This is a genomic window from Micromonospora sp. MP36, from assembly GCF_008119785.1.
In the GTDB taxonomy this organism is placed as follows: Bacteria; Actinomycetota; Actinomycetes; order Mycobacteriales; family Micromonosporaceae; genus Micromonospora.
The window spans coordinates 1-84089 of sequence record NZ_VSFA01000025.1; the positions used below are offsets into that span (position 1 = coordinate 1).

Annotated in this window: 80 protein-coding genes; 50 read left to right on the forward strand and 30 right to left on the reverse strand. The window is 72.6% G+C overall.

Annotated elements, in window-relative coordinates:
* The coding region (locus FXF52_RS18510) for a sugar MFS transporter (RefSeq protein ID WP_148798206.1) at positions 1 to 1371 on the forward strand (1371 nt) is incomplete at its 5' end.
* A 219-nt stretch (positions 1372 to 1590) separates the two neighbouring features.
* Here the strand turns inward: FXF52_RS18510 and FXF52_RS18515 are convergent.
* From FXF52_RS18515 to FXF52_RS18525, 3 genes are read right to left on the reverse strand one after another with little or no spacing between them, the layout of a single operon-like run.
* The gene (locus tag FXF52_RS18515) at positions 1591 to 2244 is read right to left on the reverse strand and encodes an O-methyltransferase (protein WP_148798207.1); all 654 of its coding nucleotides are present in this window, start codon (positions 2242 to 2244) and stop codon (positions 1591 to 1593) included.
* 9 nt (positions 2245 to 2253) lie between these two features.
* Positions 2254 to 2910 (reverse strand): nucleoside triphosphate pyrophosphatase, encoded by a 657-nt coding sequence (locus tag FXF52_RS18520; RefSeq protein WP_148798210.1) that lies wholly within the window; start codon positions 2908 to 2910, stop codon positions 2254 to 2256.
* A gap of 10 nt (positions 2911 to 2920) precedes the next feature.
* Positions 2921 to 3937, reverse strand: coding sequence for a S8 family serine peptidase (locus FXF52_RS18525; RefSeq protein WP_255472098.1), 1017 nt, complete (start codon positions 3935 to 3937; stop codon positions 2921 to 2923).
* 960 nt (positions 3938 to 4897) lie between these two features.
* Between FXF52_RS18525 and FXF52_RS44080 the strand changes: the two genes are divergently transcribed.
* Positions 4898 to 5152, forward strand: a complete 255-nt coding sequence (locus tag FXF52_RS44080; protein WP_148798213.1) for a hypothetical protein — start codon at positions 4898 to 4900, stop codon at positions 5150 to 5152.
* 292 nt (positions 5153 to 5444) lie between these two features.
* Here FXF52_RS44080 and FXF52_RS18535 read toward each other — a convergent pair whose 3' ends face one another.
* Together FXF52_RS18535 and FXF52_RS18540 are read right to left on the reverse strand one after the other, a co-directional pair.
* Complete coding sequence (locus FXF52_RS18535) at positions 5445 to 5897, reverse strand: hypothetical protein (RefSeq protein ID WP_148798215.1); 453 nt, start codon at positions 5895 to 5897, stop codon at positions 5445 to 5447.
* A 95-nt stretch (positions 5898 to 5992) separates the two neighbouring features.
* On the reverse strand, positions 5993 to 6205 hold the full coding sequence (locus tag FXF52_RS18540) for an acyl-CoA carboxylase subunit epsilon (protein ID WP_148798217.1): 213 nt from the start codon (positions 6203 to 6205) through the stop codon (positions 5993 to 5995).
* Positions 6206 to 6296: 91 nt separating this feature from the next.
* Here FXF52_RS18540 and FXF52_RS18545 point away from each other — a divergent pair, with 91 nt between their 5' ends.
* Positions 6297 to 8273: a serine/threonine-protein kinase gene (locus tag FXF52_RS18545; protein ID WP_148798219.1), complete on the forward strand. Its 1977-nt coding sequence runs from the start codon at positions 6297 to 6299 to the stop codon at positions 8271 to 8273.
* A gap of 86 nt (positions 8274 to 8359) precedes the next feature.
* Entirely contained in the window at positions 8360 to 8590 is a 231-nt protein-coding gene (locus FXF52_RS18550; protein WP_148798221.1) for a hypothetical protein, read from the forward strand.
* A gap of 90 nt (positions 8591 to 8680) precedes the next feature.
* Here the strand turns inward: FXF52_RS18550 and FXF52_RS18555 are convergent, their stop codons facing one another.
* The gene (locus tag FXF52_RS18555; RefSeq protein WP_148798223.1) at positions 8681 to 9433 is read right to left on the reverse strand and encodes a GH25 family lysozyme; all 753 of its coding nucleotides are present in this window, start codon (positions 9431 to 9433) and stop codon (positions 8681 to 8683) included.
* Positions 9434 to 9558: 125 nt separating this feature from the next.
* Positions 9559 to 10050 (reverse strand): Uma2 family endonuclease, encoded by a 492-nt coding sequence (locus FXF52_RS18560; protein ID WP_148798356.1) that lies wholly within the window; start codon positions 10048 to 10050, stop codon positions 9559 to 9561.
* A 169-nt stretch (positions 10051 to 10219) separates the two neighbouring features.
* On the opposite strand from FXF52_RS18560, the gene FXF52_RS18565 reads away from it, so the two are divergent.
* The 6 genes from FXF52_RS18565 to FXF52_RS18590 all read left to right on the forward strand — a co-directional run bounded on the left by FXF52_RS18565 (position 10220) and on the right by FXF52_RS18590 (position 16240).
* Complete coding sequence (locus FXF52_RS18565; protein WP_148798225.1) at positions 10220 to 10963, forward strand: M50 family metallopeptidase; 744 nt, start codon at positions 10220 to 10222, stop codon at positions 10961 to 10963.
* A 208-nt stretch (positions 10964 to 11171) separates the two neighbouring features.
* Complete coding sequence (locus FXF52_RS18570) at positions 11172 to 13133, forward strand: zinc ribbon domain-containing protein (protein ID WP_148798227.1); 1962 nt, start codon at positions 11172 to 11174, stop codon at positions 13131 to 13133.
* A gap of 19 nt (positions 13134 to 13152) precedes the next feature.
* Complete coding sequence (locus tag FXF52_RS18575) at positions 13153 to 13758, forward strand: class I SAM-dependent methyltransferase (RefSeq protein ID WP_148798229.1); 606 nt, start codon at positions 13153 to 13155, stop codon at positions 13756 to 13758.
* Positions 13759 to 13779: 21 nt separating this feature from the next.
* Positions 13780 to 14763, forward strand: a complete 984-nt coding sequence (locus tag FXF52_RS18580; RefSeq protein ID WP_148798232.1) for a ketopantoate reductase family protein — start codon at positions 13780 to 13782, stop codon at positions 14761 to 14763.
* 63 nt (positions 14764 to 14826) lie between these two features.
* Complete coding sequence (locus tag FXF52_RS18585) at positions 14827 to 15327, forward strand: SigE family RNA polymerase sigma factor (RefSeq protein ID WP_148798234.1); 501 nt, start codon at positions 14827 to 14829, stop codon at positions 15325 to 15327.
* Positions 15320 to 16240, forward strand: a complete 921-nt coding sequence (locus FXF52_RS18590; RefSeq protein ID WP_148798237.1) for a hypothetical protein — start codon at positions 15320 to 15322, stop codon at positions 16238 to 16240. The genes FXF52_RS18585 and FXF52_RS18590 overlap by 8 nt, the downstream gene beginning before the upstream one ends.
* A gap of 87 nt (positions 16241 to 16327) precedes the next feature.
* On the opposite strand, the gene FXF52_RS18595 is transcribed toward FXF52_RS18590, so the two are convergent.
* Entirely contained in the window at positions 16328 to 17911 is a 1584-nt protein-coding gene (locus FXF52_RS18595; RefSeq protein WP_148798239.1) for an acyl-CoA carboxylase subunit beta, read from the reverse strand.
* 97 nt (positions 17912 to 18008) lie between these two features.
* On the opposite strand from FXF52_RS18595, the gene FXF52_RS18600 reads away from it, so the two are divergent.
* Both FXF52_RS18600 and FXF52_RS18605 read left to right on the forward strand, forming a co-directional pair.
* Entirely contained in the window at positions 18009 to 18884 is an 876-nt protein-coding gene (locus tag FXF52_RS18600) for a biotin--[acetyl-CoA-carboxylase] ligase (protein WP_148798241.1), read from the forward strand.
* Between the two features lie 115 nt (positions 18885 to 18999).
* Positions 19000 to 19572 (forward strand): PH domain-containing protein, encoded by a 573-nt coding sequence (locus FXF52_RS18605; RefSeq protein WP_148798243.1) that lies wholly within the window; start codon positions 19000 to 19002, stop codon positions 19570 to 19572.
* Between the two features lie 94 nt (positions 19573 to 19666).
* Here FXF52_RS18605 and FXF52_RS18610 read toward each other — a convergent pair whose 3' ends face one another.
* Both FXF52_RS18610 and FXF52_RS18615 read right to left on the reverse strand, forming a co-directional pair.
* Positions 19667 to 20386: a GtrA family protein gene (locus tag FXF52_RS18610; RefSeq protein ID WP_148798245.1), complete on the reverse strand. Its 720-nt coding sequence runs from the start codon at positions 20384 to 20386 to the stop codon at positions 19667 to 19669.
* A gap of 64 nt (positions 20387 to 20450) precedes the next feature.
* Entirely contained in the window at positions 20451 to 20987 is a 537-nt protein-coding gene (locus FXF52_RS18615; protein WP_148798358.1) for a GtrA family protein, read from the reverse strand.
* 493 nt (positions 20988 to 21480) lie between these two features.
* Between FXF52_RS18615 and FXF52_RS18620 the strand changes: the two genes are divergently transcribed.
* From FXF52_RS18620 to FXF52_RS18630, 3 genes are all read left to right on the forward strand, one after another.
* Positions 21481 to 23325 carry a phosphoenolpyruvate carboxykinase (GTP) gene (locus tag FXF52_RS18620; protein ID WP_148798247.1) on the forward strand — a complete coding sequence of 615 codons (1845 nt, stop codon included), beginning with the start codon at positions 21481 to 21483 and terminating at the stop codon, positions 23323 to 23325.
* 163 nt (positions 23326 to 23488) lie between these two features.
* Positions 23489 to 24676 carry a geranylgeranyl reductase family protein gene (locus FXF52_RS18625; protein ID WP_148798360.1) on the forward strand — a complete coding sequence of 396 codons (1188 nt, stop codon included), beginning with the start codon at positions 23489 to 23491 and terminating at the stop codon, positions 24674 to 24676.
* Between the two features lie 31 nt (positions 24677 to 24707).
* Positions 24708 to 25478 (forward strand): isoprenyl transferase, encoded by a 771-nt coding sequence (locus tag FXF52_RS18630; RefSeq protein ID WP_148798249.1) that lies wholly within the window; start codon positions 24708 to 24710, stop codon positions 25476 to 25478.
* Between the two features lie 21 nt (positions 25479 to 25499).
* Here the strand turns inward: FXF52_RS18630 and otsB are convergent, their stop codons facing one another.
* From otsB to FXF52_RS18645, 3 genes are all read right to left on the reverse strand, one after another.
* Positions 25500 to 26324, reverse strand: a complete 825-nt coding sequence (gene otsB / locus FXF52_RS18635; RefSeq protein WP_148798251.1) for a trehalose-phosphatase — start codon at positions 26322 to 26324, stop codon at positions 25500 to 25502.
* Positions 26325 to 26392: 68 nt separating this feature from the next.
* On the reverse strand, positions 26393 to 26746 hold the full coding sequence (locus FXF52_RS18640; protein WP_148798253.1) for a hypothetical protein: 354 nt from the start codon (positions 26744 to 26746) through the stop codon (positions 26393 to 26395).
* A 162-nt stretch (positions 26747 to 26908) separates the two neighbouring features.
* A complete protein-coding gene (locus FXF52_RS18645) occupies positions 26909 to 27349 on the reverse strand; it encodes an XRE family transcriptional regulator (RefSeq protein ID WP_148798255.1) in 441 nt (146 codons plus the stop codon).
* Positions 27350 to 27613: 264 nt separating this feature from the next.
* Here FXF52_RS18645 and FXF52_RS18650 point away from each other — a divergent pair, with 264 nt between their 5' ends.
* From FXF52_RS18650 to FXF52_RS18680, 7 genes are all read left to right on the forward strand, one after another.
* Positions 27614 to 27955, forward strand: a complete 342-nt coding sequence (locus tag FXF52_RS18650; RefSeq protein WP_148798257.1) for a hypothetical protein — start codon at positions 27614 to 27616, stop codon at positions 27953 to 27955.
* 25 nt (positions 27956 to 27980) lie between these two features.
* Positions 27981 to 28415 carry a hypothetical protein gene (locus FXF52_RS18655; protein ID WP_148798259.1) on the forward strand — a complete coding sequence of 145 codons (435 nt, stop codon included), beginning with the start codon at positions 27981 to 27983 and terminating at the stop codon, positions 28413 to 28415.
* 343 nt (positions 28416 to 28758) lie between these two features.
* The gene (locus tag FXF52_RS18660) at positions 28759 to 30171 is read left to right on the forward strand and encodes a PhoH family protein (protein WP_148798261.1); all 1413 of its coding nucleotides are present in this window, start codon (positions 28759 to 28761) and stop codon (positions 30169 to 30171) included.
* Positions 30172 to 30455: 284 nt separating this feature from the next.
* The gene (locus FXF52_RS18665; RefSeq protein ID WP_148798263.1) at positions 30456 to 31130 is read left to right on the forward strand and encodes a lytic transglycosylase domain-containing protein; all 675 of its coding nucleotides are present in this window, start codon (positions 30456 to 30458) and stop codon (positions 31128 to 31130) included.
* 113 nt (positions 31131 to 31243) lie between these two features.
* Positions 31244 to 31906 (forward strand): rhomboid family intramembrane serine protease, encoded by a 663-nt coding sequence (locus tag FXF52_RS18670; protein WP_148798265.1) that lies wholly within the window; start codon positions 31244 to 31246, stop codon positions 31904 to 31906.
* 103 nt (positions 31907 to 32009) lie between these two features.
* The gene (locus FXF52_RS18675; protein ID WP_148798267.1) at positions 32010 to 32978 is read left to right on the forward strand and encodes an NAD(P)/FAD-dependent oxidoreductase; all 969 of its coding nucleotides are present in this window, start codon (positions 32010 to 32012) and stop codon (positions 32976 to 32978) included.
* A gap of 58 nt (positions 32979 to 33036) precedes the next feature.
* Complete coding sequence (locus FXF52_RS18680) at positions 33037 to 34674, forward strand: hypothetical protein (protein ID WP_148798270.1); 1638 nt, start codon at positions 33037 to 33039, stop codon at positions 34672 to 34674.
* Between the two features lie 58 nt (positions 34675 to 34732).
* Here the strand turns inward: FXF52_RS18680 and FXF52_RS18685 are convergent, their stop codons facing one another.
* Positions 34733 to 35419: a TetR/AcrR family transcriptional regulator gene (locus FXF52_RS18685; protein ID WP_148798272.1), complete on the reverse strand. Its 687-nt coding sequence runs from the start codon at positions 35417 to 35419 to the stop codon at positions 34733 to 34735.
* 143 nt (positions 35420 to 35562) lie between these two features.
* Between FXF52_RS18685 and FXF52_RS18690 the strand changes: the two genes are divergently transcribed.
* Complete coding sequence (locus tag FXF52_RS18690; protein ID WP_148798274.1) at positions 35563 to 36492, forward strand: NAD-dependent epimerase/dehydratase family protein; 930 nt, start codon at positions 35563 to 35565, stop codon at positions 36490 to 36492.
* A gap of 13 nt (positions 36493 to 36505) precedes the next feature.
* On the opposite strand, the gene FXF52_RS18695 is transcribed toward FXF52_RS18690, so the two are convergent.
* Together FXF52_RS18695 and glpX are read right to left on the reverse strand one after the other, a co-directional pair.
* Complete coding sequence (locus FXF52_RS18695; RefSeq protein WP_148798276.1) at positions 36506 to 37507, reverse strand: DMT family transporter; 1002 nt, start codon at positions 37505 to 37507, stop codon at positions 36506 to 36508.
* Entirely contained in the window at positions 37504 to 38535 is a 1032-nt protein-coding gene (gene glpX / locus FXF52_RS18700; RefSeq protein ID WP_148798278.1) for a class II fructose-bisphosphatase, read from the reverse strand. Before glpX ends, FXF52_RS18695 begins: the two co-directional genes overlap by 4 nt.
* Positions 38536 to 38693: 158 nt before the next feature.
* On the opposite strand from glpX, the gene FXF52_RS18705 reads away from it, so the two are divergent.
* Both FXF52_RS18705 and FXF52_RS18710 read left to right on the forward strand, forming a co-directional pair.
* Positions 38694 to 39386, forward strand: a complete 693-nt coding sequence (locus tag FXF52_RS18705) for a DUF4245 domain-containing protein (protein ID WP_148798280.1) — start codon at positions 38694 to 38696, stop codon at positions 39384 to 39386.
* A 265-nt stretch (positions 39387 to 39651) separates the two neighbouring features.
* Entirely contained in the window at positions 39652 to 40488 is an 837-nt protein-coding gene (locus FXF52_RS18710) for a hypothetical protein (RefSeq protein WP_148798282.1), read from the forward strand.
* A gap of 31 nt (positions 40489 to 40519) precedes the next feature.
* Here the strand turns inward: FXF52_RS18710 and FXF52_RS18715 are convergent, their stop codons facing one another.
* Both FXF52_RS18715 and xseA read right to left on the reverse strand, forming a co-directional pair.
* The gene (locus tag FXF52_RS18715; RefSeq protein ID WP_148798283.1) at positions 40520 to 40735 is read right to left on the reverse strand and encodes an exodeoxyribonuclease VII small subunit; all 216 of its coding nucleotides are present in this window, start codon (positions 40733 to 40735) and stop codon (positions 40520 to 40522) included.
* 14 nt (positions 40736 to 40749) lie between these two features.
* On the reverse strand, positions 40750 to 41970 hold the full coding sequence (gene xseA, locus FXF52_RS18720) for an exodeoxyribonuclease VII large subunit (RefSeq protein ID WP_187413579.1): 1221 nt from the start codon (positions 41968 to 41970) through the stop codon (positions 40750 to 40752).
* 214 nt (positions 41971 to 42184) lie between these two features.
* On the opposite strand from xseA, the gene FXF52_RS18730 reads away from it, so the two are divergent.
* Positions 42185 to 43174 (forward strand): 4-hydroxy-3-methylbut-2-enyl diphosphate reductase, encoded by a 990-nt coding sequence (locus tag FXF52_RS18730; protein WP_148798287.1) that lies wholly within the window; start codon positions 42185 to 42187, stop codon positions 43172 to 43174.
* Between the two features lie 41 nt (positions 43175 to 43215).
* On the forward strand, positions 43216 to 43611 hold the full coding sequence (locus tag FXF52_RS18735; protein ID WP_148798289.1) for a hypothetical protein: 396 nt from the start codon (positions 43216 to 43218) through the stop codon (positions 43609 to 43611).
* Between the two features lie 61 nt (positions 43612 to 43672).
* On the opposite strand, the gene FXF52_RS18740 is transcribed toward FXF52_RS18735, so the two are convergent.
* Positions 43673 to 46975, reverse strand: coding sequence for a S8 family serine peptidase (locus FXF52_RS18740; protein ID WP_148798291.1), 3303 nt, complete (start codon positions 46973 to 46975; stop codon positions 43673 to 43675).
* A 142-nt stretch (positions 46976 to 47117) separates the two neighbouring features.
* The gene (locus FXF52_RS18745) at positions 47118 to 48305 is read right to left on the reverse strand and encodes a DNA recombination protein RmuC (RefSeq protein ID WP_148798293.1); all 1188 of its coding nucleotides are present in this window, start codon (positions 48303 to 48305) and stop codon (positions 47118 to 47120) included.
* Between the two features lie 54 nt (positions 48306 to 48359).
* On the opposite strand from FXF52_RS18745, the gene FXF52_RS18750 reads away from it, so the two are divergent.
* On the forward strand, positions 48360 to 49211 hold the full coding sequence (locus tag FXF52_RS18750) for a DUF2076 domain-containing protein (protein WP_148798295.1): 852 nt from the start codon (positions 48360 to 48362) through the stop codon (positions 49209 to 49211).
* Positions 49212 to 49282: 71 nt separating this feature from the next.
* Here the strand turns inward: FXF52_RS18750 and ppc are convergent, their stop codons facing one another.
* Together ppc and FXF52_RS18760 are read right to left on the reverse strand one after the other, a co-directional pair.
* Positions 49283 to 52069, reverse strand: a complete 2787-nt coding sequence (ppc, locus tag FXF52_RS18755; protein ID WP_148798297.1) for a phosphoenolpyruvate carboxylase — start codon at positions 52067 to 52069, stop codon at positions 49283 to 49285.
* Positions 52070 to 52192: 123 nt separating this feature from the next.
* Positions 52193 to 53248, reverse strand: coding sequence for a hypothetical protein (locus FXF52_RS18760; protein ID WP_148798299.1), 1056 nt, complete (start codon positions 53246 to 53248; stop codon positions 52193 to 52195).
* A 130-nt stretch (positions 53249 to 53378) separates the two neighbouring features.
* On the opposite strand from FXF52_RS18760, the gene FXF52_RS18765 reads away from it, so the two are divergent.
* Positions 53379 to 54419, forward strand: coding sequence for a S66 peptidase family protein (locus FXF52_RS18765; RefSeq protein WP_148798301.1), 1041 nt, complete (start codon positions 53379 to 53381; stop codon positions 54417 to 54419).
* Here the strand turns inward: FXF52_RS18765 and FXF52_RS18770 are convergent.
* Positions 54413 to 55582: an FAD-dependent monooxygenase gene (locus tag FXF52_RS18770; RefSeq protein WP_148798303.1), complete on the reverse strand. Its 1170-nt coding sequence runs from the start codon at positions 55580 to 55582 to the stop codon at positions 54413 to 54415. The genes FXF52_RS18765 and FXF52_RS18770 overlap by 7 nt on opposite strands.
* Positions 55583 to 55674: 92 nt before the next feature.
* On the opposite strand from FXF52_RS18770, the gene FXF52_RS18775 reads away from it, so the two are divergent.
* Positions 55675 to 56280 (forward strand): PadR family transcriptional regulator, encoded by a 606-nt coding sequence (locus FXF52_RS18775; RefSeq protein ID WP_148798305.1) that lies wholly within the window; start codon positions 55675 to 55677, stop codon positions 56278 to 56280.
* A 21-nt stretch (positions 56281 to 56301) separates the two neighbouring features.
* Here the strand turns inward: FXF52_RS18775 and FXF52_RS18780 are convergent, their stop codons facing one another.
* Complete coding sequence (locus FXF52_RS18780; protein ID WP_148798308.1) at positions 56302 to 57216, reverse strand: cyclase family protein; 915 nt, start codon at positions 57214 to 57216, stop codon at positions 56302 to 56304.
* A 252-nt stretch (positions 57217 to 57468) separates the two neighbouring features.
* Here FXF52_RS18780 and mfd point away from each other — a divergent pair, with 252 nt between their 5' ends.
* The 4 genes from mfd (at position 57469) to FXF52_RS18800 (ending at position 64641) form a co-directional block, all read left to right on the forward strand.
* Positions 57469 to 61113 carry a transcription-repair coupling factor gene (gene mfd / locus FXF52_RS18785; RefSeq protein ID WP_148798310.1) on the forward strand — a complete coding sequence of 1215 codons (3645 nt, stop codon included), beginning with the start codon at positions 57469 to 57471 and terminating at the stop codon, positions 61111 to 61113.
* Positions 61114 to 61169: 56 nt separating this feature from the next.
* The gene (locus tag FXF52_RS18790; protein WP_148798312.1) at positions 61170 to 61919 is read left to right on the forward strand and encodes a hypothetical protein; all 750 of its coding nucleotides are present in this window, start codon (positions 61170 to 61172) and stop codon (positions 61917 to 61919) included.
* A gap of 2 nt (positions 61920 to 61921) precedes the next feature.
* Positions 61922 to 62932: a nucleoside triphosphate pyrophosphohydrolase gene (locus FXF52_RS18795; protein WP_148798314.1), complete on the forward strand. Its 1011-nt coding sequence runs from the start codon at positions 61922 to 61924 to the stop codon at positions 62930 to 62932.
* A gap of 89 nt (positions 62933 to 63021) precedes the next feature.
* Positions 63022 to 64641, forward strand: coding sequence for a DUF885 domain-containing protein (locus FXF52_RS18800; protein WP_148798316.1), 1620 nt, complete (start codon positions 63022 to 63024; stop codon positions 64639 to 64641).
* Between the two features lie 68 nt (positions 64642 to 64709).
* On the opposite strand, the gene FXF52_RS18805 is transcribed toward FXF52_RS18800, so the two are convergent.
* Together FXF52_RS18805 and FXF52_RS18810 are read right to left on the reverse strand one after the other, a co-directional pair.
* On the reverse strand, positions 64710 to 65654 hold the full coding sequence (locus FXF52_RS18805; protein ID WP_255472097.1) for an NAD(+) diphosphatase: 945 nt from the start codon (positions 65652 to 65654) through the stop codon (positions 64710 to 64712).
* The gene (locus FXF52_RS18810) at positions 65651 to 66346 is read right to left on the reverse strand and encodes a hypothetical protein (RefSeq protein WP_148798318.1); all 696 of its coding nucleotides are present in this window, start codon (positions 66344 to 66346) and stop codon (positions 65651 to 65653) included. Before FXF52_RS18810 ends, FXF52_RS18805 begins: the two co-directional genes overlap by 4 nt.
* A gap of 232 nt (positions 66347 to 66578) precedes the next feature.
* Here FXF52_RS18810 and eno point away from each other — a divergent pair, with 232 nt between their 5' ends.
* From eno to FXF52_RS18835, 5 genes are all read left to right on the forward strand, one after another.
* Positions 66579 to 67862 (forward strand): phosphopyruvate hydratase, encoded by a 1284-nt coding sequence (eno, locus tag FXF52_RS18815; protein ID WP_148798320.1) that lies wholly within the window; start codon positions 66579 to 66581, stop codon positions 67860 to 67862.
* A gap of 29 nt (positions 67863 to 67891) precedes the next feature.
* Positions 67892 to 68527: a septum formation initiator family protein gene (locus tag FXF52_RS18820; protein ID WP_148798322.1), complete on the forward strand. Its 636-nt coding sequence runs from the start codon at positions 67892 to 67894 to the stop codon at positions 68525 to 68527.
* A gap of 88 nt (positions 68528 to 68615) precedes the next feature.
* Complete coding sequence (locus tag FXF52_RS18825; RefSeq protein ID WP_148798324.1) at positions 68616 to 69173, forward strand: DUF501 domain-containing protein; 558 nt, start codon at positions 68616 to 68618, stop codon at positions 69171 to 69173.
* A gap of 1 nt (position 69174) precedes the next feature.
* Complete coding sequence (locus FXF52_RS18830; RefSeq protein ID WP_148798326.1) at positions 69175 to 69687, forward strand: amino-acid N-acetyltransferase; 513 nt, start codon at positions 69175 to 69177, stop codon at positions 69685 to 69687.
* A 135-nt stretch (positions 69688 to 69822) separates the two neighbouring features.
* Positions 69823 to 70758: a Ppx/GppA phosphatase family protein gene (locus FXF52_RS18835; RefSeq protein ID WP_148798366.1), complete on the forward strand. Its 936-nt coding sequence runs from the start codon at positions 69823 to 69825 to the stop codon at positions 70756 to 70758.
* 88 nt (positions 70759 to 70846) lie between these two features.
* Here FXF52_RS18835 and FXF52_RS18840 read toward each other — a convergent pair whose 3' ends face one another.
* The 4 genes from FXF52_RS18840 to FXF52_RS18855 all read right to left on the reverse strand — a co-directional run bounded on the left by FXF52_RS18840 (position 70847) and on the right by FXF52_RS18855 (position 73955).
* Positions 70847 to 71551: a hypothetical protein gene (locus FXF52_RS18840; protein WP_148798328.1), complete on the reverse strand. Its 705-nt coding sequence runs from the start codon at positions 71549 to 71551 to the stop codon at positions 70847 to 70849.
* Between the two features lie 325 nt (positions 71552 to 71876).
* Positions 71877 to 72077 carry a DUF397 domain-containing protein gene (locus FXF52_RS18845; protein WP_148798330.1) on the reverse strand — a complete coding sequence of 67 codons (201 nt, stop codon included), beginning with the start codon at positions 72075 to 72077 and terminating at the stop codon, positions 71877 to 71879.
* Positions 72068 to 72877, reverse strand: coding sequence for a helix-turn-helix transcriptional regulator (locus tag FXF52_RS18850; protein ID WP_148798332.1), 810 nt, complete (start codon positions 72875 to 72877; stop codon positions 72068 to 72070). Before FXF52_RS18850 ends, FXF52_RS18845 begins: the two co-directional genes overlap by 10 nt.
* A 448-nt stretch (positions 72878 to 73325) precedes the next feature.
* Complete coding sequence (locus FXF52_RS18855) at positions 73326 to 73955, reverse strand: LysE family translocator (RefSeq protein WP_148798334.1); 630 nt, start codon at positions 73953 to 73955, stop codon at positions 73326 to 73328.
* Between the two features lie 75 nt (positions 73956 to 74030).
* On the opposite strand from FXF52_RS18855, the gene FXF52_RS18860 reads away from it, so the two are divergent.
* From FXF52_RS18860 to FXF52_RS18910, 11 genes are all read left to right on the forward strand, one after another.
* Positions 74031 to 74363 (forward strand): PadR family transcriptional regulator, encoded by a 333-nt coding sequence (locus FXF52_RS18860; RefSeq protein WP_148798336.1) that lies wholly within the window; start codon positions 74031 to 74033, stop codon positions 74361 to 74363.
* Positions 74360 to 75364 (forward strand): hypothetical protein, encoded by a 1005-nt coding sequence (locus FXF52_RS18865; protein WP_148798338.1) that lies wholly within the window; start codon positions 74360 to 74362, stop codon positions 75362 to 75364. Before FXF52_RS18860 ends, FXF52_RS18865 begins: the two co-directional genes overlap by 4 nt.
* Before the next feature lie 141 nt (positions 75365 to 75505).
* On the forward strand, positions 75506 to 75994 hold the full coding sequence (locus tag FXF52_RS18870) for a hypothetical protein (RefSeq protein WP_148798340.1): 489 nt from the start codon (positions 75506 to 75508) through the stop codon (positions 75992 to 75994).
* 112 nt (positions 75995 to 76106) lie between these two features.
* Positions 76107 to 76793 carry a dienelactone hydrolase family protein gene (locus FXF52_RS18875; RefSeq protein WP_148798342.1) on the forward strand — a complete coding sequence of 229 codons (687 nt, stop codon included), beginning with the start codon at positions 76107 to 76109 and terminating at the stop codon, positions 76791 to 76793.
* Between the two features lie 19 nt (positions 76794 to 76812).
* On the forward strand, positions 76813 to 77529 hold the full coding sequence (locus FXF52_RS18880) for a uracil-DNA glycosylase (protein ID WP_148798368.1): 717 nt from the start codon (positions 76813 to 76815) through the stop codon (positions 77527 to 77529).
* 20 nt (positions 77530 to 77549) lie between these two features.
* Positions 77550 to 78296: a DUF4129 domain-containing protein gene (locus FXF52_RS18885; RefSeq protein WP_148798344.1), complete on the forward strand. Its 747-nt coding sequence runs from the start codon at positions 77550 to 77552 to the stop codon at positions 78294 to 78296.
* Between the two features lie 40 nt (positions 78297 to 78336).
* Positions 78337 to 78918, forward strand: a complete 582-nt coding sequence (locus tag FXF52_RS18890) for a hypothetical protein (RefSeq protein WP_148798346.1) — start codon at positions 78337 to 78339, stop codon at positions 78916 to 78918.
* A complete protein-coding gene (locus tag FXF52_RS18895) occupies positions 78918 to 79916 on the forward strand; it encodes a MoxR family ATPase (RefSeq protein ID WP_148798348.1) in 999 nt (332 codons plus the stop codon). The genes FXF52_RS18890 and FXF52_RS18895 overlap by 1 nt, the downstream gene beginning before the upstream one ends.
* On the forward strand, positions 79916 to 81277 hold the full coding sequence (locus FXF52_RS18900; RefSeq protein WP_148798350.1) for a DUF58 domain-containing protein: 1362 nt from the start codon (positions 79916 to 79918) through the stop codon (positions 81275 to 81277). The genes FXF52_RS18895 and FXF52_RS18900 overlap by 1 nt, the downstream gene beginning before the upstream one ends.
* Positions 81274 to 81846, forward strand: a complete 573-nt coding sequence (locus tag FXF52_RS18905) for a hypothetical protein (protein ID WP_148798352.1) — start codon at positions 81274 to 81276, stop codon at positions 81844 to 81846. The genes FXF52_RS18900 and FXF52_RS18905 overlap by 4 nt, the downstream gene beginning before the upstream one ends.
* A 102-nt stretch (positions 81847 to 81948) precedes the next feature.
* Positions 81949 to 83277 carry an NAD(P)/FAD-dependent oxidoreductase gene (locus FXF52_RS18910; protein ID WP_148798354.1) on the forward strand — a complete coding sequence of 443 codons (1329 nt, stop codon included), beginning with the start codon at positions 81949 to 81951 and terminating at the stop codon, positions 83275 to 83277.
* The last annotated feature ends 812 nt before the right edge of the window (positions 83278 to 84089 follow it).

Sequence of the window (84089 nt, forward strand, 5' to 3'; positions counted from 1 at the left end):
CAGCTGGGGCTGTGGGGCTTCTTCCTCTACGGGTTCGGTCCGGTCGTCCCGCTGCTCCGCGACGAACAGGGCACCAGCGCCGCCGTCGCCGGCCTGCACAGCACCGGCATCGCCGTCGGCGCGATCCTCGGCGGGGCGCTCTTCGCACCGGCCGCCCGCCGCCTCGGCCGCGGCCCGGCCACCTGGCTCGGCCTCGCCGGCGTGGCCGCCGGCGTCACCGCGCTCGGGCTGCTGCGCCCGCTGCCCGCCACCCTCGCCGCCGTCGCGGTGATCGCCACCTTCGGCATGATGGTGATCAGCGGGGTCAGCGTGCTGCTCACCGCCCACCACGGGCCGACCGCGCCCGCCGCGCTCACCGAGGCCAACGCCGTCTGCGCCGGGATGGGCATCCTCGCCCCGCTGGTCATCGGCGCCACCGTCGACGCCGGTCTCGGCTGGCGGCCCGCGATGGCCGTCGAGGTCGGCCTGATCGCGCTGGTCGCGCTCGCCGCCCTGACCTTCCGGGTACGCCTGCCGCAGGGCGCCCCCGCTGACGCGGCTGCCGCCGACCCCGCCGGGGCGACCGCCCCGGCCGCCGTCGACCCGGTCGCGGTGACCGCCTCCGCCGATGCCGGCGTGACCGCCTCGGCGGCCGGCGTGGCGCTGGTCGACCCGGCCCCCGCCAGCGTGACCGCCTCGGCGGCCGACGTGGCCCTGGTCGTCCCGGGCCCCGCCGCCCCGGACGGGCATGCCGGTGACCGGGCCGCCACCCGGCGGCTCCCCCGGGCGTACTGGATCGCCTGGGTGCTCATGTCGGTCACCGGCTCGATCGAGGTGTGCCTGTCGCTCTGGACCGCCGACGTGCTGCGTACCCATTCCGGGCTCAGGTCCGGCGGCGCCTCGGCGGCCGTCGCCGCGATCGTCTGCGGGATGTTCATCGGCCGGGCGGCCGGCGGCCGGCTCGCGCTGCGCTGGCCGCCGGTGCCGCTGCTGCTCGCCGCGCTGACCGTCTCGCTGGTCGGGTTCGTCGTCTTCTGGTCCGCCCCGGCCGGCTGGCTGGCGGTGACCGGCCTGGTCGTGCTCGGCTTGGGCAACGCCCTGCACTACCCGCTGGCCCTCTCCATCGCCCTCGCCGCCGCCGGGCCGGCCGCGGACAAGGCGGCCGGCTGGTCGTCGTACTCGATGGGGGTGGGCTTCGGGATCGCCCCGGTCGCCCTCGGCTGGGTGGCCGACGGCGTCGGCCCGCACCTGGCCTTCCTGCTGCTGCCCGGCTTCATCGCCGCGGCCGTGCTGCTCACCCTGCGGCTGGGCCGGGCGCTACACGCCCCCGCCGCCACCCCCCCAACCGGTCCCCGCCAGCGCCTCTTGATCGACTCCACCTCGCCGACCTAGCGGTGTCGCGGCCTGGTGCACTGGTCCAGGTCGCCGATGTGGGGGTGTCGCCTCGTGGACCGGCGCAGGTCGCCGATGTGGCGGTGTTGCGGCCTGGCGGACTGGTCGAGGTCGCCGATGTGGGGGTGTCGCCTCGTGGACCGGCGCAGGTCGCCGATGTGGCGGTGTCGCGGCCTCGTGGACACCGCCACATCGGCGATCTGGCCGGCGCGTCGGGTCTCAGCGCACCCGCGCGAGGCTCACGCCGTCGGCGATGGGCAGCATGACCACGTCGACCCGGACGTCGGCCAGAATCTCGTCGTTGAACGCGGCGATGGCCCGGTCGTCGGCGTTCTCTGGGGCGAGCACCCGGCCGCCGCGCAGGGTGTTGTCCACCGCGATGACCCCGCCCGGCCGCATCCGTGGCACCAGCTCGTCCCAGTAGATCGGGTAGCCGACCTTGTCCGCGTCGATGAACGCGAGGTCGAGATGCCGCTCCTGGGGCAGTTCCCGCAGCCGGTCCGCGGCCGGGCCGATCCGCAGGTCGATCCGGTCCTGCACGCCGGCCCGGGCCCAGTACCGCCGGGCGATGCCGGTGTATTCCTCGGAGATGTCGAAGCAGGTCAGTCGGCCGCCGTCGGCCAGCCCGCGGGCGATCGCCAGCGCGGACAGCCCGGTGAACGTACCCACCTCCACCGCCTGCCGCACGCTGAGCAGCCGGGTGAGGAAGGTCAGGAACGCGGCCTGCTCCGGCGCGACCTGCATGCCAGCCTGCTCCGGCAGGACGGCCCGGGTCTCCTCGGTCAGTTCACGGACGATCTCGTCCGGCGCCGACCCGTGCGCGACGAGGTACGCGTGCAGTTCCGGCGTGAGCGGAAGCGGCTTGGTGGTCATGATCGGACGTTAACCGAGATGCTCGATCTCCTGGCCGCCGGGCGCAACCTTCGTCCACAAGTCGGTGACACTCAGCCCCAACTCACGGAGCAGACCGCGGAGCAGCGGCAGGCTCAGCCCCACCACCGTGCCTGGGTCGCCCTCGATACCGGTCAGGAACGCGCCGCCCAGCCCGTCGATGGTGAACGCCCCGGCCACCGCCAGCGGCTCGCCCGTCGCCACGTACGCGGCGATCTCCTGGTCGCTGACGTCCGCGAAGTGCACCGTGGTCGACGCGACCGCCTCGGCCCGCGACTCGTGGAGCACGTCGATCAGGCAGTGCCCGGTGTGCAGCACCCCGCTCCGCCCGCGCATCCGCTGCCAACGGCGGGTGGCGTCCGCCGCGTCCGCCGGCTTGCCCAGGATCTCCCCGTCGAACGCCAGCACCGAGTCGCAGCCGAGCACCAGCGTCCGATCGTCCGGCGCGGCGCGCAGCCGGCCCAGCACCGCCTGCGCCTTCAGCCGGGCCAACTCCAGGCACAGGTCGTCCGCCCGGTCGCTGACCACCTTTGACTCGTCGACGCCGCTGACCAGCACGTCGGGTTCGATCCCGGCGGCCTGGAGCAGCTTGCGGCGGGCGGGACTCTGTGAGGCGAGCACGAGGCGCAGCGGCATGGAGGTCGACACGGGAGCGACGCTACCGGCTGATCCGCGGCGGCGGGTCGTCGGCACGTCGACGCCGCCGCCACACGAGGTAGCCGCCGCCCGCCGCCAGCAGGACGCCCAGCGTCGCCAGGCCCCTCGCGGTCGCGCCGTCGTCCACGCCCCCGTCCTCCGGCGCCGCCCTGGTCGGCACGGGCGCGGCCGCCTTCGTCGACCCGAAACCCAGCGGAGGTACGTCCGCCGTGAGCGCCGCGACCAGGTCGATGACGCCGTAGCCGTACTCGTCGTCCCGGCCGGGCGGGCCCTTGTCGATCGCGGTGGCGGTCAGGCGATGCGCAACCTCCTCCGCCGGGAGATTGGGGTACTTGGACCGGATGAGCGCAGCGGCACCAGAGACTATGGCAGTGGCGTCCGAGGTTCCGGTGCCAACCCGATACTTCCCATTGATGCTGGTGCTGTAGATGTCCACCGCCGGGGCCGCCACGTCGATCTGTGGACCCGCGACCGAGATCGCCGCATGGTTCCCCTTCCTATCGACGCCTCCGACGGCAATAACGCCCGGCTCGCTAGCTGGATAGCCGACGTTGACATCGGCCGGGACGTTTCCTCCTCCGGCGACGACCACAATGTTTGCTTGCAGGGCCGCCCTTATCGCTCGTTGTAGACGGATGGTTGCACCGGCAACGGCGGAAATGCTAATTACATCTGCCCCCTGAGTTATGGCAAATTCGATCCCTTCGGCAAGGCCTTCCGTATCTCCGCCTTCACTCGATTGTTTGCCTCGGATTGGAAGTATCTTCGCCTCGGGTGCTACTCCCAATGCGCCGGCATTATCACCACTGCCATGCGCCGCGATGAGGCCAGCCATGCCAGTTCCATGGCCATCGGAATCCTGGCGCCCATCACCCGCGGTGCCCGCTGTGGTGTCCACGCCCTCAAGCAGGTTCCGCACTAGGTCTGGGTGGGGCGCCACATCTGTGTCGGGAACAGTTACAGTGACGCCGGCTCCGCGAGATATCTTTTGTGCCTGGTCTACCTTCAAATAGCGCAGGTGTCATTGATTGCGCCGAGCCATCGCAGCGTCGGGCGATGAGGGAGCCGCGAATGCGGGAGCCGTCGAAGTAAGCGCTATTGCGCATATGACTAATGTGGTGGCGGCTTGGGCTTTGGGGCGCTTCACCTATCAAACCCAATGGCAGGACCGGGATCAATCGGTCCCCTCTCGTCCAGTGGGCGAACGATAGGTGGCACCCCTTCGTCGGTCTCCCATGGATGATCTGAATCCCATGAACGACGACCGCCGTCGCCGCGAAGTCCCCGCGGCAAAACAGTGGGAGTACCGCCACTTCTCGGATTGACTGAGGTGGGCGATCCCCCTATGGGAGTGATGCCATGCGGTCCAGCAACTTGCGAAGCTCTCCCTGCGCCTGGGCGGGAGCCAGCGGCACCTGATGGCGCGGTCCCTGCGCCACCGCCACCGATGACTCCGCCAACCGGATTTACACGACGCGGAGGTACAGCCGCTCCTGGGTGGCCAAGGCTGTTTCCAAGCGCGCCGCCGATAAGTCCACCAGGCGGCAGGCCCTTAGTCGGGCTGGCAGAGGTGGGACCTTTCGCGGTTTCTGCAGTTGGTCGGCTCACGGGCCCAATCGGTTCGCGGAGCTGGCTTTGCGGGGTCGGTCGGCCTGGGAAGCCTGGGAACGCTGAAAGGGGCGGTGGGGCAGCGATGCTTGGCTGAGGCGGCAATGTTGAAGGTATGAGGGGGGATGGGCCTGGGTTGGTCGGTGCCAGCCCTCCTCCTGTCCCACCAAGGATGGGACCGATGGCGGGTGCGACAGGAGTTGGTATGGGCTGCCCTGCCGTCGTTGGCTGGCTAAGGCGAGCGGCAGTGCTAGAGGCTGCGATAGGTATAGGCACGACCGGGGGGATGACAGGAGGCTGGGCTGCCGGCTCTGACGGCCCTGCTGCGTGATCAATGCTGGGCCAAGTGCGGGGTGGTGGTTGGCGGAGCATGACTTGGGCTTGTTGGAGTTCCCCGCTCAACCCCGTCATCAACCCCCGCGCCTGGACGTTCAACCGTTCCAGGTCCGCGTCCGTCACCGGCGGCTGCTCGGGTAGTCGGCTGCCGGCCACCGCCTTCGGGTCGGCGAGCGTCGCCTCGTACGCCTGCTTCTGCCGGAGCTTGGCCGCGTACTCGTCGTGGATCGGCTTGAGTTCGGCGCGGGTGCTGCCGATGGCGCGGGTGGCGGCGGCGAGCGCGTCGTAGTTCGCGGCGGCGGTGTCGTGGGTGCGCTGCACCTTGTCGATGAGCTGGTCCAGTTCGCCGAGGTACGCGCGCGCGGCGGCGTTGGTCTCCGGCGGCCATGCCTCGGCGAGCCCGCGGCGGTATTCCTGCAACCGGCTGAGGTGGGCCAGGGTGAGGTCGCAGACCTTGCGCCAGCCGGCGACCTGCTTCCACTGCCCGCTGGTGTCCTGGTCCTGGAGGCACGCCCACATGCTGAGCACGTCCATCAGGTGCCAGTCGGTGAGCCCGGAGGTGCGCCCGCCGCCCCGTTCGATCACGGCAGCACCACCGGCCGGTCGTCGGCGGCGGAGGGATCGGTCAACGCCGGCAGGGGGCGGCTGCCGCCGCCTGCGGAGCGGGCGAGGGCTTCCTGCACGTCGGCGACCTGGGCGGAGGAGAAGGCGTCGGAGTCCGCGTATCTGGTGGCGATCAGGTGCGCGGCGCCGGCCAGGTGGCCGGTGGCGGGCACCAGGCCCCAGACCACCTCGGCGGTCGCCGTCTGTGTCTCGTGGTGGGCCTGGAGGAACTGCACCAGCTCGATGAAGGCGTCGGCGGGGTTGGGGATGGCCGCCTTCATGTCGTCGGCGATGTATGACAGGTGTGGGGCGTAGTTGCGGAGGACCTCGTCCTGGAGGCGGTCGGCGAACTCGCGCATCTGCCGGATGTCCGCCTCGATGGCGCCGTAGTCGCGCAGCCAGCCCGCTGGCCGGTTCGCCTCGGGGATCATCGACCCTCCTGCCTGTCACCGCACCGTTTCCCTGAGTGAGGTTAACGGCTCGTCGCGGATCTCGGCAGCCCCGGATGTGCGTACCCGGGGAGAGGTCAGCGGGGGAGGCCGGCGGCGCGCCACGCGCCCGGACCGGCGACCAGCGCCGCGCCGGCCGGACGGGCGCTGCGGGTCCACTGCGACACGGCGGCCGGCGCGGGGGCGGCGGCCGGTCGGGTCCGGACCACGATCGCCCCGACCAGGGCGGCCAGCTCCTCGGCGGTGGGCGCCCCCCGGACGATCCGGAACAGCGGCTCTTCGGCAGACATGGTCTCAGGGTACGCGTCGAGAACTTGACCTTCGCCGCACAGTGGCGTGCCGGCGGTGTGAGCGTCGGAGCAGCCGGGTACCGTCTCAGCGATGTCTGACGCGCTTCCCCAACTCGTTGCCGACCGGTACCGGCTCATCTCGCCGCTCGGCCAGGGCGGCATGGGTCGGGTGTGGAAGGCGCGCGACGAGGTGCTGCACCGGGACGTGGCCATCAAGGAACTCGTCCCGCCGCCGAGCCTCACCCCCGAGGAGCGCCGCGAGATGCGGGAGCGCTCGCTGCGGGAAGCGCGGGCGATCGCCCGGCTGAACAACATCAACGTGGTTCGCATCTTCGACGTGCTGCGTACCGACGGCGACCCGTGGATCGTCATGGAGTACGTGCCGTCCAGGTCGTTGCAGGACACGATCGCCGAGGACGGTCCGGTGTCCACGGCCAAGGCTGTCCAGATCGGCCTCGGGGTGCTGGGCGCGTTGAAGGCCGCGCACAAGGCCGGCATCATGCACCGCGACGTCAAGCCGGGCAACGTGCTGCTCGGCAATGACGGCCGGGTGGTGCTCACCGACTTCGGCCTGGCCACCATCCCCGGCGACCCGAACGTGACCCGCACCGGCATGGTGCTCGGCTCGCCCGCGTACATCGCGCCCGAGCGGGCGCGGGACGGCACCGCGGGGCCGGAGGCCGATCTCTGGTCGCTGGGCGCGACCCTTTATGCGGCCGTCGAGGGCAAGTCGCCGTACGCCCGGCCGTCGGCGATCGCCACCCTGGCCGCGCTCGCCACCGAGCCGCTGCCGCCGCCGAAGAACGCTGGGCCGCTCAAGCCGGTTTTGCAGGGCCTGCTGCGCAAGGACCCGACCGAGCGGATCACCGCCGAGGTGGCGGAGCGCCTGCTCCGCAAGGCCGCCGGGCGGCGCGCGAAGAGCATCTCGCTGCTGGACGGCGTACGCCGGCCGGGGCCGAACGGTCCGCGCGAGCCGCGCCCGCCGCTGGTCCCGGGGCCGCGCCCGGTCGGCGGTTCGTCCACTTCGGCCCCTCGCAAGCCCGACCCGGCCTCGGTCGCCGCCGCAGGCGCGGCCGCCGCCACGGTCAAGGTTCCGGACGGGGCGGAGGACGCGCCCACCGCGAAGGTGATCCCGCCGGTCGCCGAGCCGACCGCGAAGCTCGACCCCGCGCCGGCCCTCGACGAGACGCGGGTGGACGGACCGGATCCGGCCGCCGACAACATCCGGGTCGACGGACCCGATCCGGCCCTCGACGAGACGCAGGTGGACGGCGAGCCGGTCGTCGACGGCCCGGCGGAGCCGCCGCCCCCGCCGAAGAGCCCGACCTCCGTCCTGGCGGCGCCGGTGAGTCCGGCGCCGTCGACCGGCCGGGCCGCGGTCGTCCCGAGTACGAATCCGGAGCGCAACCGGCGCAACCTGCTGATCGGCGCGCTGGTCGCGGTGCTGCTGCTCGTCCTCGCGGTGGCCGTGCCACTGCTCACCAGCGGCGATGACGGCGGTGACGGGGGCCGGCCGAGCGCGGCCACCAGCGGCGCCTCGGCACCGGCGGCGACCAGCGCCGCGCCGAGCAGCGCGGCGCCCAGCCCGACCCCGTCGGCGACGCCCTCGGCCTCCGCCGGCACCCTGCCCGCCGGCTGGCACTACTACAAGGGCCCGAACGGCTTCCAGGTGCCGATCCCGGACGGCTGGCAGGCCCGCGTTCGCTCCGACACCGTTGTGCTCTACGAGATCGGCGGGGCGCAACGCGTGCTGCTCGTCCAGTGGACCAACTCGCCTAAAAAAGGCGCGGACACGGAATGGCAGCAGCAGGAGCCCAACCGCCGGCGACTCGGCGACAACTACAAACTGGTGGACATCACTCGTTGCGACTACTACCGGACCTGCGCCGACTGGGACTGGTTGGAGACGCGGAAGGGCGTCCGCTTCCACGTGCGCAACCGGGGCGTGGTTACCGCCAGCGACCGGGGCTTCGCCCTCCGGTGGGAGGTCCCGGAGAAGGACTGGGCGGCCAACCTGGCCAACTGGGACGTGATCACCAAGAACTTCAAGCCGGACCGGGTGGACTGAGGGAGCAATCCCGGCCCGCGAAGTGATTCGCATGGCCTTCCGTCGTACGGGGTAATGGAAGTTGCGACGACGGAAGGAGGTACGACATGGGTTACCGACACAAGGACACCGGGCCCCGGCTGGCACTATGGATGCTGGTCGCGCTCGGGGACATCGTCCTTCTGCTGGTGAGCGCCGGCCTGTCCGCGCCGATTGCGGTGCTCACGGTCGTGGCCCTCGTCGCCGCGGGGGTGGCGACCTGGCGGCTGGCTAGCCGCACCACCCTGCCCGGACGGGGTGCGCTTCCCGTGCCGGCCGGCACGCGACGCCGGGTCTGACCGGGCGCCACAGACGACGGCGGCGGCAGCCGGACGGGCTATCGACGTGATAGCCGGTCCCGCTGCCGCCGACCTGTTGCGTCAGGACCCTCAGGTGTTGTTGGCCAGCGCGATCAGGCGGGTCCGGTCACCGTTCCAGTAGTTGCGGTCCACGTTGCCGCTGATCCCGGAGACGCTGCCGGTGCTGGTGTACTGCCAGAAGCTCCAGAACGGGGCGCCGGCCGGCAGGGTGCCGGGTGTGCTCGCCCAGCGGGCGATCCACAGCGGGTGGTTGGCCCACGGTCCCGTCCAGCTGCCGGTGCACTGGTTCCACCAGCTCGTGGTCGTGTAGATGACCGCGTACCGGCTGGTGCGTGACTTGTAGGTGTTGAGGAAGTCCTGGATCCAGTTGCGCATGCCGGTGGTGCTTAGGCCGTAGCAGTAGCCACCGGCGTACGGGTTGGCCTCCATGTCGAGCGCGGCGGGCAGGGTGCGGCTGTCGGCCGACCAGGCGCCGCCGTTGCTGGCCAGGAAGTTGGCCTGGGTGGCTCCGGAGGAGATGTTCGGCCGGGCGAAGTGGTACGCCCCGCGGATCACGCCGGCGTTGTATGCGCCGACGTAGTTGGCGCCGAACCGCGGATCCTTGTAGGTGGTGCCCTCGGTCGCCTTGATGAAGGCGAACTGGATGCCGGCGTTCCGGACGCTGGTCCAGTTGATGCTCCCCTGGTAGTTCGAGACGTCGATGCCGGGGGTGGTGGCGGCCGCCGCCGGTCCGGCGGTGGCGACGAGGGCCGCCGCCGCGGTGGTGGCGATGGTGAGGCCGGTGGCGAGCAGCCGGCGAACGGAGAGTCTGCTACGAGCCATTGATGCCCTCCAGAGACGGCGATTGATTGATGCCCATCCTTGGAGGTAAGTGCCCCCTGCCGCAAGAGGGCTTAAAGAAATTTTCATTGACGGTCATCATCGCTTCGCTGGCCGCTCAGGGCTGGTCAGCCAAGCGTGGCCGGGTCCAGTGCCCAGCGGAACGGCTCGGTGAACGTAAGAGTCTCGCCGGCCTTGGCCACCCGCTCCTCGACGTAGTGCGCGCCCTCGAGCCGGTACAGCCGCAGCGCATGGCTGCCGCCGTCCTGCTCGACGAGCAAGTACCACGGGATCCGGGCGATCGCGTAGAGCTGCATCTTGACCAGGCGGTCGGCGGCGGCGTTCACGGGAGAAACGATCTCGCAGACGAGCCGGACCTCGGCTGCCTCGATCACGGTGCCCTCGTCATCGGTGTCAGCGACGACCAGGTCCGGAATGACGATCCGATTCACCCCGAGCCGGACGTTCACGGCCTCGAACACGAGAAGCCCGTCCGGTGCGACGGCCGACTCCACCGAGTTGGCGAGCCGGCGCGAGACAGTCTGATGCCGCTTGCTCGGGGCCGGGCTTACGATCAGGCTCCCGTCGAGCAGTTCGATCCGGTTACGGCTCTCGCCCATGGCGAAGTAGTCGGCCTCGGTCCAGAGGCCGACATGCTGGTCAAGAGGCTCAAGGGGTGCCGCACTCACCGGCGTTCACCTCCCGCTCCGATCGCCACCCGGTCAGTCTCACGCGATACGAGGCCGCGCCCGCCGAACGACACAGCTCGGGCCGGTAAGCTGCCCGCCCATGCCCCTCATCGACGGCCTCACCACCCTCTGGGACAAGCTGTTGAGCGCGCAGCCCGACCCGCCGCCGCTGCTGGTGCTGGTCACCGCCGCCGTGGCGCTGGCGGTGGTCGCCACCCGGGTGCCCTGGCGGATCGCCCGCAACGCGGTGACCATCGCGCACGAGGGCGGCCACGCCCTGACCGCGCTGCTGACCGGCCGGAAGCTGCGCGGTATCCGGCTGCACTCGGACACCTCCGGGCTCACCCTCTCCGCGGGCCGCCCCAGCGGCCCCGGCATGATCTTCACCCTGCTGTCCGGGTACGTCGCCCCGTCGCTGGTCGGTCTCGCCGGGGCGTGGCTGCTCGCTGGTAACCGGATCACCCTGCTGCTCTGGGTCGCCGTGGTGCTGCTGCTGGCCATGCTGGTGCTGATCCGCAACGTCTTCGGGGTGCTGTCGCTGCTGGTCACCGGCGGTGTGGTGCTGGCGGTGTCCTGGTACGCGTCGCCGCAGGTGCAGGCGGCCTTCGCCTGGACGTCGGTCTGGTTCCTGCTCCTCGGCGGCGTACGCCCGGTGGTCGAGCTGCAACGGCTGCGCGGCCGGGGTCGGATGCCCCAGTCCGACGCCGACCAACTCGCCCGGCTCACGCCGTTCCCGGCGCTGTTCTGGGTGACGGTCTTCGCCCTGGTCAACCTGGCCGTGCTGGTCGGCGGCGCGCTGCTGCTGGCCGGCCCGATCCTCACCGACACGGGCCTCACCCTCTAGCCACGTCAGACCTGCCTTGCGCGAGCGAGAACGGCGGGCATCGGTCCCGGACATTAGGCTGACCAACTTGATTAGGAATCGTCGGTGATCCTAGGTTAGCCGTGTGAATGGTGGCGTTTCGCTTTTGGGTTGGTTCGGGGGAGATTCCGGTGATGTGGGCCGTTCGTGATCGCGGGTTCTCTTGGTTCGATGGCGGGGCGATGAGTCGGTGAGCGGGAAGCTGCCGCTGGCTGAGGGTGAGGCCTCCCGTACCGCTTGCGCCCGTGCTTCGCTGCGATCGGGGGTGGACGAGGAGAGCGGTGAGGTTCTGTCGCAGGCGGTGCTTGCGCAACGGATGGGCTGGTGTGCCGATCTGGTGGCGGGCATGGTCTCCGGCCTGTTGGCGGAGCGGTGGAACTGCGCGGATGTGGAGGTGTTGGCCTCCGGTGTGGACGCCGGCGGCCGGAAGCTCCCATCGAATGCGTGGATGGCGTTGCGGCGCCTGGGGTGGACCGCCACCGCGCCCGAGGGTGTGAAGGTCAATGACCGGATCGCGCGCATGGCGCAGGAGCAGGCGGGGCGGGCACTTCGTTCGGCGTGGTGGCGTGCTGCATTGACCTCCGGGGTGTTGGCGACGTGGCCGGCCGATCCGCGCAAGCGCACTCCAGGGGAGTGGGAGCAGGTGCGTCGGGCGGTTCCGGGTGGGGAGCATCTGTCGTCGGGTGTCATCAAGTCCCGCACGCGGCAGGCTGCCAGGTTCCTTGCCGTCAATGGGCGGCTGCCGGTGGATGTGTTCGAGTTGGAAGGTGTCCCAAGGGTGGCGCGGATGCTGCTGTTGGCCGCGTGTGACCGGCAGCAGGCCAGCATCGAGCGCAGCGACACTGACGCTCGGAGGGTGTTGCTGCGGTTGCAGTTGCCCACGCGCCCGGATCCGCGATCGTATCGGGATTGGACGTGGGTGGCCTGTCCGATCAGCCTGCCGCCCACGGTCCCCGCCTCGGCGATACTGCACCTGCCCACCCTGCGCGTGACCGGCCGACAGGTGTGCGCCGATGTGGCGTACACGCACGCTGTGCCGAAGGCCCGGCGGACCGGTCACACGGTGGCGGTCGGCGTGGACTGGGGTCTCAACACTCTCCTCAGCGAGGGAGCCCTGCGACTGCACGAGGATGGGCGGATCACCGCGTTGGGGGCGGGCGGTCAGTTCCGGGCCGCCGGGGTCCTCGCCAAGCAGCACCGCCTGCGCCGGCACAGTGAGCGGCTGCACGCCAAGGCCGACCACTACCAGCGCCTCGCCGGCTGTGACGAGCGGCATCAGCTCGTCGGCAAGCACGAGGTGCTGCGCGACGAGATCCGCCACGTCTCCGCACGCCGCCAGAACCTGAACGCCGCGCTCGCGTGGGCTGCCGCCCGCTGGGCCGTCGACCAGGCGATCGCCGCCAGGGCGACCGTCATCTACGTCGAAGACCTAAGGTCGTTGGAAGCCAAGGGCATGGGCGCCACCCTCAACACCCGGCTGTCCCAGCAAGTGCGCGGGCAGATCGTCGACCGGATACGGCACCTCGCCGCCGAGCACGGTATCGCTGTCGTCACCACGCCTGCGCGCAACACCTCGAAGCACTGCCCGCAGTGCCTGACACCGCTGCGGCACTGCAAGGCCCCCGATAAGCCGACGGTGGCGGGCTGGAAGTGGGCTGTCTGTCCCCACCAGTCCTGCCGGTGGCAGGGCGACCGCGACCAGGGCGCCTGGCGACGCATCGCCGCCCGCGGCCTGACCCACCAGGCAAAGACCGCCATCGACAAGACCAGCGGGCACATGGTCATCCGCGCCGTAGTCGACAAACTCGAAACGGCAGCGGTCATCACGAAGACCAGCCGGGCCGACCGGTCGAAGACCGGCCCCACCCGGCGCAAGGCACCACGCCCCGCGCCCAGGCGACGCAGGGCACCCTCCCCCACCCGGCCCCACAGCCTGGCGGGTAAGCGTCCGGAGGGACACGCACCAACGGACCGGAAGCTGTCCCGCGCAGCCCACCGACACCAGGGCGTGAACACGACCAGCACACCCACCACCGGCCACCGGCCGCGCGGAGCCGCCCTGGGCGCGGGATTCCACTTCCACGCCCACGCGTCCCCACCACGGTGGGAAACGATCCCGGAAACTCAATCCGACTCAGGATCGCTAAGCTGATCAGGGACGCTGCCCGGCCATGGACGAGGTGACCGCCCGGAACCGGGCCGCGTACGACCGGATCGCCGAGGACTTCGCCGCTCGCAACCCCGAGATGCCCGGCCCGTACCTGGCGCTGGCCGACGAGTTCCAGCGGCGGACCGACGGCCCCCTGCTCGACCTGGGCTGCGGCCCCGGCCGGGACCTCGGCTACTGGGCCGGTCGCGGATCGGCGATCGTCGGCCTGGACCTGTCAGCCGCGATGTTGCGCGCCGCCCGTGACCGGGTCGACGTCCCGCTGGTGCAGGGCGACATGTTGCGGCTGCCGTTCCGGGACGGCGCCTTCGGCGGGGTCTGGTGCTCCGCCTCCCTGCTGCACCTGCCCAAGGCGGCGGCCCCGGCGGTGCTGGCCGAGGTCGGTCGGATGCTGCGCCCCGGCTGTCCGTTGCTGCTCAGCCTGCAGGAGGGCGACGGGGAATGCTGGCAGGGGTGGCCCGGCCAGGAAGCCGACCGGTTCTTCGCCCGGTACCGCCCCGCCGAGGCCGAGGCGTTGCTGGCCCAGGCAGGTTTCCGCCTGCTTCGCCGGGAGCGGGACGTCACCCCGGCGGGCAAGCGGTGGTTGTGCCACCTCGCCACGGCGGACTGACCGGCGAGGCAGAATCAGACCGTGCGATACGTGATCATCGGGGCGGGCGCAGTCGGCGGCACCATTGGCGTACGGCTGGGGGAGGCCGGCCGCGACGTGACGCTGGTGGCCCGCGGCGCGCACCTGGACGCCATCCGCGAGCGGGGGCTGGTCCTGCGGACGCCGGAGGGTAGGGTGACCGGCCGGCTGCCCGCCGTGGCCGGGCCGGGCGACCGGCCGCTGCCGGCCGACACCGTGCTGGTGCTGACGGTCAAGTCGCAGGACACCGAGGCGGCGCTGGCGACCTGGGTGGACGCCCCGGTCGAGGGCGGCGGCACGGCGGGTGAGCGGCTGCCGATCCTCCTCGCCCAGAACGGCGTCGCCAACGAGCGGGCCGCGCTGCGGCTCTTCGCCCGGGTGCACCCGGTCTGCGTCTGGCTGCCCGCCACCCACCTCGAACCGGGTGTGGTGGTCGCCAACGGGCACCCGCACCCGGGCATGCTGCACTTGGGCCGCTACCCGTCCGGGTCGGACGACACCAGCCGGACGGTGGCCGCCGACCTGACCGCCGCCGGTTTCGTCGCTCCGGTCCGCGACGACGCGATGCGCTGGAAGTACGGCAAGCTGCTCGGCAACCTCGGCAACGGCCTCCAGGCGCTGCTCGGCTCGGACATCCCGGAACCGCTCGCCGCCCGGGTACGCGCCGAGGGGGAGGCCGTGCTGGCCGCCGCCGGCATCGCGCACACCACCCCGGCCGAGGAGGCCGCCGAGCGGGGCGACCAGGCGCGGCACCGGCCCGTCGACGGCGAGGAGCGGGCCGGCGGATCCACCTGGCAGAGCCTGGCCCGGGGCGCGGGCTCCGCCGAGGCCGACCACCTCAACGGCGAGATCGTGCTGCTTGGCCGGCTGCACGGGGTGCCGACCCCGGCGAACGCGGCGGTCCAGGTCGCGGTCCGCCGGGCGGTACGCGAGCGCATCCCGGCCGGCGGGTTCCCCCTCGTCGAGTTGGAGAAAATGGTCGGCTGACCGGGCAACCCCACCCCCGACGCCAGGCGTCTCTCCTGCGACCGTCACGGGGGAGGTAACAGGGTGCCGGACGTCGACGGGTTCGACGAGTTCTACCGGGGCAGCCGGCAACGACTGCTGGGCTTCGTCTACGTGCTCACCGGCAACCTCGCCGAGGCCCAGGACGCCGTGCAGGAGGCGTACATCCGGGCCTGGCAGCGCTGGTCGACGGTGAGCGGGTACGACGACCCGGAGGCGTGGGTACGGGTGGTGGCCAGCCGGATCGCGGTGAGCCGGTGGCGCAGCCTGCGTAGCCGCGCCCGGGCGTACCTGCGGCACTGGGCGGAGGAGAGCATCCCGCCGCCCAGCACCGACACGGTCGAGGTGGTGGCCGCGCTGCGCCGGCTGCCCGAGGAGCAGCGCACCGCCATCGCGCTCTACTACCTGCTCGGCATGCCGGTCGCCGAGGTCGCCCGGGAGACGGCGGCGCCGGTCGGCACGGTGAAGGCGCGACTCTCCCGGGGGCGGGCCGCGCTCGCCGGGCTGCTCGCCGTCGTGGATCTGGAGGAGGCCACCGATGCGTGACGACGACCTGGCATTCGTCGACCGGGTGCAGCGGGAACTGGGCGACGTCCGCTGGCCCGAGCCGGTCGAGATCAGGGCCCGGGCCCAGCGCCGCAGCCGGCGTACGGCGGCGCTGGCCGCGCTGGCCGTGCTGACGGTCGCCTCGGCCTCCGCCGTCGCGGTGGCGGCCCGCCCCGACGCCTCCGGAACGCCGTCCACCGTTGCCGAGCCGGCGTCCGCCCTACCGGCGAGCGGGGAGCCCGAACCGACCTTTCCACGGCGCTCGCCGATCGCCTCACCCGCCGCCGAGATTCCGCTGGACGTGCTGCTGCAAGCCGCCGACGTGAAGGCGAAGACCGAGGCCCCGCTGACCCAGTCGGGTCTCGGCGAGGGGGTCCAGTTGGACGAGATGCTGCGGTACTGCCGCAAGGTCCAGGGGCAGCGGGCGGAGTGGGAGCCGTCCCGTTACTCCCGCTCGCTGACCCTGCTCCGGAACCGGCCAGGTGCCGAGCAGCCACCGAGCGACGTCCTGCTCAACCAGGACGTCTACCGGGTCGCGCCGGACGTGGCCGACCGGATCTTCGCCGAGATGGCCGAGGTGCTCGCGCCCTGCCGGGAGTGGCGGTCCAGCGGTCCGACCCGGTGGCAGGGAAAGACGATCAGAGCGCAGGTCGTCCACTCCTGGCAGGAGGTCGACCGGAACTTCGCCGGCGACGAGTCGGTGCTGCTGCGGCACACGGTCGTCGAGGCCCGGAACCTGGACACCGGCAACCTGCTCCCCGACGTGTCCAAGCCCGACAGCACCGCCATCGTCCGGGTCGGCGACCTGGTCTCGGTCATCAAGATCGGCCGTGGCGGCACCGAATCCGACCTCCGTCGCCTGGCCGGCGTCGCCGCCGACCGGATGTGCGCCGCCGCCAACCCCCGCTGCTGACCAGCCCGAAGATCCGCGCAACGTCCGGCGGGCTGCTGTCCCCCAGCGGGAGCAGCCAGCTTCCCAGAGGCTGCGCGGATCAGGGCGTCAGAGCGGGATGTTGCCGTGCTTCTTCGGCGGCAGGGTCTCCCGCTTGGTGCGCAGCACCCGCAGGGCCCGGACGATCTGGGTGCGGGTCTCGTGTGGGGGGATGACGCTGTCGACGTAGCCGCGTTCGGCGGCGATGTAGGGGTTGGCGAGGGTGTCCTCGTACTCGGCGATCTTCTCGGCTCGGACGGCCGCCGGGTCGTCGGCGTTGGCCAGTTCCTGTCGGTGGAGGATGTTCACCGCGCCTTGGGCGCCCATGACCGCGATCTGGGCGGTCGGCCAGGCGAAGTTGAGGTCGGCGCCGAGGTGTTTGGAGCCCATGACGTCGTACGCGCCGCCGTACGCCTTGCGGGTGATCACGGTGACCTTCGGGACGGTGGCTTCGGCGTAGGCGTAGATGAGTTTGGCGCCGCGGCGGATGATGCCGTCCCATTCCTGCCCGGTGCCGGGGAGGAAGCCGGGCACGTCCACGAAGGTCAGCACCGGGATGTTGAACGCGTCGCAGGTCCGCACGAACCGGGCTGCCTTCTCCGAGGCGGCGATGTCGAGGGTGCCGGCGAACTGCATCGGCTGGTTGGCGACCACGCCGACCGGGCGGCCCTCGACCCGGCCGAAGCCGACCACGATGTTCTGCGCGTAGAGGGGCTGGACCTCCAGGAACTCGCCGTCGTCGAGGACGTGCTCGATGACCCGGTGCATGTCGTACGGCTGGTTGGCCGAGTCCGGGATCAGCGTGTCCAGTTCCCGGTCGTCGTCGGTGACGTCGAGGTCGGCCGGGGCGTCGAAGAGCGGCGGCTCGTCCAGGTTGTTCGACGGCAGGTACGACAGCAGCGCCTTGACGTACTCGATCGCGTCCTGCTCGTCGCTGCCGAGGTAGTGCGCGTTGCCGCTGCGGGTGTTGTGGGTGCGGGCGCCACCCAGCTCCTCCATCCCGACGTCCTCGCCGGTGACCGTCTTGATCACGTCGGGGCCGGTGATGAACATGTGCGAGGTCTGGTCGACCATCACGGTGAAGTCGGTGACCGCCGGCGAGTAGACCGCGCCGCCCGCGCACGGGCCCATGATCAGGGAGATCTGCGGGATGACGCCGCTGGCCCGGACGTTGCGGAAGAAGATCTCGCCGTAGAGGCCGAGCGAGGCGACGCCCTCCTGGATCCGCGCGCCGCCGGAGTCGTTGATGCCGATGACCGGGCAGCCGATCTTCATGGCCAGGTCCATCACCTTGACGATCTTCTCGCCGAAGACCTCGCCGAGGGAGCCGCCGAAGACCGTGAAGTCCTGCGCGAAGACGCAGACCTGCCGGCCGTCCACGGTGCCGTAGCCGGTCACCACGCCGTCGCCGTACGGGCGGGTCTTCTCCAGACCGAAGTTGGTGGAGCGGTGCCGGGCGAACTCGTCCAACTCGACGAAGGAGCCCTCGTCGAGCAGCATCTCGATCCGCTCCCGGGCGGTCTTCTTGCCCCGCGCGTGCTGCTTCTCGACCGCGCGCGCCGACCCGGCGTGCACCGCCTCGTCGACCCGACGTTCCAGGTCCGCCAGCTTGCCGGCGGTGGTGTGGATGTTGATCCCGGTCTCGGTAGTCACCCAGGGAATATAACGATGGTTCAGGTGGGTGCCGTTGTGCAGTGCGCCTCACCGGCATCCCCGCCACCGTCCCGCGTCGGGGCCGTAGGCTGGCGGGATGCCCGGCTCGCCGTACACCGATCTGGACCGCCCGCCGCTGTCGGCGGCCCGGCTGCAGCGCGCGCTCGTCGCCCCGCACGGGCCGTGGCGCCGGCTGGACCTGCGCGCGGAGACCGGCTCCACCAATGCCGACGTGGTCGAGGCCGCGCGGGCCGGCGAGCCGGAGGGGCTGGTGGTGGTGGCCGAGCGGCAGAGTGCCGGTCGGGGCCGGCGGGGCCGGGTGTGGCAGTCGCCGCCCCGGGCCGGCATCGCGACCAGCGTGCTGCTCCGGCCCGGGGAGGCCGTCGCGGAGCGCGGCTGGTCGCCCGTGCCACCCCTGCGGTACGGCTGGCTGCCGCTGCTCGCCGGGGTCGCGCTGGTCGAGGCGGTGGCCCGGCTGGCCGAGCTGGACGCCCAGCTCAAGTGGCCCAACGACCTCCTGATCGATGGTGCCAAGTGCGCGGGTGTGCTGGCCGAGGCGGTGCCGGGCGACGCGCCGGAGCAGCCCTCCGCGATCGTGGTGGGCATCGGGCTCAACGTGACGCTGCGCGCTGGCGAGCTGCCGGAGAGCCCGACGGGGCTGCCCGCCACCTCGCTCCTGCTCGCCGGGGCCGCCGCCACCGACCGGGACCCGCTGCTGCGCGCCCTGCTCCGCTCCCTCGCCGACTGGTACGACCGCTGGCGCACAGCCGGCGGCGACGCGGTCGCCAGCGGACTGCGGGACGCCTACCTGGCCGCGTGCGCCACGGTCGGCCGCCAGGTCCGGGTGCTGCTCCCGGACGGCCGGGAGGTACGCGGCGCCGCCACCGGGGTGGACCCGGACGGCCAGCTGCTGGTCGACGGCCCCGGTGGCGAACTCCGCCTGGCCGCCGGCGACGTGCTGCACGTGCGCTGAACGGCAGGGCCCTGGTATAGGAAGGGGCCCTTCCTGACACCCGCCGCGCGGCTGATCCCCGCGGGATGCGCCGACCGGTTACCGTCAGCGCGTCCTGTTCTGCGAGGAGGTTCCCGTGGCGTTCCCCGAAGACGTGCTCACCGAGGACGAGCACGTCGTGCTCCACCTGCACCCGCACTGGAAGGCCCTGATCCGGCCGATCCTGGTGCTGGTGCTCGCCGTTGCGGCGGTGGTCGCCGGCTGGGTCCTGCTGCCCGAGGGCGGCGGCGGCATGATCGCGCTCTACGTGATCGCCGCGCTCGCCCTGGTGCTGGTGTTCTGGCTGGGCCTGTGGCCGTTCCTCGTCTGGCGTACCACCCACTACCTCTTCACGAACGAGCGGGTGCTGCTCCAGGAGGGGGTCTTCTCCCGTAACCGGCGGGACCTGCCGCTGACCCGGATCAACGACCACTCGATGCACCAGCGCTTCGTGGAGCGGCTGCTCGGCTGCGGCACCCTCACCATCGAGTCGGCCGGTGAGCGGGGTCAGTCGGTGCTCTCCGACGTGCCGCACGTCGACAAGGTGCAGACCAAGCTCTACGAGCTGGTCGAGGCCCACCACGACAAGCACTCGCTCGGCGACGGCGAGATGCGCGAGATCCTGGCCGACATGCGCGAGGGCAAACCACTCCGCGACCCCTCCGCCTGACCCCGGCCATCCCGCGGCCTTGTCGATCAAGAAGTTTGCGTCGGAACCGACGGTTCCGACGCAAACTTCTTGATCAACGCTCGCTCTGCCCCGGTCAGCGGTGGGGGCGGCGGGGGGTGGGCTGGAGTTCGGCGGCGAGTTCGGCGTCCAGGTCGGCGCCGAGGACGCGGCCCAGGCCGGCGTCCGCCGGTGCGGGCCGGCCCTGGGTCGGGGCGTAGTCCGGCCGCCGGTCGGCCGCCCGCGCGGCCCGTTGGCCCGGCCGCGGCTCGGTCTCCTCCAGCTCGCTGACCGACTCGGCCAGCTCCGCGACCGGGTCCATCTCCCCGACGTTGTCCCATTCGTCACGCGGAATGCTGTGCCAGGTCTCCTTGGCGTGCTGCGGGACCGGCTGGAAGACGAACGTCCGGTAGGACCAGAAGCGGAACATCGTGGCGAGCACGACACCGCCGGTCTTCGCGAGGTTCAGCATGAGCAGGCTGGTCACGCCGAAGCCGTACTTGGCGGCCGCCAGCACGCCGAGTTCGATGAGCAGACCGGTGGCGTTGAACAGGAAGAACAGTACGTATTCGCGGCGCAGTGCCGACTTCGGTCGATCCCGGTACGTCCAGTGCCGGTTCATCAGATACGACGTGATCGTCGCGACGATGGTCGCCACCACGGTCGCCTTGAGCTGGCCGTCGCGGAAAACCGTGAGTGCCAGCGCATTGAACACCGCGTAATTGATGACGGTGTTGATGCCGCCGACGATGCCGAATTTGAGCGCCTCGTGGATGAACTTCTGCCAGCGCTCGGGCAGCAGACGGACTCCAGGCATGCGAAACACCTTAGGGCAGTGGGCAGGGCCGGCTCGGCCCGGCGGGACGGGAATGGGCGCTGGGTCACGCCCCTGACTCTCGGTCGTCGCTCGTTGCCGGAACGGGAGGAGTTCCCGCCTCCACGAAAACGAACCGCCGGTACGACCAGAATCGGAACAGCGTCCCGAGGCCGGTGCCGACGATGAAGCTGGCGATGTTGTCGGCCAGTGGGGTCTGGAACACCCGGGGCCAGAGACCGCCCAGCCCGTAGTGACTGATGGCGAGACACGCCACCGCGATGCCGAGGCCGACCCCGTTGAAGAAGAAGAACAGCGCGTATTCCCGAGCCGGGTGGGAGCGCTGGCGGTGCCGCCAGGTCCAGAACCGGTTGCCCAGGAAGGCCAGGGTGGCCGCCACCACCGTGGAGATGGTCTTCGCCAGGACCGGCGGCTCGTGCTGGACGCTGGCCAGGTAGTTGAAGAGCGCGAAGTCGACGAGGAAGGCGAGCCCGCCCACCGTGGCGAACTTGCTCAGCTCGCGGACCAGGTGACCGAAACGGTCGATCAGGACCCCGAGCAGACCCCGACGGGTCTGCGGAGCCCCCGGCTGGTCCCCGGTCATCGTCGCGGCCACCCGCCGAGAGTACCGGTTGGGCATGGCAGGGAGGGGTAGCAACGGCGAGCGGGCGGCACACCGGTGCGGCGTGCCGCCGAGCGGTGCGAGATCCGGCTGCGGGACGCAGTGGTCACGCCCGTCCCGCCTTCCTGCCCGGTCCCGTCTATGTGAACGGAGCGTAACCGGCCGGCGGCGGAATTTGGCGGGATCGAGCAGGTCCCTCGCGGCGCGGCGGCCACCCGTTGCGGGCGCGCCGCCGGGTGTCCGTCGAAGGTTTCTCACAAGATTTGCGTGAAACTGCGCGCGAAAGCGGGTATCAGATCGCGATGCCGCAGCGTGGCCGTACCTTGTGCAGTTCTTCACAACGAGTCCCACTGACTCTCGACGCAGGCCGGTTTACGCTGAGGCCAATCCCAGGTTTCCACGAAGGCGACGCGCCCGCGCGCCAGAACTCGTGCATCCAATACATCGGTCAGCGTCGACCACAAGGAGATGTGACATGGTTGCTCCGGCTACTGTTCGGGGTATCGATCAGGCCCCGACGTCCCACCCCAAACTGCTCGCCTGGGTACGTGAGGTCGCGGAACTGACCACTCCGGATCGGGTGGTCTGGGTGGACGGGTCCGATGAGGAGTGGCGCCGCCTCACCGACGAACTCGTCGAGAACGGCACCCTGATCCGGCTGAACCCCGAGAAGAAGCCCAACTCGTTCTACGCCCGGACGGACCCGACGGACGTCGCGCGGGTCGAGGAGCGCACCTTCATCTGCTCGGTCGACGAGGCGGACGCCGGCCCCACCAACAACTGGATGGCGCCGGCCGAGATGAAGCGCACCATGACGGACCTCTACCGCGGTTCGATGCGCGGCCGGACGATGTACGTCATTCCGTTCGTGATGGGCCCGGTCGAGGCGAAGAACCCGATGTTCGGCGTCGAGATCACCGACAGCGGCTACGTGGTCGCCTCGATGCGGATCATGACGCGGATGGGCGCGAAGATCCTGGAGGCGATGGGCGACGACGCCGACTTCGTGCGTGCCCTGCACTCCATCGGCGCCCCGCTCGCCCCCGGCCAGCAGGACGTGGCGTGGCCGTGCAACGACACCAAGTACATTTCGCACTTCCCGGAGACCCGGGAGATCTGGTCCTTCGGCTCCGGCTACGGCGGCAACTCGCTGCTGGGCAAGAAGTGCTACTCGCTGCGGATCGCCAGCGTGATGGGCCGGGACGAGGGCTGGCTCGCCGAGCACATGTTGATCCTCAAGATCACCTCGCCGGAGGGCCGCGTCTACCACGTCGCCGGCGCCTTCCCGTCGGCCTGCGGCAAGACCAACCTGGCCATGCTGGAGCCCACCATCCCGGGCTGGAAGGTCGAGACCATCGGCGACGACATCGCCTGGATGCGGTTCGGCCCGGACGGCCGCCTCTACGCGATCAACCCCGAGTTCGGCCTCTTCGGGGTCGCCCCGGGCACCGACTGGAAGACCAACGCCAACGCGATGCGGACTCTGGACCGCGGCAACTCCGTCTTCACCAACGTCGCGCTGACCGACGACGGCGACATCTGGTGGGAGGGCATGGGTGAGCCGCCGGCGCACCTGGTCGACTGGAAGGGCCGGGACTGGACGCCGGAGAGCGGCGAGCTCTCCTCGCACGCCAACAGCCGGTTCTGCACCCCGATCACCCAGTGCCCGATCCTCGCCGAGGACTACTACGACCCGAACGGGGTGCCGATCGACGCCATCCTGTTCGGCGGCCGTCGCCGGGACACGGTCCCGCTGGTCACCGAGGCGCGTGACTGGGTGCACGGGGTCTACATGGGCGCCACGCTCTCCTCGGAGACCACCGCGGCGGCCTCCGGCGCGGTCGGCGTGGTCCGCCGCGACCCGATGGCGATGCTGCCGTTCATCGGCTACCACGCCGGCGACTACTTCCGGCACTGGATCGAGATGGGCAAGGGCGTCGACGGCGACGAGGCGAAGCTGCCCAAGATCTACTACGTCAACTGGTTCCGCAAGGACCCGGACGGCAGCTTCCTCTGGCCGGGCTTCGGCGAGAACTCCCGGGTGCTCAAGTGGATCATCGAGCGGATCGAGGGTCGTGCCGAGGCCGTCGAGACGCCGATCGGCATGGTCCCGGCTCAGGACGCGCTCGACGTCGAGGGCCTGGACATGACCCCGGAGGACGTCCGGATCGCCCTCAAGGTCGACCCGGAGGAGTGGCGCAACGAGCTGCCGCTGGTCACCGAGTGGTTCGAGAAGTTCGGGGACAAGCTCCCCGGCGTCCTCTGGGCCGAGCTGGACGCGCTGCGCGCCCGACTCGACGCGGAGCAGCCGCAGCGATAGGTGCGCCGGTTGCCCGTATAGGGCAACACCGGATGCCACAAGGACGGCCGCCGAGACCATCAAGGTCCGGCGGCCGTCCCCCGTCCAAGCGCCGACCGCCCTCCGCGCTGCGGTGATCATGAGGTTGACGGCGGTGGAAGACATCGACATCGCCTCCAACTTCATGAGCACCGGGTGCGATCGTCCAGGGGCGGGGCAGGATGAGCGGGTGGGCGCGGAGTGGGACGTGATCGTGGTGGGGGCGGGGCCGGCGGGGTCGGCCGCCGCGCTCGCCGCGCGGCGGGCCGGGGCGCGGGTGCTGCTGCTGGACCGGTACGACTTTCCCCGTGACAAGGCGTGTGGCGACGGCATCGCGGCGCACGCGCTGGACGTCCTCGCCGAGCTGGGGGTAACCGGGGCGGTCGACGGGTACGCCCCGCTGCCCGCGCTGCGGCTCGTCGGCCCCGGCGGTGGCACGGTGGCCCGGGCGCTGCCCCGGCCCGCGTACACGGTGCCCCGGGCGGTGTTCGACGCCCGGCTGGTGGCCGCGGCGGTCACCGCCGGTGCGGAGCTGCGCCGGCACACCGTACGCCGGGTCGACCTGCGCGACGACCGGGTGGTGCTCGACGGCGAGCTGACCGGCCGGGCCGTGGTGGGGGCGGACGGTGCGGGCTCCGTGCTCCGTCGGGCCCTCGGCCATCCGGTGAACCCGGACCGTCACCTCGCGCTGGCCATCCGTGGCTACGCCCCGGCGCTGCCCGGCCCGCCCGAGCAGCTCATCATCACCTCGGCCCCGCGCTGGCCGGCGTACGCGTGGTCCTTTCCGATCGGGGACGGCCGGGCGAACGTCGGGTACGGGGAGGTACTGCGCGGCGAGCCACTGACCCGCGCGCACCTGCTGGACCGGCTGGCCGCCCTGCTGCCCGGCACCGATCCGGCCAGGGTCACCGAGTTGCGGGCCCACCACCTGCCGCTCTCCACGCACCGGCCGGTGCCCGGGCGGGGCCGGGTGGTGCTGGCTGGCGACGCGCTGTCGCTGATCAATCCGTTCACCGGCGAGGGCATCTTCTACGCGCTGCGCTCCGGCGCGCTGGCCGGCGTGGCGGCGGCCGGCAGCCCGGCGCAGGCGGCCCGCCGGTACGCCGACACCCTCCGCCGCCGGCTCGGCACGCATTTGCGGCACAGCTCGGCGGCCGCCTGGCTGGCCCGACGGCGTCAGGTGGTGGACGCGGCGGTCCGCGCGGCCCGGCGGGACGGTCGGGTCTACCGGACCGTGGTGGAGCTGGGACTGGGTGACGGACGTCTCGACGCCCGTACCCTGGCCATGATCGGCATCGGTCTCACCCAGCGAGATCAGCCACCGCGACACTGATCTTCAACCTGGGTCGCTACCCTGCAAGGTGATGACTCTGCGGAAACTCCTCTACTCCGTGTACGAGCGCCGGCTGACGGCGAAGCTCGCGGGCAAGCCGGTGCCCCGGCACGTCGGCGTGATGTGCGACGGCAACCGCAGATGGGCCCGGGAGATGGGCTTCGTCGATCCGAACGACGGCCACCGGATGGGCGCGGAGCGGATCAAGGAGCTGCTGCGCTGGTGCGACGCGGCCGGCGTCGGGCACGTGACGCTCTGGCTGCTCTCCACCGACAACCTCTCCCGGCCGGCCGCCGAGCTGGACCCGCTGCTCCAGATCATCGAGGACCTCACCACCGAGCTGGCCGAGGAGGGCAACCCCTGGCGGCTGCGCATGGTCGGCGCCCTCGACGTGCTGCCCGCGCACCACGCCGCCGCGCTCAAGGCGGCCGCGGAGCGCACCCGGGAGCGCAGCGGCGGGGCGCAGGTCAACATCGCCGTCGGGTACGGCGGGCGGCGCGAGATCGCCGACGCGGTCCGCTCGCTGCTGCTGGAGCACGCGGCCAACGGCGGGACCATCGAGGAGCTGGCCGGCTCGATCGACGTCGACCTGATCTCCGAGCACCTCTACACCAAGGGCCTCCCGGACCCGGATCTGATCATCCGGACCAGCGGCGAGCAGCGGCTCTCCGGTTTCATGCTCTGGCAGTCGGCCCACTCGGAGTTCTACTTCTGCGAGCTCAACTGGCCCGACTTCCGCCGGGTCGACTTCCTCCGCGCCCTGCGCTCGTACGCCACCCGCCAGCGGCGCTACGGGGTCTGACCAGTCCCCGGCGCAAAGCGGTCAGCGCAGCCGGGACAGGGCCCCGGTGAGGAAGTCGGCGAGGGCGGCGGGCGACTCGAGGGTGAGGTCGGCGGCGTCGGCGACCTCGTGCCCGGTCTCCGGGTTGGCGACGGCGACGCAGACGCCGATGAAGTCCGGGTCGGCGGCGGCCCGGGCGCGCAGGGCGGCGAACGCCTTGATGTCCGAGACGTCGTCACCGAAGTACCAGGCGCCCCCGGCGTCCTGGACCACCTCGCCGATGACCATGCCCTTGTCCCGGTCGACCGGCGGCTTCAGCTCCAGCACCATGCGTCCGGCCTGGCAGCGCAGGCCCAGTCGCTCGGCCCGCGCCCGGCCCCACTCCTGGACCAGGTCGCCGAGCTGGGGGGCGGTGCGCCAGTGCAGAGCGACGGAGAGCCGCTTGAACTCCACCAGGGCGCCGGGCGGCAGCTCGGCGCGGGCCTGCTCGGCCAGCTCCGCCATGGTGGGCACCCAGGGCAGGGCCGCCGGCTCGGTCACGGTCTCTCCGCCGGAGTGGCTGTGCTCCAGGCCGTAGAGCCCGTACAGGTCGATGCCGGCGAGGCCGCCGAGCTGGTCGCGGAGGAACTCCACCGGGCGCGCGGAGACGATGGCGATCCGGCGTACGTGCGGGGCGAGCGCCTCCAGCGCGGCGAGCACCTTCGGCGCGGGCCGGACCGCGGTGGGGTCGTCGTCGACCGGTGCCAGGGTGCCGTCGAAGTCGAAGAAGAACACCACGTCGGCGGCCCGGGTGGCGGTGGCCCGCCAGGCGTGCTCGGCGTCCAGCGGCGTCTTCGGCGATTGGTTGCCCAGATTCAACGGCGGCACGCGCGACAGCGTACCCCGGCCACGGCGGCGTATTCGTGGCCGAGATGTGACGCTCGGGCGACGCGGATTCAGCGTTCGGCGGCTCCCCGTCCCCGGGGCCCGAACGGCACCACGGTCGCCTCCGGGCCGTGGCTCAGCAGGTAGCCCTCCACGAACCCGCTGTTGCGGTCGCCGGTGTGCGCCTCGATCTCGTTGAGCCGCGCCACCAGGAACTCGGTGAGTGCGCTGACCCGGTCGTTGAGCCGGTCGTGCAGCTCGGCGAGGACGGCGAGGACCACCGCGGTGCCGGCCGTGGTGAGCGCGAAAAGATTGACGACCAGGGGAAGCTGCCCGCCGTTCAGTACGCCGACCACCACGTTGCCGGTCACGCACGATGTCACCGACACCACCGCGACCACGACTGCCAACCATTTCAGGGTCATGGACAGACCCCTCCTTCTGTCCCGCAGGGCTGGGTTCGGCCTTGTCCCGTCCCCCCGCCGACGACGAGCCCAAGCAGTACGAATAGGGACGCTAGCGTGCCCGTTACGCCCCCGGAGCGAAACGATCGGGTCTGACCTGCCGTTCTTTCGCCATCTGAGGAACTAGCCGGCCTGTTTACCGCTGTTTCGAACATTGACCGGGAGGGTCGGCCGATAAGCGAGGTAACGAATGGTTTCCCGAATGTGGAATTTCTCCGTGTCCGAGACGTTGGGGTCGACCAGTCGGCGCAGCAGCGCCTCGACGTCGGGGTCCATCGGCGGCGGCGTCGCGGGGGTACGCGGGCTGGTGGCGCGGTCCCAGCCGAGGGCGGTGAAGGCGGCGGCGGGGTTGAGGCCCAGCCCCTCGCAGAAGGCGACCACCCGTTCCGCCTCGGGGTCGCTGGCCCAGTCCCCGCGTACCCACCGGTTGATGGTCTGCCGGGAGACGCCGGTGCGCCGGGACACCTCGGTGCCGCTCCAGGCCCGCATGGCCCGCGCCTCGTCGAGGGCGCGGCGGACGAAGGTGGCGAAGGCGATCTTCCGTGCGTTGGCGGTCTCGGTCACTCCGTGACGGTACGACCCGTCGGTCTCGGCGGCGCGTCCCGGCGCGCTGCTGTCACGCTGACGTGACGGCGTACTCGGATTTCCGGTAAACGATCCAGTGCTGATCCTGAGGGGTGTCACCCGGGCAGAATAGGAGGACACCAGGACGGCGGTAAACAGACGAAAAGCTGATACTGTCACGCTCATGAGACAACTTACGGTGTGTCACGTGCATGAGACGATCAGTGCTCACATGCGTCACTCCGCGGGTGACGAGGGGGTCTCGTGACCGAGCTTGCGACCCGTGCCCAGGCCTTCGGTCTGATCGCGGACGGCGTGGCCGCCGGGCTGAGCGCCCCCTGGCGCCTCTACCTCGCCCGCGGCTGCCGGTACCTCTCCCTCAGTGTCGGTGACCGGGCCGAGTGGAACGCCTGGCGAACCCACCTCGGCTGTCCGGAGCTGAGCGTCCGGGTCTACGACGCCGGCGGCGAGATCCGGCGCTCCTCGGTGGCCGAGGTGATCCTGGACGGCTGCCGGATCAGCGTCGAGCTGGTCGAGGAGGTCAGCACCGCCGACCTGGAGCGGCTGCTGGTCGTCGACCCCGAGGTCGAGCCGGAGGAGCGATGACCCGGCGGCCGGCGGGAGTGACCGGATGAGCCCGTTCCTCGCCGTCGTGCTCGTCCTCGTGCTCGGCTCGACCTGCTACGCGGCGGGTCGGCTGCACGGCCAGCTCAGCTACCGGATCGGCTACCGGTTCGGCTACCGCCAGGGCTACTTCGACGGCGACCGGGGGGCGTGGCACCGGCGGCGCCGCGACGCGCAGGCAGCGATCACCTCGGCGCTGGCCGGTCCGGCGCCGGTGTCGGTGACCACCACGGCCACCCGCGCCGCGGTCCCGTTCGCCGGGACGGCCGTCCCCGCCGCCGTCACCGCGCGGACGACTGCCAACCCGGCCCTGCGGGCCACCGCGCCCGCTCAGCTCGGCGGGCTCGCCACCCGGCAGGGCACCACGTACACCGGGTCCTCGTTCAGTGCCGCCGTCGCCGGCCGCCGGCAGACCGGGACCCTGGTCCGGCGGCAGGGCTGAGGCCCACCAGAGCACGGTGTGTCGTCCGCGGCGGGCGCGCACCGTCGGGGCCACGTCAGACCGGTGACGGTGGCTCCGCCGGCCGGGATGCGCGCAGGGGGCATGCATCCCGGCCGGTTCCGCCGCGCGCCGTTCATCTCCCGGTCAGGTGAGATCCACACCGACCACTAGCCGACGGGCCCTGGTGCCACTAGCGTCTAGGCATGGCACGGGGTTTTCCCGAGCCAGCCGGAGAGCCCGGATCTGCGACCTCGCGCACGGGGCCCGCATCCGACCCCGTGTCCACCGGGCACCGGACGAGGCGGAACACGGGTGGCCGGGTGCCCATCCGCGGAGCAGGCCTGTGACGACTCGCCGTACCCCCGCCGGTGCCGACCAGACCCCGGCCGCGACTGCCGCGACCCGCCGGACCACCCGCAGCCGCCGGGCGGCGGCCGCGCCGGCCGGCACCGAGGAGCCTCGACCAGCCGGCCAGGCCTTCGTCCTGGACACCTCGGTCCTCCTCTCCGATCCCGCGGCGTTCCACCGCTTCGCCGAGCACGAGGTGGTGCTGCCGCTGGTGGTCATCTCCGAACTGGAGGGCAAGCGACACCATCCCGAGCTGGGCTGGTTCGCCCGCCGGTCGCTGCGCATGCTGGACGAGCTGCGGGTGAAGCACGGCCGGCTGGACCGGCCGGTGCCCGCCAACGAGGAGGGCGGCACCCTCCGAGTGGAGCTGAACCACACCGACGACGGGGTGCTGCCGCCGGGCTTCCGGAACGAGTCGAACGACGCGCGGATCCTCTCCGTGGCGCTCAACCTCGCCGCCGAGGGGCGGGAGATCACCCTGGTCAGCAAGGACATGCCGCTACGGGTGAAGGCGGCGTCGGTCGGCCTGCGGGCCGACGAGTACCGGCACGGCCAGGCCAGCGACCCGACCTGGACCGGCATGGCCGAGCTGGAGTTGGCCGAGGAGGAGATCGCCCGGCTGTACGCGGGGGAGACGCTGGACGTCGACGCGGCCGGTGACCTGCCCTGCCACACCGGGCTGGTGCTGCACTCGACGCGCGGCTCGGCGCTCGGCCGGGTGCTGCCCGACAAGACCGTACGGCTGGTCCGCGGCGACCGGGAGGCGTTCGGCGTGCACGGCCGCTCGGCGGAGCAGCGGATCGCGCTCGACCTGCTGCTGGACGAGTCGATCGGCATCGTCTCGCTGGGCGGCCGGGCCGGCACCGGCAAGTCCGCGCTGGCGCTCTGCGCCGGCCTGGAGGCGGTGATGGAGCGCCGCCGGCACAAGAAGGTGATCGTCTTCCGCCCGCTTTACGCGGTCGGCGGCCAGGAACTCGGCTACCTGCCCGGCTCGGAGTCGGAGAAGATGTCGCCCTGGGCGCAGGCGGTCTTCGACACGCTCGGCGCGGTGGTGCACGAGAACGTGCTCGAGGAGGTCACCTCGCGGGGGCTGCTGGAGGTGCTGCCGCTGACCCACATCCGCGGTCGCAGCCTGCACGACGCCTTCGTCATCGTCGACGAGGCGCAGTCGCTGGAGCGGGGCGTGCTGCTCACCGTGCTGTCCCGGATCGGCCAGGGGTCGCGGGTGGTGCTCACCCACGACGTGGCCCAGCGGGACAACCTCCGGGTGGGACGGCACGACGGCGTGACCGCAGTGATCGAGGCGTTGAAGGGCCATCCCCTCTTCGCGCACGTCACCCTCAGCCGTTCGGAGCGTTCTCCGATCGCCGCGATGGTCACGGATCTGTTGGAGGACATCCCCCTCTGAGGCCGACCCGCCGGGCACCTTTGTCCTTGTTTGAGGGCCTTCATTTTGTGGTGCAGATCACAATTGGCCCTCTTCGTTTCCCATCAGCCTCACTGTGCGCAATGGTGTCCATCGAGCGCCCACGCACCAGGAAGATCGTCGAGCATCGTTCGCCACGGACGGCGAGAGCCACGAACGCCGGTGCGTCGGCTGCGACCGCGGGGTCGGGGCGCTCGCGACGCCGGCGCGGCCCACCGACGGCCACGCGTCGCGTCGAGTCCTTGCCCCCGACGAAGGGACACTTCGTGAGTCGGCTGTGGAGCCGGTTCGGTGCCCGTACGGCCGCTGTCGCGCTGCTCTCCGTGGGCGTTGCCGGCGGCTTCTATCTGGGCGAAGACCGACAGACCCAGCAACAGGGCCTGACCGCGCAGGCCGGCCTGGAGGTCGACCAGGCAGAATACGCGTACCAGCGCGAGCGGCAGGCGGACCACCGCGTGGAGTCGGCCCGGCAGCGGGCCGCCGAGTACCAGGCGAAGCTGCGGGCGGCGGCGGCGGCCAAGGAGGCCGCCGAGCGGGCCCGGGAGGCCGAGGCGGCCGCCGCGTCGCGGAAGAAGGCACGCGCGGAGGCGGCCGCGGCGAAGCCGTACGACGGGCCGATCCCGGCCTCCTGCGAGGAATACAGCGGCAACCGGGCCATCGGCTGCGCGCTCATGCTGAAGGAAGGCTTCGGCATCGACCAGTTCCCGTGTCTGGACAAGCTCTGGACCAAGGAGAGCGGCTGGAACCACAAGGCCTACAACGAGGGGTCCGGCGCGTACGGGATCCCGCAGGCCCTGCCCGGCAGCAAGATGGGCTCGGTCGCGGCCGACTGGAAGACCAACCCGGCCACCCAGATCAAGTGGGGCCTCGGCTACATCGAGGGCCGGTACGACAACCCCTGCGGCGCGTGGCAGCACTCGCAGAGCACGGGCTGGTACTGATCGGACGGTGACGACGGCGGGGTGGGCGGGGATCCGCGCACCCCGCCGTCGTCATGTCACGGCATGCCGGGCCCGGGTGGCGGCCGGCCGGGATTGCTGATAGCTGTTGGTACGTGACCTGGCGCGATGGCTCGACGAGCGGCGATCCCCGACGGTTCGGCACCGAGGCGTTCTACGCCTCACTGGGCCGGGCCTTCGTCGCCATGTGCGCGGTGGTGCCGGTGCTGTTCCTCATCGAGGCGCTCGACGTCGGCCTGCACGGCAACCTCGACGTCACCGCCGGGATCATCCCGCACCGGATCCAGGGGCTCGACGGCGTGTTCTTCTCGCCGTTCCTGCACGCCGACTTCAACCACCTCTACAGCAACAGCATCCCGCTGATCCTGCTCGGCACCTTCGTGCTGGCCGCCGGCACCCGCCGGTTCCTCTGGTCCACGCTGTTGATCATCCTGATCAGCGGCCTGGGGGTGTGGTTCACCGGCTCGCCGAACTCGGTGGTGGTCGGCGCCAGCGGGGTGATCTTCGGCTACCTCGGCGTCCTGCTGACCCGCGGCGTCGTCGAGCGGAGCTGGTGGAACTTCGCCGTGGTGCTGCTGGTCGGCCTGCTCTACGGCTGGCAGTTGCTCGGCATCCTCCCCACCGACGAGCACATCTCCTGGCAGGGGCACCTGTTCGGGCTGCTCGGCGGGGTCGTGGCGGCGATCCTGTTCCGCCGCCGCCGGGGTGAGGCGCTGGCGGCGGAGCGCGGCGAGTCGCCCACGCTGACCCTGCCCTGACCGGGCGCGGGCCGTCGGCGTGACCTGCTTGCCCGCGGGCACCGGGCCGCCTACCGTCGGGATCAGCACGCGTTGATCCGTGAGCGGAAAGTGACGGTGCGCCATGCGCGAGGTCGATATCGCCGTGATCGGCGCCGGTCCGGCCGGGCTCTTCGCCGCGTACTACGCCGGGTTCCGCGGACTCTCCGTGGCGGTGGTCGACGCGCTGCCCGAGCCGGGCGGGCAGGTGACCGCCATGTACCCGGAGAAGCTCATCCTCGACGTCGCCGGGTTCCCCACCATCAAGGGGCGGGAGCTGGTGGCGAACCTGGTCACCCAGGCCGCGCCGTTCCACCCCGAATACCTGCTCGGCACCCGGGCGGAGAAGCTGTCGTACCTCGACGGGCGGCCGGTGCTCGGCCTGGCCGGCGGCGAGCAGCTGCACTGCGGCGCGGTGCTGGTGACCGGTGGCCTGGGCAGCTTCACACCCCGGCCGCTGCCGGTGGCCGACAGCTTCCTGGGCACCGGGATCGTCTACTTCGTACCGCAGCCGGCCGAGCTGGCCGACCGGGACGTGGTCATCGTCGGCGGCGGCGACTCGGCCTTCGACTGGGCCGTGACGCTCCAGCCGATCGCCCGCTCGGTGACGCTGGTGCACCGGCGGGAGAAGTTCCGCGCCCACGCGTCGACCGTCGCCCGGGTGCGGTCGCTGCCCGTCCGCGTCGTGGTCAACGCCGAGGTGACCCGGTTGTATGGCGAGGAGCAGCTCACCGGCGTGGACTTCACCGTGCGCGGCGGCGCGGCGGAGACCCTGCCGGTGGACACCCTGGTCGCGGCCCTCGGCTTCACCGCCGACCTGGGCCCGCTCGCCGAGTGGGGGCTGCAGCTGGACCGCCGGCACATCCTGGTGAACAGCGCGATGGCCACCAACCTGCCCCGGGTCTTCGCGGCCGGCGACATCACCGAATATCCGGGCAAGGTCCGGCTGATCGCCACCGGCTTCGGCGAGGCGGCCACGGCGGTGAACAACGCCGCGGTGGCCATCGACCCCACCGCCCACCTCTTCCCCGGCCACTCGTCCGACGGCAGTTGAGTCCCGATCCCCGCCGGAGCGTGGCCTGATCGAGACCGGCCGACGCCACGGTGGACGGATGGAACGCCCGACCGTGCCGGACGCCGCCCGCGTCGCGCTGGCCTGGCTGGGCCATCCGGTGACGGTGCTCGCGCTGGTCGTCCTGGTGCTCAACGACCACGTGCTCAAGGCCGCCCAGCCCGGCTGGCTCACCGGCAAGCTCAGCGACGTCGCCGGTCTGGTGCTCGCACCGCCGCTGGTCGCGGCGCTCGTCGCGCTGGCCGTGCCCCGCATTCCGGCCAGGGCCGCCGCCGGGCTCGGGCTGGGGCTGGTCGGCATCGGCTTCACCGTGGTCAAGACCAGCGGGTACGCCGCGGCAGCCGCGTCATCGGCCTGGAGCGTGGTCAGCGGGCCGTCGCTGGTCCGGGCCGACCGCACCGACCTGCTGGCCCTGCCGGCCCTGGCCCTGGCCGGCTGGACCTGGCGCCGCGCCCGGCGCGATCCGGTGGGGCGTCGGCCGGCCCGACTGGTCCGGCTGCTGGTGCTGCTGCCGGCGGCGACGCTCGCCGTGGCGGCCACCAGCGCGGTCTGGTACTTCGACGCGGCCCGGGCGACGGTGGTCGACGGCCGGCTGGCCGCCGGGATCGGGGAGAGCCGGGGTGCGGACATCAGCTCGTTCGGCGCGACGTGGCGGGTGAGTGACGACGGCGGCGAGACGTGGCGTGATCCGACCGCCGCCGAGGAACAGCGCCTCGATCCGCGGTTCCCGCCGTCGTCCGGGTCGCCGGCCGCGCCCCCGTCGGCCACGCCATCCGCCACGCCGACGCGGGAGGACTGCTCGGCCGCTACGCCGCAGCGTTGCTACCGCCTGGCGGCGGGGCGGATCCGGGTGGAGGAGAGCGACGACGCCGGCCGGACCTGGCGGCTGGCCTGGGAGGTCACCGAGGAGCAGCGGGCGATCCTGAGCCGGCGGTACCAGGACGCCGGACCGCGCGGGGAGCGGATCGCCGGCCAGGAACTGACCGTGCTGGACGTCGGTGCCGGGCGGCACGTGGTGCTGGTCGCGAACGGACGGGACGGCTTCGCCGTACGCGGACCCGACGGCGACTGGCGGCGGATCGGGTTCACCGGTGGCCCCTACGGCGGCGGCCCACCGCCGCTCGGCGCGAGTTCGCCCGCGGACCGCCACGCCGACCCGCTCCGGGCCGGGCTGCTGGCGTTCGCCCTGGCCGAACTGGTGCTCGTCGTGGCCGCTGCGCGGGCCGGTCGCCTGGTCGGGCGCGGTGGCTGGTTGCCGGCCCTGCTCGGGGCGCTCACGGTAGGTACCGTGCTGCCGCTGTCCGCGGTCTGGCTGAGCGACGACCTGTTCGCCTTCGTGGCGGCCCTCGGCTGTGTCGTCCTGCTGCTCGGCACGCCGTTGCTCGCCCTGATCCCCCACTGGGTGTGGCGTGCCCCGGGCCGGTGGACCCTCGAGGTGCTGCTGGCGGCCGCGCTCACGCTGGTGCTGGCCGGACTGCCGCTGACCGGATGGCTCTACGGCCGTCCGGCGTACGTCTCGACCGCCGTGGCGCTCGCCGGGCTGGCGGCGGTGCCGGGGCTGCTGCTCGGCTGGCGGGCGGCCCGGCTGGTCGGGTCGTTCGAACCGCTCGCCGACCCGCCGTACCCACCGGCGGTGCCCCACCCGGCGCGCCCGGTACGGCCCCCGGCGCCGAGGTAGCCGTGCGGCCGCCGACGCCACCTCAGGTCCGCCACCGCCGCCTCGAACGCCCGTCGGGTCAGGGCAGGCCGATGAGGTCGGCCATCAGGGCGGTCTGGTGGTCGAAGTGCTCGTCGCGGTGCGGGATGACCCCGTTCAGCCGTCCGAACAGCTCGAAGCTGATCAGCCCGAAGAGCTGCGTCCAGCCGGCCAGGCCGCGGGCCAGCAGCGGCTCCGGCAGGCCGGGGGAGAAGCCGGCGGCCAGCTCGGCGAGGTCGGCGCGGACCGGCTCGGGCAGCTCCTCGTCGGGCGGGCTGAGCCGGCCGTCGGCCAGGCCGTCGCGGAGGATGCCGACCAGGGCCAACGGGGGTCGGCTCGCCGGGGCGACGGTGTCATCGGGGGCCGCGTAGCCGGGGACCGGGCTGCCGTAGAGCAGCGCGTACTCGGCGGGGTGGGCCAGCGCCCAGGATCGGGCGGCCCGGCAGGTGGCGTGCCAGCGCCCGCGCAGGTCGGCCCGGTCGACCGCCGCGTCGGCCGCCTCCACCGCGTCGCCGAGCGCGTCGTACGCCTCGAGGATCAGCGCGGTGAGCAGGTCGTCCCGGCTGGGGAAGTAGCGGTAGATGGCCGAGGAGACCATGCCCATGTCGCGGGCGACCGCGCGCAGCGAGAGGTTCGCGCCGTCGGTGGCGAGGTGGCGACGGGCCACCGCCTTGATCTCGTCGATCATGCCGGCGCGTACCCGGGCGCGGAGCGAGTGAGCGACCATGCACCCACTCTGCCATGGATGAGAGCGCCAATCAAAACAGAGAGCAGTGCTCTTGACAGTGGGCGGCGCGGGAGTCATGCTGGGTGCGACCTCGCGAGAGCAGTGCTCTCGAAACGGATCCCTGCTTCGAAGGGTGGCCCTCCATGGCCCTGCACGTGATCGTCGGCGCCGGACCCGTCGGCTCCGCCACCGCCCGTCTCCTCGCCGAGCGGGGCGACCGGGTGCGGGTGGTGACCCGCCGCGGCACCGGACCCGAGCACCCCGCGATCGAGCGGGTCGCCGCCGACGCCGCCGACGCCGCCCGGCTGACCGTGCTCACCGAGGGCGCGGTCGCGCTCCACAACTGCGCCAACCCGGCCTATCACCGGTGGCCGGTGGACTGGCCGCCGCTGGCCGCCGCGCTGCTCACCGCCGCCGAGCGGACCGGCGCAGTGCTCGCCACCGTCGGCAACCTCTACGGGTACGGCCCGGTCGACGCCCCGATGACCGAGGCGACCCCGCCCGCCGCGACCGGCACCAAGGGGCAGGTGCGGAACCGGATGTGGGCCGACGCGCTGGCCGCGCACCGGGCCGGCCGGGTGCGGGTCACCGAGGTACGCGGCTCCGACTATCTCGGGGTCGGCGGCACCTCGCTGGCGATGATGGTGCTGCCCCGGGTGCTCGACGGACGGCGGGCCTTCCTGCCGGTCGACTGGGACGCCCCGCACACCTGGACCTACATCCCGGATGTCGCCCGTACCCTGGTCGCCGCCGCGACCGACGAGCGGGCCTGGGGACGGCCCTGGCACGTGCCCAGCGGGCCGGCCGTACCGATGCGGGACCTGGCCGCCCGCGCGGCGGCCCTGGTCGGCGCGCCGGCGCCGAAGCTGACCCGGATGCCCTACCCGGTGCTCTGGCTCGGCGGCCTCGCCAACCCGATGGCCCGTGAGCTGCGGGAGACCGCCTACCAGTTCGACCGGCCGTTCGTGATGGACTCCTCCGCCGCCACCGCCACCCTGGGGATCGAGCCGACCCCCTTGGACGTGGCGGTGAAGGAGACGGTCGCGGGGCTGCGCGGCCGGTCGGGGCGTTGAGCGGGGGCCCTGCTCAACGGCGAGCGCTAGAAGGAGCCCCTGCTTGCAGGCGCGGCGGCGGGCCCAGCGCGGCGATGAGGACCGCGACCAGGGTCAACGCCGCGCCGAGCAGGGTGGCCGGCCCGGGGTGCGAGGCCGCCGTCGGCAGAGCCACGTCCAGCAGGACCGCGCCGACGATCTGCCCGGCGATGGTGGCCAGGCCGAGCAGCAGCACGCCGGTGAAGCGGACGATGGCGGCGGCGAGCGCGATGAACACGATGCCGATCGGGCCACCTACATAGAGCCAGGGCTCGCTCGGCAGGGCACCGGCCGGGCGGCCGCGGACCGCCACCTCCACCGCGAAGGTGGCGAGCAGCGCGGCGGTGCCGACCGTGAAGTTGACCAGGGTGGCGGCCAGGGCGCTGCCGGAGGCCCCCCGGACCCGGCCGTTCACCGCCTGCTGCCAGGCGATCCCGACCCCGGCCGCCAGCGGCAGCAGGGCCAGCGCCAGGGCGCGCTGGTCGCCGAGCCGGCCGCTCACCGCCAGCAGCACGGCCAGCACGGTGAGCGCGGCGCCGACCAGCCGGTTCGGGGTGACCGGCTGGCGGCCGGTCGGGCCGATGCCGGCCCGGTCCACCAGCAGGCTGCTGCCGGACTGGCCGGCCACCACGGCCACGGTGAACACGGCCACCCCGAGCGTGCCGATGGTCAGCCCCTGGGTGGCCACCAGGAAGGCGCCGCACACCCCGCCGAGGCACTGCCACGGTCGCAGGGAGCCGTCCCGCAGCGCCGCCCGGAGGGCGGCCAGCCCCCGCCGGCCGCCCGGGGTGGCGGGGATCAGCACCAGCAGCACCAGCAGGCCCAGGCCGAACGAGACCACCGCGGCGGCGATTCCGTCCGCCAGGCGTACGCCGAGCTCGCCGTTGATCCGGGACTGGACGGCCACCGCGACCCCCGAGGCGGTGGCCAGCCCGACACCGGCGATCCGCCGCGTGGTCGGCAGCGTGGGGGGCGCCGCCGTCCCGGTCGTGGTCACTCCTGCTCGGCCAGGGGTCGTCCGTCGAAGTCGACCGCCGAGTAGAGGGCGAGCTTCTCCAGCCGGTGGTACGAGTCGATCACGCGGATCGTGCCGCTCTTGGAGCGCATCACGATCGACTGGGTGTACGCCCCGCCGGCCCGGTAGCGCACGCCGCGCAGCAGGTCGCCGGAGGTCACGCCGGTCGCCACGAAGAAGCAGTTGTCCCCGGTGACCAGGTCGTCGGTGAACAGCACCCGGTCGAGGTCGTGCCCGGCGGCGATCGCCTTCTCCCGCTCCTCGGCGTCCTTCGGCCAGAGCTTGGCCTGCATCATGCCGCCCATGCACTTGAGGGCACAGGCCGCGGTGATGCCCTCCGGGGTGCCGCCGATGCCCATCAGCACGTCGACGTCCGACTCGCCACGGGCGGCGGCGATGGCGCCCGCGATGTCGCCATCGGAGATGAGCCGGATGCCCGCCCCGGTACGCCGGATCTGCTTCACCAGGTCGTCGTGGCGGGACCGGTCCAGCACGCAGACCGTCACCTCGGCGGCGTCGGTGCCCTTGACCTTGGCGATCCGGCGGATGTTCTCGGCCACCCCGGCGTTGATGTCGACCACGTCGGCGTACATCGGGCCGACGGCGAGCTTCTCCATGTAGAAGACGGCGCTCGGGTCGAACATCGCGCCGCGTTCGGCGACCGCGAGCACCGCGAGCGCGTTCGGCATGCCCTTGCTCATCAGGGTGGTGCCGTCGATCGGGTCGACCGCCACGTCCACCTCGGGTCCCGTCCCGTCGCCGACCTCCTCACCGTTGAAGAGCATCGGGGCGTTGTCCTTCTCGCCCTCGCCGATCACCACGACCCCCCGCATCGGGATCGAGTTGATCAGCTTGCGCATGGCGTCGACGGCTGCCCCGTCACCGCCTTCCTTGTCGCCCCGGCCGACCCAGCGGCCGGCCGCCATCGCCGCGGCCTCGGTGACCCGGACCAGGTCGAGGGCGAGGTTGCGGTCGAGGTTCTGCGGGGTCCGCGTCCTGGTGGTTGTCATCACGGATTCCTCCTCGCGACGTTGCGGGGTGGACCGGCGGATTGCGGCCGTGCCGCCGCCGGCTTTGTCGCTGATCCTCACACGATGACAGCTCCCGCGCCGGGCCGGGGCGGAGGAGGCCAGGATCACGTCACCCGGACGGCTGCGAGAATGGACGGGTGGAAGCCGCACAGCCTGCCGATCGTGTACCGACCGACGTCACCCCGCCGGACGGTCAGCCGCCCGTCCGGTCGACCGCCGGGCCGAACCAGACGTCCGGCGAACCGGCCCTCGTGGCGTCGGGCGGGGTCTCGCCACTGGCCGCCACGGGAGAACACCCCGCGCCGCCCGCCGGTAAGGACCGGGCGCGGTCCGAGCGGTCGCCCCGGGACATGGCGCTCTCGCTGCTGGTGCTGCTGGTCCCGATCGCGCTGCTGCTCGCCTTCTACCGCGGCGTCCTGGGTGGGGACGAGCCGGCCGCCGTCGACCCGGCGCCCGCCGTGCAGCAGGCCCGGGAGGCGGGTGCCTTCCCGGTCAGCTCGCCGGAGGGGTTGAGCTCGGGCTGGCGTACGGTCAGCGCCCGCTACCAGGCCGAGGCGGGCGGCGCGACGCTGCGCATCGGCTACGTGACCCCGGAGGGGCGCGGCGCGCAACTCGTGGAGAGCAACGTACCCGCCGAGAAGCTGCTGCCGGTCGAGCTGAAGGGTGGCCAGCCGCAGGGCCCCGCTGACCTGGCCGGCGTGAGCTGGCAGCGCTACACCGCCCGGAGCAACGAGCAGGCGCTCGTGCTGCTGGAACCGAACCGCACGGTGATCGTCGTCGGCGATGCCAGGGACAACGAGCTGCGCCAGCTCGCCACCGCCCTGCGCTGATCCAGGTGTGGGCGCGACGGCGTCCGTCGCCCACCCGGCACGGGTCTAGGCGGGACGACCTCCGTCGCCCACACCCGGCACGGGTCGTCTGTGCCGAACGGACAGGGATTGCCGAACCTCGCTTCCGGGAACAGAGGAGGACACGGGCCCGCCCGGTGGCGGCGACGTCGGCCGGACCGGGCTCGTGCGCCGGAGCTTGCATCACGGCTCCGGCGCCCCGCCTCCGGCACCTCCGTGGGCCGGACGACCCACCTGGAGAGTTCACGTGAAGATTCGACGCTTCAGCGCGGCGGCCTTCGCCGCGGCACTGCTCAGCCCCGCCCTGGCCGCCTGCAACGACAACGGGACCGGCGCGGCGGGGACCTCCGCCTCCCCGACCGTCTCCGGCAGCGTCGCGCCCAGCGGTACGCCCGGCGACGCCAAGCAGGCCCTGCTCAACTCCACGAACGCGATCCGCGACGGCAACTTCCGGTTCAGCATGTCCGGCGCCGGCTCCACGGCCGAGGGGCAGGTGCACGAGCCGAGCCAGAGCGCGGAGATGCGGATGACGATCGGCGACCAGTCGTCGGACCTGATGATGAAGCTGGACCTGATCCACTACAAGCCGGACAGCTGGGTGAAGCTGGAGCTGGGCGGCAAGGCCGCCGGCAGCGTCCCCGGCGTGCAGAAGCTCAACCTCGGCAAGTACCAGCACCTCGACCAGACCCGGATCAAGGGCAACCGGGCCCTGGGCTTCGACTTCGACAAGCTCGACCCGGCCGGCAGCGCCGTGCTGACCCAGGGCATCACCGAGGTCCGGCAGACCGGCGAGGGCACCTACGCGGGCACCGTCGACGTGTCCAAGGCGGCCGAGGCGGGCTCGCTCGACCCGGCCGTGATCACCGCGCTCGGGGCACAGGCGAAGTCGGTGCCGTTCACCGCGAAGGTCGACCCGCAGGGCCGGCTCAGCGAGCTGGTGCTGCAGGTCCCGGCCGCCGGCCAGAGCGCCGCCCAGGACATCCGGATCACCTACACGGACTACGGCAACGCCAGCGCCGCTCAGAAGCCCCCGGCCGACCAGGTCGTCGAGGCGCCGCCGGAGTTCTACAACCTGTTCGACTGAGGCTGGTGACGGGACGGCTCCGGCCGTCCCGTCACTGCTCCGCCGCGCGCTGTCGGGCGGCGTCGATGCGGGCCCGGGCGCCGTCCAGCCAGCGCTGGCAGGTCTCGGCGAGCTGCTCGCCGCGCTCCCAGAGCGCCAGCGACTCCTCCAGCGACGTGCCGCCGGCCTCCAGCCGCTCGACCACGCCGGCCAACTCGGCGCGAGCCTGCTCGTAGCTGAGCCGCTCGTCCTTCTTCTCGTCAGTCATCGGGTTCCATTTCATCAGCCGTCCACGGTCGCGGCGAGTTCGCCCTCGGCGAGGCGTACCCGCAGCGGGTCGCCCTTGGTCACCTCGGACGCGGCGCGTACCACGTGGCCGTCGGCCCGCTGGACGATCGCGTATCCCCGGTCGAGGGTCGCCGCGGGGGAGAGCGCGCGCAGCCGGGCCAGGGTGTGGCGCAGGTCGTCGGCGGCGGCGCCGAGCCGATGGTCCAGGCAGCGGCCGGTCCGGTCGCGCAGCGCGGCGACCTCGGCGGCCCGCTGGTCGACCATCACCTGCGGGCGGGCCAGCACCGGCCGGGAGCGCAGCAGGTCGAGGCGGTGCTGCTCCCGGTCGACCAGGTTGCGGACCGCCCGCTCCAGCCGGGACCGGGCCTGGCCGATGAGGCGTACCTCCTCGGTGAGGTCGGGGACGATCCGCTTCGCCGCGTCCGTCGGCGTCGAGGCGCGGACGTCGGCGACGTAGTCCAGCAGCGGCGCATCCGTCTCGTGGCCGATCGCGCTGACCACCGGTGTGCGGCAGGCGAAGACCGCCCGGCAGAGCGCCTCGTCGGAGAAGGGCAGCAAGTCCTCGATGCTGCCGCCACCCCGGGCGATGATGATCACGTCGATGGTCGGGTCGGCGTCGAGCACCTTCAGCGCGTCGACGATCTGCGGCACCGCGCTCGGCCCCTGCACCGCGACGTTGACCGTGCGGAACTCCACCGCCGGCCAGCGCCGGCGCGCGTTGGTCAGCACGTCCCGCTCGGCGGCCGAGGCGCGGCCGGTGATCAGGCCGATCCGCCCGGGCAGGAACGGTGGGCGACGCTTGCGGGCCCGATCGAAGAGCCCCTCCGCGGCCAGCAGCTTCTTGAGCTTCTCCAGCCGGGCCAGCAGCTCGCCGAGCCCGACCTGGCGGATCTCGTCGGCGCGCAGGCTGAGCGTGCCCCGGGCGGCGTAGAACTCGGGTTTGGCGTGCAGCACCACCCGGGCGCCCTCGCGCAGCTCGGGCGCGCCCGCGTCGAGCACGTCGCGGTTGGTGGTGACGGTGAGGCTCAGATCTGCCGACGGATCACGCAGGGTGAGGAAGACGGTGGTGGCGCCGGGCCGGCGGCTGATCTGCGCCACCTGACCGTCCACCCAGACCCAGCCCAGCCGGGCGATCCAGGCGCCGATCTTCTGGCTGACCACCCGGACCGGCCACGGCTCCTCGGACGTGCTCCGCTCCACCTCGCCCGTGCTCACCCGCCCACCCTACGGCCCGGGGCCGACACCACCCGCGTCGATCATGAGGTTGGCGGCGGTGTCGATCTCCCGTACCGCCGCCAACCTCATGATCGACGGGTGCAAGCGGGCGGGCGTGCCCCGGGTGTGGTACGGCGGCGTCGGGTCGCGGTGGCGAGCTGGGGTCAGGCTCGCGGTCGCTGCCGGGGAAAAATCGGGCACGTACGATGGTTGGGTGACTGAGGCTGAGACGACTCTCCGGACCGGCAAGCGCGTGCTCCTGGCCAAGCCCCGCGGCTACTGCGCGGGCGTGGATCGGGCGGTGCAGACCGTCGAGGAGGCGTTGCGGCTCTACGGCGCCCCGATCTACGTCCGCAAGCAGATCGTGCACAACAAGCACGTGGTGCAGACCCTGGAGGCCAAGGGCGCGATCTTCGTGGAGGAGAACGAGGAAGTGCCGGAGGGCGCCACCGTCATCTTCTCCGCGCACGGCGTCGCGCCCGAGGTGTACGAGCAGGCGAAGGCGCGCTCGCTCAAGGCGATCGACGCGACCTGCCCGCTGGTCACCAAGGTGCACCAGGAGGCCCGGCGGTTCGCGGCCGAGGACTACGACATCCTGCTGATCGGCCACGAGGGGCACGAGGAGGTCATCGGCACCGCCGGTGAGGCCCCCGCGCACATCCAGTTGGTCGACGGCCCGGACGGCGTCGACAAGGTCACCGTGCGCGACCCCGGCAAGGTCGTCTGGCTCTCCCAGACCACCCTCTCCGTCGACGAGACCCTGGAGACGGTGGCCCGGCTCAAGCAGAAGCTGCCGCTGCTCCAGTCGCCGCCCAGCGACGACATCTGCTACGCCACCTCCAACCGGCAGCACGTGGTGAAGGAGATCGCCCCGGACTGCGACGTGGTGATCGTGGTGGGCTCGCGCAACTCCTCCAACTCGGTACGCCTGGTCGAGGTGGCCCTGGACGCCGGCGCCCGGGCCGGGCACCTGGTCGACTTCGCCCACGAGATCGACGACGCCTGGCTGACCGACGCGCGTACGGTCGGCGTCACCTCGGGTGCCAGCGTGCCGGACGAGCTGGTTCAGCAGGTGCTCGCGCGCCTGGCCGAGCGGGGCTTCACCGACGTGGAGGAGGTCACCACCGCCAACGAGCGGCTGACCTTCTCGCTGCCGCAGGAGCTCAAGCGCGACCTGAAGGCCGCCGCGGCCGCTCGCGGCTGACCCGGCGGAACGGATCGGCCGCCCGGTACGTCCAACCGCTCATGAAGACTCCTCGGACGGCGATCGTCGCCCTGCTCGCCGGCGCCGCGCTCACCGCCTGCGCCGGCCCGGGCGCCGAGACTGCCGGCCCCGGCCCGACGGGAGCCGCCCCGGTGACCAGCACGCCCAGCCCCGACCCCAGCGTCAGCCCGACCGACCCGACACCGCCCACCAAGGGCGGGCCGTCGAGCGCCGGCACCACCACGCTCACCGGCACGGTGCAGGCCGGGGTGGAGCCGAACTGCCTGCTGCTCGACGGAAACCTGCTGGTCGGCGGCCCGCGTGACGTGCTGAAGGCCGGTGCCCGGGTCACCGTCACCGGCCACGCCCAGCCCGGCATGATGACCACCTGCCAGCAGGGCACCCCCTTCGTCGTCGAGACCGCCAAACCCGCCTGACCCGCGGAAAGCGAGGAGCCCCGCCCCCTGGTCGGGGGCGGGGCTCCTCGGGTTTGATGGGTCAGTTGACCGTGCCGATGGCCACCGAGCCGCGGCCGACGACCGCGCCCTCGGTGGTGGTGACGGCCAGGTCGCCGAAGAGCTCCCGGCCGGCGGCCGGGGTGGCCAGGGCGGTCACCGTACCGGTCAGGGTCGCGGTGGCGCCGTTGGCCAGGGTCAGCGGCGTGGCCGGGGCGGAGACGTTACCCAGCGACGCCGAGGCGAACGAGTCCCGGTAGTCGTAGGCGGTGCTGCCGCCGGCGCCGTCCACCGCGTACCCGTCGATCCGCACCCGGTAGGTGCCGGGAGCCGGGTTCCGCAGGGTCACCGCCTCCTCCGAGTCACCGTCGGCCGAGCGGCCGACCTCGGTGGTGCCGAGGAAGACGTACAGGTCGAGGTCGGTGCTGGGGTTGGCCGGGTTGCCGATCCGGGCGGTGAAGCTGGACACGCCGGCCGGGATGTCGACCGTGTACTCCTGGACGGTGCCCTCGGTGATGGTCGGCCGCTCGGCGCGCACGCTGGAGAGCGGGCCACCCACACCGGTCACCTGGACCGGACCAAAGGTGTTGGTCAGGCCCCAGCTCACCTCGGTGGGCGCGCCAGCGGTGACGGACGGCAGTTCGACGACGCCCGGCTCGACCTTGACGCCCTGCACCCGCGCCTGCAGCTGGAACGGGTTGTCCAGCGTCGGCGAGGTACGCCGGGCCTCCACCTCGATCTCCCAGACGCCCGGGATCGGGTTCTGGTAGTCCCGCTCCTGCGGCTTGCAGGCGGCGGCGTCGGAGAAGTTGGTGTAGCAGGCCGTGCTCGCGGTGCTCTCCACCGGCACGCCGTACGGGTTGATGGCGATGAACCGGGTCTGCGAGCCGGTGGCGACGCCGGACAGGTTCACCTGCAGCGCGCCGGCGCCCTGGGGAACCGTCACGTAGTACGAGGTGAACCCGTTGCGCTCCACGGAGCCCTGGGTGGAGAACGAGTAGGCCGGGGCGCTGACCGTGTTCGAGGCGACCACCACGGTGGAGACCTCGAAGTCGACCACCGGGGTGGCCGGGTCGTCAACGGTCATGATGGCGCCGTGCGCGCCGGCGGTCATCGGCTTGGCCTTCACCTGGACCGTGACGGTCTTGTTCAGCGGCAGCCAAACGACGGCCGGCGCGGTGAAGGTGCCGTCGTTGCCGCGGAAGGCGATCTCGTGCCTGATGCTCTTGTTCGGGCCGCTGGTCCGGGTCAGCTTGACCGCGTAGAAGCGGCCCTCCTTCACCTTCTGGCCACCGCGGTCGGCGGCGCAGCGGTTGTGGATGCCGGTGCCCACGTTCGGGCTCGGCTCGAAGGTGCCGAGCTGCTCGTTGTACTTCGCCAGGTTCGCCGACAGCTCGGTGCAGACCGCCGCCGCGGAGGTGTAGGTGCGGGTCGTCACGCCCTGGGCCAGCAGCTTCCACGCGCCCGGCACGTTGAACATGCCGTAGCCCTGCGCGTACGTCGGGACGCCCGCGATCGGCTTGGCGGAGGTGTAGATGGCCCGGCGCAGCGCGGCCGGGGTGACCGCCTGGCCGGTGGCCTTGGCGGCGGAGAGCAGCAGCGCGGCGGCACCGGTGGCCTGCGGGGAGGCCATCGAGGTGCCGTTCAGCATCTGGTAGCCCGGGGGCAGCGGGTAGCCGGCCTCCGCGACGGGGACGCCGGGCTGCCAGGTCGGCGCGGTCGAGATGGCCGAGCCGGGGGCGGCGATGTTCGGCTTGAACCCGCCGTCCTCACGCGGGCCGCGCGAGGAGAAGTTGAACAGCGCGTTGTCCTTGCGGACGACCGAGCCGTAGTTGGCCAGCCAGGTGTCCTTGCTGATGTTGGCGGCGACGCTGACCACGTTGTCCGCGACCGACGGGTCGCCGACGGTGTTCAGGCCCGGGCCGGAGTTGCCGGCCGAGATGAACATCTGCACGCCGTACGTGGTGATCAGGGTGTTGTAGAGCTGGGCGCGGGCGTTGGCGCCGTCGTTCAGCGCCGGCAGCCCGCCGATCGACATGTTGATCACGTCGACCTTGCGGTTGACCACCAGGTCGACCATGCCGGTGGTGAGCGCCGCGTAGGTGCAGCCGCCGCCCCACGAGCAGGCCCGGGCGGAGACCAGCTTGGCGCCCGGGGCCGCGCCGTCGAAGGCGCTGTTGCCCAGCATGTCGTTGGCGGCGGTGATGCCGGCGACGTGCGTGCCGTGGGTGCTCTCGATGATGCCGATGTTGACGTAGTCGACCAGGCCGGGGCCGCCGACCGGAGTGGTGTCGACGTTGCGACGGTACTCGACCACGAACGGGATCTGTTCCCGTACCGCGGTGGGCGGGTTGTCCGTGCCGAAGTGGCCGACCTGGAACTTCTCCTTGTACGGCCGCATCAGCTCGTCGTCGGTGAAGTCGTTGTTCTGGTTGGCGTCCACCCAGATGTTGCCGGTGGCCTGGTCGTACAGGATGCCCCAGAAGTCGGTCTTGTCACCGTCGCGGTTCACGTCGCCGCCGGCGTCGCTGGCGGCGGTGATGTTCTCCCGGAAGACGTTGAACTTGTACGTGCCGGCCGGCGCCTTCCAGGTGCCGAGCGAGGTGGTGAACGACGGGCCGCTCACCTCGGTGATCATCGCGCGCCAGGAGGCGTCCTCGAACGGGTCGGTCGCGGTGACCCAGTCGACGATTTTGCGCTCGCCGGTGGTGGTCTTCTGGAGCGCCGGCTGGTCCAGGTCCACACCGGAGTCCATGATGCCGATGGTGACGCCGCGGCCGTCCCAGGTCGGGTGTGCGGCCTTGAAGGCCTCCGCGCCGGTCTCGTTGGTCGGCATGTACGGGTTGACGGCACCGGTGTCCGCGCCCGGGCCGGCCAGCGTCTCGCCCTGCTTGGCGATCTTCGCGCCGGCCGGGGCGGCCTCGGGGGTCGGGTCGGGCAGCTTGATGGTCTCGTCGAGGTCGACCGCCGAGACACCCGGCAGCGTGGCGGCCTTGAGGACCTTCCCGGTGGGGACCTTGGCCAGCAGGAAGCCGACCTGGTCGTACCGCTGGGTGACCGCGGCGCCGAGGCCCTTGAGCCCGTCGGCGACCTTCTTGGCCGAGCCCTGCTTGGCAGCGATGATCAGGGTGACGGTGGGGGCGTGCTTCGCCTCCGCCTCGTCGAGAAGCTTGGCGTCGTGCGCACCGAGCGTCTCAGCGGCGGTCGGCTGGGCGGCGTCGGGAGCGGCGGCGGGCGCGGCGCTCGCGGTGGCGGCACCACTCCCGATGGTCATGGCGCCGGCCGCCAGGACCGAGGCGAAGAGCGCGGCGGAGGTGCGCCGGCTCCGGTTGCGGGGTTGACTCACGTTCTCTTCCTCCAGAGAACAGGGCCCTTCAGGAACAGGGCACAGGTAACCGAGATCCTTCGGGGTGGGCCGTGCCGGTGTCACTAGCGCGAGGTCGGTTGTGATCAGTCCGTGACACGGATCGGTCGTGGTCGTCGCCCGGTCAGTCCTCGATGTCCCGTCCGGCCGATGTGGACGCCGGGCCGGTGCCGGGCGACAGCAGCTCCGGCGCCTGCGGCTGGCGGGGCGCCACCTCGACCTGGGGCGGAGCGGTCAACGCCTGGTCGGAGACGCCCAGCTCGGCCAGCTTGCGGGCGCTGACCAGCACCCGCGCCTCCAGCGAACCCACCGCCCGGTTGTACGCGGTCACCGCCCCGCCCAGCGAGGTGCCCAGCTTGCCCACGTGGTCGCCCAGGGTGGACAGTCGCCCGTACAGCTCGCGGGCCAGCGAGTGCACCGTGGCGGCGTTGCGGGCCAGGGCCTCCTGCCGCCACGAGTAGGCCACGGTGCGCAGCAGCGCCACCAGGGTGGCCGGCGTGGCCAGCACCACGTTGCGGGCGAACGCGTGCTCCAGCAGCGTCGGGTCGCGCTGCAACGCCACGTCGAGGAACGGGTCCGCCGGCACGAAGAGCACCACGAACTCGGGCGACTGGTCGAACGCGGCCCAGTAGGACTTGGCGGCCAGGGAGTCCACGTGCGCCCGCAGGTGCCGGGCGTGCGCGTCGAGGTGGGTGTCCCGCCCCCGCTCGTCGCGTGCCTCCATGGCGGTCAGGTACGCGTCGAAGGGCGCCTTGGCGTCGACCACCACCGTCCGGCCGCCGTGCAGCCGGACCACCAGGTCGGGGCGTACCCCCTGGTGGTCGGTGGCGGCGGTGACCTGCTCGGAGAAGTCGCAGTGCTCCAGCATCCCGGCCGCCTCGACGATCCGGCGGAGCTGGTGCTCGCCCCAGCGGCCGCGGACCTGCGGGGCGCGCAGCGCCGCGACGAGCTGCTTGGTCTCGGTGCGCAGCTCCCCGGAGACCGTGCTCATCGCCCGCACCTGCTCGCGCAGCTCCGCGTACGCGTCGACCCGGTCGTGCTCCAGCTCGGCGACCCGCTGCTCGTAGCGCCGGAGGGTGTCGTGCAGCGGGGCCACCGCCCGCGCCACGGCCTCCTGCGACTGGGCGGTCGCCTCGTAGCTGAGCGCCCGCATCGACTGCTCCAGCCGCCCCTCGCCCTCGCGGGTGGCGGCGAGGGTCGCCTCCAGCCGGGCGATCTGGGTCGCCGAGCGGGACTTGGCGGCCAGCCAGCCCACCGCGCCGCCGGCGGCGAGACAGATGATCACCACGGCCAGCGTTGCGATGCTCGTCACCCTCCGAAGCTTGCCAAACAGGTACGACGTGACCGGCGTGGGTACCGTCGAGTCATGAGAGTTGCGCTGTGGTTCGTCCTGGTGCTGATGCTCGGAGGTGCCCTGGTGTTCTGGCGGTGGGGGAGCAGGTCGCGCAGGGCCACCGAGCTGGCCGACGCCCGGGCCGAGGCGCAGCGCTGGTACGAGCGGCTCGGCGGGCAGCTGATGAACCTGCACGGCGACGCCCCGGCGGTACGCCAGGCGCTGGCCGACGCGGGCGAGCGGTACAACGCGGCCGGCTCCCAGTTGGAGCAGGCGCGCACCCCGCACCAGTTCGCGCTGGCCCGGGAGACCGCGCTGGAGGGGCTGGCGTACATCCGGGCGGCGCGGACCGCGCTGGGCATCGACCCGGGGCCGGAGCTGCCGCCGCTGGCCGCCGCCCGGGGCGCCGGGGTGCTCACCAAGGAGCGCGAGGTCAACGTGCAGGGGCAGACCTACCGGGCCGGCCCGCAGCCGGGCAACCACACCCCCTACTACTACCCGGGCGGCAACTGGCAGGGGCGGCGGGTGCCCGCCGGCTGGTACTCGACGCCGTGGTGGAAGACCGCGCTCGGCGCCGGGGCCGGGGTGATCGGCGGCATGCTGATCGCCGACGCCCTCTTCTCACCCGCCTTCGCCGACCCTGGTTACGGCTACGAGGCCGGCTACCAGGAGGGCTTCCAGGACGGCTTCGGCGACGGCCAGGACTACGGCGACCAGGGTAACGACTTCGGCGGCGACCAGTTCGGCGGCGACCAGTTCACCGGCGGTCAGGGCGGTGGCGACTTCTCCGGCGGAGACTATTCCGCCGGGGGCGACTACGGCGGCTTCGGTGACTTCGGCGGCGGGGACTTCGGTGGGGGCGACTTCGGCGGCGGCGACTGGTGACCGGCCGCTGAGCGCAGCACGGCAACGAGCCCCGGTCGGCGTGACCGGGGCCCGTTGCGGTCCGACGTCGGTCAGCCGGTGTTGCGCATGCCGGCGGCGATGCCGTTGACCGTGGTCAGCAGCGCCCGCTCCAGCGCCGTACCGTCGTTGGGGGCGCGGCGGCCGCCGGGCGCGGTCGCCACCGCGCGGCCCGCGGCGCCGGAGTCCCGGTACTGCCGCAGCAGCGCCACCTGGAGGTGATGCAGCGGCTCGAGGTAGGTGTCGCGCACCGCCAGCGTCCGCTGGAGGACGGGCGAGTTCTCCAGCAGGGCCGGCGAGGCGGTGACCGCCAGCACCTCCTGCTTGGTCAGCTCGTACTCCTGCTCGATCTTTTCGAAGATCGGGTGCAGCTTCTTCGGGACCAGGGTCTCGACGTACCGGCGGGCGATGGTGAGGTCGGTCTTGGTCAGCATCATCTCGACGTTCGACAGGAACGTGCGGAAGAAGTGCCAGTTGCGGTGCATCTCGGCGAGCACGTCCTCCAGACCGGCGGCACGCGCGGCGGCCAGCCCGGACCCGACGCCGAACCAGCCGGGGACGATCTGCCGGGTCTGCGTCCAGCCGAACACCCATGGGATGGCCCGCAGGCCCGCCAGGCCGGCGCCGGTGTTCGGCCGCTTCGCCGGCCGGGAGCCGATGTTCAGCTGACCCAGCAGCTCGGTGGGGGTGGAGGCCCAGAAGTACGCGGCCAGGTCCGGGTCCTCGACCAACGACCGGTACGACCGGAACGCCGCCTCGGAGACCACGTCCATGGTCGCGTCCCAGCGTTCCAGCATCTCGGCCGGCTGCCGGGGCGCGGTGTGCAGCAGCGTCGCCTGGAGCACCGCGGCCACGGTCAGCTCCAGGTTCTCCCGGGCCAGCGCGGGCAGCGTGTACTTGTCGGAGATGACCTCGCCCTGCTCGGTCACCTTGATCGCGCCGTCCAGGGTGCCGTACGGCTGGGCCAGGATGGCGTCGTGGGTGGGGCCACCGCCCCGGCCGACCGTGCCGCCCCGGCCGTGGAAGAGCCGCAGGTGCACGCCGTGCCGGGCGGCCACGTCGCGCAGCGCCCGCTGGGCCCGGTGGATGGACCACTGGCTGGTGGTGATGCCGGCCTCCTTGTTGGAGTCGGAGTAGCCCAGCATCACCTCCTGCACGTCGCCCCGGGCCGCGACCAGCGCCCGGTACGCCGGCAGCGACAGCAGTTCGTCCAGCAGTTCGCCGCCGGCGTTCAGTTCCGCCGGGGTCTCCAGCAGCGGCACGAAGCCGATCCGGGCCCGGCCGCTGTGCACGTCGATCAGGCCGGCCTCGCGGGCCAGCACCACCGCGGCGAGCACGTCGTCCACGCCGAGGGTCATCGAGATGATGTACGACTCGATCACCTCGGCGCCGAACCGGTCCTGGGCCTCGCGGATCGCCCCGAACACGTCGAACGTCTTCCGGGCGTTCTCGGTGAGCGGCGTGTCGAGGGTGGAGAGCGGCCGGCGGCCGGCCAGCTCGTCGGCGAGCAGCTTGGTGCGCTCCAGCCGGCTCAGCGACGGGTAGTCGGACACCTCGCCGACCGCCCCGTAGAGCTGGGCGAGGACCGCGTGGTGCGCCTCGGCGTGCTCACGGACGTCCATGGTGGCCAGGTGCAGCCCGAACGCGGAGACCGTACGGATCGTCGAGGCGAGCCGGCCCACGGCGGTGAGCTGCCCGGAGTTGCGGGCCAGCGAGGCGCGCAGCAGCTCCAGATCCGCGATCAGCTCGGCGGAGCCGCGGTAGTCCCGCCCGGGCACGTGCGGGGTGTCGTTGCGCAGCCGCTCCCGGGTGTTGGCCAGCTTCGCCTTCACGCACCGCGCCTTGAGCCGGTAGGGCTCCTCGGCGTTGACCCGGCGGAACCGGGGCGCCACCTCGGGCAGCGCGTCCAGGTCGGTGGCGAGGCTGGCGGAGAGGTCCAGCGAGACCGCGCGCAGCCGGCGGGAGACGGAGACTTCACTGATGAGCTCGTCCATCGCCTTCTCGGTGGCCTCGATGCCGTGCTCGTGCTGGATCCGCAGCACCTCGCGGGTGACCGTCGGGGTGACGAAGGGGTTGCCGTCCCGGTCGCCGCCGATCCAGGTGCCGAAGGTGAGCGGGCGGGCGGTCGGCGAGGTCTCCACGCCCAGGGTGCGCAGCGTGTCGGCGAGGTCGTCGAGGACCTGCGGGGCGGCCTCGGCGTGCAGGTCGCGCAGGTAGTAGATGGCGTTGCGGGCCTCGTCGGTCGGGTCGGGCCGGTCCAGCCGCAGCTCGTCCGTCTGCCACATCAGGTCCAGCAGCTCGGCCAGGCGCCGGTTGGCCGGGCCCTCGTCGCTGGCCCCGTAGAGGATGGCGTTGGCGGTCTCCGCGTCGAGTTCGTCGGCGATGGCGCGCAGCTTGGACAGGATCGACCGGCGGGCCGCCTCGGTGGGGTGGGCGGTGAAGACCGGGCGTACCGCGAGCCGGCGGGCCACCGCGGCGATCTCCTCGGCCGGGACTCCGCGCTCGGCGATCATCTTGGCCGCCTGGTCCAGCCAGCCGCCGTGCATCGCCCGGCGGCGGCGCAGGTCGCGGGCCCGGTGCACCTGCTCGGTGATGTTGGCCAGGTGGAAGTAGGTGGAGAAGGCGCGGGCCAGCTTCGTGCCGGTGGTGACGTCCAGGCCGGCGAGGCGCTGCGCGGCGGCGGGGGCGTCGGAGCGGACCTGCGCGCGGATCTCCTCGACCAGGTCGAGGAGCGGCCGGCCCTCCTGGCGGGCGAGGGTCTGCCCGAGCAGGGTGCCGAGGCGGCGGATGTCGGCCCGGAGAGCGGCGTCGGGCCCGTCGTGGTCGTGCTGGTCGGTCACGGTGCGCTCCTTACGCGAGTACGAAGGACAGCGCTGTCCGACTCCCTGGATCGTATCCGCGTGGGCCCCGGTGTCAGGAGGGGGACGGGGTGATGATCTGCACTCCGGGACGGATCGACCGGTTCAGCCATCGGCCATCGGTCTCCCGGGTGCGGCCGGCCGGGCCCGCGCGGCCCGGACGGCGCGCCGGTGCACCCGGAAGAGCGTCGCGGTGACCAGCCCGAGGATCCCGAGCACGGCCCAGATCCCCAGTGCCACCAGCGGCCAGCGCGCGCCCCGCCAGTCGAAGTAGACGGCCGACTTGAGCGAGTCGGTGGCCAGGCCGGGGACGTTCCACCGGTGCATCCCGCGCAGGAAAGCGGGCAGGAACTCCGGGGCGTAGATGCCGCCCGAGCCGGGGTTGCCGAGCACCACCAGCAGCAGGATCACCAGCCCGGTGCCGAGCAGCCCCAGCCACCCCTGCACCGCCGCGGCGACCATGCCGGCGGCGAACACGGTGAGCGCGCCCACCAGGAAGACCACCGCGACCTCGTGGTCCCAGATGTGCATCACCGGCCCGACCAGCACCGCGCCGATGATTCCGAGCAGCACGGAGTGCACCGCGAGGGTGGCGATCCGCAGGCCGGCGCGGCGCAGGCTGCGGGGTGCGGTGCCGAGCGAGATGCCCAGGGCGGTGGACGCCAGGTAGCCCCCGAGGACCAGGCCGACCGCAAGGTAGAACGGCACCAACCCGCGCGGGTCGCCGGCGGCGGTGGGCACCTCGTCGGTGACCTGGAGCGGCAGGTTGGCCTGCCGGGCGGCTTGGGTGAGCACCTGGGTGACCAGATCGGTGGCGGCGGGCGCGCTGGCGCTCGCCGTGGTGAGGGTCAGGCCGCCGCCCGGGTCGGCGTGGAGCACCGCGTAGACCTCGCGGGACCGCAGGGCGTCGAGGGCGCCGTCCGGGTTGTCGTACTGGACGGGCTTGAGCGTGTCGGTCCGGCTGCGGACGGCGGCCAGCACCGCCTGGGCGCGCTGGTCGCCCGCGGCCACCCCGACCGGCAGGTCGTGCGGGGTCGGCTTGTGCAGCGCCCCGACGTACGCCGCGATGAACGCGGTGGCCAGGGCGAGCGTGCCGATCAGCAGCCCGGCCGCCCGCGGCAGCCACTCGCGTACCGGAAGCTCCCGCCCCTGCTCGCCCACGTGGCCAGCCTAGGGCGGCGCTTCGCCCGGGTTGTGCGGTTTCGCCGCCCCGCCCCGCCCCGCCCGGCGCGACCGGCCGGCCCGGCGGACGGCCGGAAAATCCGCTGGCCCGGGCCGATAGCGTCGCGGCATGACGTCGCTGCGCTATCCCGCCAAGCCGAAGCCCGGCGACCGGGTCGCCGTGGTCTCCCCGTCCGCCGGGCTGCCGGGCCTCTTCCCCCACGTGTACGAACTGGGGCTGCGCCGGCTGCGCGACGAGTTCGGGCTGGAGCCGGTGGAGTATCCGACGACCCGGCAGATGGGCGCCGACCCGCGGGACCGGGCGCGGGACCTGACCGCCGCCTTCGCCGATCCGACGATCACCGCCGTGCTGGCCACCGTCGGCGGGGAAGACCTGATCACGGTCACGCCCCACCTGGACGACGCGGTGCTGCGGGCCAACCCGAAGCCGTACTTCGGCTACTCGGACAACACCAACGTCCTCAACCACCTCTATCGGCTGGGGAACGTGGCGTACCACGGCGGATCGGTGCTGGTGCACCTCGGCCGGCCCGGCAAGCCGCACCCGCTGACCTTCGACTCGCTGCGGGCCGCCCTCTTCACCTCCGGCTGGTACGACCTGAGCCCGGCCACCGAGTGGGGCGACCAGCCGAACGACTGGCGGGACCCGGCCACGCTGGCGGACGAGCCGGTGATGTTCCCCGGCACCGGGTGGCGCTGGCAGGGGCCGGCGACCGTGGTGCAGGGGCGTACCTGGGGCGGGAACCTGGAGATCCTGCACTGGCTGCTGGCCACCGACCGGGTCGGTGCGGTGGCGGACCACGCGGGTGAGGTGCTGATCATCGAGACGTCGGAGGAACTGCCCTCGGCCACCGAGGTCTTCCGGATCCTGCGCAACATGGGCGAGCGTGGGCTGCTCGCCGGCTTCCCGGCGGTGCTGGTGGGCCGGGCCAAGGCGTGGGAGTTCGACCGCCCGCACACCACGGCGCAGCGCCGGGAGTTCGTCGAGGCGCAGCGGGACGCGGTCACGCGGGCGCTGGCGGCGTACCACCCCGACGCTGTGGTGGTGTTCGACGTTGACCTCGGCCACACCGACCCGCAGTTGATCATCCCGTACGGCGGGGAGGTCCGGGTCGACGCCGTCGAGCGCCGGATCTCGGTGCGTTACTGACCGGCGCGGCTCACCGTCGCGTCCCAGTCGATCAGGTGACGGTGGACGGGGCCGAACATCTGCTCCGGGCTGGGCAGGGTGGGCGGGGAGGCCGCCTGCCCGGCCTTGGCCCGGTTCGTGGCGGCCGCGTTGCCGCCGATCAGCTCCACCCGGCCGCGCCGCAGCCGCTCGTACGCGTCGAACGCGGCGTGGTCGGGCAGGTCACGTAGGCAGCGGGCCAGCTCGATGGCGCTCTCGATGGCCAGCGAGGCACCCTGCCCGGAGCTGGACGAGGGGGCGTGAACCGCGTCGCCGACGAGGACCAGGCGTCCCCGGTGCCAGTGCGGCACGGACGGCATGCGCTCCACCGGCCCGGTCGCCATCAGGGTGTCGGGTGTGGTGTGCGCCAGCAGTTGGGCGCCGGGGACGTGGTCCGCGTAGCGCTCGCGCAGCTCCGCCAGCCACTGTTCGGCCGGGATCCGGTGGACCTCCGCCCGGCTCAGCGGCTCGGTACGCGGCAGGCTGGCGAACCAGCAGAGCTGACCGTCGGGCAGCCGCCAGTACCCGATGAACGAGCTGCCGAAGGCGAAGTACATGGTGCCGGGCGCGGCGGGCACGGTGTCCTCGGCGGCCAGCCCGCCGAAGCCGAGCACGCCGGCGTACTCGGGGCCGGGTGCGGCCGGGTCGATCAGTGTGCGGACGGTGGAACGGATGCCGTCCGCGCCGATCAGCACGTCGGCGCTCGCGGTGCTGCCGTCGGCGAAGACGGCGGTGACCGCGTCCGGGCGCTCCTCGGCCGCGACGAGGCGCTTGCCGTAATCGATCTTCACGCCTCGGGCGAGCGCGTGGTCGGTCAGCGCCCGGTACAGGTCCGCGCGGGCCATCGCGTGGGTGGCGGGCAGCCCGGGGAAGCCGTGGAACTCGCTGAGCTGGTTCCCCGCGCCGTCCGCGAGGACCACGCCGGGGACGGGGTGGCCGGCGGCCTGGACCGCCTCCTCCGCTTCGACGATCCGCAGGGCCGCCAGGCCGTTCGGGGCCAGGCTCAGCATCGCGCCGACCCCGTCGGCGTCCCCCGGGTACGCCTCGTGAACCGTCGCCTCGATGCCTGCCCGGGCGAGTGCCATCGCGGTGACCGTGCCGCCGATGCCGCCACCGATCACCAGTGCCGTCCGTACCGCGCTCATCTGCGGGCTCCCCTCTTGGTCCGTAACAAGGAGAATAGTTGCGGTGAAACTAGTCCGTGTCAACTAGTTCAACTGGCTCTATGATCGCTGTCATGGAGACCGCCGTACGGAGTTCGCCGCTCGCCCTGACCGTGCTCGCCCTGCTGCACCACGAGCCGCTGCACCCGTACGGGGTGCAGCGGCTCATCCGGCAGTGGGGCAAGGACCAGGTGGTCAACGTGGGGCAGCGGGCGAGCCTCTACCGGACCATCGAGCGCCTGCACGCCGACGGCCTGATCGCGGTGCGCGAGACCGGCCGGGAGCAGGCCTACCCGGAACGCACGGTGTACGAGTTGACCGACGCCGGCCGGCGGGTCGCCCGAGAGTGGCTGAGGCGGATGCTGGCCGAGCCGAAGCAGGAGTTTCCGCAGTTCCCGGCGGCCCTGTCCCACCTGGCGATGCTCAGCCCGACGGAGGCGGCAGAGGTGCTGGAGGAGCGGGCCGAGCGCCTTGGGCGGACCCGGAACGAGCGGGCCGCCGCGCTGGGCGCGCACCCCGACCTGCCCAGGGTGTTCAACCTGGAGGACGAGCACCTGGACGCGGTGGCCGCCGCCGAGGAGCGGTGGCTGCGGTCGGTGGTCGAGGATCTGCGTACCGGCCGGCTCACCTGGACAGCTCCTGAGCCGGCCGGGCCGTCGGACGGCTCCGCACCGGCCTGACCTGCCCCAAGCGGAGGTCGGTCAGCCGTCGACGACGGCGAAGGCGCGGACCGGGAAGGTGCCCATGCCGGCCATCATCGGCGGCGCGGCGGTGAACCGGAACCCCTCCGGAGGCAGGGCGGCCAGCCCGGTCAGGTGCTCCACGATGGGAATGCCGGCGGCGAGCAGGGTGCTGTGCGCCGGGCGCTCGCCGGCGGCGGCCGCGGTCATGTCGTCGATGTTGATCGAGTCGATGCCGACCAGGGCAGCTCCCGCCGCCACCAGCCACTCCGCGCCGTCGCCGGTCAGGTGGGGTGCGTCGGGACCGGCGTACCGGTCGGTGCCGAAGTGCGCGTCCCACCCGGTGTGCAGCAGCACCGCCCGCCCCGCCACGTCGTACGGGGCGAGCATCAGCCCGTCCACCGCCCGGGTGCCGGCCGGCACCCGGACCACGATCCCGGGCAGGTCGGCGAGGCGGTCGAGCGGGGTGCCGGCGAGGTCGGCCCCATCGGCCCAGCGGTGGGCGGGCGTGTCGAGGTAGGTGCCGGTGTTGGCGATCATGTCGATCCGGGCGACGTGGAACTCCACGCCCGGGGCGTAGTTCGCGCGGGACGCCTCCCGGGTCAGCCAGTCGGTGATCCGCGGCGCCGGCCAGCCGGGCAGCGTGGTCATCCCGTCGGTGATCACGTGACTCAACTCGACCAGGCGCCGGCCGCCGTCGCCCGCCGGGACGGCGACTCCCCGGCCGCCCTTGTGCGGCTCCTCGACGACCGTCTTGTTGGTGATCCGCACCTCGCCCACCATTAGCAGCCCGAGATGCCGGACCAGGAGCGTGCCCAGCGTCGCGTCGTCGACCTCCGGGCCAGGGACGTCCAGCCGGAATCCCTCGGTCCGCAACCCGCCGCCGTTGACGAAGACGACCTCCGCGTCGAAGACCGCCCGGTACTCACCTGCCATGCCGTCACCGCACCACGCCCGCCGGCCGTGGTCAAGATCCGGGCACCGCCACCTCGCCGAGTTGGCGGTGTGCTCGGCGTGGGATACCGCCACCTCGCCGATGTGGCGCCCCCGGGCAGCCTCCCGCCCCCACCGGTGGCGTCGGGCACCACCCGGAATGTCTCGGGAGGGGGATAGTCTCGAACGGTGCACCCCCCGTCCGGCTGGACGCGGGGTCGTCGCCGTGCGTCGACCTCCTGGAAGTGATCACTCATGCTCACCGGACTCTTCTCCGCCGCCCTGGCCGACCCCGGGCTGGCCCGGGCGCGTGACCTGGCGCGCTCCGGTGCCGCGCAGGTCGACGGCCTCGACATCACCGCGCCGGCCGCGCTGCGTCCGTTCGCGGTGGCGGCCGTCGCCGCGGACGAGCCGGTGGGCGGCGCCGGGCGTCCGGTGCTCGCCGTCACCGCCACCACCCGGGAGGCCGAGGACCTCGCGTCCGCGCTGGGCAGCCTGCTGCCGCCGGAACAGGTGGCCGTCTTCCCGTCCTGGGAGACGCTGCCGCACGAGCGGCTCTCGCCCCGCTCCGACACCGTCGGGCGGCGGCTGGCCGTGCTGCGCCGGCTGGCGCACCCGGAGTCGGCCGACGCGCACGGGCGGACGGGGCCGCTGCGGGTGGTGGTGGCGCCCGTCCGGTCGCTGCTGCAGCCGCAGCTCAAGGGGCTCGGCGACCTGGAACCGGTGCAGCTCACCGCCGGTGACGAGGCGGACCTGGAGGAGGTCGCCCGCCGGCTCACCGACATGGCGTACGCGCGGGTGGACCTGGTGACCAAGCGGGGCGAGTTCGCCGTCCGGGGCGGCATCCTCGACGTCTTCCCGCCCACCGACGAGCACCCGTCCCGGGTCGAGTTCTGGGGCGACGAGGTGGAGGAGATCCGCACCTTCGCCGTCGCCGACCAGCGGACCATCGAGCAGGTTCCGCAGCTCTGGGCGCCACCGTGCCGGGAGCTGCTGCTCACCCCGGCGGTGCGCCGGCGGGCCGCCGCGCTGGCCGAGGAGCATCCGGAGCTGGCCGAGATCCTCGACAAGCTGGCCGAGGGCATCCCGGTCGAGGGGATGGAGTCGCTTGCCCCGGCGCTGATCGGCGCCGACTCGATGGAGCTGCTGCTGGACTGCATGCCGGCCGGCAGCCACGTGCTGCTCTGCGACCCGGAGCGGATCCGTACTCGGGCGCACGACCTGGTGCGTACCTCGGAGGAGTTCCTCCAGGCGAGCTGGGCCGCGGCCGCCGTCGGGGGCCAGGCCCCGGTCGACCTGGGCGCCGCCGCATTCCGGACCCTGGCCGACGTACGCACGGCCGCCCGCGCCCTGCGCCAGCCCTGGTGGACCCTCGCGCCGTTCGGCCTAACCGAGGCGGAGGCCGCGCCGACCCGGCAGCCGTGGGAGGACGAGCCCACCGAGGTCGACGTCACCCCCGACGACGCGATCGCGGTGACCCTGGCTGCCCAGCCGGCGCCGCTCTACCACGGGGAGACCGCCCGGGTGGTCGACGACCTCAAGCGCTGGGCCGGCGAGGGCTGGTCGATCGCGCTGGTCTTCGAGGGGCACGGTCCCGCCCAGCGGGCCGTCGAGGTGCTCCGCGACGCCGGGCTCGGCGCCCGGTTCATCGAGGAGGTGCCGGCCGCGCCCGCCCCCGGCGAGCTGCTGGTCTCCTGCGGCTGCCTGACCGCCGGCTTCGCCGACGAGGCGTCCCGGTTCGTGCTGCTCACCGGCAACGACGTGACGGGCGGCCGGGGCGCCTCCACCCGGGACATGCGCAAGCTGCCCAGCCGGCGGCGCAACACCATCGACCCGCTGGAGCTCAAGGCCGGCGACCACGTGGTGCACGAGCAACACGGCATCGGCCGGTACGTCGAGCTGGTGCAGCGCACGGTCAACGGCGCCTCCCGGGAATACCTGGTCATCGAGTACGCCCCGAGCAAGCGCGGCCAGCCCGGCGACCGGCTCTTCGTCCCCACCGACCAGCTCGACCAGCTCTCCCGCTACGTCGGCGGCGAGCAGCCCACCCTGCACAAGATGGGCGGCTCGGACTGGCAGAAGTCGAAGGCGCGCGCCCGCAAGGCGGTCCGCGAGATCGCCGCTCAGCTCATCCAGCTCTACGCCGCCCGCAAGGCGTCCAAGGGGCACTCGTTCGGCCCGGACACCCCGTGGCAGCGGGAGCTGGAGGACGCCTTCCCCTGGCAGGAGACGCCGGACCAGCTGGCCGCCATCGAGGAGGTCAAGCGGGACATGGAGCAGACCGTCCCGATGGACCGGCTGATCTGCGGCGACGTCGGCTATGGCAAGACCGAGATCGCGGTCCGGGCGGCGTTCAAGGCGGTGCAGGACGGCAAGCAGGTGGCCGTGCTGGTGCCCACCACTTTGCTGGTGCAGCAGCACTACAACACCTTCGCCGAGCGGATGAGCCAATTCCCGATCACCATACGGCAGCTCTCCCGGTTCCAGACGCCGAAGGAGGCCGAGCAGACCCTGGCGATGGTGGCCGACGGCACCGTCGACATCGTCATCGGCACCCACCGGCTGCTCCAAGCGGCCACCCGGTTCAAGCAGCTCGGCCTGGTCATCATCGACGAGGAGCAGCGCTTCGGCGTCGAGCACAAGGAGCACCTGAAGACCCTGCGCGCCTCGGTTGACGTGCTGGCCATGTCGGCCACCCCGATCCCGCGCACGCTGGAGATGGCGATCACCGGGATCCGGGAGATGTCCACCATCGCCACCCCGCCGGAGGAGCGGCACCCGGTGCTGACCGCCGTCGGGGCGTACGACGAGCGGCAGGTGGCCGCCGCCGTGCACCGCGAGCTGCTCCGCGACGGCCAGGTGTTCTACCTGCACAACCGGGTCGAGTCGATCGAGAGGGCGGCCCGCCGGCTCCGCGAGCTGGTGCCCGAGGCCCGGGTCGCGGTGGCGCACGGCCAGATGAGCGAGGAAGCGCTCGAGAAGGTGATGGTCGGCTTCTGGGAGAAGGAGTTCGACGTCCTGGTCTGCACCACGATCGTGGAGTCCGGCATCGACATCCCGAACGCCAACACCCTGATCGTGGAGCGGGCCGACCTGCTCGGCCTGTCCCAGCTGCACCAGATCCGGGGCCGGGTCGGCCGCGGCCGGGAGCGGGCGTACGCCTACTTCCTCTACCCCGCGGACAAGCCGCTCACCGAGAACGCGCACGAGCGGCTGGCCACCATCGCCCAGCACACCGAACTGGGCGCCGGCATGTACGTGGCGATGAAGGACCTGGAGATCCGGGGCGCGGGCAACCTGCTCGGCGGCGAGCAGTCCGGCCACATCGAGGGCGTCGGCTTCGACCTGTACGTCCGGATGGTCGGCGAGGCGGTCTCCGCCTTCAAGGGCGAGCACGCGGAGGAGGAGACCGAGGTCAAGGTGGACCTGCCGGTCGACGCGCACCTGCCGCACGATTACGTCGGCGTGGAACGGCTGCGCCTGGAGATGTACCGCAAGCTCGCCGAGGCCCGCGACGAGGAGCGGCTGCGCGAGGTGGTCGCCGAGATGACCGACCGCTACGGCGAGCCGCCCGCGCCGGTGCAGAACCTGGTCGCGGTGGCCCGGTTCCGGCTGCTGGCCCGGCGGTACGGCCTGACCGACGTGTCGATGCAGGGCAAGCACATCCGGTTCAGCCCGCTGCCGCTGCCCGACTCCAAGCAGTTGCGGCTCAAGCGCTACCACCCGGACTCGGTCTACAAGCAGGCGCTCGACCAGGTCAGCGTGCCCCGGCCGAGCACTCGCCGGGTCGGCGGCGAGCCGCTGCGCGACCAGGCGCTGCTGGAGTGGTGCGCCCAGCTCCTCAAGGATGTGCTGGGCGAGCCGATCGCGGCGGAACCGGCCGGCGCGGGGGCGCGGTGAGCCCATCCGGGTGGGCGGCGTCACAGCTGCCTGCCGGGCATGAGAGAGTGGCCGTCATGCGTGCTCGCCGTCTCATCGCCGCCGCCAGTGTGGCGGTCGGTCTCGTCGCCATCGCCGGTTGCCGTGCCGAGCCGGGAGTCGCCGCCTACGTCGGTGACCACCGGATCACCGAGGATGCGGTGACCCGCCTGCTCGACGAGTTGCGGGCCGAGCAGTCCACGCCCAGCGCCAGCCCGGAGCAGGCCGCGCCGAACGGGTTGCGGATGCCGTCCCGCAACCAGGTGGTCAGCAACCTGGTGCTGCTCGACGTGTGCCAGCGGATCGCCGACGACAAGGGCTACCAGCCGCAGCAGCAGATCACCGCGGACCAGGTCGGCCCGCAGCTCGGCGTCCCCGCCGACACCGCGTACGCCGAGCGGGTGGCCGAGCTGACCACCTGCATGAACTCCCTGCCCGCCGCCGAGCCGGTGGCGCCGACCGAGCAGGACCTCGTCGAGCTGGTCACCGCCGGTAAGGCGGCCGGGGTGATCCCGGCCGAGGTGACCATCCAGCAGGCCGCCGCCCAGCTCGACGGAGACCAGCTGCGTGGGGCGCTGGGCAGCAAGAAGGTGCTGGCCAAGGCGGTCGCCGACTACCAGGTGAGCGTCAGCCCCCGCTACCGTCCGCTGGAGATCCCGCTGCTCAGCTTCGCCGCCGGCCAGGCCGCGGTGAGCGTGCCGCTGGGCGAGCCCGGGTCCGACGCGGTGACCGACGTCTCCAAGCCCGAGCCGGAGGTCTCCGAGTCGGCCGGCGCGGTCACACCCTGAGCATGACCGCGCGGATCGTCCTGCTGGTCACCTCGCCCCGGCTGCCGGCCGGTCTGCTGACCGCGGCCGCCTGGGACGTCGTACGCTCCGCGCCGGTTCTCGCCGGCGCGGAGAGCGAGCTGACCAGGGCGGTCCGGGCGGCGGGCGCCGAAGTCACGGTGGTGGCGGAGGGCGCCACCCAGGCCCTGCTCGACGCGGTGGCCGCGCACGGCAGCGCGGTCTGGCTGGCCGGGCCGGCCGGCGACGAGGCGCTGGCCCGGGAGCTGGGGCTGCGGCTGGCCCGCGAGCCGGGCCTGGCCGAGCTGGAGTTGATGTACGGGTCCTGGGACCCGCCGGGCGCCCGGCTGCTCGACGCGGTCGAGGTGATGGACCGGCTTGCCTCCCCCGGCGGTGACCCGTGGAAGCGGGCACAGACCCACCGCAGCCTCGCCGGCTTCCTGCTCGAGGAGTGCTACGAGGCGTACGACGCGATCAGCGCCGACGACACCGACGCGCTCCGCGAGGAGTTGGGCGACGTGCTGCTCCAGGTGCTGCTGCACGCCCGGCTCGCCGAGGAGCTGCCGGAGGGGCAGCGCTGGACGGTCGACGACGTGGCCGGTGGCCTGGTCGACAAGATGGTCCGGCGCAACCCGCACGTCTTCTCCGGCGAGCAGGCCGGCTCGATCGAGGAGATCGAGGCGGCCTGGGAGCGGATCAAGCGGGCCGAGAAGGCGCGGGCGTCGGTGCTGGACGGCATCGCGCTGAGCCAGCCGGCGCTGGCGCTCGCCGCGAAGATTCTGGACCGGGCCGGGCGGATCGGGCTAGCCGTGCCACCGCCGCTGGCCGAGTCCCAGGTGGGCCCCGAGGCCCGCCTCGGCGCCAGCCTGCTCGCCACGGTCGCCGCCGCCCGCCAGGCCCGCATCGACCCCGAGGCCGCCCTCCGCCGCACCACCCTGGCCTACGCCGACGCCGTCCGCGCCGCCGAAACCACCCACCCCACCCCCACCCACCCCGCCCCCGACCAGTCGGGTTGACCATGAAGTTGTTGTCGCGACACGCCGCGACAGCCGACAACAACTTCATGATCAACAAGAACGTCGGTGGAGATCGGTAGGGTCGGGGCGTGGAAGCGTTTGTGCCGCTGGCGGAGCGGATCGTCGAGGCGTTGTTGGAGAGCCGGCCCGGGCTGGCCACGTCGGCCGGGGACCACCGCTACGACGACCGCCTGCCCGACCTCTCCGCCGACGCCCGCGCCGCCGACCAGGCGATGCTCCGGGACGCGGCCGACGCGCTCTCGGAGCTGGACCCGGACTCGCTGGACGTCGAGGAGCGGGTGGACCACGCGTTGCTGAGCAGCCTGGTCGACCGGGAGCTGTTCGAGGCGGCGGAGATCCGCGCGGACGAGTGGGACCCGCTGCGGCACAACCCGGGCCCGCTGCTGCACGCCCTGCTGGCCCGCCCGTTCGCGCCGGCCGAGGAGCGGCTGACCTCCCTGGCCGGGCGGCTGGCGGCCGTGCCCGACGCGTTGGCGACCGCGCGAGCGACGCTGCGCGACATGCCGCGGATCCACGCCGAGACGGCGGTTGGGCAGTTCACCGGCACGGCGGCGCTGATCCGCGACGAGCTGCCCGGGCTGCTGGCCGAGGCGCCGGCGATGTACGCCCGGGTGGAGCCGGCCGCCACCGCGGCGATCGCCGCGCTGGAGGAGTTCGTGGCCTGGCTGCGGATGGGCCTCGCCGCCGATTCCGGGCCGGGGCGCGACCCTCGACTGGGCCGGCGGCGCTGGGAGGCCCGGCTCTGGCACACCCTCGACACGGAGCTGAGCGCCGCCGAGGTCCAGCGCCGCGCCTGGGACAACCTGGACCGGGTCACCGCGGAGATCCGCGAGGCGGCCGTCGAGCTGGTCGGCGGCCCGGCCGACGACGAGACCGTACGCCGGGCGCTGGACCTGCTCGCCGCCGAGCACCCCGACGACGCCACCATCGTGGACCTGGCCTCGGTCACGCTGGACGAGGCGACCGACTTCGTCCGCGCGCACGACCTGGTCACTCTGTTGGACGACCCGTGCGTGATCCAGGAGATGCCGGAGTTCGCCCGGGGCGTGGCGGTGGCCTACTGCGACTCGCCGGGCCCGCTGGAGACGGCGGACGTGCCGACCTTCTACTGCATCGCGCCGACCCCGGCGGACTGGCCGGCGCAGCGGGTCGAGTCGTTCTACCGCGAATACAACGACCACATGATCCGCAACCTGACCGTGCACGAGGCGATGCCCGGGCACTTCCTCCAGCTCGCCCACGCCCGCCGGTACGCCGGACCGACCCGGGTCCGGCCGCTCACCGAGTCGGGGGTGTTCGTCGAGGGCTGGGCCGTCTACACCGAGGAGCTGATGGTCGGCCTCGGGTTCGGCGGGCTGCCGGTCCGCCTCCAGCAGCTCAAGATGCAGCTCCGGATGACCATCAACGCGCTGCTCGACCAGCTCGTGCACTGCGAGGAGCTGCCCGAGGCGGAGGCGATGGCGCTGATGACCGGGCGCGGCTTCCAGGAGGAGGGCGAGGCGGCCGGCAAGTGGCGGCGGGCGCTGCTCACCTCCGCCCAGCTCTCCACCTACTTCGTCGGCTACAGCGAGCTGGCCGACATCGCCCGCGCCCGGCCCGCAGGGGTGTCGGTCCGCGAGTGGCACGACGCGATGCTCGCGCACGACTGCCCGCCCCCGCGCCACCTGCGTACCCTGCTGGGGATCTGACCGGACGGTTGCGTCGGTGCAGCCGGGCGGGCGGCGACCGCCGTCTGACCGGGCGGCCGCGTCCCGGTTCAGCCTCGCGGGCGGGCGGCGACCGCGTTGATCAGCCAGCGCGAGAGGGAGTACGCGGGCGGCAGCTCCGCCGGCAGCGCGTCCACCGGGAACCAGCGGGCCTCGGTGAGTTCCTTCGCGTCGACCACCGGCTCGGCGGCCGGGTCGGTCACCGGGGCGGTGAAGCCGGCGAGCAGGGTGCCCGGCCCGGACATGGCCCAGGGCTGGCTGTCGACGTAGGCGGGCCGCCCGATGGCCAGCCCGACCTCCTCGCCGACCTCCCGGTGCGCGGCCGCCTCCAGCGACTCGCCGGCCTCCACGAAGCCGGCCACCAGCGCCCACAGCTCCGTCGGCCCGTACGCGTGCCGTACCAGCAGCAGCTCGTCGGGCCCGCCGGCCCGGCCGAGGCGGGTGATCGCCACCAGCACGGCGACCGAGAGCGGCACGAACACGGTCAGGTCGCAGCCGGGGCAGCGGCGGGCGGTCTCGCCCGGCACGTCGGCCAGTTCCGTCCGGCACGCCCCACACCACCGGTGCGTACGCCGCCAGGTGACCACCGCGAGGGCCCGCCCGGCCAAGGCGGCCAGCGGTTCCGGCAGCTCGGCGGCGATGCCCCGCCAGCCGCGCCAGCGCCCGGGCAGCGCCTCGGCGTCGGCCGCCTCGGCCGCCCAGGCCGGCACGCCGTCCAGCGTGCCCACCGGCACCCAGACGAGGCCGGCGGGCAGGTCACCGATCCGGGAGAGGTGCCCGTCCGGGCCGGTCAGCAGCTTCCGTCCGGCCACCGGCAACGCCAGGTCGCCGGACGCCGGGGGCCGGCCCGGGTCGGCGCCCGGGACGAATCCACCCCCGCCCGCCCGAGCCCGGCGGGTCAGGGCGCCGGGGGCAGGCGCGTCGCTCCCGGCCGGCGCGCCGGTCCCGGCCGGGGATCCGGGCGCGGCAGCGGCTTCCTCGGGCCGCCCGGTCACGAGGTCTCGGGGCGGCGGCGGTCCACCACGCTCGCCCCGGCCGGCACGTCGAAGCTGGCCGCCTCGACGGCGTCGGTGTAGCGGGTCAGCGTGATCTCCGCCGGCTTGCCATCGAGGGTGCCGGTGAAGCTGCCGAGCACCCCCTCGTTGGTGACGCAGGCGGTGAAGTGCTCACCGGCGCGGGTGACGTCGACGCAGGTGGCGTGGCGGCCGGCCAGGGTGGTGTCGGTCTGCTCGATGGTCGCCGCCTGGTCGAGGGCCGCGTCGGTCAGCAGCCGGATCACCGCCGGCGGGGTGACCAGGCCGTGCTGGCGGGCGTCGGCGTAGACGATCACCGACGGCTTGCCGGCGGTCAGCACGGGCGGCGACACCTCGCAGGAGGTACGCCCGCCGGTGGTCGCGCAGCGGGTCACCGCCTGCTGGGTAACCGTGATCTTGCCGTCCGGCCAGGTGTACGACGAGCGGAGCGGCTTCACGGTCTGGGCGATCGAGGCGACGCGGCCACCCGGGAGCTGGTAGTCGGCCGCCCAGGTCTGTTCCAGTGCCCGGTCCATCCGGGCGGTGAGGTCGTTGACCAGGTCGGCCCGCCCGAGCGCGACCCCGGCGTCGTCGAGGGTCTGACAGCCGGTGACCGAGAGCGACGCGATGACCGAGGCGGCGAGCACGCGGAGAGTCGTCGAGGCGGCGGGCATGCCGCACAGCCTTGTCGATCGGGGCAACCTCTCGCAAACTCGTTGCCGGTTGACGCCCGGGAATTCGGGAATGTCCGTCGTGGCGGCATCGGGCGAGTCGTCACCGAGCGTCGCGGCGCGCCGGGCCGCGAGGTGGGTCCCGGCGTCGCCCGATACGCTGCGTTCAACACCTGCCTCAGCCGCACCGTCGCGGCCCATACCGGACCGGAACACACAAACGAGGAGCGACTCAGTGGCAACCATCGAGGGAATCGTCGCCCGGGAGATCCTGGACTCGCGGGGCAACCCGACGGTCGAGGTCGAGGTCGGGCTCGACGACGGCACGATCGCCCGCGCCGCGGTGCCGTCCGGCGCCTCCACCGGCGCCTTCGAGGCGATCGAGCTGCGCGACGGTGACAAGGACCGCTACCAGGGCAAGGGTGTCGAGAAGGCGGTCGCCAACATCGAGGACAAGATCGTCGACGAGCTGATCGGGTACGAGGCCAGCGAGCAGCGGCTGATCGACCAGAAGATGCTCGACCTCGACGGCACCGACAACAAGGCCGAGCTGGGCGCCAACGCGATCCTCGGCGTCTCCCTGGCCGTGGCGAAGGCCGCCGCGGGCAGCGCCGAGCTGAGCCTCTTCCGCTACCTGGGCGGCCCGAACGCGCACCTGCTGCCGGTGCCGATGATGAACATCCTCAACGGTGGCGCGCACGCCGACTCCAACGTCGACATCCAGGAGTTCATGATCGCGCCGATCGGCGCGCCCACCTTCCGGGACGCGCTGCGCTCCGGTGCCGAGGTCTACCACGCGCTGAAGTCGGTGCTGAAGAAGAAGGACCTGTCGACCGGCCTCGGCGACGAGGGCGGCTTCGCCCCGAACCTGCCGACCAACGCCGCCGCGCTGGACCTGATCGCCGAGGCGGTGGAGAAGGCCGGCTACCGGCTGGGCACCGACATCGTCTTCGCCCTCGACGTTGCCGCCACCGAGTTCTTCGAGAACGGCACCTACACCTTCGAGGGCGCCACCAAGACCGCCGAGGAGATGAGCAACTACTACACCAAGCTCGTCGGCGACTACCCGATCGTGTCCATCGAGGACCCGCTGTCGGAGGACGACTGGAGCGGCTGGGCCACGCTGACCGCGGCGCTCGGCGAGCGCATCCAGATCGTCGGTGACGACCTCTTCGTCACCAACCCGCAGCGCATCGCCCGGGGCATCACCGAGAAGGCCGCCAACGCGGTGCTGGTGAAGGTCAACCAGATCGGCTCGCTCACCGAGACCCTGGACGCGGTCGACCTGGCCCACCGGGCCGGCTTCACGTGCATGATGAGCCACCGCTCCGGCGAGACCGAGGACACCACCATCGCCGACCTGGCGGTCGCCACCGGCTGCGGCCAGATCAAGACCGGCGCCCCGGCCCGGTCCGACCGGGTCGCCAAGTACAACCAGCTCCTGCGGATCGAGGAGGAGCTGGCCGACGCGGCGCGGTACGCCGGCGCCGGCGCGTTCCCGCGCTACCGTTCGGCCTGAGCGGAGAGCTCCGGGGGAGGGGTGTGACGATGCAGCAGCGCCGCACACCGGGTGGTCAGCGTCCCGCCCGTCGGCCGGGCCAGGCCGGCCGGCCGGGCGGTGCCCGGATCCGGCCGTCCGTCCGCGAGGGCGGGGTGCGCGCCGAGCCGCGTACCGCCGGCCGGTCGTCCGCCGCTGCCCGCGGCACCGACGGCGTACGCTCCGCGAGCCGTCCCGCGGCGGCGCGGCGTACCGCCGCCGGTGGCACGGTCAAGCGGCTCACCGCACCCCAACCCCGGCGCTTCACCGGGCGCGCCACCGTGCTCTTCGCGGTGCTGATCGCGCTCGCCCTGGCGTACACCTATCCGGTCCGGGTCTACCTGGACCAGCAGGCGGACATCCAGCGGATGGAGGCCTCCCAGGCCGACCAGCGCAAGCGGATCGAGGAGCTCACCGCCGAGGCGGCCAAGTGGCAGGACCCGGCGTACATCGAGACGCAGGCCCGGGAACGCTTCTTCATGGGGCGGCCGGGGGAGACGCTGCTGGTGGTGCTCTCCGACCCGGAGGGGGCCGCCCGGGACGCCGGCAAGGGTGCGAAGCCGGGGCCGCCGAAGCCACCGGATCCCTGGTACGACACGCTGTGGTCCAGCGTGCAGGCGGCCAACGCCGAGCGCCCGGAAAAGTAGGCACCACCCGAGCAGGAGACAGGCATCCGTGAGCGCGAGGAGTGAGCCGGTTCTGCGAGCCCCGCAGTCGCGAACGAAAGGCGTCACCGTGAGCGTCGTACCACCGCAGGATCCGGCGGCGGATTCCGTACCCCCTCCGGAGCGGCAACCGGCCACCGAGGCCGACCTGGCCGCGGTGGCCGCGCAGCTCGGACGCCCGCCCCGCGGCACCCGGGCAGTGGCCCACCGCTGCCCGTGCGGCCTGCCCGACGTGGTGGAGACGACGCCCCGGCTGGCCGACGGCACCCCCTTCCCGACGCTGTTCTACCTGACCTGTCCGCGGGCGACGGCCGCGTGCAGCCGGCTGGAGTCGGCCGGGCTGATGAAGGAGATGGCCGAGCGGCTGGCCGCCGACCCGGAGCTGGCCGCCCGCTACCGGGCCGCGCACGAGGACTACCTGGCCCGCCGGGAGGCGATCGGCCAGGTGCCGGAGATCGCCGGCATCTCGGCCGGCGGCATGCCCGGGCGGGTGAAATGCCTGCACGTCCACCTCGGGCACGCGCTCGCCGCCGGGCCGGGGGTCAACCCGTTCGGCGACGAGACCCTCGCCTTGGTGGAGAAGTGGTGGGCGGCCGGCCCGTGCGTGGACGTCCCGGCGGCGGAGTGAGATGAGCGCCGCCGACGAGATCGTGGTCCGCCGGGCCCGCACCGCCGACGTACGCGGCATCCGGCGGCTGGTCGACACCTACACCGACGACCGGCGGCTGCTCAGCAAGGCCACCGTCACCCTCTACGAGGACGTGCCGGAGTTCCGGGTGGCGGTCACCCCGGACGGCACGGTGGTCGGCTGCGGCGCCCTGCACGTGATGTGGGAGGACCTGGCCGAGATTCGCACGGTGGCGGTCGACCCGGCCTGCCGGGGACGCAAGATCGGGCACCGGATCGTCGGCGAGCTGATCGACGCGGCCCGGGAGGTCGGGGTGGCCCGGATCTTCGTGCTGACCTTCGAGACCCGGTTCTTCGGCTCGTTCGGCTTCACGGAGATCGACGGTGCCCCGGTGCCGCAGCCCGTCTACGAGCAGCTGCTCCGCTCGTATGACGAGGGCGTGGCCGAGTTCCTCGACCTGGAACGGGTCAAGCCGAACACCCTCGGCAACACCCGCATGCTGCTGCGTCTCTGAGCCGTCCGCCGGCGGCGCGGTTGGCGGCGAGTCGGCCTGTTCCGGTGCGTCGACACCCTGACCTGCCGCACATCGAGTCGATCATTACGGCGCGGCGGGTCGGGCTGCCGTAGGGTGGCTGCCGTGACGACGCGCGTGGCTGCCATCGACTGCGGGACCAACTCGATCCGACTGCTGGTCGCCGACCTGCCCGACCCGGCGGCCGGCCCGCAGGCGCCGCTGGTGGACCTGTGCCGCCGGATGGAGATCGTCCGGCTGGGTCAGGGCGTCGACCGGACCGGCCGGCTCGCCCCCGAGGCGATCGAGCGGACCCGGGTGGCGCTCGCCGACTACGCCGCCGAGATCGAGAAGTTCGGCGCGGAGCGGGTCCGGATGTGCGCCACCTCGGCGTCCCGGGACGCCAGCAACGCCGCGGAGTTCCGGGCGATGGTCGAGCAGACCCTCGGTGTGCCGCCCGAGGTGGTCACCGGCGACGAGGAGGCCCGCCTCTCCTTCGCCGGCGCGGTGCGCGGGCTGCCCGCCGACGCCCAGCCGCCGTACCTGGTGGTCGACATCGGTGGCGGCTCGACCGAGTTCGTGGTCGGCACCCGTGAGGGCGGGGTGACGTCGGCCGTCTCGATGGACATCGGCTGCGTCCGGATGACCGAGCGGCACCTGCACGGCAACCCGCCGAGCCTCGACGAGATCGCCGCCGCGCAGGCCGACATCGCGGTGGCGGTGGACCGCGCACTGGAGGTGGTGCCGGGGCGCGAGGCCGCCACGCTGGTCGGGCTCGCCGGGTCGGTCACCACCGTGGTCGCCATCGCCCAGGGGCTCCAGGAGTACGACCCGGAGCGCATCCACCATGCCCGGGTGTCGTACGACCAGGTCGCTGAGGTCACCGCCGACCTGCTGGCGAAGAGCAGCGAGCAGCGGCTGGCGATTCCGGTTATGCACCCCGGCCGCGCCGACGTGATCGGCGCGGGCGCCCTGGTGCTCCGGGTCATCATGGAGCGCGCCGGGATGCCGTCGGTTGTCGCCAGCGAGCACGACATCCTCGACGGCATCGCCTGGAGCCTGGCGGCGGCCTGAGAGTAAGTGGTTGCCCCTGGCTTGCATCTGTCAGCCATGCTCCGTCGCATCGCACAGACGCAGGCCGGCGCAGTGAGCCGTCAACGGCTCACCGCGACGTCTGGCGCGGCCAACCCGACGACCGCCCGAGCCTGTCCCCGGCACCGCCCGACAGCGAACCGGCCCAGTCCGAGCGACCGGCCCAGTCCGAGCTGGTGTCATCCGAGCGACCCGCCCCGTCCGAACCGCCGGCCCGAACCAGCTCCGGCTCGGGCTTCCTGCTCGGCGTGCTCAATCCGAGACCGTCCACACCCAGGGGGCGGTCCTGTTGCGTCGTGGACGAGATGATTTCGTCCGGCTGCAGCGCTGCGGGAGCGTCGGCCGCAGGCTGCGGCCACCGCTGCCACCGGCGGACGCTCACGACCGCGACGAGCAACAGCGAGCCCACCACCAGTGCCGTCCCGGTCCGGAGGGGGACGGCCAGGTCGACCTCGCGGCCGGCCAAGGTCAGCTTGTGGTCGAGCAGGCTCATCATCGCGGTCGGGCTGACCAGCAGGCCCAGGTAACTGGCCGAGTAGAACAACCCGGCCAGTGTCGCGCCCAGCGGGGAGATCCGAAGCGTGGCGATGAGCCCGAGCAGGATCCCGGCCGCCGCCAGTACCAGCGCGGGCCGGACGAGGTCACCGCTGTCCAGTGCGCCGCCGTTCTGTGCATCTGCGAACGCCTGCGCCGACCGGTCCTGGCCAAGGGCGAAGAGGACCCACGCCAGCGGACCGACGATGGCTGCGGCGATCACGGTTCCGATGTGTCGCATCGGGGCAAGCTATCGATCTTCCTCGTGAATCAGCCCGCACGTAAGCGAAACTTAAGTGCCAGCACAGAAAGGGATCCGGCTTGGCAGGCGGGCGGTCACGTTGCGGATTCCCTGAGTAATTCTCGCGGCCTAGCCTCGGCTGATGACCGTCAAGCGGATCAAGCCGAACATCAGCTCCGACGACCTCGACGGCAGCCGCCGCTTCTACCGGGACCCGACCGGCGCGGTCATCAACGTGACCCAGCACCACGAGTAGGGCCTCAGCCCCGCTTCCGAACTCGGTCTGCGAGCCTTGCCCCTCGGTGCCTTCCATCCAGGCCGGTGGTCATGGGTGCCGGGCAACGCCGGCGATCCGGACGATGAACTGGGACCAGTGGGCCGGGTCGAAAACGAGCACGGGACCGGAACGGTCCTTGCTGTCCCGCACCAGGACCATCCCGGGCAGGTTGTCAGCGACCTCCACGCACGAGGCCCCGCCGTTGCCACTCCGGCTGGACTTGCGCCACCGGGCGCCGATCAACTCCATGTCTTCGCCACCTCCTGGATCAGGTCCAGCGACTGCCGCCGGGAGAGGGCCTCCGACCGGACACTCTCCCACCTGCGGTGGAGGCTGGAAATCTCGTCTGAGCGGTCCAGCACCTGCGCGCGCAGCGGATTGTCCAGGTGCGCCACCCAGCCGCCGTCGGCGTACCCGGCAAGGATGAAGGGCCCGGCGATACCGGCGTGCACTCCCACATCCGCCGGGATGACGTGCAGATGGACCTGGGGGCGCGCGGCCAGTGTGAGCAAATGGCCGAGCTGATGCCGCATCAGATCGAACTGGTCGGTGACTGGCCGACGTAGAACGCTTTCGTCCATGACTGCGACGAGCTGCGGTGGCTGGGGCCGGTCAAGGATCTGTTGTCGCTGGAGGCGTCCTGCCACCCGGCGCTCCACCTCATCGTCTGGCACGAGGCCACCGTCCCGCAGGACCGCCCTCGCGTAGTCCTCGGTCTGGAGGAGACCGGGCAGGACGGACATCTCGAACCACCGCAGGGTGGCCGCCTCCTGCTCGACCGCCACCCAGGGCCGGAACCAGGCGGGCGCCGTCTCCAGGCTCACCAGCTCGAGGATCCGGCCGAGCAGGCCGCCCGTCTCCAGCACCTCGTCCGCCCTGCGGATGAAGTCGAGTGACGGAGTGCGCCGGGCGATCTCCACCATCCCGACGAGCGAACTGGAGTAGTTGATCCGCCGCGCCAACTCCTCCTGGCTCAGCCCCTGCTCGGTGCGGAGCTGGCGAAGCTCGCCGGCCAGCAGGTCCAGCGCGGACGCACCCGTTCTGGTCATCACACCTCGTTCACGGGTTCTCACGGCGACCAGCGGCCAGTTCACCGGTTGACGGTGGCGGTCGGACGACTTCCCACCGTAGGCAACCGGTCAGCACGATGTGAACCTCGATGGTCCCCACACCGCTCTCACAGATGACGAGGAGTGATGGCATGGAGATGCGGCAGCCGCACCCGAGCTGGTGCACGCCCGAAGGAGACTGCACCAACACCCGGATGCATCAGTCCCCATGGCGCTCGGTGACCCCGCGAGGCGACGAGGTATTTCAGGTTCGCGTCGGCCTCTGGCGAATGGATCTCGGGTCGACCAGTGCTGACGGGGTGGCGCTGGAACTCTCCATCGGCGAGGAGGTCGAGTGGTGGCCGATCGGCTTCGCGCAGGCTCGTGCGCTGGTGGGCGTACTCGAGGAACTGCTGCGGGTCGCGGACGGTGAGGTGACCGAGGACCGTCAGGCGCGGGCGAGGGCGAGGCGGGTGCCGAAGCCGAGCAGGGCCACCCCGGTCAGCCCGTCCAACCAGCGGCGCACCCGTCGCCGGGACAGCAGCTCGCGGGCCCGGTTCAGCGCCGCGACCAGCACCAGCAGGTACGCCAGGCTGAGCACCGCGTGGCTGAGCGCGAAGGCGAGCAGCGCGCCCAGGGACGCCGAGCCGCCGACGAACTGCGGCAGCACGGCCAGGTAGAAGGCCAGCACCTTGGGGTTGGTGATGTTGGACAGGAAGCCCTGCCGGAAGCCGGTGAGCGCCTGTCCGGGCGCGGTGACGGCGTCGCCAGCCAGCGGTGCGTAGTCGCCGCGCCAGGCCGAGCGGCACGCCTGCACTCCCAGGTACGCCAGGTACGCCACCCCGGCCCAGCGGATCGTCTCGAACAGCGGCTGCGAGCGCACGATGAGCGCGCCGAGGCCGGCGGCGGCGGTCACCCCCTGTACCGCGTTCGAGGCGGTCACGCCGAGCGCGCTCCACCTGCCGCGCTGGCGGCCGGTGGCCAGGGTGTTGCGGGTGACCACGGCGAAGTCCGGCCCCGGGATGAGGATCAGCACCGTGGCGAAGACCAGGAACGAGGCGTAGCTGCTCCACGACATGGCTCCAACCTATGACACGGCGGAGAACTACTGTTTTCTTGACGGTACTGTGCAATCCACAGTACCGTGCAACGCGTGGATACGACGCAGCTCCTCAAGGGCGTGCTCGACCTGGCCGTTCTCGCCGTGCTCAAGGACGAGGACGGTTACGGTTACGACATCCTCCGCCGGCTGCGCGAGGCCGGCCTGGAAGAGGTCGGCGACGCCTCCGTCTACGGCACCCTGCGCCGGCTCTTCGCCGCCGGCCTGCTGACCGCGTACGTGGTGCCGAGCGAGTCCGGCCCGCACCGCAAGTACTACGCCCTCAACGCCGCCGGTCGGGACCAGCTCGTCCGCTCCGGCAAGACCTGGCGCTCCTTCGCCACCACCATGGACGCACTGCTCGACGATCGGGGGATGGCGGCATGACCGTCACTGGGCAGGAGATCGCGGACTACGTCGACCGGGTGCGGGCCGCCCTGGCCGACCTGCCGCCCGCCGTCCGCGACGAGTTGACCGAAGATCTGCCGGAACACCTCGCCGAGGTCGCCGCGGAGACCGACGGCACGCTGGTCGACCGGCTCGGCACGCCGGAGGCGTACGCGGCCGAGCTGCGGACCGCCGCCGGCGCCGACGGGGGCGGGCAGCCTTCCCCTGGCCGCCGATTCGCCGCCACCCGGGCCCGGATCGCCGCCGCGCTGCGCGGCCTCGACACCCGGCTGGGCCCGCTCCTCGGGTACGCCACGGCGAGCGCGTTCCTCCGGCCGCTGCGCCCGGCGTGGTGGCTGGTCCGCGGCTGGCTGGCCGCGCTGCTGGTCTCCGCCGCGCTCGGCGAGCCGTCCGGGCTGCTGCCCCGGCTCAGCGGCAGCGTGCTGGCCGGCCTGTTCCTGCTTGCTGGCACGCTCCTCGCCTCGGTCTGGCTGGGCCGCCACTCCGTCGACCTCCGGGGCTGGCCGCGGCGGTTGCTGCGCCTCGGCACGGCCGCCCTGCTGCTCTTCGCCCTCGCCGCGCTGGTCAACGTCGACCAGCACGCCAGCTCGGACGAGTTCGCCCCCTACCAGGGGGTCTCGGTCGGCAACCCGTACGACTCGATCGAGGACGTCTTCGTCTACGACGAGGAGGGACGCCTGGTGCACAACGCCAGGCTCTTCGACCAGAACGGCGTGCCGATCCGGCTCGGCTACCCCACCTGCGCCGACAGCAGCCAGTACCCGCCGCGCAACGTCTACCCGTACTGCCCGGACCGGGCCCCCTTCGCGCCCCGGCCGTCCGCCCCGACCCCGGTGCCGCCGCAGCCGACCGCAGCCCCGGCGTCGCCCGCGCCGAGCGCGAGCCCCACGCCGTCCACGGAGCCGACGGTCACGCCGACCGTGAGTTCGCCGCCCGGCGCGCCGGAACCGTCCGACCCGGGGCCGACCCCGACCCGTTGATTCCTCGCCACGGGGCGTCCGTCGACCGACGGGCGCCCCGTGGTGTGTCCATGATGGACCGATTGGCCGGGGAGGGGCGACGGGGCGCGGTCCCGGTCGCTACGGTGTCGCATGCTCGTCGACTCCCGCGAAAGGACCCCCGTGCCAGAGCAGGCCACCCCCTCCTCCACCCGGCCGGCCACCGACGGGGCGCCGCCGCCGGAACCTGTCGCCGCACCGTCCCGCCTCGGTGCCGTGCTGGGCGTGGTCGTGCTGCTGCTGGGCGTCGCCACCGCCCTGCTGGTCGGCCTGCTGATCAAGGTGGGTCCGGGTGGCGACCTGCGCGACGTCCTCGGCGGCGAGGACGGCACCGCCGAGGCGAGAATCGGTGACTGCGTGGCCGAGTTGCCCACCGTCGCCGGTGTCGAGGCGAAGGCGGCCGACGACGCGCGGGTGGTCCGCTGCGACTCGCCCGCCGCGGCGTACGCGGTGACCGGCCGGGTGCAGGACCCGGCAGCGGCCCGGAGCCGCTCGGCGGCCGGCTGCGAGCCCTACTTCCGGCCGGGCGACGACGGGTACGTCCTATACCGTGTCGGCGACGACGGCGACGGCTACCTGCTCTGTCTCGTCCACAGGGCGAACGGGAGGTGAAGGCCACTCTGCCCGTGTCTTCCCCGGGCCGCCGAGGGCGTGGCACGCTACCCGCACGTAACACCCACTGGGCGACCAGCCAACGATGACTGACCGCTAGGAGGATGAGCCAATGGGCGAGATGGTGAGCTTCACCGGCAACGGGGGGACGAGCGAGGGGTATCTCGCGATACCCTCCGGCGGTGCGGCCAGCCCGGCGGTCATCGTCATCCAGGACTGGTGGGGTCTGGTGCCCCACGTGCGGGCGGTGGTGGACCGCTTCGCCGAGGCCGGCTTCGTCGCCCTCGCGCCGGACTTCCGCCACGGCGGCCCGGCCAGCAAGCCGAGTGAGCCCCGGCAGATGTTGAACAGCACGCAGATGGACGAGGCGGCCAGTGACATCGCGGCTGCCGCCGAATACCTCTCCGGCCGCCCCGAGGTCGCCGGCCGGATCGGCTGCGCCGGGTTCTGCGCCGGGGCCAGCCTGGCCCTCTGGTCGGGCACGTTCTCCGAGCGGATCGTTGCCACCGCCGGCTTCTACCCCCGCCTGCCCTGGGAGGGCATGGGCACCGACTGGGCCGACTACGCGGGCAAGGCCGCGCTCATCCACTGCTCCGAGGCGGACGGCACCTCGGCCGCGGACGGGGTGCAGAGCGTACGCCGGGCCGTCGAGGCCGCCGGTGGCGACTGCCAGACCTACGACTACCCGGGCACCTCGCACGCGTTCTTCAACGAGGACCGGCCGGAGCACTTCGACCAGCGCGCCGCCGCCACCGCCTGGGCCCGTACCCTCGAACTCTTCCGGGCCAGGCTTGGCTGAGCCGCGTACCCCCGCCGAGGTGGTCGCCCGCGCCGCGCGGGCGACCGATCTGGCCGACCTCGACGCCGAGGTCAGCAACTGTTTCGCCTGTCCCCGGCTGGTCGCCTGGCGGGAGGAGGTCGCCCGGACGAAGCGGGCCGCCTTCCGCGACCAGGAATACTGGGGCCGCCCGGTGCCCGGCTTCGGCGCGCCCGACGCGCGGATCGGCATCCTCGGCCTGGCGCCGGCCGCACACGGCGGCAACCGCACCGGCCGGATCTTCACCGGCGACCGCTCCGGTGACGTGCTGTTCGCCGCGCTGTACCGCGCCGGGCTGGCCAACCAGCCGACCAGCGTCGCCGTCGACGACGGCCTGGCCCTGCGCGACACCCGCATCTTCGCCGCGGTCCGCTGCGCGCCGCCGGACAACAAGCCCACCCCGACCGAACGCGACACCTGCGCGCCCTGGCTGCACCGGGAGGTCGCGCTGATCCGGCCCACGCTGCGCGTCGTGGTCGCGCTGGGCGCGTTCGCCTGGGCCGCGTGGTGGCCGGTCCTGCGCGACGTGTACGGACAGCGCCCGCCCACTCCGCGCCCGACCTTCGGTCATGGGGCACACTGGTCCGGCAGGTCCGTACCGGCGCTGCTCGGCTGCTACCACGTCAGCCAGCAGAACACCTTCACCGGGCGGCTGACACCAGCGATGTTGGACGACGTGTTCGCCCGGGCGAAGCGGTTGGCCGGGGTGGACGACTGAGGATTGCATAGGGCGGTGGGATGGACCTCGGCGTGCTGCGCAGGTGGTGGCCGATCGTCGCGGTGACCCTGCTGCTCGCCGTCGCCGCGCTCGCCACCGGGCACTCCGCGATCGGCGCCAGCCGGATCCCGCCCGCCGCGGACAACATCCCCTACGTGCCGGACTATCCCACCGCCGAGCCCGCGCCCTCGATCCCGGTCGAGCCCCGGGACGCGGGCCAGGCCAACTCTGTCCAGATTCCTCAGTGGATCATTATCGCCTTCCTCGTCGTGCTCGGAACGGCCGCGCTGGTCGTCGCCGGGTACGTCGTGTGGACGCTGGTCGGCGGGGCGCTGCGGCGGACCACCCGGGCCGTACCGATGCAACGGGTCCGGCGTACCGCCGACGGCACCGCCCGGGAGGTGGTGGCCGCCCTGGACGCCGGCCTGGTGGAGCTGGACGACCGGTCCACCGATCCGCGGACGGCGGTGATCGCCTGCTGGGTCCGGCTGGAGGAGGCCGCCGAGGAGGCCGGGGTGCCCCGGCTGGCCGGGGACACCCCCACCGACCTGGTCACCCGGCTGCTGCGCGGTGACCCGGCGGCCGGCGTCCCGGCGATCGCCAGCGCCGGTGTGCTGGATGGCTTCGCGCACGTCTACCGGGAGGCCCGGTACGCCACCCACACGGTCGACGAGCAGATGCGCGACCAGGCCCGGGCCGCGCTGCGCCGGCTGCGCGGCGAACTGACCACCGTGGCCGCCGCCGATCCCGGGGAGGCGGCGGCATGAGTGAGCGAAGCGAGCGAATCGGCCGGCTCAGGGTGGCGGCATGAGCACGAGTATCGATGACCTGCTGTCGTTCGACGAGGAGTCGGCCGGGGAGGCGCGGGACGCGCGTGGCGGGTGGCTGCGCGCGGCGCTGCGGATCCTCGCGGTCACCGCGGCGATCGTGGTGGTGATCGTGGTCGGCCTGCGCGCGGTCGGCCTCCAGGTGTCGCTCTGGATCATCGTGGCGGGGGTGCTCGCGGTGCTCGCGGTGCGCCGGGTCACCGCCGCGCTGTCACCCCCGCCGCCGCCCCGGGCCGGTGGCCGGGCCCCGGCCGGCGAGGAGCCGGGCACCTGGAACTGGGGCGCCCGGGACGCGCTGCGCGCCGCCATCAACGGCTGGGAACGCCCGCTGGACTGGAGCGGCGGCAACCGGGAACGGTTCACCGAGCGGATCCTTCCCCGGCTCGGCGAGCTCGCCGACGAGCGGCTGCGCCAGAAGCACGGCGTCACCCGCGAGTCCGACCCGGCCCGCGCCCGTAGCCTGCTGGGCGAGCCGCTGTGGACCTTCCTCGCTACGCCCTCCCGCCGTCCCCCGTCGCCGCGCGACCTCGCGGCGATCGTCGCCGAACTGGAGAAGCTCTGATGAACGACGTGGCGCGGGGGATGCCCCCCGCCGAGGTGGGCCGGCTGGCCCAGGAGGTGCTGGACGCGGTCGGCACGGTCGTGGTCGGCAAGCGGGAGGCGCTGGAGCTGGTCCTCGCCGGCATCCTGGCCGGCGGCCACGTGCTGCTGGAGGACCTGCCCGGCCTGGGCAAGACGCTGACCGCGCGCTCGTTCGCGCAGGCCCTCGGGCTGGATTTCCGCCGTCTCCAGTTCACCCCGGACCTGCTGCCCGCCGACGTCACCGGCTCCTTCCTCTACGACCAGCGCAGCGGCGACTTCTCGTTCCGGGCCGGACCGGTGTTCACCAACCTGCTCCTCGCCGACGAGATCAACCGGACCCCGCCGAAGACCCAGTCGGCGTTGCTGGAGGCGATGCAGGAGAAGCAGGTCTCCGTCGAGGGCGTCACCTACCGGCTGGACGAGCCGTTCCACGTGCTCGCCACCGCCAACCCGATCGAGTACGAGGGGACGTACCCGCTGCCCGAGGCGCAGCTCGACCGGTTCCTGCTCCGGGTGTCGTTCGGTTACCCCGACCACGAGGAGGAGTGGGACGTGCTGCGCCGGCGGATCGCCCGCCGCCGCGAGGAGGCCGAGATCAAGCCGGTGGTGGACGCCGGCACGCTGCTTGCCATGCAGGCGGCGCTGGAGGACGTGGTGGTCGAGGACTCCGTCGGCCGGTACATCGTGGCGCTGACCGCGGCCACCCGGGAGCATCCGTCGGCGCTGGTCGGCGCCTCGCCGCGCGGCTCGCTGGCGCTGCTGCTGCTGTCCCGGGTCCGGGCCGTGCTCGCCAACCGCGACTACGTGGTGCCGGAGGACGTCAAGGCGGTGGCGGTGCCCGCGCTGGCCCACCGGATCACCCTGCGCCCGGAGATGTGGCTGCGCCGGGTCGACCCGTCCTTCGTGGTCGGTGAGGTGCTGGAGTCCACGCCCGCCCCGGCCAGCGGCGCGCTGCCCAGCTACGCCGCCGGGCGCTGATGGCCGACCGCCAGGAGCCGGCGAGCTGGGCGCCCACGTGGGCGCTCGGCCGGGCCGTGCTGCTCACCGGGCTGCTGCTCGTCGCCGCCGTGCTGCTCGGCCGGATCGACCTGGTCGTGCTGGCCACCCCGTTCGCCCTGGGCACCGCGTACGGGCTGCGCCGCCGGCCCGGCATGCTGCCCGAGCTGGAGATCAACGCCGGGGACGCGCACCTGGTTGAGGGTTCCCCGATGGCCGCCACGGTCGCCGTCGCCAACCCGGACACCGTCTCGTACGACATGGCGGTGGTCCGTACCCGGATGTCCCACTGGCTGCGGGTCGAGCGGGTCGACTTCGGCGGCTCCGGGGTGGACGTGAGCCGCTCCGGCGGTGCCGACCGGCCGTTCCTCACCTCGGTGCCCCGCGGCACCGCGGTCGACCTGGCGCTGACCGGGACGGCGCTGCGCTGGGGGCGGCACCCGATCGGTCCGGCCGGGGTGCGGGTCGCGGTCGCCGACGGGCTGCTGGTCTCGCGGGCGGTCATCACCGATCCGGTGCGGACGCGGGTCTACCCGAGGACCGAGCCGTTCGAGGCGGTCGAGGCGATGCCCCGGGCCGCCGGGCTGGTCGGCGCGCACCACTCCCGGCGGCCGGGGGAGGGCGGTGAGCTGGCCGGCGTACGGGTCTTCGCCCCCGGGGACCGGCTGCGCCGGATCGACTGGCGGGTGTCGCTGCGGGCCCGCCAACTGCACGTGGCGGCCACGCTGTCCGACCGGGACGCCGAGGTGGTGGTGCTGCTCGACGTGCTCGCCGAGGCGGGTCGGTCCGGCGGCGTACGGGGCCCGGCGTCGGTGCTGGACACCACGGTCCGGGCCGCCGCCGCGATCGCCGAGCACTACCTGCACCGGGGCGACCGGGTGGCGCTGCTGGAGTACGGCCCGGCCGCCCGTCGGCTCCGGCCGGCCACCGGCCGTCGGCAGTACCTGACCGTGCTGGAATGGCTGCTCGACGTGCGGGCTGAGTCCTCCCCGCACGAGCCGTACGACCAGGTCTTCGGCCCGCAGTTGCTCTCCTCGGACGCGCTGGTGGTGGTGCTCACCCCGTTGCTGGACGAGCGCTCGGCCCAGATGTTGGCCCGGATGGCTCGGGGCGGGCGGTTCGTGGTCGCGGTGGACACCCTGCCGGCCGACCTGCCGGCGCCGAAGGACCGCGGCTGGGCCGAGGTCGCGTACCGGCTGTGGCGGCTGGACCGGGACACGATGATCGGTCAGCTCCGCGAGCACGGTGTGCCGGTGGTCCGCTGGGCCGGCGCCGGCAGCCTCGACCAGGTGCTGCGCGACGTGGCCCGCCTGGCCACCGCCCCGCGGGTGGGAGTGCGATGACCGAGCTCGTGGAAGGACTGAACGAGCGGGTCCGCGCCCTTCGGTACGCGGTCCGCCGGATCAGCCTCACGCCGCTGCTGGTCCGCGCCGGTGTCTTCCTCAGCGTGCTGGTCGGCTTCCTGGTCGCGTACCCGGTGCAGGCCTTCACCCCACGGTCGGTGCTGGCCCTCACGGTGGTGGCGGTGCTGCCGGCGGTCGGGCCGCGCCGGATCTGGCCGACCTTCGCGGCGCTGGTCACGGTCGGTGGTTGGCTGCTCGCCACCCTCGGGTACGGGCGGCCGCTGGCGCTGTGGCGGCTGCTCGCCGTGGCGGCCCTGCTCTATCTGGCGCACACGCTCTGCGCGCTGGCCGCGCTGCTGCCGTCCAACGCGCTGGTCGACCCGGATCTGGTGCTGCGGTGGCTGGCCCGGGCAGGCGGGGTGGTGCTCGCGAGCGCGGTGCTCGGCATCGTGCTGGCCTGGCTCGGTGGGCTCGGTGGGGACCGTGGTTTCCAGGCGGCCACCGTGGCCGGGCTGCTCGTGGCGGTGGGTCTCGCCGCGCTGCTCAGCTTTCTCCTGCGTCGCAAATAACGGGACGTCGCGGGACGTTGTGCAGGTCACAGGGGTTGTGCTCCGTCACAACGGGGGGTCTCGAACGGGATTAGTCAAGCCGCCGGGGGAAAGATAGATGACGTGAACCCGAAGCGGATCCTTGTCGTGGGTGCCGGGCACGTGGGCCTGTACGCCGCTCTGCGCCTGTCCAAGAAGCTGAGCTCCCGTGAGGCCGAGGTCATCGTCGTCGACCCGCAGCCGCACATGACCTACCAGCCGTTCCTCCCGGAGGCCTCGGCGGGCAACATCTCGCCCCGGCACGCGGTGGTGCCGCTGCGGCGGGAGTTGCGGCGGTGCACGGTGGTGGCGGGTGCGGTCACCCGGATCGACCACGACCGGAAGACCGCGATCGTGCAGCCGATCAGCGGCCCGACCCGGGAGATCCAGTACGACCACGTGGTGGTCGCCCCCGGCTCGGTCTCCCGCACCCTGCCGATCCCCGGGCTGCACGAGCACGGCATCGGGTTTAAGACCATCGGCGAGGCCGTCTTCCTGCGCAACCACGTGCTGGACCGGCTCGACGTGGCGGCCGTCACGACCGACCCGGAGGTCCGCCGGCGCGCGCTCACCTTCGTCTTCGTCGGCGGCGGCTACGCCGGCATCGAGGCGCTGGCCGAGATGGAGGACATGGCCCGGGACGCGCTGCGCTACTACCCGGAGCTGAAGCCGGAGGACATGCGCTGGGTCCTGGTCGAGGCCACCCAGCGGGTGCTGCCGGAGGTCGACCGGGACATGGGCGCCTACACGGTGCAGCAGCTGCTGAAGCGGAACATGGACATCCGCCTGGACACCCGGCTCGAATCCTGTGTCGACGGGGTGGTCAAGCTCTCCGACGGCGACAGCTTCCCCGCCGACACGATCGTCTGGACGGCCGGCGTGAAGCCGTCGCCGATGCTGGACGCCACCAACTTCCCGCGCGACGAGCGCCGCCGGGTCACCTGCGTGCCCACCCTGCAGATCGTGGACGGCGACCGGGTGGTCGAGGGCGCGTGGAGCGCGGGTGACTGCGCCGCCGTACCGGACCTGACCAAGGAGCCGGGCAACTTCTGCTCGCCCAGCGCCCAGCACGCGGTCCGGCAGGCCGCCCGGATGGCCGACAACATCGCGAACGTGATCCGGGGCCGCGAGCCGGTCAACTACAAGCACAAGCACGCGGGCAGCGTGGCCAGCCTCGGCCTGCACAAGGGCGTGGCCCAGGTCTATGGCGTGAAGATGACCGGCTGGCCGGCCTGGTTCATGCACCGCACGTACCACATGTCGCGGATCCCGTCGTTCAACCGCAAGGTCCGGGTCGTGGTCGACTGGACGCTGGCGTTCTTCCTCAAGCGTGAGGTCGTCGCGCTGGGCCAGCTGCACGACCCGCGCGAGGAGTTCGCCGAGGCGTCCGCGCCGCTGGGCGCGCGCAGCTGAGTCTCGTCGCCAAAGGGCCCTTCCCGGGGACGGGAGGGGCCCTTTGCCGTACCTGGTTGCCGGCCTTTCGCTGCACCTTCGACTTCCGTCTGCGGGCGCGGTGTGGGATGTGGCCCGCCGTGCCCGGCTCCGGGCGGTCAGGCTTGATCCCTCTGCCGGTCACGGCGGGCCACATCCCCGTCGTGGGCATTCACCGCCCGGATGTCCGGGCTGCGTGGTTGGCCCGTTCGTGTACGTGTGGCACTTGCCCCCACGGCCACGGTGGGCGTCTGCGCGGAGCGCGGTGGCCGTCTGCTCGGAGCGCACCGTGGGGAAGGTGTGGTCTTCCCAGCGGCCCGAGGGTCCCTTCCGTGGAGTTTTGCCCTTTGCGTGCCAGCGAGGCGGCTCTGGCCGGGGCGTTGACCGGTCCGGTGGCCGGCCCGACGCAGCCCGGGCGGGGTGCCGCCGGGGCTTGATCGACCCCATATATGGGATGTGGCGGTGTCGGCGGCTGTCGGATACCGCCGTTTACGCGATGTGGAGTGGATCAGCGGAGGTTCGTGGTCGCCTGTCCGAGCGTTCTGGTCGATGATGTCCGGTTTGGGAGTGGCCGGCCGCATTCTGGGGCCGGAATGGCGGGCGGCTGGGGGTCGTTGAACCCGGGTGCACGGCCGAGGAAGGCCTAGGGAGCCGGGGCTGTCGGATCGGCCCCACGGAGATCTGGGGCGCCGGCACACGGTTCCGGAATGATGGCAGGCCGCCGGTCGTTGCACATGAACACCGCGATCGAGGCACCCCGGTGAGGTGGCCGGCCCGGAATGTTGGCGGGCCGT

Excerpts from the sequence above, each read along its gene's own strand:
- FXF52_RS18515 (WP_148798207.1), bottom strand. The coding sequence starts at position 2,244 with ATGACCACCAAGCCGCTTCCGCTCACGCCGGAACTGCACGCGTACCTC.
- FXF52_RS44080 (WP_148798213.1), top strand. The coding sequence starts at position 4,898 with ATGACTTGGGCTTGTTGGAGTTCCCCGCTCAACCCCGTCATCAACCCC.
- FXF52_RS18535 (WP_148798215.1), bottom strand. The coding sequence starts at position 5,897 with ATGATCCCCGAGGCGAACCGGCCAGCGGGCTGGCTGCGCGACTACGGC.
- FXF52_RS18540 (WP_148798217.1), bottom strand. The coding sequence starts at position 6,205 with ATGTCTGCCGAAGAGCCGCTGTTCCGGATCGTCCGGGGGGCGCCCACC.
- FXF52_RS18545 (WP_148798219.1), top strand. The coding sequence starts at position 6,297 with ATGTCTGACGCGCTTCCCCAACTCGTTGCCGACCGGTACCGGCTCATC.
- FXF52_RS18550 (WP_148798221.1), top strand. The coding sequence starts at position 8,360 with ATGGGTTACCGACACAAGGACACCGGGCCCCGGCTGGCACTATGGATG.
- FXF52_RS18555 (WP_148798223.1), bottom strand. The coding sequence starts at position 9,433 with ATGGCTCGTAGCAGACTCTCCGTTCGCCGGCTGCTCGCCACCGGCCTC.
- FXF52_RS18560 (WP_148798356.1), bottom strand. The coding sequence starts at position 10,050 with ATGGGCGAGAGCCGTAACCGGATCGAACTGCTCGACGGGAGCCTGATC.
- FXF52_RS18565 (WP_148798225.1), top strand. The coding sequence starts at position 10,220 with ATGCCCCTCATCGACGGCCTCACCACCCTCTGGGACAAGCTGTTGAGC.
- FXF52_RS18575 (WP_148798229.1), top strand. The coding sequence starts at position 13,153 with ATGGACGAGGTGACCGCCCGGAACCGGGCCGCGTACGACCGGATCGCC.
- FXF52_RS18590 (WP_148798237.1), top strand. The coding sequence starts at position 15,320 with ATGCGTGACGACGACCTGGCATTCGTCGACCGGGTGCAGCGGGAACTG.
- FXF52_RS18600 (WP_148798241.1), top strand. The coding sequence starts at position 18,009 with ATGCCCGGCTCGCCGTACACCGATCTGGACCGCCCGCCGCTGTCGGCG.
- FXF52_RS18610 (WP_148798245.1), bottom strand. The coding sequence starts at position 20,386 with ATGCCTGGAGTCCGTCTGCTGCCCGAGCGCTGGCAGAAGTTCATCCAC.
- FXF52_RS18615 (WP_148798358.1), bottom strand. The coding sequence starts at position 20,987 with ATGACCGGGGACCAGCCGGGGGCTCCGCAGACCCGTCGGGGTCTGCTC.
- FXF52_RS18620 (WP_148798247.1), top strand. The coding sequence starts at position 21,481 with ATGGTTGCTCCGGCTACTGTTCGGGGTATCGATCAGGCCCCGACGTCC.
- FXF52_RS18625 (WP_148798360.1), top strand. The coding sequence starts at position 23,489 with ATGAGCACCGGGTGCGATCGTCCAGGGGCGGGGCAGGATGAGCGGGTG.
- FXF52_RS18630 (WP_148798249.1), top strand. The coding sequence starts at position 24,708 with ATGACTCTGCGGAAACTCCTCTACTCCGTGTACGAGCGCCGGCTGACG.
- FXF52_RS18640 (WP_148798253.1), bottom strand. The coding sequence starts at position 26,746 with ATGACCCTGAAATGGTTGGCAGTCGTGGTCGCGGTGGTGTCGGTGACA.
- FXF52_RS18655 (WP_148798259.1), top strand. The coding sequence starts at position 27,981 with ATGAGCCCGTTCCTCGCCGTCGTGCTCGTCCTCGTGCTCGGCTCGACC.
- FXF52_RS18675 (WP_148798267.1), top strand. The coding sequence starts at position 32,010 with ATGCGCGAGGTCGATATCGCCGTGATCGGCGCCGGTCCGGCCGGGCTC.
- FXF52_RS18680 (WP_148798270.1), top strand. The coding sequence starts at position 33,037 with ATGGAACGCCCGACCGTGCCGGACGCCGCCCGCGTCGCGCTGGCCTGG.
- FXF52_RS18685 (WP_148798272.1), bottom strand. The coding sequence starts at position 35,419 with ATGGTCGCTCACTCGCTCCGCGCCCGGGTACGCGCCGGCATGATCGAC.
- FXF52_RS18690 (WP_148798274.1), top strand. The coding sequence starts at position 35,563 with ATGGCCCTGCACGTGATCGTCGGCGCCGGACCCGTCGGCTCCGCCACC.
- glpX (WP_148798278.1), bottom strand. The coding sequence starts at position 38,535 with ATGACAACCACCAGGACGCGGACCCCGCAGAACCTCGACCGCAACCTC.
- FXF52_RS18715 (WP_148798283.1), bottom strand. The coding sequence starts at position 40,735 with ATGACTGACGAGAAGAAGGACGAGCGGCTCAGCTACGAGCAGGCTCGC.
- FXF52_RS18735 (WP_148798289.1), top strand. The coding sequence starts at position 43,216 with ATGAAGACTCCTCGGACGGCGATCGTCGCCCTGCTCGCCGGCGCCGCG.
- FXF52_RS18750 (WP_148798295.1), top strand. The coding sequence starts at position 48,360 with ATGAGAGTTGCGCTGTGGTTCGTCCTGGTGCTGATGCTCGGAGGTGCC.
- FXF52_RS18765 (WP_148798301.1), top strand. The coding sequence starts at position 53,379 with ATGACGTCGCTGCGCTATCCCGCCAAGCCGAAGCCCGGCGACCGGGTC.
- FXF52_RS18770 (WP_148798303.1), bottom strand. The coding sequence starts at position 55,582 with ATGAGCGCGGTACGGACGGCACTGGTGATCGGTGGCGGCATCGGCGGC.
- FXF52_RS18775 (WP_148798305.1), top strand. The coding sequence starts at position 55,675 with ATGGAGACCGCCGTACGGAGTTCGCCGCTCGCCCTGACCGTGCTCGCC.
- FXF52_RS18780 (WP_148798308.1), bottom strand. The coding sequence starts at position 57,216 with ATGGCAGGTGAGTACCGGGCGGTCTTCGACGCGGAGGTCGTCTTCGTC.
- mfd (WP_148798310.1), top strand. The coding sequence starts at position 57,469 with ATGCTCACCGGACTCTTCTCCGCCGCCCTGGCCGACCCCGGGCTGGCC.
- FXF52_RS18790 (WP_148798312.1), top strand. The coding sequence starts at position 61,170 with ATGCGTGCTCGCCGTCTCATCGCCGCCGCCAGTGTGGCGGTCGGTCTC.
- FXF52_RS18795 (WP_148798314.1), top strand. The coding sequence starts at position 61,922 with ATGACCGCGCGGATCGTCCTGCTGGTCACCTCGCCCCGGCTGCCGGCC.
- FXF52_RS18810 (WP_148798318.1), bottom strand. The coding sequence starts at position 66,346 with ATGCCCGCCGCCTCGACGACTCTCCGCGTGCTCGCCGCCTCGGTCATC.
- FXF52_RS18820 (WP_148798322.1), top strand. The coding sequence starts at position 67,892 with ATGCAGCAGCGCCGCACACCGGGTGGTCAGCGTCCCGCCCGTCGGCCG.
- FXF52_RS18830 (WP_148798326.1), top strand. The coding sequence starts at position 69,175 with ATGAGCGCCGCCGACGAGATCGTGGTCCGCCGGGCCCGCACCGCCGAC.
- FXF52_RS18840 (WP_148798328.1), bottom strand. The coding sequence starts at position 71,551 with ATGCGACACATCGGAACCGTGATCGCCGCAGCCATCGTCGGTCCGCTG.
- FXF52_RS18845 (WP_148798330.1), bottom strand. The coding sequence starts at position 72,077 with ATGGAGTTGATCGGCGCCCGGTGGCGCAAGTCCAGCCGGAGTGGCAAC.
- FXF52_RS18850 (WP_148798332.1), bottom strand. The coding sequence starts at position 72,877 with ATGACCAGAACGGGTGCGTCCGCGCTGGACCTGCTGGCCGGCGAGCTT.
- FXF52_RS18855 (WP_148798334.1), bottom strand. The coding sequence starts at position 73,955 with ATGTCGTGGAGCAGCTACGCCTCGTTCCTGGTCTTCGCCACGGTGCTG.
- FXF52_RS18865 (WP_148798338.1), top strand. The coding sequence starts at position 74,360 with ATGACCGTCACTGGGCAGGAGATCGCGGACTACGTCGACCGGGTGCGG.
- FXF52_RS18875 (WP_148798342.1), top strand. The coding sequence starts at position 76,107 with ATGGGCGAGATGGTGAGCTTCACCGGCAACGGGGGGACGAGCGAGGGG.
- FXF52_RS18885 (WP_148798344.1), top strand. The coding sequence starts at position 77,550 with ATGGACCTCGGCGTGCTGCGCAGGTGGTGGCCGATCGTCGCGGTGACC.
- FXF52_RS18890 (WP_148798346.1), top strand. The coding sequence starts at position 78,337 with ATGAGCACGAGTATCGATGACCTGCTGTCGTTCGACGAGGAGTCGGCC.
- FXF52_RS18895 (WP_148798348.1), top strand. The coding sequence starts at position 78,918 with ATGAACGACGTGGCGCGGGGGATGCCCCCCGCCGAGGTGGGCCGGCTG.
- FXF52_RS18900 (WP_148798350.1), top strand. The coding sequence starts at position 79,916 with ATGGCCGACCGCCAGGAGCCGGCGAGCTGGGCGCCCACGTGGGCGCTC.
- FXF52_RS18905 (WP_148798352.1), top strand. The coding sequence starts at position 81,274 with ATGACCGAGCTCGTGGAAGGACTGAACGAGCGGGTCCGCGCCCTTCGG.